The organism is Bizionia paragorgiae (genome assembly GCF_900107625.1).
Lineage (GTDB): Bacteria > Bacteroidota > Bacteroidia > Flavobacteriales > Flavobacteriaceae > Bizionia > Bizionia paragorgiae.
Window position 1 is genome coordinate 1 of record NZ_FNQK01000005.1, and the last position, 115343, is coordinate 115343.

Here is a 115343-nt window from a genome sequence, read left to right on the forward strand (position 1 = left end):
TTCGTATTTTTATCTAACCATCTGCGACGTTTTACGTGAAGATAGACTGTATTACCTCGAAGTGGAAAATCTTGAATAGTGACTTCTTTGTGAAAACCATGAGCAACAAGCATTTTGGATTTCTCCTCTTTAGGAATCACATTGCGCTCTTCAAAATAAAGGTGCATTACTTCACCATTTTTTGTGTTTTTTATTAAATCGAAATGATTAATTAAAAATTCAGGGAGAATAAGTTTCAGTAATTCTAAATAATTGTCCACGGCTATTTTTTTTACAAAAATCGTAATCTTATTTCAATTCACACACAACTTTTGAGATTGATCCGTAAGAATCCAATCGTCTTATAATACTTGGCGTTGACTCGCTTACAAAAGATGAGGTGTCGTAAATAAGACCGACTCCATCTGCATAATAAAAGTAATCTAAACCAGAAAACTGAAGACCTTCTGGTGATTTAGCGTAACGTTCGGAGTTTGTACACTTGAAACCCCCTGCTTTAACAGTCATTGCGGAATCTCCTTCTGTTAATGTTTCATAAATAGTACCCTATGGATTGTCTACAATTAAGCGTTCTTGAAAATCATTATTTGTAAACTGAATAACACCATCTTCATTGACTAAATTTCCAGAATTTTCTCTAAGGAGTTCAAAATGCTCTCCGTTAGGATTACAAAAAGTGATTTGTTTTTCGTTTTCTGTCGTTAGGCGTCTAAACTTATAAAAAGTATGTCCCGAAACAGTTTTAGTGCCCACAATACTTACAGAATCTATAACTCCAGTGTTTTCATAGTTTTCTGTATTTGCATTGTATTTATAATTTTTATAGACCCAAGAATTTCCAACAGTTAGTGCCTAAAAATTAGCTTCTGGAGGAGTGGCTTGGTTCACCGTTTCCTCCGATTCGCTAAAAGAAAAAGAAAGAGTAAGAATTAAAAAACTTAGCAGTATACGTTTTATAATATTTTTTTTTTGTTAAAGCAGATTCTATAGTATTTTAATAGCGGTCATATACATCTTAACTCTTAAAAATATAATTTAGCATTATTTAGAGTTGTTGTTATTTAATTTGAAAGATGAGATTTTATTTAATTCAGCTAATAAAGACGACAAACAAAGTGCCGATGTGTTTTTAAAAGGCTTTAATTTGTAAAACGGTTTAAGAGATTAAAATGAAACGAGAGAAATCTAAAAGGTTAAACAATATCAGGTTTTCTAACCCTATAATTAAAGATGAAATTGAAATACTGTATGATACTAAAGAAAAGTTGATTTTTAGAACTTATCTTGAAGCTGATGGCGGACAAGCGGCATTACACTATCACTCTCAAATAATGGAAACTTTTAAGGTGATCAAAGGCGAATTAACAGTAATTCTCAACACTAAAAAAATACGTTTAAAACCTAATGAAGCTGCTCAAATAAAGCCTTACGACACGCATCAGTTTTTTAATGCAACACATCAAGCTGTAGTTTTCGACGTGGAGATTTCTCCAGCAAATCATATTCTAAAAGGATTAAAAATTTTCTATGGCTTGGCAAAAGAAGGGAAGGTGTACAAGTCCGGACTGCCTAAAAATATCTTGTATACGGCTATAGGTTTACAGTTTATGGATGCTTATAGTCCTAACATACCACGTAAACTCCAACAATTAGGAATTTCTGTTTTGGCCGTAATAGGTCGCGTCGTTGGGGCGGAGCGCAAGCTATTGACTAAGTATTGCAACTAGTCAATTTCAGCAGGGTAAACTCGTGTTTTCTCTAGAGTGTTATTGATTAATTACACCTAATAGTTCCTGTTCAAAACTAATGTTAAACATGTTTGCTTTAGCGTTTACTATCTCTGCTTTATCATTTAGAATAAAAACATTATTAATAGGCTTTACAGATAAGACATTTATAGTTTCGGATGCCGATTTACAACGGTATTCTTTATTGATTTTTACGTTGTATAATTTTAGTATTCGCAATTGTTCTTTGTAAGAAATGCTGTCCACATTTAAAGCTATAAAATCAACCTCAGGATATTTTTTCTGTAATTCAGCGGCTTTATTGTGTGCAATAATCAAGTGGTTTTTATTGGTTTTTGTCCAAAAATAGATAACCGTCGGTTTTTTTATTAATTCTTGTAAATCAACAACATCGTCATTTTTGTCTAGAAGTTCTAAGTTTGGAATCTTTTTTCCCGGTTTTAATCGCTTATAAGAATCTACAATACGAGTCACGCGTTCTATATGCTCATTATTTGTGCTTTTCTTTTTAAAGGACTCCAATAGGGCATCGTAATCTTCTGTGTTTTTAGTGATACTAATAAAATGAATGATGTTATAATTTAGAAGTCCGTTTTTTATTTCCTGATTTTGGATTTTCTCATCTATAACCTCAAGCTTGTCTAGCGTGTAATCTAAAATCCTATCGTTGTAGGTAGAGTCATCAGAGTGCTTAAAGTGCTTTTGTAACGCTGCATTATTGACATAAAATCGCAAAAATGAATTGTAAGGGCGGTAGTCTTTTAATAAATCGTTGTTAAAATCAACATCTTTACGGTAGGCATAAAAATCTTCAGGTAAAATTTTAAACAAGTCACGTTCCGATTTGCTATAATTTGCTAGGGGATATAATTCTTTATTAGAATAGTACTTATAATTTATGTTTGCCTTTGCTAGCTCTAAAAAAAGCTTTGAAGGCTTGTTTTTCTTTTTGAATTGTGCTAAACGATTTAGTTTTTCGTCTCTTAATTCATGAAGTTTGCTTTCAAACTCTTTAGGGTTTAATTGACTTATAGATAATATATCTTTGTCTTCCTGTTCGTTTTGAAGAAATAGATTCGTTAAAAAATTATTTTCTTTCGCATTGGTTCCCGTAAACACTAAAGACTCATCAAAATCAATGGTGTTTAGTCGTAACTGTAAACTGTCGTTAGGTTCTAATAAAAAAGTTTGGGTTTCTCTACCATCAAAAAAATTGTACATACCAGGTGTTAAACTTTTAAAAGTATAAGAGAACCTATTTTTAGCATCTAAAAATAAGGTGTCTACAAGTTTTCTGTTTTTAGAAAGTACGAGGTAGTTAGAATATGGGTTTACAATTTCACCTCCAAAAAAAGCACCACCTTGTAAATTATTATCTGTGGCGTCTCCTTTACATGAGGTAAGGAGTACCGGAAGAATTAATAATAGATATAAGGCTTTAATATTCATTAATACAGTGTATAAGGTGTGAATGCGATAACAAAAATATGTTTTGCTCCTCTTAACTCGTGTTAAGGCGTTGTTAAAGTTATTAAGCCCCGTTTTATTTCGTCTTATCGAAGTAATTTTCTACTTTTGCAAAAAATTTATACTACAATTTATGTTATCAGTTTCAAACCTTTCAGTACAATTTGGTAAGCGAGTACTTTTCGATGAAGTAAGCACAACCTTTAATAATGGTAATTGTTATGGGATTATTGGTGCTAATGGCGCAGGGAAGTCTACCTTTTTAAAAATAATTTCTGGTCAGCAAGAGCCTAACTCTGGTAGCGTACACTTAGAGGCCGGTAAGCGTATGTCGGTTTTAACACAAGACCACAACAAACATGATGAGGACACGGTTTTAGAAACGGTTTTAAAAGGAAACCAGCCTTTGTATAAGTTAAAGTCAGAAATTGATGCTTTATATGCAGATTATACCGATGAGAACGCTGAGAAAATTGGTGAGCTTCAAGTACAATTTGAAGAAATGAATGGATGGAATGCCGATAGTGATGCCGCAGCAATGTTGTCTAACTTAGGTATTAAAGATGATTTGCATTACTCTTTAATGGGTGACTTAGATGGTAAACAAAAAGTACGTGTGTTATTAGCACAAGCACTTTTTGGTAATCCTGATGTGCTTATTATGGATGAGCCAACCAACGACTTGGATTACGAAACTATTTCTTGGTTGGAGAACTTTTTGGCGAATTATGATAATTGTGTAATTGTAGTTTCTCACGATAGACACTTTTTAGATTCAGTATGTACTCATATTAGTGATATTGACTTCGGAAAGATTACGCATTATTCAGGTAACTATACGTTTTGGTATGAGTCTTCTCAATTAGCAGCAAGACAGCATGCGCAACAAAACAAGAAAGCCGAAGAAAAGAAAAAGGAATTAGAAGAGTTTATCCGTCGTTTCTCTGCAAACGTAGCAAAATCAAAACAAGCTACTAGTAGAAAAAAGATGATTGATAAATTAAATATTGAAGATATTAGACGAACAAGTCGTCGTTATCCAGCCATTATTTTTGAACGCGATAGAGAGGCCGGGGATCAAATATTAAACGTAGAAGGTTTAACAGCTTCTTTAGATGGTGAAGTTCTGTTTAAAGACATCGATTTAAACTTAAATAAAGGAGATAAAGTGGTGTTGTTCTCAAGAGATTCTAGAGCTACAACTGCATTTTATGAAATCTTAAATGGTAAAGCAGAGGCCGATTCAGGAAAATTTGCTTGGGGAGTAACGACTACGCAGTCTTATTTACCTTTAGATAACAGTGAGTTTTTTGATAATGATTTAACGTTAATCGATTGGCTACGTCAATGGGCTACAACCGAAGAAGAACGTGAAGAAGTACATATTCGAGGCTTTTTAGGGAAAATGATTTTTAGTGGTGAAGAAGCCTTTAAAAAATCGTCAGTACTATCAGGAGGAGAAAAAGTACGTTGTATGTTGTCTCGTATGATGATGACGAGAGCGAATGTTTTGCAATTGGATGAGCCAACGAACCACTTGGATTTAGAAAGTATTACGGCTTTTAATAACTCGCTTAAAAACTTTAAAGGAACTGTATTGTTTACAACACACGATCATGAGTTTGCACAAACAGTAGGTAACCGCGTGGTGGAGTTAACACCAAATGGGGTTATTGATAGATTTATGACATTTGACGATTATATGCAAGACCCAAAGATTAAGGAAATGAGAGATAAAATGTATGCAGTAACTGTGTAATTTTTATCCTTAAAATCAATAAATTATAAAAGCTCTGATTCTATCAGGGCTTTTTTTGTAAATAATTACCTTATATTTGGTTGAATTTGTTAAAATACAGCCTGTAAACATCTAAACGGGTCATCTTTGCGTTTAAAGAGTATAAGGCAAATTATAAAAAACATAGATTATGAATTTACAAACAATAGTAAGAGCAAAGTTATTTATCGTATTAGTAGCACTTTTAGGTGGTGTCGGATATGGTATTGCTCAAAATAAAGAAGTGAAAAATAATGTAAAAACGACTGAAGGTAAAGCGGTTCAGCTTAAAGTTGATGGCTCTAACCTGTCGGTTTTAGATAATAATAACACGAAGCCTGTTAGTCAAACTAAAGAATTTACAGATATTTTTACGTTTTTAACTGATTCTGAAGATCATGCTATTCTAGTTCGAGCAATTAAAGTTACAGGCTTAAAAGAAACTTTAGAAGGTAAAGGACGCTTTACAGCGTTTGCACCAAATGATGCTGCTTTTAATGCTTTAGGAGATGAGGTTTTAGAATCTTTATTTAAAGCTGAAAATAGAGCGGTTTTAAAAGAGGTTATTTCATATCACGTTATGCCAGGCAGTCAAGGTGTGAATGAGTTAACGAGAGCGGTTAATGGTAATGGTGGAGAAGCACGTTTAAAAACGTTAAACGGATCGACACTTAATGTTAGATTAAATGGAGATAAGGTCGTTATTGTTGGTGCTAATGGTGCTAAAGCAACGATAGTTTCGGGTGATAAAGTACAAAATAATGGAATGGTGCATACTATTAATACAGTTGTAATGCCTAATTAATAACCACTCTAGTAAATAAAAAAAAGCGATCTAAAATTTTAGATCGCTTTTTTTTATTCTCAAAAAGGGCGTTTATTTATTTTCCATTTCTCCACGAACGGTTTCGACGATTTTTACTGCTTCGCCTAATTCTTTTTCATGAACATAGACTTCTGGTTGCCCTTGTAAGGCAGCAGCGAAACCAGCAAGCCGTCCCGATTCGGATTCGTCTTTTATTACTGGGCTGATACCAACCTGCTCTAACCGGTCTTTAATTAATTGGACTATAATATAGTTTCCTGTATATATTTTTACATATTCTGAGTCTGACATCGCGATTTGAATTTAGGTTATACTTAAATGTACAAAATAATTAGGAATGTATACGCGCTTTAACGGTAATTTAGCGGAAAAGAATGTATTGAGTTTACACAGGGATGAATGGTAAAAAAAAAATAGCCTACACAGAGGTAGGCTATTTTATATAATGTGTCTGTAAATAATTTTTTACTTGCTGTACTTGTATAAACTATAGATACCAAAACCTATAAAAGCTACAGCAAAAAATAGTCTTAAATTAGACAGTATTTCATCGGTAAAAAAGTGAGTGTAAATACGGTAACCGCCAATGCCAACAAAGGCTATTCCCGATATTAAATCCCAAATATTTTTCTTTTTTTGCGGATTTTCTTGCTGTTCTTTTTCCATAGTTTATCTTAATTCAGCACCTAGCTTTGTTTCAAAATTTGATTTTAGTTTACTCATAACCTTATCGACTTGCTTGTCAGTTAGTGTTTTGTTTTCATCTTGAAACGTAAAACTTACGGCATAACTTTTCTTACCATCCGGTAAGTTTTCACCTTGGTAAACATCGAATAAATTAATATTTTTTAAAAGTTTTTTCTCCGTTTGCTTTGCAATGGTGTGTATATCCTCAAATAACACTTTATCGTCTAATAGCAAAGCGAAATCACGGCGCACTTCAGGATATTTAGAAATGGCTTTAAAAGAAATGGTATTGCGTTTTGCTATTTCTATAATAGCATCCCAGTTAAAATCGGCATATAAAACTGTTTGAGAAATATCAAAATGTTTTAAAATGGCATTTTTCACCATTCCGAACTCCACTAACTTCGTTTTACCTTGCTCTAACATTAAACCTTCGCTAAACACATCGTTTTTAAAAGGTTTCGTATTGAATCTTGTAATTCCTAAACGCTCTAAAGTTGCATTAATAATTCCCTTTAAATAAAAGAAATCACTAGGGCTTTGAGGAGTACTCCATGTTTCTCCGGTTTTATTTCCAGTAGAAAACAAGGTTAGATGTTTCAACTCTTCTTTGTTATCTCCGTAATTATGGTACGATTTTCCAAATTCAAAGAATTTTAAATCAGTTGCTTTTCTGTTTATATTATAAGAAATGGCTTCTAGTCCTGAAAATAATAAAGACTGGCGCATTACCGATAAATCGTTACTTAACGGGTTTAACATCGTTACATTATGCTCCGCTTTTAATTGTTCGCTTAATGCGGTGTAATCGGGGCTAGTAAGCGAGTTTGCCATAATTTCATAAAAGCCTTGGCCAGCGAGCTGATTACCCACTACGTTTTGTAGTTTGTAATCTTCAAAACGTGAAGAATTTGAAATTGATGCGTTTAGTTTCGTTGTAGTTTCGATTTTATTATAACCGTAAACCCTTAAAATTTCTTCAATAACATCTGCTTGTCTTTGCACATCATTTCTGTAAGCAGGGATTGTTAATCCTAAACCTGTTTCGGTAACGTTATTAATTTTAAAATCTAAAGAGGTTAAAATACTCTTTATCGTTTCTTCAGGGATTTCTTGCCCCACTAATTTAGTTACCTTGTCGAAGGTAAGGTGAACGTGTAGGTCTTCAATTTTATTTGGATAGAAATCAACGATATCACTGGTTATGATTCCTCCTGAAATTTCTATGATTAAAAGGGCCGCACGTTTTAGGGCGTACTCTGTAATATTAGGATCAATTCCTCTTTCAAATCGAAATGATGCATCGGTATTTAATCCGTGACGTTTAGCAGTTTTTCTTATGCTAACAGGGTTAAAATATGCACTTTCTAAAAATATAGAGGTCGTAGTTTCGGTAACTCCAGAGTGTAAACCACCGTAAACACCAGCGATACACATTGGTGCTTCAGCATTACAAATCATTAAATCGTCTTCGTGTAATTCGCGTTCTACACCATCTAATGTAGTAAACTTTGTACCCGAAGCCACTGTTTTAACTTCTATTTTATTACCTATAATTTTTGCTGTATCAAAAGCGTGAAGAGGCTGACCCAATTCGTGCAGTACATAGTTAGTCGCATCTATGATATTATTTTTTGGTGTTAAACCAATTGCTTTTAAACGGTGCTGTAACCAAGCTGGTGAGTCCTGAACTTTAATATCAGAAATCGTAATACCACAATAGCGTGGTGCCAATTCCTTTTTGTGAATATCAACATCAATTTTTAAAGATCTATTATCGACATGAAAAGCACTTACCGACGGTGTAATTAATTGCGTAATGATATCTTGTTGAACCAACCCAGCTCTTAAGTCCCTCGCCGTTCCGAAGTGACTCATAGCATCGGCACGATTTGGTGTTAAACCGATTTCAAAAACATGGTCATTTTCAATCTCAAAGATATCTGCAAGAGCGGTTCCAACAACAAGATCGTTGTCTAAAACCATAATGCCATCGTGAGATTTACCTAAACCTAATTCGTCTTCTGCACAAATCATTCCGTGACTTTCCTCACCGCGAATTTTTCCTTTTTTTATGGTCCAAGCTTCACCGTCTTCAGTATATAGCGTAGTACCAATTGTTGCTACTGGTACTTTTTGTCCTGCGGCTACGTTAGGTGCTCCACAAACTATTTGTACCGGGTTCTCTAAGCCAATATTTACAGTAGTAACTTTTAATCGGTCTGCATTTGGGTGTTGAATGCAAGTTAGTACCTCGCCGACAATAATGCCTTCTAAACCGCCTTTTACGCTTTGGTAAGTTTCTAATCCTTCAACCTCTAGACCTAAGTCTGTTAATAATTCGCTAGTTTGTTCCGGAGACCAGTCAGTTTTAATAAACTGTTTAATCCAGTTATAAGAAATTTTCATTTATACAATACCGTTTTAAGTCAGCAAATATAACAATACTTAAGGCTTCTTGGAATTGAAAAACTCTTTTGTTGAAAAAAAAATGAATAATGATGGAATAGGACCGCTTTATTGTGGAATTTGAATTGTATTTGTAAGGTTTTTATTGTTTCTTCGATTACTTTTAAAATCAAAAATTGGTATGCGAAAATTACTTTTTATAGCGTTAATCACTGTTTTTATGTTTTCTTGTGAAAATGATAAGGTTTCCGAACGACTTACTCCAGGAATGTATCGTGCGGAACTGGTAGTTAGTGATGCAGAGGTTTTACTATTTAATTTTAAGGTGAACACAGCGTCTACGCTAGAGATTTATAATGCAGAGGAAATTATAAAAGTCGATGAAATTGTCTACAAAAATGATTCGGTTTATATAAAACCACCTGTTTTTGAAGGAGAATTAATCGCAAAGATAGAAAAAGGTGTTTTAAATGGATATTTTGTGGTTAAAGGTAAAGGTCGCAAAGTGCCTTTTACAGCACAAATGAATAATGATCGGTTTGATAGTTTTCAAGATGCTGATTTTAATATAGATGGAAATTGGGAAACGACTTTTAGCCCTGAAAGTGAATCTGAAAGCTACAAAGCAAAAGGGGTTTTTAAACAAGACGGAAATAAAGTTACGGGGACTTTTAGGACCGAAACTGGTGATTATCGCTTTCTAGAAGGGGTGTTATCTGGTTCTACCTTAAAACTATCGGCTTTCGATGGGGCTCATGCTTTTTTATTTACAGCTCAGGTTACCGATTCTACCCTTCAAGGGACTTTCTTCTCTGGAAATCATTATAAAGAACCATTTGAAGCAATACGCAATAATGACTACGAATTAAAAAGTGCCGATGAACTTACATTCTTAAAAGAAGGTTACGACAGTTTGGCGTTTCAGTTTCCTGATGCTAATGGGAATCAAATAGCGCTTAGCGATGCGCGTTTTAAGGATAAAGTTGTAGTCGTACAAATTATGGGAACCTGGTGTCCTAATTGTTTGGATGAAAGTACTTATTTCGCCGAGTATTATAAAAAGAATAACGATAAAGACTTAGAGTTTGTAAGCTTAGCGTTTGAATACGCGAAAACAGAACAACAGGCGTTTAATAATATCAAACGATTACAAGATCGGGTAGGTATTACGTATCCTATTTTGTTGGCCCAGATTGGCTCGACTAGTAAAGAAGAGGCGCAGGAGAAATTACCTATGTTAAACCATGTGCTAAGCTATCCTACAACCGTTTTTATCGATAAACAAGGCAAGGTTAGAAAGATACATACGGGATTTAACGGTCCAGCAACAGGGGAGAAGTACACCGAATTTAAATTAGAATTCGATAATTTTATTAATCGTCTATTGGCCGAGTAATGTGCTTAATTACCCGTGAATCGTTTCGCTTTTACCGTAGCTTTTTATAAGTTCTCCTTCAAATTCTACGAGTTCTTTCCAACGGGCATCAACATCGATACCTTTGCCATATTTTCTAGCAAATGTGATAAATGTGGTGTAGTGGCCCGCTTCACTAATCATTAATTCGTGATAAAACTTAGAGAGTTCAGGATCTGATATACGTTCAGAAAGTAATTTAAAACGCTCACAACTTCGGGCTTCAATCATGGCAGAAAACAGCAAACGGTCGACCATACTTTGTAAGCGACTGCCGCCCTTATTCATAAACTTATACAGCTCATTGACGTAACTATCTTTGCGTTCACGACCCAATGTATACCCACGCTCTTTTATGATGTTGTGTACCATTTGAAAGTGCTCAATCTCTTCTTTCGCAAGTTCAAGTAACTCGGTTACCAACTCAGGGTATTCAGAATTGTGAGTAATTATAGTGATGGCGTTAGTGGCAGCTTTTTGTTCGCACCACGCATGATCGGTTAAAATCTCTTCGATGTTAGATTCTACAATAGTTACCCAGCGCGGATCGGTTTCTAGTTTAAGGTGAAGCATAATACTGTTTTAAAAATGTAAAAATATATAATATAACAGTCGGAGTAAACAGTTTTAGGAAATATAATTCCAAATGTTCTTGTATTTCGCCATTTGACGGTACGTTTCTAATATAACCGCATGTTCTGGAGCTTGTAAACTAGGATCTGAGGTTAGAATCTTCTTAGCGTGATAGCGGGCGTGTTGTAAAATGTCGTTATCCTTTACGATATCGGCAATACGAAGATTTAAAATACCACTTTGTTGTGTTCCCATAATATCTCCTGGACCGCGAAGTCTTAAATCGACTTCCGCAATTTCAAAACCATCGTTAGTATTTACCATGGTTTGGATGCGTGTTTTACTGTTTTCTGAGAGCTTATGACTTGTCATTAATATACAGAAACTCTGCTCGGCACCACGGCCAACACGTCCGCGTAATTGGTGTAATTGGGACAGTCCAAAGCGTTCTGCGCTTTCAATAATCATCACCGACGCATTAGGGACGTTTACACCGACTTCAATAACGGTTGTTGCTACCATAATATTGGTTTCGCCTTTTACAAAACGTTGCATTTCGTACTCTTTATCGGCGGGTTTCATTTGGCCGTGAACTATCGATATTTGATAGTCTGGCATCGGGAAATCACGAGCGATACTTTCATAGCCATCCATTAAATCTTTATAGTCCATATTAGCACTTTCTTGAATTAACGGATATACAATATAGGCCTGTCTTCCCTTTTGTATTTCGTCTCTTATAAAGCGTAAAACTTTTAGGCGATTAGTATCGTATCTATGAACTGTTTTTATAGCCTTTCTACCCGGTGGTAATTCGTCAATAATAGAGATGTCCAAGTCGCCATAAACAGACATGGCTAAGGTTCTTGGAATTGGTGTTGCTGTCATCACTAAAACGTGTGGAGGCGAGGTGTTTTTTTTCCATAATTTAGACCGTTGCTCAACACCAAAACGATGTTGCTCGTCGATCACTGCAAGCCCTAAATTCTTAAATTTCACCTTGTCTTCTAAAACAGCATGCGTACCAATAAGGATGTCTAATTCGCCATTTTCAAGCGCTTCATGAATTTTTTTGCGTTCTGAAGTTTTACTTGAACCTGTTAATAGTTTTATATTGATATTCAAATCTTTGCATAGCTCATACAATCCGTTATAGTGCTGAACTGACAAAATTTCAGTTGGCGCCATTAAGCAAGCTTGAAATCCGTTGTCAAGCGCCATTAACATTGACATTAGGGCTACAATGGTCTTCCCTGAACCCACATCACCTTGTAATAAGCGATTCATTTGGGCATTACTACCTAAATCGGCGCGAATTTCTTTAAGAACACGTTTCTGAGCATTGGTTAATTCGAAAGGTAAATGCTGTTTAAAAAACGTATTAAAATGTGCACCGACGGTTTCGAAAGGGAAGCCTTTTATTTTGGATTTATGAATTAGATTTTTTAGAATTAATTGCAATTGAATATAGAATAACTCCTCAAATTTAAGTCGGTATTTTGCCTTAAAAAGGAGGTCGGAATTCTTAGGGAAATGAATGTTAAAAAGCGCTTCCGATTTGGTGATTAATTTTAATTCTGAAAGCAATTTTGGAGACAAGGTTTCAGCAAAACGACCTTTGGTTTCAAGGAATAAGTTTTGCATGATTTTGGTCATCACGCGATTCGAAATACCGCGATTCGAAAGCTTCTCGGTAGAAGGATAAATGGCCTGCATCGATGAACGTAAATTCTGCTCGTGTTCACTTAATAATTCGGTATCGGGATGGGGGATGCTAAACTTACCGTTGAAGTAATTGGTTTTTCCAAAAACCACATATTCGGTGTTGAGTTTTAGGGCGTCGCGAATCCATTTTTGGCCTCTAAACCATACCAATTCCATAACACCAGTATCATCTTTGAAAGTCGCAACTAACCGCTTGCCTTTTTTTTGGGCAACCTCTTCAAACTTTATTATTTTTCCAATAATCTGTACCTCGGCATTATTGGCTTGTAATTGATTAATTTTAAAATACTTGGTACGATCCAAATAGCGATTAGGAAACAGATTTAATAAATCTTGATAGGTATGAATACCAAGTTCCTTACGAAGCAAATCTGCACGACTTGGTCCGACACCTTTTAAATAATCAATGGGCGTTTGTAGGCTAGTACTCATACAGCAAAAATATCAATTTATATTTTATTCTTTAACAGTTTTCTTGACAGTATTAATCGATTTGATATCTTTACTACATAAATAAACCAACTTACTAACTTAAAAAACCGATTTATGAAACTAACCAAACTTAAAACCAATTTAGGTTTTATTATGTCTGCCCTTATTCTACTGCTTTTTGCAGGTTGTAGTGATGATGACTCTAATACACCAGCAACTACGACAGGTACTACAACAACGTCAACAATCACTGTAAATAGTACCTTGTTGAGTTTTCCTGATGCGATCGTTAATACAACAACTGAAGTCAAGGAATTAATTGTAAAAGGAGTGAATTTAAATTCACAAATTGATTTAACCAGTACTAATGGTTTTGAAATGTCTTTAGATGGCGTTAACTTTTCAGATAACTTACAAATCGATGCTGCATCGGCAAATACCGACACTGTTGTTTATGTGAACTTTTATACAGAAGTTGTAGGTAGTAAAAACGGAACAATAAGCTTATCTAGTGCAAATGCAGCTAATGTTAATGTATCTCTTTACGGAAATGCATCTCCTGTAATTCATAATTACGTAACATTTAATCAACAAAGGTTAGCCTTTGGAAGCGGGTTTAATCAGTCGCATACGGAAACATTTAATTTACACGCTGATCAATCAAATATTGAAACGGTAAAGATGTATGTCAAGTTAACCTGCCCTACGGGAGGTTGTGACGAATGGGATGTGTATGCAAATGTAAAGGTTGTAGATCCAACAACTGGGAACCTGTATGAATTAGGGCGTTATATAACCCCTTATTGGAATGACAATAGTCAATTAGATAGAGGTTTTGAGTTTGATGTAACAGATTTTAAATCGTTACTAACTGGAGCTACCGAATTAAGAATTAGAACCGAATGTTGGAATGATAAAGGTTATGAAGTGACTGTTGATTTCGATTTTATTGAAGGGACTCCAGATTATTTATATTATGCTGTATCTCCGGTTATTGCGTACGACGACTGGTCGTCTTCAGGAGTGCCATACGGGGTTGCTCATAACTTCGATTTAGATAAAACAGTAACGATACCGGCAAATGCCGAAAGCACGCATCTAAGGACTATAATTTCAGGTTGGGGACATGCAACACCTGCAGATTCGGCGACCAACAGACCTTGTGCTGAGTGGTGCTTTAGAACTCATAATATTAAAATTAACGGAGCAAATACTTTCGAACATTATATGGGGCCAATTGGTTGCTCAAGTAACCCTGTTAATAATCAAAGTCCAGGAAACTGGTCTGCAGACCGCGCAGGATGGTGCCCAGGAATGGCAGTGCCAACGCGTAAAGATGTCTTTAATACTAGTGTAGCAGGAAGTACATTCACTTTTGAATATGATTATGAAGATTGGACTAACGACGGAGCAAATGGAGATGCTTTTTATGCGACATCGACATTTGTGGTTGTTAAAAGTAATTCACCAATTTCGGCGCCGGTAGTAACAAATTAAACCCTTCGCTATTAATACCAAAAGCACGCTTTTTATAGCGTGCTTTTTTTTGGTGTATATTCTCAAGTTTATTATCTTCCTTGCTTATGAAACAACTCCTTTTTATACTAATTTTTTCTTCTTGGTTTTCAGTATTGGCGCAGCAAACGTCGGTAATAGATTTTAAAAGAGCTAGCGTTACTATTAGTTCGGTATCTGTTGAAAACAAAACGGTTAGCGGTAGTGTAGCCTACCAATTTGATGTTTTAAAAGCAGTAGATTCTTTTTATTTGGATACCAAAAACACCACTTTTTCTAAAGTTGTCTTAAATAATAAGTCCGTACCCTATCATATTACAGATAATAAAATATGGATTGTAAACAGTATGTCGCCCTCAAAAGAGCATACTTTACAGTTTTCTTTTGTTTCACAACCTAAAAAAGCCATGTATTTTATCGATGCTGATGATGAAAATAATCATCAAATATGGACGCAAGGTCAAGGGCAATATACAAGCCATTGGTTGCCAAGTTTGGATGATACCAATGATAAAATAGAGTTTGATTTAAAAATCACTTATAAAAAAGACTTTACCGTTATAGCTAATGGGAAGTTAATTAACAAGGAAAGTAATGCAACACATACCACTTGGTACTATGATATGCAAAAACCTATGTCGAGTTACTTGGTAGCCTTAGCCATTGGTAAATATGAAAAGGTTGAAGAAATTTCTGCTAGCGGAACTCCTATAAATTATTACTATTATCCTGAAGATAGTGCTAAGGTAGAACCCACTTACCGCTATTCAAAAGTGATGTTCGATTTTTTAGAAAACGAAATTGGCGTTGCCTTCCCTTGGCAGAATTACAAACAAATTCCGGTTAAAGACTTTTTATATGCCGGTATGGAAAACACGGGAGCTACTATTTTTAGTGATGCTTTTATGGTGGATACCATAGCATTTATAGATAAAAATTACGTGAATGTAAATGCTCACGAGTTGGCTCACCAGTGGTTTGGCAACTTGGTTACTGCTACCCAATCTAAGCATCATTGGTTGCAAGAGGGCTTTGCAACCTACTACGCGCTAATGGCGGAGCGTTATGTGTTTGGCGAGGACTATTATTTTTGGAAGTTACACGAGTATGCTCAAGAGCTATTAGAACAAGAACAGGCAGGAGATGCAACCCCTTTATTAGATCCTAAAGCGAGTAGTGTGACTTTTTATAAAAAAGGAGCATGGGTATTAGAAATGCTAAAGAATAAGGTCGGAGATAAAGCTTTTAATGAAGCTGTACAGACCTACTTGAAAACCTATCAATTTAAAAATGTAGAAACAGACGATTTTTTAAGTATAGTAGAAAAAACGTCTAATCTGAGTTTAAGTGCTTTTAAAAAGAAGTGGTTAGAGTCTAATATTTTGCCAATAAATGAAATGACTAGCCATTTAATCAAAGAATCAGAAAGCATATCCACCTTTTTAAAGTATGATTGTGAATTGGATCCTGATAGCTGTAAGAAGTTGTTACTAACCACTCAAGACCATAGATTAAAATCGAAAATAATTCCTTTACTCAATGGTGATGTGCCATCATTTTTGTTTTTTGAAACGGATTTAAAAGTCCGGCAAGCGGTAGCTAAAAGTTTTACATTCGTGCCTTTAGAGTTAAAAAGACAATATGAAACCTTTTTAGAGGATAACTCGTATATAACTAAAGAAGTCGCTTTATACACTTTATGGGTTAATTTTCCAGAAAGCCGTACAGGTTATTTAGAGCAAACAGCTAATGAGGTCGGGCTTAATGATAAAAATATTAGAATGTTGTGGTTGGTATTAGCACTAAACACCGAAGGAATAAATCATTTAAACAAACAAAAATACTATACAGAATTGGTAAACTACACGTCACCAAAGTATGATTTTAACGTGAGGCAAAATGCGATGTCTTACCTGCAATCTTTAAATGCTTTTAATGAAATAGCTTTAAATCATGTGTTTTTGGCTACAAAACACCATAATTGGAGGTTTAAAAGTATGGCTAAAAACCTTCTAAAATCTTTGTCTGAAATCGAGAAGTATAAAAGCATAATCACTAATTTACAAAAAGAAAAATTTTAATAATTTGAAAGCATTAGTAATTTCTGGTGGCGGTAGTAAAGGAGCCTTTGCAGGTGGTGTCGCGCAATATTTAATGGAGGAGCAAGGTAAGGAGTATGATATGTTTTTAGGAACTTCGACGGGTAGTTTGTTGGTGCCTTTTTTAGCGGCTAATGAAATTGACAAGCTTTATAGAATTTTTACAAGTGTAAACCAACGGTTTATTTTTAGTGTGAATCCTTTTGTTGTTAAAAGGAAAAACGGACGAGAGTACGTGTCTATAAATTATATGAATACCATTCTTCAGTTTATAAAGAAGAAACGCACCTTTGGAGAAAGTCGGAATTTAAGAAAAAATATAAAGAAACATTTTACTAAAGAGGAGTTTAATCGCATTCGTGCAACAAAAGAAGACGTGGTGGTTACGGTTGCTAACCTTTCAAAAAATAGAACTGAATACAAATCCATAAACGAATTTGAATACGACGAGTTTTGCGATTGGATATGGATTTCCTGTAACTACATTCCTTTTATGTCCTTGGTAAAGAAAAATGGATTCGACTATGCCGATGGGGGATTAGGTTGTGTTATTCCTATTCGAGAGGCTATACGTCGTGGGGCTACCGAAGTCGATGCTATTGTTTTAGAAAGCGAGGAGTTGGAGTATAATAAAGTACTGGGGAATAACCCGTTTTCCTTAATGTTTAGTTTGTTTGGGCATTTGTTAGATCAAGTAGAGAAAGGGGATATTGCTATAGGCAAATTAGCAGCCCAATACAGAAACGTTAAATTAAACTTGTACTATACGCCAACCAAACTTACAGAGAACTCATTAGTATTTAATAAAAAGCTAATGGAAAAATGGTGGTTAGAAGGGTACGCGCATGCCGAAAGTAAACACAGTAAAGGACTTTCTATGGATGGTAGTAAATCTCTAGAAAAAGAAATTACCAAATAGTCGTTATTTCTTCTTTAATATAAGCTAAAGCCGTACTACTAGGAGCTTGGTTTTCCATCATTTCAGTTAAAATAACTTCACGTAGCTTATTGGCTGTATCCGTTTTTTCAGACATATTCGCTTTGCGAATCAACTGAATAGTCGTGTTTTTTGCGGCTACAATAATACTCCAGCAATCGCTAGTTAAATAGATTTGTTGCGATAAATTATGTTCAAATTCTTGCTCTATATTGTCAATTAATAATTTCTCATAATCATTTTTATCACTAGAAAGTGGAGCTACTCTTATAAGTAATTTGGACGGTACTATGCGCTCTAAAAATAAAGTCATTCGTTCGTAGGCTTGCAAACGCATTGGTAAAGCTTCCTTTTTTAAGTCTTTCTGCATTAAAAAGAGACGTCTGTTATTCTCGTTTTTAATGTGTTCTCTAAAAAAGAAATAAGCGATTATACCTGTTATTAAAGCAGGGATACTATACATTAATAGTTCTACAAGTTGTTGTTCCATGATTTATTTTTATGTTACTACAAACATAAGTTATTTTTATAATAGCGCAAATATTCCTTTCATGGAATAAAAGCAGGACTTGCTTAGATGAAAACAATGTTTCCTTAAATTCAATAATGTAGTCTTTCTATTACACACTACTTTACACCTGCTATTAGTCTGTTAAACAAAAATCGTCAGTTAAATCTAATTCTTTTTCTGACGATTTTCAATTAAGAATTGGGTAGTAGCTAAATAAAAACTAAGGTGTTTTATGTTCCCAAAGGTATTAGAGTTTTCATTATCCGATTTTTTTTCGAGTTTGTTTGGAGTAAAACAAGTAAGCATTTATAGCTATGCTACTTTAATTGCTTTAGGAACTTTAGTGGCTGCCATTTATACTAAGCGACAAGCAAAAAAGGATTTGGGAATTAGTAATATATCTAACACTTTTTTCTACGGTATATTTATAGCAGGTTTTGTTGGCGGAAAATTATTTTACTACTTGCAAGATCCTATACTTTTTATTGAAGACCCAAGCTTAATGTCTGATAATTTTTCAGGTGGATTTGTGTTTTACGGCTCTTTTGTAATGATCATGCCCTATGTCGTCTGGTATTTAAAAAAACATCAAATACCTGTTTTTCCCATGTTAGACATCTTTGCAATAACCACTACTATCGTTCATGCTATTGGTAGATTAGGTTGCTTTGCTGCTGGATGTTGTTTTGGTTCGCCTACAGATAGTGGCTTCGGAATTATTTTTCCAACAACCCACAATACCGCGGTGCATCCTACGCAATTGTATGAAGTTGTTTTATTGGTTTCTATTATGTTGCTTTTACTTTTTATTAAAAAACACCAACAATTTAAAGGTCAGGTGTTTCTAGTCTATTTAATGCTATATGCTTTTGGAAGAGGGATTTTAGAACTTTTTCGAGGCGATGAACGCGGTTTTATTATAGATAACTTATTATCTCATTCACAATTTATAGCGCTTTGCCTTATTTCTATATCTGCCTACTTCTATTATAAATTTCACAACCAAAATAATATAAACACAACTAACATTTAAAATTATGAAAAAACGATTTTTAAAAACATTTTTACCGGTGATGCTGTTAGTATCAGCCGTATTTATAATAGGATCTGGATGTGGGGATGGTATAAGTAATCCACCTCAAGATTTCCAAGATTATTGGCCAGACATAGATCAAGATAGCTATGGCGATGCATCTGTATCTCCTACTACTTATGCATCTAGTGACGCTCCCGCAAATTACGTGATGGATAACACCGATTGTAATGACAACGATGCAACTATATATCCAGGAGCAACAGAAATTCTTGATAATGGAGTTGATGAGGATTGTAATGGTTACATATCTATCACTTTATTTGTAGATGCAGATGGAGATGGTTTTGGTAAAGCAATAGAAGTTTTAGAATTATTGGTAGATGAAAGTATACCTAGCGGATATTCATATTATGCAGGAGACTGTAATGATGATGATGCCGCTATAAACCCATTAGTCGATGAAATTGTAGGTAATGGAATAGACGATAACTGTGATGGAGATATAGACATTGTAGAATATTACACAGACGCAGATGGCGATGGTTATGGAGCAGGTAGTGCTTTGCCGCCACCAGCAGCAGGTGTAAATAATAATTTAGATTGTGATGATACTAATGCTAATATTCACCCCTATACTAGAGAATTTTTAAATGATGGTATAGACAGTAATTGTGATGGTGAAGATAATACCTAGAAAATAGTACAAACTAGACTTTGAAACCTTTAAAACTCCATATTTCAATTTATTTACTATTAATATGGAGTTTTTCTATTGCCCAATAAATTACCAATTATTTTGTAGGTACTGGCTTACCAAACAACAACATATACAGAATCTGTGATTATAAGATGATTACAAATCTCTTAATCCATATGCTAGTAAAATTAAAAGTAAGGGAATAGACAATAGTCGAAATGAAGGTCCAGACATCTATGAAATTTATGAAAACGCAAAAGGTGATGATACTATTATAAACTTATGAAATTGAAGTAAAAAACGGTATGGATAATACGTGTAATATCATGATAATGATAGATGAAAATTTATAAAATTAATAAATTTTTAAAATCCATTTAAGAATGAAAACCATAGTGAAATATATAAGAACACATCTAAAAGAGGATTATAATACCTCTACATACCTTATTTTTATATTGTTTTTAAGTGTTTTTATCTCTATAAATCATGCTACAGATTTAGCCGTAAATTTTTTAAGTAATACTATAAATACGCCATTGCTTGTAGTGTCTTATTTTTTGTTTTTTGGATTTGCTTATTACGCAACAATAGCAATAATAGTTTTTACAAAATCAGATTATAGCTTTATAAAATCGCGTGGTTTTTGGTTTACTAGCATATTTGCTATTCTTTTAGTGAGTTTACGATTAGGATTTTTAGAACACTACAAATGGATTTATGAAAATACTGCACCTGAAAAAGCTTTTTTTTATATTAAAATAGCCACTAGAGCAATGCGTACCCTTATATTTTCCTTCGGAATTTTATTTTTCTATTATTTTTTTGAAAAGTATAACACCAATTTTTATGGTTTTTCAACAAAAAAATTAAGTTGGAAACCATATTTTTTACTCTTGCTATTTGTAATTCCTGTTATTATTATTGCATCATTTCAACCTAGTTTTTTAAGTCAATATCCTTCAATTGGTTATACAGGTAACACTATAAATAAGATGAATGCTTTAGCTATTTATGAAGCTGTATATTTATTAGATTTTATTTCTATAGAGTGGTTTTTTAGAGGATTTCTTGTTTTAAGTATGATTAAAATTTTGGGCTCCAAGTCTATTTTACCTATGGTAGCATTATATGTTTTTTTTCATATTGGAAAACCTACTGGGGAAATTATAGGCTCAATATTTGGCGGTTATCTTTTAGGGATTATTTCTTTGCACAGTAAATCTATTATTGGGGGAATTATTATTCATATAGGAGTCGCATTTTTAATGGATTTTATGGCAATTATTCAAAAACTTGATATTTATTATCGTTAAATACAAAGGGCAGTTCCTTGCAACAAATACACGTTTGTTTAAATAGCTATTGTTTTTCGCTAACATAAAAACAATGTTTGTTTAACTACAGTAAAAAAAAATATATTAATAACCTTACTCTTTACCTTAATTTTTGTGGTAAAAGGGTGTTGAAAACCAGAAAAAATCTGGGTAATATGTTCTAATGGAGATATTCATCCGTATGCTATGGAAAGAGATAATGGGATTGATAATGATTGTGATGGTATAGTAGATGAATTAATCTAAAAATTTAAAAAAAAATTAATTAATGGGTAACAATTTTCAACTTATGGTATATAAAGATGAAAAATGATACTTCTGTATTATTAATAATTCAAAACAAAACATATGAAAATTTACACCAAATCTCTAAAATTCCTGACCCTTACAGTTGTACTCACGCTGTTTTTTAGTTGTAGCGATAATAGCTCTTCAGATCCTTCAGGAAGTACAATTACGCCACAGTATGCCTATATTACCGATGGTAATGAATTAAAAATCATTGATGTTGCTACGCCAACATCACCTCTATTTGTTAGTGGTGTGACGGTAAATACATCTTATTTTGTAAGTGTATCTCCTAATATTGCTTACGTGGCACAATATGATGCTACGGCTCCGTATTTGAGTCTTATTGATATTAGTAACGCTTCAAATCCAACGGTTTCGTTAACAGTGCCTAAAGACAATTCGCTTGCATTTAGCTTATTAAGTGATATGTATACGGTGAATAATGTGGGGTATTTAACCGATGTTTATCGCGGTTTACATGTTATAGACGTCGCTAATAATAATTTTAGTTCTCAAGTGAATTTAGGAGGAGACGCCATGAGCTTGACAAAAGTGCAAAACGAACTCTTCGTTATAGATCAAGCTAACGGTTTACATTCTTACGATGTTACTACTCCAGGGAGCCCTGTACCAACAGGAACACTAAATAACACAGATATTGATACAGCTTCTTATAGCGACTCCCCGTTTGGTCAATACCATAGTTGGGTGGAAACAGATGGTGTTTCTCTTTTTGTAGCAAATACAATTGATAAAAAGATAAAGCAATTTGATGCGACTACCTTAACCTTAGTTAATGAAGTATCATTAGAGGGGTATCCAACGGCCTTTGCAATTCATAATGGTCACGCTTTTATAACCATGAAGGCAAGTAGTAATGCGCCGTTACAAAACAGTTTCGACGGAGTAAGGATGTACGATTTGGCAACCTTAACATTAGTCGATATGAAACCTCTAAGTAAAACGAGTGGCATAGCATTACACAATAACCATGCTTATGTAACCGATGGAGATGGATTGCATATCTATGATGTGTCTGGAAATAACTTTGCCTTACAATCTACCTTGGCTGCTGGTTTTGGAAACTTTATAGCTCTTGGTCAATAATTTGAAAATAATTTAAATAAAAAAATATAATGAAATCAACAATAAAATATTTAGTACTAGTCGTATTTGCATTATCAATTTTTAATTGTGATAATGATGACGGTGACCCGGTAACATCACCAAATGAAGATGTTTGTAATTATCAAGGCCTAACAGCACTTATAAATAATACACATACATTAATTCCTGAAGCCGAATTACAAACCGATTTTTTCCCGAACAATGATGGTCCAGGTATACCGGCTGTAGAAGTTTTTTATACCACTAACCCAGGTTCTACATTTATTGTTACAAGAGCGGTTACTTTAGGGGCTGTAGATTCTAATCCAGAAATAAAAATTGATGATGTAGACTATTCTGGTGTGATTACCTGTCAAAGAGCAGGAAGTGCCGTTGGAGATGAGTTAAGATTCGATATTCTTTTAGACAACGGTTATGAAGCAGAATTATGTGTAATTATAGATGATGTAAATCCATAAATAGCCATTAAACATATGAAACACATAAAATTACTTTTAGTTGTATTAATCACTGTTTTTAGCTGTGATAATAATGACGATGAACAAACCGATCCAGTAACACCTACTGATGGATTTACACATAATAATGTATTCTATCCAACGCCAAATGCCTATTTTGAAATCGATGAGGACGATGACGATCCTAATATTGGAGGTGATGGTTTTCCAGATAATTATAGTTTTTTCTTTTCTAACGGACGGATGTTCGATAATGAAATTCACGTTAACGGGGTAAATGATGATTATCTATTTTCTTTAAATACGACAAACTGGGTTTTTCTAAATGTAGAAGTGGAGGATAATCCAAGTCTATCGAATGCAGGACCGCTACCAGGAAATACATATATAGTATCGAGTATTCACGATTCTGTAATTATTGAAGATGGTCAAATAGAACCTTTAAATCCTGTATATATAAATAATAATACAGAGTTCGGAATTGGAAGCGAAAATACGGGCATTTTTAATTTTCCTGGGACACAAGGACCAACTGTAACTATAAACGCTATTAATATAGACAATGCAAACCAAGAAAATAGCACTGTAGATATTGACTATACGTTTATGAACGGCGATGGAGAAGTTATTACAGGACATTATGAAGGTACATTTGGTATCATTTTAGACTAAATAAACATGAAACAAATGAAAAATATACGAATACTACTTGTAGCACTAGTCATTTTATTTTACAGTTGTAGTGAACAAAATGGATCTCAATCTTATATAGGGGATTTATGTGGAGACGGTGAACAGGGTTTTGTTGTAAACACAACAGGTGATAGCTTTAATGGTAATGTCCATTTTAATGGCGACGATGTGATTGTACAATATGTTACAGGTCACCCAGACGGTGATTATTACCACATTTTTAATACTACTAATAGTCCTCTTATGGATTTCTACACCTTTGCAATTGCTACAGGGAGTACGTCCACATTTGGTCAAAATTTTAATGTTTTAGATGGTACTTATCTTGCTATGGATGGAAGTACGTTTCCCCTAAATAACTCTTATGTTTTAACGACGACTCAAGGAGGTGCCCAGCCCGGGGATTTGATAAATATAGAATTTTCTGGATTAAGTGAGTTTCATGAAGAACCGTTTACTTTAGAAGGACGCTTGTGTGTAACTATCGATGAGGTAGTAAGCGTAGCAAACTATGTGTATATAACAGATGGTTCAAGTCTAAAAGTGGTTAATGTTTCTAACGTTTTATCACCAAGTTTAGAAACCACTATTGCAGCACCAACATCTTACTATGTAAATACTGCTAATAGTGTTGCTTATGTCGGACATTTTGATGCCATCGAACCATTTGTAAGTTTTGTAAATATTGCTAATCCTCCAACGGCTTCTATTTATGGATCTGTTGCTAAAGGTGCAACTTACGGTAGACTTACAGATGTTGTTAAAGTAGAGGACTACACATACCTTTCGGATGAATACAGAGGATTTCATAAATTCCATATGTCTAGTGCAGATTATAATATAGTTGATGGCCATGACACAATGAGTATGGTTAAAAATGGCGATGATTTAGTTATTATAGATATGGCATCCGCTTTACACAAAATAGATGTAACAGATGCCAGTGCGCCCATAATTACAAACACATATAGTACGTATACAGATGTCGATACGAGTTCTTATCCATTCAGCAATGGCAGTTTTCATAGTTGGACAAGAACCGACGGCACGAACTACTACGTGGCTAATATTATAGATAAAAAATTAAAGAAGTTTCAAGAAACCGGTTTTGGTTATAATTTGGTTGGAGAAGCCGTTATTGATGGGCATGCTACTGCTTTGGCTATTAATGGTTCTTTTGCTTTTATTACAATGAAACCAAGTCCAGATGCACCTCTTCAAACAAGTTTTGACGGTATTAAAATGGTGAATTTAAATACTATGACAGTTGTAGACTCTAAACCATTAGCTCAGGCAAGTGGGGTGGTAGTAAATTTAAACTATGCATACGTAACCGATGCTAATGGATTACATATTTACGATATATCTAGTGGAAGCTTAAACCACTTGAGTACGTTTACAGGTGGCTTTGGAAATTATATTGCGATTAATAATTAAAACATTTCTAAATTATGAAAATAATAATAAATTACGTAGTCGTTTTTGTATTAGTAGTAACAGCTTTTAGTTGCGGTAGTGATGACGATGCTGTAATAACACCAACCCAAAATACTGCGGAGTATTTTAAATATTCTATTGACAATGGTCCAGTACGTATTTTCGATTTAACAGCTAAAGGTACCCATAGTACAAATGCTAATTCTCTATCTGAAAGATTCGCTTTTAGGGCAGGAGCAGGTACGGCAAACGGATCTAGTGTTTTTGTGGATGCCGATTTTACATTTCAAGATTTTAATGCATTTTTAAGCACAAATACATTTGATTGGGGAGTATCAGATGGGATCTCAAATAATTTTTATTTTTATGAGTTGTCTAATTCGCACCCTTTTGTACCTAGTGGAATAGATTTTCCGCCAAACCCAGTGGTGTGTACTGTTACATTGCACCCTACTAATGTAGGAGATTACCTAGAGTTTAGTTTTGAAGGTAATTTTTTATATGCTTCCGATTTATCTATACAAGGATTTGTGTCTGGTGAAGGAAGAATTTTAAGAGAATAACACCAAAGTCTTACATTATAGGATTAATTATAAAATGTAATCTAAAAATAAATTTATCCGTTATATTTAAGGCTATAAAACCAACCAACATTGAAAAATAAAACACACCATATTTTAGTAGTTTCATTATTAATATGGGGTGTTTCCTTTTCTCAGCAATTCACGAATTACACGACCAAAGACGGGTTGCCAAGCAACCATGTGTATACCATTTTACAAGATGTTAATGGCTTTATGTGGTTTCTTACCGATAAGGGAATCGCTAAGTACAATGGAGCGGTTTTTAAAACCTTTACCACGAAAGAAGGCTTGCCAAACAACGATGTGTGGGATGGGTTTACGACTCCAGACGGTAAATTTTGGTATTTATCAAAATCTATCAGTCTAGGATATATTATAAAGGACAGTGTTATTTCGTTTTCAAATGCTAATAAAAACGAAATCATGAATCCTATTTATTCCTCTCAGATAGGAAACAATGTGTATCTGGGTGGACCGAATAAAATATATAAGCTAGATAATAAACAATGGAAATCTGTTTCTGTTCTTAAAAACGGGCGGAAAGGAGAGGGGTTAATCCCTGTTTTTAACAACCCAAAAGTAGCCTATTTAAATTTTTATTATGATGCCCTAAATAGATTTACATTAAGCTTTTTAGATGCCAATAAAAAAACGTTAAAACAGGTTTCGGCAGAGGGTATTTCAAATCAGAAATCGGTTAGGGGACAGGTTACCGATAGCTTGTATTATTGGGTGTCGGAAAGTGAATACTCCATTTTAGATTTAAATACGTTAGAATTAAAAAGATATTTTTTTAAGGATGAGGTGGGTTTTGAAACCGTTAAATACGCTAGATTAAATAAGGTAGGTGATCAGATTCAAATCTCGGGAAATAAATTTGTGGGTTACTTAGATAAAAATTTCCACATTGTTGATCCGTTTTATATCCCCGAAGAGTTAAATGCTCATTTTGGGTTAATTGATAGTAAGAAAACGATTTGGTTATCAACTTTTAATAAGGGGGTTTTTAAATTACCACACATTAAACGACATATCGTATATCAATTTGAAAATGATAAAATTTTAAATTTAAACTATATTGAAAATGACTTGTATTTAAGTGTCTTTAATAAAGGCTTTTATAAATATAAGCCCAAAAACAAAACGTTTAACCTTATTAAACCTGCCGACGATTATGTTTTTGGGGTGTGCCATATTAAAGAACGTAACACGACTTATTTTTTATCTCAAAACTCAATATTTATAGAAGAGAATGGTACATCAAATCAAATATATTTTGATAAAGAGTCCGTTAATCCTAAGCTGCTTAGCGGACATCTTAATGATTTAGAATACTTTAATTCGGAGTTGTACGCCAGTTATTATTTTGGGGTGTATAAGTTAGACCAGCATACACTAGAAATTAAAGAAGACTACTCCCAAAAGGGGTGTAATGATTTATTAGGATTTAACTCACGGTTACTCTTAGCAACTAATGATGGGTTAAAAGAATTGCGGAATGATTCTATTCAAAAAATTCACTTTAAGAACACTGTATTTAATAGAGCGATACTAAGTATAAAACCATTATCGGATACTAAATTATTAATTAATACCGACGGTTATGGGAGTTATATTACCGATTTGGATACTATTAAACCCATAAAAGCTTCAGAGTTTTTAATTGTTCAGGATGCGTATGTACAAGAGGAGTCCATTTGGTTAGCAACAAATACAGGGGTTTTGCATTTAGGTAAATTTAACGATACTTATGAACTGGTTAAAAGTTATAGTATTAACGACGGGTTACCAAATAACAATGTGAACTCCATTGTTATTAAAGGCAAAGACTTGATTGTGGGTACGAATAGCGGATTGGCGATTATACCTATTAATCAGGATCATGAAGATTTGTTTATCGATATTATAATTGAAGATGTGACGTTTAATGATGAAAGAATCACAGATAGCCTAAATACGTTTCGGTATACTGCAAATAACCGATTGAATTTAAAAGTAACCCCTATTAATTTTTCTGAGGATAACAAGACCTTCTTTTCCTATAGGCTGGATCCTATTCAAAAGGATTGTATAGTAACGAGCTCTACGACGTTTAACTTTAATAATCTAAAACCGGACGACTATGTTTTTAGTATTGAATCTGGTACTATTAAAAAGCAATTAAGTTTTACTGTTACGCCGTTATGGTGGCAGACATTGTGGGCTAAAATTAGTTTGTTAGCGCTTGTTTTGTTTGGCTTGGTGTATAGTGTTTGGAGTGTGAGTAAGCGGATTCAGAAAAAAAAGAACAACGCTTTAATTCTCGAGAAAAAAAATATTGAAATTCAGTTAAGAGCTTTGCGATCTCAAATGAATCCTCATTTTGTTTTTAATTCTTTAGCAGCGATTCAGTATTATATTAATACGAATGACATTGCAGCTTCAGAAACGTATTTGGTTAAGTTTTCTAAGTTGATACGGCAGTTTTTTGAATGGTCTAAAGAAACTCAAATCAACCTGAAAGAGGAGTTAAAGTTAATTGAAAATTACTTAGATATTGAAAAATTGAGGTTTAAAGACAAATTTATATATCATATTACTGTCGATAAAAAATTAAATTTAAGGAAGGCGATGTTGCCAACAATGTTGTTACAGCCTATTGTAGAGAACGCAATTAATCATGGTATTTTTAATAAGATAGATAACGGTAAGGTATTTATTAATGTCTTTTATGAATCAGAAAAGCGTTTTAAAGTAGAGATTATTGACGATGGGGTTGGTTTTGCAAACACTCAAAAGCAAAGTGGTCGCAAAGTAAAATCGTCGAATGTATTAGAAGATCGCCTGCGGTATTTAAACAAAACAGGAATTTGGGATATAAGCTATACTGAAGATGAACTTCATCCAGATTTAAAAGATAAGGGAAGTAAATCTACCTTTGTAATAACACAATTATAAATTATGAGTAAACTAAGTGCTGTAATTATAGATGATGAAATTTCTAACCTTAAAGGGTTGGAGCAGAAGTTAGGAAAATTATTTCCTGAAATCCAAGTTGTAAATACGTTTCAAAAGCCGGAAGATGCTATTGCTGCTTTGAAAATAGAACAGCCGGATATTGTGTTTTTAGATATCGAAATGCCAAGAATTAATGGTTTTGATTTATTAGCACAACTAGTAAGTATTCATTTTCAAGTAATTTTTGTAACGGCGTACAGCGACTATGCCATCGAAGCTTTTAAGCAGAATGCTGTAGACTATATACTTAAACCTATAGATGATGAGGATTTAAAACTGGCTATTAACAAGGCGATTACATTAGTGAAAGGTAAAAAAGAAGTGACCAATAACGATAAGTTAGTGAGTTTGTTAACGTCTGTATTATCTAATAATAAAAAAATAATTGTACCCACTTCTAAAGGGCTTTCATTTATTCCTCAAGAAGACGTTTTACATTTAGAAGGTTATGAAGGCTATACTAAAATACATGTTAACAACTCAGCAACAATAATGAGTTCGTATAATTTAGGACGGTTTGAAAAGTTGTTAGGGCATAACTTTTTTAAATGCCATAAATCGCATATCGTTAACTTAGAGCGGGTAAGGCATTTTGAAAATGAAGGTTATCTTTTATTGGAAAATGAACAACGTGTTCCCATATCTAAAACAAATAAAAAAGCATTTTTGGACCTGTTTAAATAAAGTAAACGGTACAGAGCATAAAAAAAGGTCTAGAATGAAAATTCTAGACCTTTTTTTATTAAGAAATAACCCTTATTAGTTAACTAATGTTGTTGTTTCTTTTGTTGTTTCCTTTGGGGGTTCTATATCCCCAATATGAGCATCTTTTCCTCCTAAGTACTTACAATCTTTTAAGTCTTGCATGCTTATAAAAGGCACTTCTTTTTTATTGTATTTAAAGGCACCACTTAACTCTCTCGTTAAGTCTCTATCATTAATGTTTAAATCAATATCATCCATAGTAAACTGGCACGGGTGTTCGTATCCTGCTGCGTGGGTGATTTCAATAAACTCTTTTCTAAACGTTTTAAAGTACTGTGCTAGTCGTTGTGACTTTAAAGTAGGGTCGATTCCATTTTGCAACCATTTACTTTGTGTAGCAACACCGGCAGGGCATTTGTTGGTATGGCAGACTTGCGCTTGGATACAACCAATACTCATCATAGCTTCACGAGCTACATTTATACAGTCAGCACCCATAGCAAAAGCCATTGCTGCTTTGGCAGGGAATCCTAATTTACCACTTCCTACAAAAACGATTCTATCGGTAAGGTCTCTATCTTTAAAGACTTTATATAATTGACTAAAACCGTAAACCCAAGGTAACGACACGTGGTCGGCAAAACTTGGAGGAGCTGCTCCTGTACCACCTTCACCACCATCAACAGTAATGAAATCTGGACCTTTTCCTGTTTTTTTCATAAGGTTAGCCAGCTCTTTCCATTGCTCCATTTTTCCTATCGCTGCTTTAATTCCAACAGGAAGACCTGTTACTTCAGCAATATCTTCGATAAGTTGTAGCATTTCTGGAATGGTACTAAATGCCGAGTGGGTAGGAGGGGAAAGTACATCCTGACCTAAAGGAACACTTCTGATTTCTGCAATTTCAGGTGTAATCTTAGACGCTGGTAAAACACCTCCTTTTCCTGGTTTAGCACCTTGAGATAATTTAATTTCTATCGCTTTTATATACGGGAAATCTTCAACTAATTTTTTTATCTTATCTAAAGAGAAATTACCTTCCTCATCTCGAACACCAAAATACCCTGTACCAAAGTGAAAAACAACATCGGCACCACTACGGTGGTAGTGAGAAAGACCACCTTCACCAGTATTGTGATAAGCGCCAGCCATTTTCACCCCTTTGTTCATAGATTCTACAGCTTTTGCTGATAAGGATCCAAAACTCATTGCCGAAACATTAATTATCGAACCTGGGCGGTAAGGCTTTCTTCTTTTATTATATTCCCCCATTATCTTAGCACAAGGAATAAAAGAAGGATCTACCTTATTAGGGTGATTGTCTTGTAATTTATATGAGAACATCGCATTATTAATAAAAATATGCTGGTGCTCGTATATATCACGGTCCGTACCAAAACCTTCATAATTATTTTGCTGTTTTGCCGAAGCGTAAATCCATCCACGTTCAATACGGTTAAACGGTAATTCTTCTCGGTTGTTAGAAACGAAATACTGACGTAATTCTGGGCCAATACTTTCTAACATATACCTAAAATGTCCTACAATAGGGAAGTTATGACTAATAGTATGTCTTTTTTGTAAGACATCCCTAATAGCTACAAGTAATAGCCCAATAAGAACCCACATCCACCACGAAATATTAGATAGAAAATCTAAAACAGTATCCATAATAATTTTATTGAAAATTTTATTCAAAAATAATCAAATTATTATATAAAGTCGATTATAGTTAAAGAGAAAATCTAAAAGTGATTAAAATTATTTTTTCTTCAAGAGTATTTACTATTTATTGCTAATTGTTTATAATTTAAACCGAAACCTATAGGGGAATACCACCCGTAATTAGTATTTTTATACCCTAAAAATAAGAAGAGTTTGGAGAAGTATTTAAGTCAATTAAACGAAGCACAATTAGCACCAACTATACAAAAAGATGGACCTATGATAGTTATCGCAGGTGCAGGTTCAGGAAAGACCCGTGTGTTAACTTTTAGAATAGCCTATTTAATGAGTCAAGGAGTAGATTCCTTTAATATTTTAGCGTTAACCTTTACTAATAAAGCAGCACGTGAAATGAAGGGACGTATTGCTGAAATTGTTGGTAGTGGGGAGGCTAAGAACTTATGGATGGGAACGTTTCACTCTGTATTTGCTAAGATTTTACGTTTTGAAGGGCACCACTTAGGATTCCCAAGTAATTTCACTATTTATGACACCCAAGATTCTCAGCGTTTAATGGGATCTATTATAAAGGAAATGGGGCTTGATAAAGAAGTATATAAAACAAAGCAAGTCTATTCTCGTATATCCTCTTACAAAAACAGTCTGATTACCGTTAAAGCATATTTTAAAAACCCAGAATTAATGGAAGCCGATGCCATGGCACGCCGACCAAGAATGGGGGAGATTTATGCAGCATATGTGGATCGCTGTTTTAAAGCAGGAGCTATGGATTTTGACGACTTACTGCTAAGGACCAACGAGCTGCTAACGCGTTTTCCAACGGTGTTAGCGAAATATCAGGATAAATTTAGATATATTTTGGTGGATGAGTATCAAGATACCAACCATTCGCAGTATCTTATCGTTCGTGCTTTAGCCGATCGTTTTCAAAATATATGTGTGGTGGGTGACGATGCTCAAAGTATTTATGCGTTTAGGGGGGCAAATATTAATAATATTTTGAACTTCCAAAAAGATTATGATAACGTAAAATTATACCGCTTAGAACAAAATTACCGCTCTACAAAGAATATTGTAAATGCTGCCAATTCAGTTATAGATCATAACCAAACGAAATTAGATAAGGTGGTATGGACCTCCAACGAAGAGGGGTCAAAGGTTATCGTGCATCGTTCTCTAACCGATGGTGATGAAGGACGCTTTGTAGCGAGTAGTATTTTTGAAAACAAAATGCAGCACCAGTTACCAAATAGCGATTTTGCTATTTTGTACCGTACCAATGCACAATCGCGTGCTATGGAGGACGCTCTAAGAAAACGTGAGATTCCTTACCGTATTTATGGAGGCTTGTCTTTTTACCAACGCAAAGAAATTAAAGACGTATTGGCTTATTTACGTTTGGTATTAAACCCTGCCGATGAGGAAGCTTTAAAACGTGTAATTAATTACCCAGCGCGAGGTATTGGTCAAACAACTATAGATCGATTAATGGTTGCTGCTAATGGTTATAAGAAAACCATATTTGAAATCATTAAAAATATTGATAAAGTCGATATTAAAATCAATGGTGGTACAAAAAATAAACTAAGAGATTTTGCTACCCTTATTGAAAGTTTTCAAGTGATGAATCAAACGGCAAACGCTTTTGATTTAGCCGAATATATTACGAAAACAACAGGGCTAATAAAAGAACTTAATAAGGACGGAACGCCAGAAGGTGTCGTGAAACTTGAAAATGTTGAGGAACTTTTAAATGGTATTAAGGATTTTGTTGAAGGGCAACTAGAACTTGCTGATGCCTCAGATTCCTTAGCCGAATTTTTAGAAGACGTGGCATTGGCTACCGATATGGATGCCGACAAAGGGGATGAAGACCATGTGGCCCTAATGACGATTCACTTGGCAAAAGGATTAGAGTTTTCTCATGTTTATATCGTAGGATTGGAAGAGGATTTATTCCCGAGTGCCATGAGTATGAATACGCGAAGCGAACTTGAAGAAGAGCGCCGTTTATTTTATGTAGCGCTTACACGTGCCGAAAAGCAAGCGTATTTAACCTATGCTTTATCGCGATACCGCTGGGGTAAATTGGTCGATTCCGAGCCTAGTCGTTTTATCGAAGAAATTGATGAGCAATATGTGGAGAATTTAACTCCTGAGGAAGAGCGACGCATAAACCCGATGCTTTCTGAAGATATCTTCGGAGACGCACCACCAAATAAAATAAGGTTTAAAAAAGCTGTGCAGCCAAAAATTCAGAAAAAATCGAGTAAAAAAGAACCTGAGAACTTTAAATTAAGTGTCCCTAAAAAACTTAAGAAAGTTGAAAAAACTGCCGCTACAACAGATAATGCTAACTTATTTGATAGCGAGCTAGCTGTTGGGAATTTTGTAAAACACTTGCGTTTTGGTAAAGGAGAGGTTCTTAAAATTGAAGGAAAAGGTGGTGATGTAAAAGCTGAAATTAGATTTGAAGTAGGCGGAGTGAAAAAATTATTACTGCGTTTTGCTAAACTTAAAATTATAGGGTAGGCCTTACGTGATTTTTTTAATATAAAATCGAATAGGTTTACACCAGCTTGTAAAGCTAAAAACAAAACAGGGATAGTTATACTAAGTTATAGCTATCCCTTTTTATTTGATTTAATGATGGGTTAATATAAAAGATTTAAGCTTGGTCCAAGTATCTAAGGCGTTGGCTCCAGTCCATCCATGACCTTCATTAGGGTATAAGGTAAATTCGTTTTCAACACCAAGCGCCGTTAGTTTTGCTTCCATATCTACACCTTGAGAGGTAGGAATTAAAGGATCCATTCCGCCATAAAACAAAATGGTAGGGGCCGAGGAAGCTTGAACTTGGTGATAGGGACTGTACTGTTCCAAGACACTTGTTGTTGGAGTGACACCAAAATATAAAAAGGACGGATTAACAAAATCGCTGTAAGCAGGGTCTGTAAAGTTAGTCGGCCCCACAAGACTCGCTACCATAGCCACATCCTGTTGTGTGTCATAGTCGTAAGTCCATAATAATGATAAATGTGCCCCAGCGCTGACACCAATAAAAGCATAGTCTTCCGAAATAACATATTCATTTCTCTTGGCCTTTAACTGATTAATAACTGCAGTAATATCATCTAACTGCATAGGAAAAGGAGAAACACCTTGGGAAGCTAAGCGATAATTAATATTTACAATCGCATATTCGGAAAGTTCTGCTTTAGCAATATCCCTATAAGGATTCATATCTACTTTATCACCAGCAGTCCAACCGCCACCGTGTACAAGAATTAATACTTTAGTGTTTAAATCTCTATGCGCTGGTAAATAAATGTCGTAAACCTGCTGGTTATTATTTCCGTAAGGCACATCAAGGAATTGTGTTTCTTGAGTTTGTTGGATGATGACCTGAGATTCAGAATCGTCATCAGAACAGGAAAAACAAAACAATGTTAGCAATAGGAGTGATAAAAATGGAGCAGATAATTTTTTCATAATAAAATAGTATTTACTTTAGTAAACATTAAACCAAGGTAAGTATTATGGCAGAATTAATTAGAATTTACGAAGAAAATCCGAATCCGAAGGAAATTAAGAAGGTTGTCGATGTATTAAAGCGTGGTGGTCTCGTGGTATATCCTACCGATACGGTTTATGGTTTAGGTTGTGATATTAATAACACGAAAGCTTTAGAAAAAATCGCTAGAATAAAAGGTGTTAAGCTAGAAAAGGCTAACCTGTCCTTTATTTGCTCCGATTTAAGTAATCTAAGCGATTATGTAAAACAAATTGATACAGCAACTTTTAAAATACTAAAGCGAGCACTTCCTGGCCCTTACACCTTTATTTTACCGGGATCACGCTCATTGCCTTCCGTGTTTAAGAAGAAAAAAGAAGTAGGTATTCGTATACCTAACAACGCTATCACTTTAGAAATAGTTAAGGCCCTTGGGAATCCCTTAGTATCCACTTCTATAAGAGATGAAGATGAGGTTTTGGAGTACACTACCGATCCAGAGCTTATTCTAGAGAAATGGGATAACCTTGTCGATCTAGTGGTCGATGGAGGTTATGGAGATAACCAAGGATCAACAATTATTGATCTGTCTAATGGTGGTGATGACCCTATAATCGTTAGAGAGGGAAAAGGTAGTCTAGAAATTTTTTAAACAAAAATCAGGATATAAAAAAAGCCTAATCGCGAGATTAGGCTTTTTTATTATATTAAATAAATCAAATTATTCTTTAGATAAAGATTTCATTTCTTCTTCAATCATGTTGTAGAATTGGTCAATTCTAGGCATAATTAAAATCTTAGTACGTCTGTTAATTGCACGGTTTTCAGCAGTAATATTGTCCACTAATGGCACATACTCAGATCTACCAGCTGCAATTAATTTAGAAGGCGCAACTCCTAGGTCTTGTAAAGCTCTAACAATAGATGTACTACGTTTTACACTTAAATCCCAGTTGTCTATTAAACCTTCTCTTTGTCTGTAAGGTACATTATCTGTGTGACCTTCAACCATAGCTTCGAAATCAGGTTTTCCATTAATTACAGTCGCTACTTTAGCTAAAATTTCTTTCGCTCTGTTGGTGATGTTGTAGCTACCACTTTTAAATAATAGTTTATCTGATAATGAAATAAATACAACGCTCTTTTCTACGTTAATTTCAATATCTGGATCATTTAATCCAACTTCTTTCTTAAGGCTAGTAACTAAGGCTAGTGTAACACTATCTTTTTTAGTTAATGCATCTTGTAAACGAGAGATTTTTAAATCTTTCTCTTTTAAGCTTTCTAAAGATTTTTCAAGATTTGTTGCTCCTTTTGTAGTAAGAACAGTCATGTCTTTAGAGGTTTCAATTAACGCTTGGTTAGTAGCTCTCATGTCTGCTAAACGCTCTGTTAATTCTTTCGCTCTTGCTGCCGATGCTGCTTCATCCGCTAAACAACGATTTAATTTCACTGTTGCGGTATTTAATAAATCTTGTGTTTCTTTGTGCTTTTCTTCTAGCGCTAAGTATTCCTTTTTAGAAACACATGAACCTAAAGTAAGTAGTGCTACTGCACCAAATAATATGATTTTTTTCATAATTGTATAAAGGTGGTTTAATTGTTAAACATATCAAAAGTAGATAAAATTAAAATGTTAAAAGAAGCATTAACAAAACTTTGACTATAAGTATTAGAAATCTTTAAACAAACGCTTCCTTTGTATGTAATATAGCCATACTACACTAGAATGAGAATAATAGTTTTTGCGTTGTTTCGAGTGTTTTCGCTGTTTTAACAGGGTGTTTAACGCTGAGTAAAAGCTAAAATGGGCTTTTAGAATCGCTAAAATATGTTTGGGTTTTAACTCAATTAAAAATTTAATAGCGGCAAAGCCATCTAATACCAAACGGGTAAAAATTAAAGAAAATAGGTTACCGGAGGCATTTTTTGTTAGGCAGAATAAACTATTCCTAAAGTTTAGGTAGGTTTTTTTGGGATTTTGGGCATTTAAAGTAGCGCCACCAAGGTGGTAAACTGTCGATTCGCCTACGTATTTAGTTTGATAATTTAAATTATAGGCACGCCAACATAAATCGATTTCTTCCATGTGTGCAAAAAAAGACTCATCAAAACCGTTTAAGCTGTGAAACACGTTTTTTCGAATAAAAAAACAAGCCCCTGAAGCCCAAAATATTGATGTGCTTGTATCGTATTGATTGGAATCTTTTTCGATGCTGTTAAATACGCGTCCGCGGCAATAAGGATAGCCATATTTGTCTATAAACCCTCCAGCAGCCCCAGCATATTCAAAATGTGATTTGTTATTGTAATCTAATATTTTGGGTTGAATAATTACAGTTTCTGGTTCAGCCTCAAAGGTTTCTAAAATTGGAGATAACCAGTTTTTAGTCACTTCAACATCACTATTTAATAAGCAAAGTAACGGTTCGTCTACGAACTTTAAAGCATCGTTGTAGCCCTTGGCATAGCCTCCATTAACTTTGTTTTCTATTATTTTTACAGAAGGAAAATGATCGCGTATAAAACGAAGTGAATCATCGGTAGAAGCATTGTCGGCAACATAAATAGTCGCGTTTGGAGAATGGCTGACTACCGACGGTAAAAAGGTTTCCAATAACGATTTACCGTTCCAGTTTAATATTACAACAGCTATTTTCATTTTTCTAATTTATATTCAGGAATGTCTTTTAAGAAATGATACCTCTCTGCATCAAAATCCATTTGGCAATAATAGTGATGGAGTCCATTGGTTACCATAAGGTAGGTGGCGTTTAATGCTAAATTATAACGGGCTACCTGGTCGAACGTATTTTGTTTTATAGGTATTTTTGGAGCTTTACACTCTACAATTAAGTGAATACTGCCATCCGGATTAAACACAACGATATCGTAACGTTTTTTTAAGTCATTAATTATGAGTTCTTTCTCAACATTAATTAGGGATTTCGGGTAATTCTTTTCTTCCATGAGGTATAACACGCAATGTTGTCGTACCCATTCTTCGGGTTGAAGAATTACGAATTTTTTACGAATAGCATCGAATATAGATACTTTATTTTCGCTATTTTTGAATCGAAACGAATATGTAGGAAAATTTAATTGTTGCACTACACTAATTGGATGAATGTTTAGTAATGGACGAAGTTAAGCAGTTAGTAACTGATATAAAAAATAAAAACCTAAAACCTATTTATTTATTAATGGGTGAGGAGGCGTATTATATAGATAAAATATCAGATTTTATTGAAGATACCGTGTTGGCCGAAGAAGAAAAAGGGTTTAATCAAATGGTGCTTTATGGTCGCGATGTTACCATAGATGATATTGTTGGTCAAGCAAAACGCTATCCTATGATGGCCGATAAACAAGTGGTTATTGTTAAAGAAGCTCAAGATTTATCGCGAACCATAGATAATCTGCTAACTTATGCTAAATCGCCACAGTTATCTACAGTTTTAGTGTTGTGCTATAAATACAAGTCTGTAGATAAGCGTAAAGCCGTTTATAAAGCCATAAAAAAATCGGGGGTCGTTTACGAAAGTAAAAAACTTTACGAAAACCAAGTGCCCGACTGGATTCGACGCGTATTGTCGGCACAAGGCTATACTATAGATCCCAAAGCCTCCCAAATGCTGGTCGAATTTTTAGGTACCGATTTAGGGAAGATAAATAACGAATTAGAAAAACTTCAAATTGTTTTACCTAAGAATTCCGAGATAACTCCCGTGCATATCGAAGAGAATATTGGAATCAGTAAAGATTATAACAATTTCGAATTGCGAAAAGCAGTAGGCTCAAGAAATGATGCTAAAGCGTTCAAAATTATTAAATATTTCGGCGAAAACCCTAAAGACAATCCTATGGTTGTCACTGTAGCTTTACTCTTTAATTTCTTTTCTCAGATTTTGCAGCTGCATGGTATGAGTGATAAATCGCCAAGAAGTGTGGCTTCTGCATTAAAAGTTAATCCGTATTTTGTAAACGAATATATCGATGCCGCTAGAAATTTCCCAATGCGAAAAGTGAGTGGTGTTATTGGTGTTTTAAGAGAGTTTGATGTTAAGAGTAAAGGGGTGAATGCAAATGCAACTCCACAAAAAGATTTATTAAAAGAAATGCTCGTTAAAATATTAAGTTAATAGACCTCCTTTTCAGCACTAACCGCGTTCCATGGTATTTCCCTCTATTTTGGTTAGACCATATTTTTACTAACAGGAAATGATTTATGACGATTCTAGCGCTTCGAGTTGCAGATTAAAATCATATTGTAAATCTTCGTGGAGCGTTGGTATTTTCTTTTTAATGGTATCGATTTGTCGGTTATAAATCAATAACAAGGTCGTGTTAGTTCTAATTGAAGGTTTAAAGTTTTTAAGCTCTTCACAAAAATAAAGAAGGAGTTCAATTTCGGTTTCTTTACTATTAGAATAACGCACGTATTTTTTGATTAGTCGGAGAATTTTCCGAACACTTTTTTTAATGTAGAAATAGCTGTTTGTGTTTATCAGGGTAAACTGTTCGCTAATTTCCTCTTTAATACCTTCTATATAATCAGCTTCATTATGAGATTCGAATAATAAGTAGGTGAGGAGTTCCTTATTTTCTTTCTTAAAACGCGATAAGCGTAAGCACAAGTTTATTAAGTCTTCTTGAGACGTGTGTTTTAACTCGTCTTTTATTTGTTTAACAGTGGCAGCTTTCATGTTTACTTATAATGTTTGCGAATGATTTTTTTTACGTGAAATAAGCGTACAATCCCTATTATAAGTAAAATAGGAGAACAACTTATTAATACAATCCCGAAGCCTTTTATATCGGAAAACCAATCCAGCTTTAAAATAGTAATTCCGGAACCTAAAAAGACCATAAACGTTCTAAAATAAGCTAAAAAAGTACGTTCGTTAGCGAGCTTTGTTCGTTCGATAGCTAACCAATCTCGGGTGGTTAATGGGGGTGCGTCGTTAGTATCTTTCATGGTTTTGTTATTTTGGCTTTAGGATTGGCTAATAAGGTAAAAAGATAGCTTATAAAAAGCAAAAACCTTTCAAACTTAGAGTCAGAAAGGTTTTTGTATAATCAGTTTTGAAATGACCTTATCTCAGTTTTGGAAAATCGTTAGGATTAACTTCATGCATAACGTCATAAACCGCTTCAAAAATATCCTCAGCTGATGGTTTAGAGAAATAATCTCCATCTGTACCATAAGCAGGTCGGTGTGCTTTAGCAGTTAGAGTTTTTGGCTGACTGTCTAAATATTTATAACCGTTTTGAGTGTTTAATACTTCGTTTAATAAGTAAGCAGAAGCTCCTCCAGGTACATCTTCATCAATAACCATTAAACGGTTTGTTTTTTGAAGACTCTTCACTACATCGTGATTTAAATCAAAAGGTAATAATGACTGTGCATCGATCACTTCTGCATTAATCCCTACTTCTAATAATTCTTTTGCTACCTGATCTACAATTCGTAATGTAGAACCATAAGACAATAGTGTGATATCAGATCCTTCTTTAACGGTTTCAACGACACCTATAGGCGTTTTAAACTCCCCAAGGTTTGTTGGTAATTCTTCCTTTAAGCGGTAACCATTTAAGCATTCGATAACAATTGCTGGTTCGTCACTTTGTAAAAGCGTGTTGTAAAAACCTGCTGCTTTAGTCATATTTCTTGGGACTAAAACATGTACCCCTCTTACTAAATTGATAATACCTCCTAATTGAGAACCTGAGTGCCAAATCCCTTCTAAACGGTGTCCACGAGTACGAATAATTAATGGCGCTTTTTGACGTCCTTTAGTACGGTAACGTAAAGTTGCTAAATCATCACTTATTATTTGTAGTGCGTATAAAATATAATCTAAGTACTGTATTTCGGCAATTGGGCGTAAACCACGCATAGCCATACCTATACCTTGTCCTAAAATTGTTGCTTCTCTAATACCAGCATCAGACACACGTAATTCACCGTATTTTTCTTGTAATCCTTCTAAACCTTGGTTAACATCACCGATAGTTCCAGAATCTTCACCAAATATTAACGCTTCAGGGTATTTGCTAAAAATAGCATCGAAGTTATCTCGCATTACAATACGCGCGTCTACCTCTTCAGCATTGGCATCATATTCTGGTTTAACCTCTTGGATGTTTACAGCAGAGGACTCTGTTTCATTCACCAAATGTGAACTAAATTCAGGTTGTATTTTCTCTAAGTAAGCGGTTATCCACTGTTGTAATTCTTGTTTAGCTGATGTGTTTTCGTTTAAAACATAGCGTAACACTTTACGTGCAGAAGATAGAATATCTTTTCTGTTTGGTTCACTTACTTCAGATAAGGTATTGATAATTTTTTCAATAAACACTTTATTAGAACTAGATGCAGCTACTTTATTAAGTAACTCTAAAGCCTCTTTTCGTTCTGATTTAATAGGATCTATAAAAGCAGACCAAGCGGCTTTTTTACCATCTCTAACTTGCTTTTTAATCGATTTTTCTAAGTCTTTTAACTCGTCGTCGGTAGCAATACTACTAGAAATAATCCATGATCTCATTTTTGCGTTACAGTCATTTTCTGTTTCCCATTGTAAACGGGCTTCATCCTTATAACGTTCGTGAGAACCTGAAGTCGAATGACCTTGTGGTTGTGTTAGTTCGCTAACGTGAATTAACACAGGAACGTGCTCTTCTCTAGCGATTTTTGAAGCTTCTTGATAGGTTTCCATTAAGGCAACATAGTCCCAACCTTTAACGCGTAGTATTTCATATCCGTTAGTGCCTTCCTCTCTTTGGAAACCACTTAAAATAGTAGATATGTTTTCTTTTGTAGTTTGGTATTTTGCATGTACTGAAATACCGTATTCGTCATCCCAAACACTAATAACCATAGGAACTTTTAATACCCCGGCAGCGTTTATAGTTTCGAAAAACAAGCCTTCACTTGTACTGGCGTTACCAATAGTTCCCCAAGCAACTTCGTTACCATTATTAGAGAAATTATCGGCAGCAATACCGTCTACATTTCTATATATTTTTGAAGCCTGTGCTAAACCTAATAAGCGTGGCATTTGGCCCGCAGTAGGAGAGATATCAGAACTAGAGTTTTTTTGCTGAGTTAGGTTTTTCCATTGTCCATTGGCATCTAAACTATGCGTGGTAAAGTGACCACCCATTTGACGTCCGCCAGACATTGGCTCTTGCTCTAAGTTGGTGTTTCCATATAATCCTGCAAAAAATTGCTCTATAGAAAGCTCACCGATAGCCATCATAAAGGTTTGATCGCGGTAATACCCTGATCTAAAATCCCCATTCTGAAATGCTTTAGCTAATGCTAATTGTGGCACTTCTTTTCCGTCTCCAAAAATCCCGAACTTGGCTTTACCTGTAAGAACTTCTCGTCTTCCTAATAAGCTACATTCTCGACTAGTTACGGCAGTCTTATAATCGTTTAAAACTTGTGCTTTAAAGTCTTCAAAAGACATCTCATTTTTTAAGTCTGATAATGTTTGCATAATCTATATCTCGTTTTCTGCAAAAGTAGGCAATATTTATACATTTTGCAATACCAAAACACGACAAAAAATTGCGATATTTTAACTAAAACAACTATTTCTTTGTCATATGTTTAAAAAAAACAATAAATGGGACTTTTTGTTAATAATATAACAATGGATTTTTCCTTAGGTGCAGCTCATTTTGTGTTTGTGGCTAAACTTGCCGTTTAAGTTGGGGTTACACAACACTAATTGGTAGCTTGCTAAGGTGGTATAAAGTATTGATAGTGCTATTAATACCAGCGGCGAGTAAATAACTTTAAAAGTGTGTTTGGGGATAGGGTGACTATAAAGCGAATGCTTTTATCGTATTCGGGTTTAGAAATTTCCCAACCTTTATTTGAGTATATCGGAAAGTAAAGTTCGAAATAATCTTCGACTAAATTTAAACGAATACCGGTGTCGTAAACAAACTCAGGACTCGTATTATGGTTTTTTACCAAGCCCACATCTCCATAAGCCATAATATAACGCCAAAGGGTGGTGCTGGTGTTCACAGTAGAAATCCACTGGTTTGCAAATGGGGTGTCTAGTTGCGATTTAAATCCTCCTTCGGCAATGATTAATTGCTGACTTAATAATCCGGCCTCTTCGGTGCGACCTAAGTAATCATAATCAAATAGATAATCGGTAGGGCGGTCTAAAGCAAAACTAAAAAAATCTGTGTCTTGATAGGTGGAGTTATAGATAAAGGTTCCGAAATAGGCGCGTAAGTTATACTGACGGTTGTTTTCAGTAAGGGTTCTAAATTCTAAAGTGGTCGAAAATTTCCCGAAGTTTTTAGCGAATTGAAGATCTGTATTCCAAGAACTGTAGTTTTTAAGGTTTGGGTTGACTTCGGTATAACTTGCATTAAAGACGCTATACTTAGGTTCCCCTTCGGTTTTAAATTCTCCAGTAGCATCAATTTCTCGGTTGATATTTACATATCTAAAATCCAGATATTGTTTTTTGTTTTTACGTAAGTCGTCAGGATTTCGAAAACGAAAACTTACCGAGGGCGTAAATGAAGTGTACGATAGGTTAGGAGCGTAGTTATAGTATTCTCCACGAAGGGTGTACCCCGTAAAATAATGTTTGCTTCCTTCTTTTCTATCGGCATAACTTAAATAGGCACTACCAACTAATTGGTCGCTTTTAATTGCGTATTTCGGACTGAATTTATAAAGGAAATCTTTAGATAATACTGTTTTATTATAAAGCTTTAAACCCGGTGAAAATCCGTCGTAAAAGTTATAAGCGAATTCTGGCATAAAGAATATCTGACTGTAATCGGGGTCTTCAATATCCTTAAATAATCGAAATTGAATGGGTTTATCCAGTAGTTTGTTAACCCGTTTCCAGTTATTTCGGGTGTTTACTTCTGGTATAGTTTTATTGTAATTAATAGCTAACCTATCGGCATCCGAATTAGGGATAGTAATCGTTTTTTTGTGTCTAAATCCGGGAATCCATTGTTGTGCAATAACCGAATCGTTTTTTATAGTAAATAAAGACACTGGCATACTGTTGTTTTTACGATTATGCAAGGTGACAATTAACGAATCGCCATGTTTTTTTACATGGTTTATTTTAAAGTCAATTTTCTCGTTGGTACTGACGTAATCAGTATTAAACCAGTCAATATCTTTATCGGTATGTTCTTTTAAATAGGAAATAAATGTTTCGGACTTCGTTGGTTTTAGGGCTTTGTCTTTTAGGAACTGTTTAATTGCTATTTCACCTAAGGGACTATTGGTATAGTCGTCTAAATAACGTAATCCAGCACCGGCTTTATATTTGTTGGCAATGTTTTCGTTAAACTTAAGTAGCGAATCCTTAGCCATTTTTAAGGGCTGATCTAAATGTGTTCTCGCCATATGAACATATCCCAAGTTATATTGGTCGTTAAATTTTAAATCGGCCGCATGGAACGCGCGTAGTCCCCAAATGTTACCAAGAGTACCGGTTAATTTAATCTCAGGATAGTGTGTGTCTATATATTTTATAAGTAAATACGTTTGAATAGCGTCTACCACCCACTGGTCTTCTCTAGGATTGATGAGTACTGTGTTCTCAAGAAAATTTCGCAATCCTGTTTTTAATAATTTGAGCTCGTATTGAAAAGTATCTGGAAAGGGGCGAATAAAACTTGGTAGTAGGTTTAAGCCGTAAATCGGATCTTTTTTATAGTCGATAGCGGTTAATAGTAATTTATTGTGAGGGTAAGGTCCTAAATGATCGGTTATATATTTTGCTACTTTGTCGGTTGCTAAAGCGACTCTAGTCGCCTCCAAACTCTCATCACCTATATTAGATTGTATGGTTAAAAAATCAGTTTGAACGGTTTGGTAGGTATTCTCCTTATTTAAAAACAGTCTAGAGTTAATTCTATCATTACCCTGTAAAAGAGTTGTTTTTTTATTTCCACTAACTCTTGTTTCTACCGTGTTTAGCTCTGAAATAAGGGTGTAGTTTTGAGGATACGTAAAGTTAAGGGAAATATTAGATTTTGGTACATAAGCATCGTTTAAATCTTTATTGCTAAAGTAGTGCCATTCACCATCAAAAACTGCTGGTGTTATGTACCAAAATCTTAAATTAAAATCATTAGTATCTGTAACGCCATACCTTGTGAATTTATCATGTGGTATTTGTAGCGTATACTTCAGGTTTAAATGATAAGATTCCTGAGGTAAAAGCGCCTTGTTTAGTACGACGGCAATAATGTCAGGGTTCTTTTTTAGTCGGCTAAAAGTAACCGCATTATTTTGATCTGTTATTTCTGATAAAACTGTAAACCCACGGTCTTCGTTTTTTGCAAAATGAAATGTATTTTTAAACTCTTCAGCGAATCGGGTAGCCAACGGTGTGTTCTTAGTCGAATAACTATGGCTCCAATCGGTTAAATAAATGGTGTCTAACGTTTTTTTAGAATCATTTAAATACATGATATTTTGCGCGATGTGAATACTTTTTGTTTCAGCATCCAAATCGGCATTAATAGTCATAGTATTCTGACTACTACTAGTAAAACTAAAAAAGAGACACACGAAAAGTGTCGTATAAAAATATTTCAATGGGGTTTAACGCTTTTTGTAGTAATAACGATAAAATTAAGAGATTAACATAGCATTTTTATTAAAAATTCGGACTCAAGCGGTATTCTTTATAGAATTCATCTAATATAGTAACCACTTCATCTTCTGTATCTACCAAGTGTATTAAGTCTAAATCACCAGGACTTACATTGGTGAATTTTTCTAATACCGTATCTTTTATCCAATCTAATAATCCAGACCAAAAATCTTTACCTACTAGTATAATTGGGAATTTTTCAATTTTATTAGTTTGAATCAGCGTAATCGCTTCAAAAAGTTCGTCTAAAGTCCCAAAACCTCCAGGCATAACCACAAAGCCTTGTGAGTACTTAACGAACATAACTTTACGTACAAAAAAGTAATCGAAATCTAAGGATTTATCATTGTCTATATACGGATTATCATGTTGTTCGAAAGGGAGGTCGATATTTAAACCAACAGAGGTTCCGTTTGCTAAATGTGCTCCTTTATTTCCTGCTTCCATAATTCCTGGTCCACCACCGGTGATAACGCCATATCCAGCTTCACAAATACGTCTTGCAATATTTTCTGCTAATTTGTAATATTTATGATCGGGTTGGGTTCTTGCCGATCCGAAAATAGATACACTTGGACCTATTTGACTCATTTTTTCAAATCCGTTAACAAACTCACCCATAATTTTAAATATGGCCCATGAATCGTTAGTTTTATTCTCATTCCAACCTTTGTGATGTTGTTCTTTTCTCATTTATAATTTAATTTTTAATAGTTTTTTTACTGTTACGTTATTGACAAATTTAATAGATTTTAAGACAATAATAGGAGTTTATGCTGTTTTTAAAAACAGCTTATAAATCTGTCATTTTATTGCCCAAAAAAAACGAGCCGATAGGCTCGTTTTATAGGTGATTTATTTACTTTCTTATAATGGTTTTCGTCCGGTAATAATATTATATAGTATAACAATAACTGCTATAACTAATAAAACATGTATTAAACTATTTGTTCCAATGCCTGGCATGACACCTAAAAAACCTAGGAGCCAAACAATAATACAGATAACGGCTACAAGCCAAAGAATACCTCTCATAATTTTGTTTTTTTATAGTTAGTTGGTCTAATATACTAAACTTAATTACGTAGAAGTGTTAAAATTTTATGAAAAAATTAGAATATTTTAATTTAACTTACAGATTTAGCTCTTTTTTTAAGAATTTAGCGGTATAGCTTTTCTTGTGTTTAGCTACGTGTTCGGGGGTACCATGGGTAATGACTTCGCCACCGCCTTTACCTCCCTCGTATCCGATGTCGATAATATGGTCTACCGTTTTTATAACGTCTAGGTTGTGTTCGATTATAAGTACACTATTTCCTTTGTCTGCCAATTTATTTAGCACAATCATAAGTACTCTAATGTCCTCAAAATGAAGACCCGTTGTAGGTTCGTCTAAAATATAGAAGGTGTTACCGGTATCGCGTTTACTTAATTCGGTAGCGAGTTTAATACGTTGGGCCTCACCGCCAGATAAGGTGGTGCTTTGTTGTCCCAGAGTGATATATCCTAAACCGACATCTTGAATAGTTTTTAGTTTTCGGTGTATTTTTGGAATGTTTTCAAAAAAGTCAACCCCTTCATTAATGGTCATATTTAAGACATCGCTAATACTTTTTCCTTTATATCGGATTTCTAGGGTCTCGCGATTAAATCGTTTACCTTGGCAGGTTTCGCATTCGACATAAACATCTGGTAGGAAATTCATCTCAATAACACGCAATCCGCCACCTTTACACGTTTCACAGCGCCCTCCAGCAACATTAAAACTAAAACGTCCTGGTTTATAGCCACGAATCATGGCTTCTGGGATTTTGGCAAACAAACTTCTTATTTCTCCAAATGTTCCGGTGTAAGTTGCAGGATTACTTCGAGGTGTTCTACCAATTGGCGATTGATTAATGTCGATGACTTTATCAATATGTTCTAAGCCTTTAATGCTTTTGTAGGGCATGGGTTTCTTTACACCATTAAAGTAATAGGCGTTGAGAATAGGGTATAGGGTCTCGTTAATTAAAGTCGACTTACCGCTTCCAGACACTCCAGTAACACCAATCATTTTTCCTAAAGGAAATTTAACCGAAACATTTTTTAAGTTGTTTCCTGTACAGCCTTTTAATTCTATAAAATGGCCATTACCTTCACGGCGCTTTTTCGGTATTTCTATTTCTCGCGTGCCATTAAGGTATTCGGCGGTTAAGGTGTGTTCTTTTAATAATTCTTTAGGTGTGCCTTGGCTAATTATTTCACCTCCATATTTACCTGCTCGCGGTCCGATGTCGATAACGTGATCTGCTCGTTCTATCATGTCTTTATCGTGTTCAACAACAATCACCGAATTGCCAATGTCTCTTAAAGAAATTAGAGAGTTGATTAGTTTTTCATTGTCACGCTGGTGTAATCCAATACTCGGTTCGTCGAGGATATATAATACACCCACCAATTGAGAGCCAATTTGGGTGGCTAATCGAATACGCTGGGCTTCGCCTCCCGATAGGGATTTTGAGCTGCGATTTAAGGATAAGTAATTTAAACCAACATCTAATAAAAACTGAAGCCTTGCTTTTATTTCCTTTATAATTTCTTCTCCAATTTTAAGTTGTTTATCGGTAAGATGAGTGCTTAAAGTGTTAAACCACTCCGACAGGTCAACAATGTCTTTGTTGGCTAACTGCGCAATATTTTCTCCGTTGATTTTAAAGTATAATGATTCTTTACGTAAGCGTGTACCTTCGCAAACCGGACATTCCACTTTGTCCATGTATTCCTTAGCCCATCGTTTTAGAGATTTTGAATCGGCATTTTCGTACTGACTTTCGATAAAATTTGCAATACCTTCAAAGTCTATTTTATACTCTCTAGTAATGCCAAGCGTTTTACTGTCTACAGTGAATTTCTCATTACCACCATATAAAATAACTTGTTTAGCTTCTTCAGGAATAGATTTGTAAGGATCTGTTAACTTAAAATTATAGCGTTGTGCAATAATTTCAAGTTGTTTGAATATCCAACTTTTCTTTTCTGGTCCTTGAGGTGCTAAAGCACCATTTTTTATCGATAAGCTATCGTCTGGGACAATTTTACTTTCATTAACCTGATAGAGATCACCAATACCGTTACAGTTACTACAAGCGCCTTTAGGTGAATTGAATGAGAAGTTATTAGGTTCTGGATTAGGATAAGAAATCCCTGAGCTAGGACACATAAGATTACGACTAAAATAGCGTGCTTCTTGGGTATCTTGGTCGATTACTAGTAGCACATCATCACCGTGATACATGGCTGTATTAATACTCTCACTTAGGCGTTTGTCATTTTCGGTACTGTCATCGATTTTAAGTCTGTCGATAACGATTTCAATATCGTGATTTTTATAACGGTCTAGTTTCATTCCTTTTTTAAGGTCGACAATCTCACCGTCGGTTCTTACCTTAACAAAACCTTGTTTCGCAATTTGCTCGAAAAGTTCACGATAATGCCCTTTACGAGAACGTACTACAGGTGCTAGAATATTAATGCGTTTACCATTAAAATCACTTATAATTAAGTCTTTAATTTGTTCATCATTATAGCTTACCATTTTATCGCCGGTATTAAAACTATAAGCATCGCTAGCACGCGCATATAGCAAGCGTAGAAAATCATAGATTTCGGTAATCGTTCCTACGGTAGAGCGCGGTGACTTGCTAGTCGTTTTTTGCTCGATAGCAATAACAGGCGAGAGTCCGTCAATTTTATCGACATCCGGACGTTCTAGTCCGCCAAGAAACTGTCTAGCATAAGCTGAAAAGGTTTCAATATAACGTCGTTGTCCTTCGGCATAAATCGTATCAAAAGCTAATGATGATTTCCCACTTCCCGATAAACCTGTAATAACAACAAGTTTTTCTCTTGGAATAGTAACATCTATATTTTTTAGATTGTGAACTCTGGCACCTTGTACCTCAATATTTTCTTCAAAATTGGTCATAAAAAAGCTGTTTAGCCTTAAGTTTTAGCAAGATGCAAAGGTACGATTTTTACCAATGCTTTTAAAATGGAATGCTTTAGTGTTTTCTTAATGGGTACGGACTCGCTACAGGGCGTCTTCGGGGTTTGTGTTAATATTTTCAATTTCAATACCAAGAACTAAAAGTTTGTGAAAAGTTGGTAATTGTGCCCCTGTGTCTGTCGTTGTCCAATCATTCCAAGTGGCTTTTAAACCGTCAATAGGTAAAATGTCTACCCACATCTGAAAGTGTGTGGGTTTGCCAGTGTCGTCAAAATGCCATAAATAAGAATCTCCAGGTGTTGTCCCTCCAGAATTATAGGTTACTAATAATGCTTTTTTCTCTTTGTCCAATGTAACCACGCGACGCGTAACCCCAGGGTCGAATACCTTGTAGGGTGCGACTAGCCAGAAAGAATCGTTATTAAAATAGTTTGTTGCTTGTTCTACTAGGGCTTGTTTATCGTCTCCTTCAATTTTAATATTATTTTTATAAACTTCGGTGTTGGACGAGGAGTCTAAATCTAAAATAACTTTATTATTCTTCCAGTAGACCTCACACTTGTTTTGAGCTTTATACCACTTGTAATGGTGGCGTTTTTTAAAGGTCCACTCGATATAATCCGTATTTTTGTAAGCTTCAAAATTCAAGGCTTCTAGCATACGGTTAGCCAAAACATCAGCTTGAGGACTTTCTATGCCTTGTGGTAGTTTTTCGTTGTATTTAAAATATACAAATCCAAAAAGTAGGAGTGTTGGTAGTGTGAAAAATATAAGGACTCCGAGAACAATTTTTAAAATTTTTTTCATGAGATGTTGTGTGATGTATACAATGTTTTTTTTAGGTGTTATGGACGATTAGTTTAAAGTTGGTAGTCGCTAATTAAAATTAAAATCCCACGGCAGTATCGTCACCGCGTTTATCTGCGCCTCCTTCTAGTGTACCGTTATCTAAGACTAAAACGCCATCGACTTTACCGATTACGGGCGTTCGTTTTTCGTTAATCGTATAGCCTTTTTGTTCTAGTTTTTTAATGGTTTCAAGAGGGAAACTGTTTGGTTCCATACGTATTTCATCGGGTAGCCATTGGTGGTGAAAACGCGGTGCGTTAACAGCGTCTTGCATGGTCATATTATATTCATGTACATTTAAAATGGTTTGCAATACCGAGGTTATAATTGTAGAACCACCGGGTGTACCTAAGCTCATATATAATTTTCCATCTTTTTCTACTATGGTAGGCGTCATGGTGCTGAGCATTCTTTTTTCTGGTAAAATCGCATTCGCTTCAGCGCCTATAAGTCCGTAAATATTAGGCACTCCTGGCTTGCTAGAAAAGTCATCCATTTCATTATTTAAAAAGAAACCGAGTTCACTACAATACAATTTTGAGCCATAGCCTGAGTTTAGAGTGGTGGTAACTGCTATGGCATTTCCAAACTGATCGACAATCGAGTAGTGTGTGGTTTCATCACTTTCTATAATATCTACTTTCCCATGAGACACCTCTGAAGAAGGGGTAGCTTTATCAAACGAAAACGATGCCATACGGTCTTTTAGGTAATCAGTACTTATTAATTGGTCTTGTGGAACGGTAACAAAATCAGGGTCCCCTAAATAAAAACTACGATCGGCATAAGCGCGTCGCTCGGCTTCAGCAATAAGCTGAATTGCTGCTACCGAATTGTGTCCCATGGTATCCAAATCAAAAGGCTCAATGGATTTTAAGATTTGTGCAAGCGCAATTCCTCCGCTAGAGGGAGGGGACATCGATATGATACGTAGGTTGTCGTAATTAAAAGTTATAGGAGTACGCCACTGAGCTTCATAATTAGCGAGGTCTTCTTTAGTAATAATACCCCCATTATCTTTTAGGAATTGCACTAAAGTTTCAGCGACCTTACCTTTGTAAAACGCATCACGACCCTGGTGCATTATGTTTTCTAGCGTTCGAGCTAAATTCGGATAGCTAATCGTATCGTTGGTTTTCCAGGGTAGCGCTAAGTGGATTGTATCGGTATTTGTTTTTAAAAAATCGCTGCGTTTTTCGTTTAACCGCGCTTCCTGTTTTTCGGTTACAACAACACCTCTTTTTGCTAATGCGATTACAGGTGTTAGGATGGTTTTTATTGGGAGTGTTCCAAATTTTTGGTGTGCAGCAAACACGCCAGCAATGGTACCGGGAACGCCAACGGCTAAAGCACCTTGCGTGCTTAATTCAGGGATCACCTCACCGTTTTCGTCTAAATACATATCGGTGGTAGCAGCCATAGGTGCTTTTTCTCTATAATCTAAGGCGCCAATATCCCCATTGTTTAGTCGGTACACCATAAATCCACCGCCACCAATATTACCAGCATAAGGGTAAGAGACTGCTAAGGCTAGTTCGGTCGCCATCATAGCATCGAAAGCATTCCCACCTTGTTCTAAAATAAGTTTCCCTATTTCTGAAGCTTCGACTCTTGCGGATACGACCATGGCCTGTTTACCAATAACACCCCGTGTGTGCGTAATGTTTTTGGAGCTGGCCTTTTCGGAAGTTGGTTTGCAAGACCAAATGAGTAGTAAGATTAATAAAAAAGGGTATATTTTTTTCATTCTTGTATTAGCTTTAATTGTTCTTTTGAAAATAGGATTAAATCCTCAAAAAAGGAAGTGAATTCAGCTTCAAATTCATCATAATACTCAATAAGGTCATGAACAGCCAAATTCATTTGTGCTTTGTTCTTTGTGCGCCTATTCATCCCTTCTAAGGTTTGCGAGATCCCTTCAATAGTAGCGTAATTTAAAATCCAGTTATCAGCTATCATATACGGCATCATATTAGTGATTCGCTTGGGGAGAATGTCGTAGTTATTCTGTAGTAATTTATAAAAATTAGCGACGTATTCATTAAGAGGCACGTTGGAATAACGCGACCAGTTTTTAGCTAGAAAATGGTCGTAAAGTATATCGACAATAATGCCAGAATAATGTCCGTATTTTTTATGAAGCTTTTTGGTACTTAGTCTTACCGTGGGATGGGCATCGGTAAAGGTGTCGATTTGGCGGTGCAATAAAATACCTGTTTTTATATCAGTGGGATAGTCAAGATATTTTTTACCGCGAATACCATCGGCTATAAAATTACCTATAATGACACCCTCATTATCACCAGAGAGGTAAATGTGTGCGAGAAAATTCATTGTGTGAAATTACGAATTAGGAGGCGAGTAAAACAAGTTTGAAATGTTATATTTGTAATAAAATTAATAAACTTTATGACGCTTATAAAATCAATTTCAGGAATAAGAGGAACCATTGGAGGGGAAGTAGGAGAGAATTTAACACCAATTGATGCTGTAAAATACGCAGCAGCTTATGGTACATGGATAAAACAACAATTAAACAAGGACAGTTACCGCGTCGTTGTAGGTCGCGATGCTAGGCTTTCTGGAGAAATGATTCAGAACTTAGTGATGCAAACCTTAGTAGGGATGGGGATTCACGTTATAGATTTAGACCTATCTACAACACCAACTGTTGAAATTGCTGTGCCTTTAGAGCACGCCGATGGAGGTATAATATTAACGGCTAGTCACAACCCTAAAGAGTGGAATGCCTTAAAATTATTGAATTCAAAAGGAGAGTTTTTAAATGCTGTTGAAGGTGCTAAAATATTAGAATTAGCGGAGTCGGATAGTATGCAGTTTGCTCTAGTAGACGATTTAGGAAAAATCACAAAAAATGATGCTTATATAGATATACATATTGATGAGGTACTCGATTTAGAGGTTGTAAACACCCATGCTATTGCTAAAGCTAATTTTAAAGTTGTGGTTGATGGTGTGAACTCTACCGGAGGTATTGCTATTCCTTTATTATTGGAACGTTTGGGTGTAGAGCCAGTAAAATTATACTGTGACCCTACAGGGCACTTTCCTCATAATCCAGAACCTTTAAAAGAACACCTTACCGACCTATCTGATGCGGTAAAGAAAGAACGTGCAGATTTCGGAATTGTGGTGGATCCGGATGTCGATCGTTTAGCCTTTATGGATGAAAATGGTGAAATGTTTGGAGAAGAATACACCTTAGTGGCTTGTGCCGATTATGTGTTGAGTAAAACTCCAGGTAATACGGTGAGTAATATGAGTTCTACCCGAGCGTTACGCGATGTAACAGAAAAGCATGGTGGAACTTATGAGGCAAGCGCCGTTGGTGAGGTTAATGTTGTGGATTTAATGAAAAAGAATAATGCAGTTATCGGTGGTGAAGGTAACGGGGGAATTATATATCCGGAATCGCACTATGGTAGAGATGCGCTAGTTGGTGTGGCTTTATTTTTAAGCTTATTGGCTGAAAAGAAAATGAAAGTTAGCGAATTACGTAAAACGTATACGAGTTACTTTATGAGTAAAAAGAAAGTTGCTCTAACCCCAGAAATAGATGTCGATGCTATTCTAGCCGCTATGACCGAAAAGTATAAAAATGAAAAATTAACCACTATAGATGGGGTTAAGATTGATTTTGCAGAGAATTGGGTGCATTTACGTAAAAGTAATACAGAGCCTATTATTAGAGTATATACTGAGGCGAAATCTCAAGAACTTGCGGATAGTTTAGCCGATGAAATGATAGCTGAAATACATGCTGTTGTAAATGCTTAGAGGCATAATGCAACCAGTGATAAATTAAAATAGTAATAAGCCTCTAGAGTATCTTATTGAAACTCTAGAGGCACACTATTTCTGTGCTTCCAACGTTTATGCGTCCATAAATAGTACTGTGGTTCGGCATAAATTTGCTCTTCCGTTAGTTTTAAAAAGGCATCAGTAATTTCATAATCCTTAAACGAGTTAGGTTTTTCTGCAATTGTAGTAAACGTGGTTTCATAATAACCTCTTTTAATACGTTTCACACCGAAAAAAACGACAGACATATCCAAACGCTTAGCTAGTAATTCTGCGCCAGTATGTACAGGAACTTTTATACCCATAAAGTTTTGCCAGTGGTGGGCCTTATTTAACTTTGGTGATTGGTCCGAAACAAAACCGTTTATTGTTAACTCATTATTTGCCTTTGCTAACGCTAGGGTTGTAGCCGTTTCCTTAGTAGTGATTAAATACGAATTAAATTTTGCACGTATTTTTTTTACTAGTTTATCAAAATACGGATTAGCTAAGCGCTTATACACCGCATAGCCTTTTGCTTTTACATGGGTTTGTAATACAAAAATCCATTCCCAACTCCCGTAATGTGCGCACATAAGTACAACGCTTCTGTTGTTTTCTTCGTGCTTTCGTAGCTCTTCAATATTGGTAAATGTAAATCGCTTTTGCATTTCCTTTTCAGAAATGGTTAAAGATTTCATAGCTTCTACGATCATATCACACAAGTGGTGATAGAATTTATTCATTATTATCTTAATTTCCTCCGGTGATTTTTCGGGGAACACTAAGTTTAGATTTTCTTTAACGACCTTTTTTCGATAACCGAATACTTTATAAACTAAAAAATATAATACATCTGAAAATGCGTATAGTAGCTTAAAAGGGAGACTTGAAATTAACCAGATGAACGGGTAAATTATAATGTAGAGTAGAAATTGCATTAAATAGTTTTAATTTTACACTAGCAAATATATGTTATATTTGAAACAAAACGTAAAGAAGTAGATGAGCAATTTAAATAGTATAACTATTATTTTAATCGCAGTAAATGCGATTTTTTCATTTAAAGGTTTTAATGATTTTGCTTTTTTCGAAAAGTATAAATTTAATGTCGGTGCCATCCAACGGGGCGAAAAATATAGAATGTTAAGTTCTGGTTTTTTGCATACGACTCCCACTCATTTATTTATGAATATGTTTGGGCTATTTTTATTTGCTAATCAGGTTATAGATGGAGTAGGGCAGATAGGGTTTTTAGTCGTGTATTTTGGTAGTTTATTAGCTGGGAGTTTACTATCGCTTTATTTTAATAAAAACGATTACAATTATACGGCCGTTGGTGCAAGTGGTGCTGTAACAGGCGTGTTGTACTCAGCGATTGTTTTAGGTCCTGAATTAAAATATTATTTTCTTTTTCTGCCGGCTCGAATAGGAAGTGTCGACCTAGGGATTAAAGGTTACCTTTTAGGGATAGGTTATATGATGTATACCATTTATGCTATGAAAAAGAAATCGGATAATATTGGTCACGATGCGCATTTTGGCGGTGCCATTGGCGGTTATGTGTTTACTTTGATGCTTGCCAGTGGGTTGTTAACGAAGAATTTAACCGTTACATTACTATTAGCATTACCAATAGTTATATTATTTGTAATGAAGAAAACAGGAAAGTTATAAGCATAAAAAAAGCCTACACGTTGTAGGCTTTTTTTATAATTTGAATAGGTGTTTTTTTCTATTATTGTAATAGTTCGGCAACTTTGTCTTCTAATTGCTGCCCCCTTAGGTTTTTAGCTACAATAACGCCATTTTCATCTAAGATAACAGTAGCAGGTATCGAGCGTACGCCATATTGTACAGCGATAGGCTCTTTCCAACCTTCTAAATTAGAAACTTGTGGCCAAGTTAGTTTATCGTCTGCTATCGCTTTAATCCAACGGTCTTTTTGTGATGCTTTATCTAAAGACACACCAATAATTTCTAAACCTTTACTATTGTACTTATTGTACATTTTTACTACGTTAGGGTTTTCTACACGACACGGTCTGCACCATGAAGCCCAAAAATCGATAACGGTTACTTTAGCTTTAATGTCACTAAGAGTCATAGCTTCACCTTCTGGTGTAAATCCTGAGAAGTTAGGTGCTTTGTTGCCTACGTTAATAGCTCCAGGCTTAGAAGTCGCTGCAGAAGGGGTAGCTACCTTAGTAAAGGTTGTTTTTATATTTGTAATAGCGCGAGAATTTTTTACTACATCCGATAGGTTTTCATAAAGCGTATTAAATTCTGCTTCGTCCACTTTGTTAGTCTTTACTAAGCGCTCTAAAGTTATACCTGAAATAATAGCATCGTGATGTGATTTTATAAAGTCGATGTCATTTTTAGTAGCAACAACCATCAAGCTATCATAAGATTGTTTAACAGCATCCATAGCCGATTTGTCACCCAGTTTTTGAGCATTTGTATAGCGCTCGCGTAACTCCGTATTAAAATTTCTTTTTAAAACGTGTGCTTCGTTGTATTCTGTAACAAAATCATTTTGTCGACTTCCAGAAACTTTAGAAGCGTGTAAGCTGTCTTTATACACTTCTATCGACATATTTTTATTTTCAAGTATGATTGGAATAACACCGTTTAGGCTTTCTACAGACATATAAAAGCCTTCTGGAGCATCTACTTTTCCGGTAAATTTAAAGGTTCCGTCTTTAATGGTATCGGTATCAATCACTTTGTTTGGAATACCGTAAACCGCGTGAATACTCACCACTTTGTTATTAAGAGAAGAGTCAATAACGCCATTAATTTCGTAAGCATCATTTTGTTTTTCACAAGAAAAGCCTAGAAGAATAAGGCTTAATAGTGCTAGCTTTTTAATCATAGTAAAATAATATTTATATTTTTCATCAAATATAATAGATAAAAATTAGAGGATTAAAATTTTGGGAAAACCTTTTGAGTTTAATTGCTTTTCAATTTAGTATTTTTGCAGTATGATTTATAACGATACTATTGTCGCTCTTGCCACTGCATCTGGTGCCGGAGCAGTTGCTATAATCCGTGTTTCTGGTGCGGATGCTATTACTATTTCAGATTCTTGTTTTAAGTCGGTTACCGCAAAAAAAACGCTTGTGAATCAGAAAACCCATACCATTCACTTGGGGCATATTATAGATGATAAGCGTACCATAGATGAGGTTTTGGTTTCTGTTTTTAAAAACCCAAATTCGTATACGGGTGAAGATGTTGTTGAAATATCTTGCCACGGATCGGTTTATATTCAGCAGGAAATAATTCAACTATTACTGCGTAAAGGTTGCCGAATGGCTGATGCCGGTGAGTTTACATTACGAGCTTTTTTAAATGGAAAATTAGATTTAAGTCAGGCGGAAGCTGTAGCAGATTTAATTTCTAGTGATAATGAAGCGTCTCACCAAATTGCTATGCAGCAAATGCGTGGTGGTTTTTCGAGTGAGATTTCAAAACTTAGAGAGGAGCTTTTAAATTTTGCATCCCTTATAGAATTAGAACTTGATTTTGCTGAGGAAGATGTGGAATTTGCCGATCGTGGAGAGTTTAATGCTTTAGTAGAGCGTATAGGATTGGTTTTACGTCGCTTAATAGATTCGTTTGCGGTTGGAAATGTTATTAAAAACGGAATTCCGGTTGCTATAGTTGGTGAGCCTAACGTAGGTAAATCGACCTTGCTAAATGCCTTATTAAATGAAGAGCGCGCTATTGTTAGTGATATTGCAGGAACAACACGAGATACTATAGAAGATGAGTTGGTTATAGATGGTATTGGTTTCCGATTTATTGATACTGCTGGGATTAGAGAAACTAAGGATGTTGTTGAAAGTATTGGAATTAAGAAGACTTTCGAAAAGATGGAGCAAGCTCAGGTAGTGGTGCTATTGTTTTCGGCAATCGAGTTTAAAACGGAGGCGGCAAGACTAAAAGTTGAAATCGAAAAGATTAAAAACCGACTGCCTTTAAAACCGATGGTTATTATAGCTAATAAGGTGGATACCTTAGATGCTGCTGAATTAGAGCGACTACACACCGAGTTTAAAGATGTACACCTGTTATCTGCTAAAACAGGAGAAGGCGTGGAAGAATTAAAAAATAAACTGATAAGTTTTGTAAATACGGGTGCTTTAAGAAATAATGAAACTATTGTTACTAATACACGTCATTATTCGTCATTACTTAAAGCGTTTGAAGAGATTGAGAAAGTGAAATACGGATTAGAAAACGGTATTTCTGGTGACTTGTTAGCTATCGATATCCGTCAGGCATTATATCATTTTGGTGAAATTACGGGACAAGTTACTAACGATGAGCTTCTTGGTAATATATTTGCTAATTTCTGTATCGGAAAGTAATTCAACACCTCAAGCTAGAGTGTTTAAATAAGTGTGGATTCGTTAGCGTAAAAATTGGGTGATTTTCTTTTTTACCTAGGTCAATTGGAATAGGTTTGTATATCATGCACTCCTTATGAAGGAGGATAGGAGATGGTGTGTTTAATTATCTTATTGCTGAATTTGGAGCATAATTGGGAGTCGACATTAACTTAAGTTTATAACTAAACTTTAAAGGATTATATGGTTATACTAAAGAAAAACCAAGAGTTAAAATAAAGGGAGATCTAAAAAAATCAGATGAGAAATTTAGTTATTATAGGTGTATTGTTAAGTGGTTTTTTCGCATGTAGTCCTATGAAAGAATCAGTTGTTATTTCACCAAATTTATTACGTAATTTGGAATTAATCATAGAAAAGCATGATTCTCTTGTTCAAAGCACTCCCTCTTCATCTAACTTTCATATATATAATGTTAGATTTGACATAAATGAGAATGATTGTTATGTCATTATTGGTACTTCTAATAATTATAACACAAAACTTATGGATGGTTATTTATTATTAGATGAAAATCTAATTGTATTTGAAAATGCTATTAATAACCCTTGTAATCACCTTGTAACAATAAAGAATAGAAATATTCTCGAAAAAGAGCTCTCTAAATATGCAAGTATGAATGATGGAGTTGATAACTATAGAGGACATGGATGGGTATTTAGGATAGAAGGTGAATCTTTGATCCCATTTCATCAAAGCGGACTTAAAATAAATTTCAATATCAATTAATTCTTTCAGTCCAAATTTGAGTTTTAGGATAGTTGTGCCTTTTTATCCGAGTAAATGAGCTCGTCTTGTTTAGCTTCTTTACATAAGTATATGAGAAATGATTGTACTTAAAAAACAAACACAAGTTTTAAACTACTTTGAGGGTTATTCTGATGAGTTTTACTAATTTTAATTGCTATTAAGAATTTCAGTATCATTAAAAACGCCTGACTACGATAGGTTGTAATCCTGATTTAAAATCAAATGAGCCGATTAAATCTCTTAATCGGCTCATTATTTTTCTTATATTTGAGCCAATTAAAACCGATAATCGGCTCATGGAATACAATTGGCAACAGAAAGATTGGAGAAAATTCAGCTTTAAGCAAGAAGATTTAGAGGACTTATTATTCCGTTTTACAGAAAACACAGGAGTCGTAAAAGGACTTTTAAAAACACTGTCGAATGAGAATCGTAATGAATCACTCGTAGATATTCTAGTGTCTGAAGCTATTAAAACTTCAGAAATAGAAGGCGAATTTTTAAGTCGCAAGGATGTAATGTCTTCAATAAAAAACAATTTAGGGTTAACTAAAAACCCCGAGATTGTAAAGGATAATCAGGCAAAAGGAATGGCATCTTTGGTTTCTCAAATTCATACGACATATAATGCTCCATTAACAGAAGCGATGCTGCTTGATTGGTATAAGGTTATTTTCCCTGGGGTAAACAAAATTGCGGTGGGTGAATGGAGATCTCATTTAGCGCCTATGCAAGTGGTATCTGGTACTTATGGGAAAGAAAAAGTACATTTTGAGGCTCCACCTTCAAAACAAGTTCCAAAAGAAATGACAGCTTTTGTAGAGTGGTTTAATGACACAGCTCCAAATGGGTCTAAAGAAATTAAGCACGCTCCAATTCGTTCAGCTATTGCTCACTTGTATTTTGAGACCATACATCCGTTTGAAGATGGTAATGGAAGGATAGGAAGAGCAATTGCCGAAAAAGCCTTATTGCAAACCTTAGATTTTCCATTATTAATAAGTCTTTCATCTGCTATAGAAATTAATAGGAATCAATATTATGAAGCATTAAAAAGTGGTCAGCGGTCAAATAAAATAACTCCATGGCTCATTTATTTTATCGGAATCATTATTACTGCGCAACAGCAGTCTGAAGCATTAATTAATTTCACATTGCAAAAAACAAAGCTATTCGACACGTATAGAGATCAGTTAAATACCCGCCAAATAAAAGTATTAAAACGTATGCTTCAAGAGGGTGTAAAAGGTTTTGAGGGAGGTATGACTGCAAAAAAATATATGCGAATTACTCAAACATCAAAACCTACTGCAACACGAGATTTGCAGAAATTAAAGGAAATAAACGTCTTTGAATCTTATGGTGAGGGAAGGAGTACAGCGTATAAATTAAACCTAAACTTTTAAGATGTTTAGCTCCTAGACAAGAAATTTAAAAGACACTCTTTTTCATGCTGTTTTTACAGCAGAAATTAAAATTTAATACCTTTGAGTTAATTCACAACCGGAAGCTGTGATTGGGTGTTTCAGAATAGAGTTTGAAATGAATAATATCTTGTGAATGTTAAAGCGAAATATTATAAAAATTTTACCTTTATGTCTTTCAACCAACAAAATCATATAAACAGCATGGTTAGAATGAGAAGTTTAATAACTTAAAATTTTAAGCTAATGATTTGGTTCTGCTCAATGATGAGTATGACCATAACAAATTAGAATACTATAACCCAGCAGCTAGCTAAGATAGCTGCTATAAAAAACGTATAATATGAAGACAGAATATAATGATATCCCTTTAGTTAAAAATGAAGAAAAAAAGCGTTTCGAAATTGAAATTGATGGCCATTTTGCCTTTATAAATTATGGTGAATTTGGTAGCCAGATTGCATTAGTCCATACCGAAACAGATCCGGAGTTAGCGGGTAAAGGAGCTGCGAGTGCTGTGGTAGAAAAAACATTGCATTATCTTGAAGATAAAAACATAGATTTACTTCCTTTTTGTCCGTATGTATTCGCCTATATAAAAAAGCATCCAGAATGGAAACGCGTGGTTAGTCCTACATTTAAGGGCTATGACGAATTGTAACCGAATACAGCAATTAAACAGATTGTTCTTGTAGTTAAACTAAACGAGTTGACTGATAAGAATGAATAAACATTTAATTTATACTATTTTAAAACCCACAAATACATGTCAAACACAAAGCTAATCATTGAAGAACGCGCGGCCGATATAGGTAACTTTATGGTCGGTAGGTTATTACCATTCCGTCAAAAACGTATGGTAGGACCTTTTATATTTATAGATCATATGGGGCCAGCACATTTAGGACCTGGTCAAAATATGGATGTAGATATGCATCCACATATCGGATTATCTACCTTAACATTTTTGTTTGAAGGGTCTGTATTCCATAGAGATAGTTTAGGTACGGCTATAGAAATAAAACCAGGTGCTGTAAATTGGATGACAGCAGGGAAAGGAGTGGTTCATACCGAACGTACACCAGAGTATCTACGCGATCAAGAGAAAGAGTTACACGGATTGCAAATATGGGTGGCCTTACCTAAAGAAGAGGAGGAATGCGAGCCTTCATTTACTCATATCAATGCTAGTGACTTACCAGCTTGGGAAGACAATGACGTCAATTATAAACTTATTGCTGGTGAGGTTTTTGGTAAAAAATCGCCTGTTCCCGTTTATAGTCCGTTGTATTTAATCGAGATAAAAACAAAAGAAGCAAAAACAATAAATATTGGGGAGCATCTATTTGGAGAAAGTGCCTTGTATATTTTAGAAGGTGCTATTAAATCGGATGGTAATACCTTTGGTCCTAAACAAATACTAGTGGCTAAAGATAGTACATTGTGTTCTTTTGAAATGGAGGCAAATACATCTGTTTATATATTTGGAGGAGAAGCCTTTCCTGAAGAACGATTTATAGAGTGGAATTTTGTGTCGTCGAATAAAGATCTAATTGAAAAGGCGAAAAAAGATTGGACTAATGACGCGTTTCCAAAGGTTCCAAACGAATCTGTTCGTGTACCCTTACCACAACCAAAATCATTTAAATCTAAATAACAAAGAATGAATAAAATAAAGGCAACAATAGGCGCGCAAAAATATAAAACTGAAATCCAAGCAAAGAACCACATCATTACGGCAGACGAGCCTGTTGAGGTTGGTGGGCAGGATTTAGGGTTTACACCTACAGAATTATTGGAGTCCTCTTTAGCTGCATGCACTGCTATGACCATACGTATGTATGCCGACCGCAAAGCGTGGGACTTACAGGAAGCTCAAGTGAATGTAAGTTTTAAGCGAAATATAAAAACCCATTTAGTCACTTTTAAGAAGCAAATTGAACTGATTGGTAACTTGACTAGTGAGCAACGTGAAAAATTATTAGAGATTGGAAAAAAATGTCCGATTGAAAAAATAATTAAAGGGGAGGTTGCTGTAGCGTCTAAGCTTATTTAAGTTTGTTGTTATACGTCGCAATAACACATAATGATGCTATTAATTGATGGTGTGTAGAAGCTGTAACCTTTGGGTGATTTTGTAGCATTAAATTGATGTGGTGTAGATTATTTGTATACCCTGAAATGGATTTAAAACTCCTTTTATAACTGGTAATACATACTATTCACTAAGCTTATAAACGGTAAAAGACGAAAAACGGGGTGATTTGCTGATTATTTCTACAAATATGCGCGAGATATTTTTAATTAACAGAACATATAAGTCATACGAATTAGGATTCACTTATCTTGCGCTCTTTTCTTTGTTGTTAAAACAAAGAATACAATAACATATAATAATGAAGAATAGTAGTCAAGGCGAAGAAAGAATCGCCCAAATTAATAAGGTAGTAGAAGCTTACTTTAATACACATACAAATAAAGAATGGATTCCTGCAAAAGACCTCATGCCCGATCTTATAGCAGCAGGGGTTTTTACTAAAGATAATAAGAAGGGACTGCCACTAAGAAAAGTGCTACGCGATTTAGACAAGGAAAAAGCTTTAGATAGCATACCAACGTTGCACGCGGAGCGAACAGAAACAGCGGTATACTGGTATTTTGTAAGAGAAGGGGCTTTGTTTGTGCCTAGCGAAGAAATTCCGGCAGTTTCTAAAAAAGAGAAAACAAATATTAGCGCAGAGGAAACCGATGAGTTTTATATTTTGAACCTTTGTGACGATTTGCTAAAAGAAAAGGCATCACGTAAGCATACCTTTGCATTTTTATTAGGTGATATGCATAAAAAAGGGAAGACACGGACAAAATTATCACTTGCCGCTTTTTATGAAACCTCGAATTTAGTTATTGAGTTCCTAGAAAAAGGAAACAAGTCAGGCGAGCAATTGGATAAATTGGAAGTTATGACTGTTAGTGGTGTGTCTCGAAGAGAGCAAATCGAAAAGTACAGGAAAAGAAGACGTGACGTACTAAAAAAGAAGAACATCAATTTAGTAGAAATCGATTACGCTTTATTCGAATGTGATAAACAAAAGAATTTAATTAGAAACAAAGATAAAGATATGATGGTGCTTAAAAACGTACTTAAGCAGTATCTAAAGTAAGACCTTCATAGAGATCAAAAAAACACAATCGCTGCTTATTATCTTTATAAGCAGCGATTGTTTTGTTTTACGATACCATCTAAAATATAAATAATCCTTAAGCTAAGCATATGGCTAATTCAAATGCAAACACCTTTCTTAATACCTTAATTAATTCGTCTGTCGATTTCCCTATAGAAACAGTAGATAACGGTATCTATAAAAATCACCTATTCGGAATCTCTTTTAAAATTCCTGAAGGCTGGTCTGTAGTATCTTCTGAAACCTTTAATGGTGAACGACAAAAGCAAACCTTAAGTGAGGGCTTCGAAGACTTAAAATCGGAGTTGTTCGAAATTTTGGGGTCTCCAATATTAATTATTTCCAAATTAGATCCTGAAAACCCTTTGTATGACGGCATTGTTTCGCCTACCATTAATTTTAATATGGATATTAAAGAAGGGGAGTATAAAGGGATGTCGTTATTAGATTATGCTAATGAACTAGATGTTGACGAAGAAGACTGTGCTTTAAAAGCGTTTAGAATTTTGAATAAAGGCGACATTTTTAGAAATAATGGATTCGACTGCATTCAGTTTGATACAGAATACTTATTCGAGCATTTAGATATTTCGGATGGTGTTATGGTGGAAATGTCTGTTTTAAATATTGATTATAAAGATTTTTTTATAGATATTACCATGACGCAATGTAAAGCTCAAAATCAAATGGCTGTTAATGACTTTAATGAGTTTGTCAAGTCAATTACCTTAGACTTTTAAATGCAGATTGTCTAATGCAAGAAATTCTAAAATGTTCAAGAAGAGCAAATGGAGGGGCTTAAAAAAAGGGGGCTTTGCTTTTATTTGCTTAAATAAAACGTGAATTCTATAAAAAAAACTAATACAATGAATCAGAAACATCACATCGTATTTTTTACCGGAGCAGGTATAAGTCAAGAAAGTGGTATAGAAACGTTTAGGGATACTAATGGTCTTTGGCATAATCATAAGGTTGAAGACATAGCCTCTAAAGATGGATTTGAGAAAAATCCGCAAGTTGTATTAGACTTTTATAACCAAAGAAGAGAGGTTGTAGAAAAGGCACAACCCAATTTGGCTCATAATCTTATTGCTTCTTTAGAGGACAGGTATAAGGTTTCTGTAATTACTCAAAATGTAGATGATTTACACGAAAGAGCAGGGTCGTCTAATGTAATGCATTTACATGGTGAGCTTAACAAATGTAGAAGTAGTAAAAATAGTCATCTAATTTACCCGTACACAGGGTCGCTTAAAGTTGGTGATTTGGCAGAAGATGGGAGTCAGTTACGTCCACATATTGTTTGGTTTGGAGAGGAGGTTGTTGAGATTGAAAAAGCAATTGAAATCACTCAAACTGCTGATTTATTCATAATCATTGGAACCTCCATGGTAGTGCAACCTGCGGGATCACTGCTCTTGTCGGTGCCTGTTGACGCGCAAACCGTATATATAGATTTAAATCCCGATGTCGAAGACGGTATTAATTTGTTAGTCCTTAAAGAAAAAGCAACCGTTGGTATGAAACAATTGGTTGAAGACTACTTGCCTTATTAATAGTGTTTTCGTGTTTTTGGAGGTCATTTTGATTAGTGTTGTTTTAAGACGGTTAAAAGCCTCCTTATTCTTTATATATTTTTTTAGAGGATTCGTTACTTTATAATAAGATGATACGATGGGTGTTTTGTAAATTGATTACGATTATCTCACCTTTTCTTTTATTAATCTACTTAAAGCTTTTCGTAGCTTTTGTGTTTGCTGTTATTTTGTTTCGTCAATTTTATCTCAACAGGGTATAAATAAATGGTGTAAATAATTAGATAATAGATAAATATATTGTGTTGTTATTGTCTTTTTTTTCTTAGATTTAAAGAATAAACAAGTTATTTACCCCGAAATGACCGATCTACCAATATCAGAGAAACTAAAAGAAACGGTACATATTGCTCAAGCAATCGCCAAAGAATATTCGCATCCCAATTATTCTTCTGCTCACTTATTAAAAGCACTTATGCATAAATCTATTGGTTTATTAAACTATTTAGAGAGTCATGGCGAAGATGGGTATTATGTAGAAGAATGGGCTGAGGTACGATTAGAGAGTCTGCCCAAAACAACCAAGCCATCAGATAATTGTGAAGGGGATGATTTGGTATCTGCAGTTTTTTATGAAGCAGAAAGTATTAAGCTAAAACTCGATAAGGACGAGCTGGATGAGTTTTGTATTCTTATCGCTCTTAGCACGCCCGGAGTTGGTTTTACACACGAACAACTAAAAACCTTTCCGTTAACTCCACAAGGCTTATTAGCTACTTTAGGCGCTAGTGGAGACAGTAAGCCTGTAAGCGCTACCGACAATAAGGGTGGAGGGACTATTCCTGCAAATAACGCTGTTTTAAATACCTACTGTGTGGATAAAACACATTTGGCGAAACAAGAGCAGTTGGAGCGCATTTCAGGACGCGACTCCGAGATAAAAATGATTACCGAAATTTTAGGTCGTCGGTCTAAACCCAACGTTTTAGTTATAGGAGACCCGGGAGTTGGAAAAACAGTTTTACTAAATGGCTTAACGTATGCTACTTTAAATAAGGCTATTCCTGAACATCTTAAAAACGCAAAAGTATTCGAGTTAGATTTTATTCATCTCGTATCGGGAGCTGGTTATAAAGGGGAAGTAGAAGACCGTTTAAAAAAAGTTATTGAGGCTGTTAAAGCCTATGAAAACCCGATTTTATTAATTGATGAGTTAAATAATTTAACCGATAAAAACTCAGGGAATCAAGGCCTAGCAAATATTATTAAAGCTGAATTGGTAAAAGGGGATTTAACCATTATAGGTACGGCAACTAATGATGCCTATCGCAAACATATTGAAACAGACGAAGGCTTATCGCGTCAATTTGAGACGATCCGCTTAGGTGAACCTTCGGAAGACGAGGCTTTTAGAATGCTCTCGGATACCATTTCATATTATAAAACTCATCATAAATTAGAAATTGATAGCGATAGTATCAAAGAGGCTATTCGTCTTTCTAAACGCTATAATAAGGAGCGCAGCTTACCAGACTCGGCTATTAGCTTAATAGATAGGACGATGTCTGCCACAAAATACATGCTAGAAACCTCGATACCCGAAATTGATGCACTGCGCGTTCAGCTAGAAGGTTTAAAAGAAAGTACCTTACAGGAGAATGAGTTGCTAGTAGAGCTATCGTGGTTTTATATGCAAATGAAAAACAAGCTTAGTTATTTGTTATTTGATGAACTTCCAGAAACATTGAGCTATCAAAATATAAGTTCAACTGAAGCTGCTTTTGAGTTACTTGAGACGATATTACAGACCTTATTAAAGATTGCTAATCGAGAAAAGAACAGTGTTACCAAGGAAGATATCGCTTCTACTATTGCAAATAAGACTGGAATTCCGGTTGGCAAATTACAATCGGATGAAAAAGAACGGTTGCTCACCATGGAAAGCGTACTTCAGCAGCGAGTAATAGGTCAAGATCATGCCGTAAAAGTTATAACTGAAGCGGTACTAGAGTCACGTTCCGGCTTGAGTAAGCCAGGCTTGCCTATAGGATCTTTTTTCTTTTCAGGGCCAACAGGCACAGGTAAAACGGAATTAGCTAAAGCTTTGGCGGAATTTTTATTTCAGACAGAAACATCGATTATTAGATTCGATATGTCGGAGTTTAAAGAAGAGCATTCGGCAGCATTACTATACGGTGCTCCTCCAGGATATGTGGGGTATGAAGAAGGTGGGTTGTTAGTAAATAAGATAAGAGAAAAACCATATTCGATAGTGCTTTTTGATGAGATTGAAAAAGCGCACCCTTCTGTATTTGATATTTTTCTTCAAATATTAGATGAAGGTAAGTTACACGACAGACTAGGGAAAGAAGGTGATTTTAGTAATGCCGTAATTTTATTCACCTCTAATATAGGTAGTGATTTTATAGTGCAATCCTTTGGAGAAAATGTTATCCCCAAATCGAACGTTTTATTAGAAATGATGGGAAATCATTTTAGACCTGAATTTTTAGGGCGATTAACCGAAATAGTTCCGTTTTCTCCTATAACAGAAGATAATGTTGCTAAAATTTTTAAAATTCAACTTAAAGATTTATTAAAAGCTTTAGCGAAACAAGATATAAGCTTAGAACTTTCCGATAAGGCAATTCACAGCTTGGCAAAAAAAGGATTTACTCCAAAGTATGGAGCACGTCCTTTACGGGGAGTTATAAGAAATGACTTACGATCTCCGTTATCTAAATTATTAATCTCCGGTGACTTACAAAAAGGCGCTAAAATTAACTTAGATGTTGATGAAAATGGAGATTTACTGTGGAAATATTAATAAATATAATCTTACATATTAAAAAGTTGTTATATTTATAGAAAATACATTAACCCAAATAAATGTACTAATATGAGTGAAACATATGGATTAGGTGGAACAGAAGTGCAATCGGATGCTAACGAGGCAATTCAGGAAATCCCACAAAACAGAACACTATTAGTTGAGAAATTAACAGATACACAGCCTATTAAACCAGAAGTAGTTAAAGGACTGAAAACTATTGATGAGGTTTTTGAGCACTATAAACCTGAAATTGATGTCGATTTTGAAGATGAAGACGGTGTGAGTAAAAAAGAAACCTTGTCATTCACTAATTTAGGAGATTTTGGTGCTAAAGGTATTACTAAGCAAAGCAAGTTTCTTAAAGACTTGAACACAGAAAAAGATCAATACGTTAATATTATTAAGCAGTTAAAAACGAATAAAATTTTAAAGGCTGCATTAACAGACCCAGAAGCTAAAACGGCTTTATTAGAATCCATTCGAGCATTAATAACTGAAATAGAACAAAACAAATAATTATGGCTGAATCAAAAAAAGCACAACAGTTTACTCCTGTTGAAAATCCGACGCAACACCTTAAGGAAAACAACGCGAAGTTAGCCAAATATGGAGGTTTTGATTTGCTTGAAGCTTGTATTGAAGGCGTTCAGAATTTAAATCCTGAGCGTAAAGCAAGAAAAAAGATTTTTTTAACCGAAAATGCTAAAAAGGAAAACCGTGAGACGCTTAAGAAAACGCTAGAGATTTGGGCAGATGCTTTATCTCAATCAGATAATCTCACAGAGATGGTTGAAGAATCCGAAAAACGTTCACAAATAGCTCAGAAATTATTAAACAAGAATTTGGGTGAGGCTATCGATGCGACTAGAGATTTAGAACGCTCTTACCGATCGGTTGCTTTGTTTTATAAAAATACAGAATCAGATAAAATAAAAAACATTTCTATTGTAAATGCGGAATTAGATCAAATTAAAGATTTGGATAATACGCGGTTTATTGATGCTGTTTCCGATGAGTTAAAAGCGACTTACGATCGTTTAGACTTAAGAGAGAATTACGGTTTATTAGTTATTCCTGGATATTTAGGTTCTAATAAAGTGGTCGAAAAATGGGCGAAAATCGCCTATGAAAACAAGGTGATGTTAGTCACAGATTTTGCACATTTAGATGAGCCGGACGATGTTATGGAAATGTTTGAGGCTGCAAACCTAACCGGAGGTGATAAGTACCGATCTAATGTAATCATGTCTTGTAACTGGTTAGTAGGTCGTGGAAAACATGATGAAGTAGGGGAAGAAGACGATTTATTTGTGCCACCATCGGGAGCCTTAGCTGGTAAAATATATAATACGTTAATGTCTCAGGTTACCGCTGGTAAAAAACACGGTGGTATTAATGAAATTGATGGTGTTCGCTTCGATTTAAAAAAGAGTGAGATAGCACAATTAGAAAAATTAGGTTTAGTACCTATGGTTAATGAGTATGGCAAAGTCATGGCCTTTTCAGCTAAAACCTTATTTAACGGTGATAACTTAGGACTTCAAACGTATTCAGTAGTTCGTGTGTTTGATTACGTAACAAAAGTGTTAATGGATTTCTTAAACCGACGTGCTTTCGAAAACTTTAATGCAAAAACACGTAAAGAATTAATGGGTCAGATTGTTAAGTTTTTAGATGGCATTACGGGGCCAGATAAATTAATCGAAGACTTTTCTATTAAGCGTTTTGAACAAGATCCAAACCAAAAGGATCGCGTGTACCTTGATGTACATATGAAACCTTATTTCCCCGCTAAGAACTTCCTAATTAAAATGGACGGGCAAAAAGGTGATGATGGTGCAGAATGGGATGCAGAATACGAACAACAAAAGAAATAAAAGATAGTTTCTACATTCGACATAAAAAAAGGATTTAACTAACGTTAAATCCTTTTTTTATATTTCATAGCTAATAGTGGTTTAATCCTATTGGGCGCGACGGCATGCGTCTAAATCACGTTGCATTAAAATATAATCATCTTTACATTTCTCTAAAGTTTCTTTATATTCTTGAATGGTGCTTTCGGTGTCTTTTAAGCTATTAAGTCTACTTTTAGCTTCTTGAATTTCTACGTGTAAGCTCACAATTCGAGTATACATATTGTAATTGTAAGTCGAGTCTTTAGTCGGAATTATTCCTTGTAAATCGACTAGCTTTTTACTTATAAGGGAATTGATATAGGTTCTGTGTGTGCCAGGAGCATCTAATGAGTCTAATAGTACTTTTACCTGGGTCATTTCATTAGAAAATTCTTTTTGAAAAGTTCTTTCTTTTTTGATGCCCTTTTCCTGTTCCTTAAGTAATTGATTTTCTTTTGTAGGGACTTTAAAATTAAAGAAAACAGCAACCACAATGGCTAATACAGTAACTATAAAAAGCAGTAAAAATTTTAAAAAACTATTTCTTCTCTCTTTGGTGTTTTTAGGCTTCATATGGTTTGGGGCTACGTGGTTATAATAACAAATATAACAAATAAATCAAATGGTTTATTATAAACTTAATAGGGGTTGAACTGTCATTTTAAATAAGTTTTGTCTATTGGAAGAAATTATGGAGGTTTAAAAGTATCCTTTTCCATAATGGCTTAATTAAACCTTTAAAAATAGAGCAGAGGCGTTTATTTGCCTAAAGCTATTCCCGGAATGGTAACGGCTATCGCTTTAAATTGTTCTATGACGCTTCCCATGCTATTGACCTGTGTGGTATCGGTTATGGTTATTTTACCTCCAATAGCACATAGGCACTCAGAGTCTTGGAATAGCCACTTTTTAGAACCACCTAAAGTCGATTTTTCTGAGGTCTTAGTCCATTGTTGTAATTGAGGAGTGCATGGTAAATAATCACTATTACTCGGTTTTAATTTGCATTTAGTAAAGGTTTTAGGGACTTGAACATCTCTATCGGTTGCTTTAAATTGGCCTTGGATTTTTACTTTTTTATTTTCAGTCACTAATAATTGTGCAGGCGTGAATCCTTGGTCACACTGTACGATTGCTCCGTCTAAAACATATTTTTTACTGCTCATTTCTTGTCTAAATTTATGGTTACTGTTGCTGTCCTGTTATAAAGATTGGATATAGAGAGGTCAAAGAGCAATTGTGACTGCGTAATGAGACCGATATCGGGTTCAATATGATAGGTGCCCTTGTAGTTGAAATGCAGGTCACACGGGGCGTTATTTGATGCTAATTTTCCAGCAAAATTGTTTAAAGCTTGAAGATCAAAATCAGGATGATTGGTGTCTAGTTCTGCTGTAGTACTGACTGTGACTTTCGAAAAATCTCTGTTTTGATTTGTAATTTCTTTTGTTTCAATAATAGGTAATGCAATGTTGTCTATAGCGTTGGGTATTGTTTTTTTTGTGATTAAGGCCCATGTGCTATTAAAATCATAATAATAAATGGCACTAAAGAGTGAATTAAAAAAAAGATCGTTTTTAAAATGCTCTTGTATATTAATATCCATTAACTGTTGGTCTAAAGAGTGAACTAATGGGCTAATATTATCGAACTCTTTTAATACAGTACCCCGAATCCTTTCCCATTGATCTCGTATCTGTTTCGTGTTCAAGATTTTTATTAGCTTAAAGTTTTTAGAGACTTCAATACTTAAATGATCATTAATTTTAGCGACTTCTAATGCTAGTTTCTCGACGGTATTCAGCGTTGTTTTTGCCGAGTTTTTTTCATTGAGTACATAGCGTTTATTAAAATTAAGATCAAATCTTAAGTGATTGTTTGTCGGACCTATAAAAGTTAAATCAAATAAAAGTCCAGTAGCAGTGCGAGTTGTTTTATTGTTTACAGTGACCTCATTACATATTTCAGCAGAATAATGTCGCGTAACACGTTCACCATTTAGCTTAAATATCGTTTTTGTATGTGGCGCTGTTTTGTTCATTTCCTAATGCTAATTATTTCAATCTGAAGGTTGTTTTTAAATATACTTCATATTTCTTTTTGATTACTCAGACTTCTTTAAATAGTCTTTGGTTTCAAAAATCTTAACTTTTGTTTTTTCAATAGGTATAGAATCGGAATCATTTTTTAAAACTATGGTCATTCCTCCATTGTATTTATCTACAGTCACTATGAGATCTAAATTTTTAGAAGTTGCCGTTCCGTTTAAAGAACTAAAGGCTTGTGTTATTTCAGCTTCATCAAACCATAATTTACTGCCGTATAGGTTGTTATCTTTGTCTTTCCAGTAAAGCTTTGCGTATTTTGGTAAGGCTAGGGGGTGATAGTCTTTTAGTATCGCATTCTTACCTGTAGTAAAAAGATGCTCACCGTTAACATAGTCAATAAACACTTCGTGGAAATTTTGTTCTTGGTCTTTTATTAAAACGGGTTTCCATGCGTAGCGCTTGCGGTAGGCGGTCCACTTACCAAAGGTAATGCCTTCTCGTTGTAGATATTGTTTTTTAGTGTCATCCAATCCTTCTAACCTGTTATTTACATAATCATTTCTTGAGATTACTGCTCCAGGAGCAAAGTCTTTCATAGCGACTTCAGTCTCTTTTGCTTGAAAATGGGCGACTTCAGTAGTTTTACCAGCGCCTATAAGCCAAATGCTTACCACGCCACCGGGAGCCATTCCACAAACAATTCCTGTGTAGGTGGTGTGTTGGTTCATCCTATTTAAAAACCCTTCTTCAAAGAGGTTTAATATTTTTTCTCTCGGTAAATCGAAATCCCCAGTGTAAAAGGTATTCTCTGTATACGATAGCCACGTCAGATTTAAACGATCGGGAATGGGTTTAACATCGTCTCCAACCACCCACATCGAGCCCTGTTTACCCCATCCATTTTGTACCGTCCTTCCGCCGTCAGGAATACTAGCGACGTGACTGTTATTTAAAAAAAAGGTGCCTGAATGTACCGCTATAGGGTAGTTTTCAGGAGCACTTTCTGTAGGTGACCAGTCATAAGATTTGTCTTTTTTAAACACGTTCATAGTAGAGGGTTTGGTTGTATTTGTGTTGTCTTTACAGCTCGGAGTAAAGAAGCTCACACAAGCAGTTAAACAGATAATTTTTAAAATTTTCATATTATCCTGGTTGAATTTGACGAGTTCGTACGCCATTATCTCTGTCGGGAGACATAGGCGCAATAACACCTAAGATACTGTTGTTGTAATGCGCAGAGAAATGAAAATACTGATTTCTTAAGGCTTTTAACATGACTTTATCTTCGGAAGAATCAAATGTAAATTGACCTTTTTTTTCATTAACATAGTGGTCTATACGCTCCTTAACTTCTGTTAATTTAACCGATTTATTTTCATTAACTATAGCGTATGAGTCTGTGATAAGAGATATATCGTATTTGACTTCTTTTTTTTCTGAATATTCGGCCATGACATGCATGGGAATATAACTATAACGGTTAGAAATGTTTTTTCTTTTAGCACGTAGAGATCCCCAAAATTTATTGACTTCAATTTGATGTGGTAAGTACCAGCCCATAGCAATAAGTTTTTGGCGTTCGTCTTCCATCTTTTTTAAAGACATACCGTAATCTAATGTTAGTTCTTCATCTTTTTCGTGTCTATAACCACCACCAATATCTGAATGAACACCGGGAAGAAACCGCTCTAATCCTTTACGTGCACTTTTAATATTTGTTAACCTGAAATTCTTACGATGTTCATCGGCGGCAGCTAGTTGAAACGTAAAACACGCTTTAGAGATGGCGTCTAAATGTAGTTCTTTGGTGTCGGAATCATGATTTAATCCGAAAGACGCAACGGTATCATACAATCCCACAAACCGCACTATAGGACCAAGTCTAAGACTAATTCCGTTTTTAACAAGTTCTTCTCCCAATACACCAAAATCCTCGGTGTATTTAGCTCCTAAATACTCATAAAGCCCTAGGCCATTGTTAACCTCTTTGTTAGCGCCTTTGCGTTGGAAGATCTCATGAATAAAATAGCGTGCTGCAGCAGCTCCTCGGCTAAATCCATAGGTGTCTATCGTTAATATATTAATATTGTGAACGCCATTTCGAGCTAAAAGTTCGGCGATCTTTTTACAACCTTTTTTTACCTTACCCTTAACACCTGTTACCCCTTTACCCATTGCGCTTCCCCAAGTGCTATCACCTTCATAATTTTCTGTGCCTATGCCTTCAATATACAATGAGAGTTGGATGTTTTTTTCTGTGTTTATTTTTTTATAAGCGGGCTCCATTCGAGATATGTTAGAGTGCTCGTTGTCATAACTTCCCGACTTTTTAAATGTATACCACGTATTGTAATGTTTAGCAGCTTCTTTGTCTTTAGTAGGATCACTATCGTCTTTTTCATACTCTTTTCGAGCGTTAACATTTTTCCTGTTATTTCGTGTGCCATCATAAAAAACACCAATCGTTACATTAACAAGATCTTCAGGAATTACTTCATCATATTCAGCATTGCAAACATTAACTTTACTCGTGTTAACGGTGATGCCGTTAAAAACCGTTCTAAAGTCTTCGGGATGAGATGGGGTTGGGGTTAAACGTATGGCCATAATCAATTAATTTATTCACCGTATTCTATAGTTTGTGCACTGGCAATACTTATTTTTCCTCCAGCATTGGTGGTGATTTCACCACTAGCATCAGTTGTTATTTCTTGAGCTTCCTGCTTGTAAGTTGCGCTAATAACCTTTATTTCTTCGGCGACGTGTTTATTTTCATTCATTGATGAAATGGTATGCGTTTCATTTATAGTCTCCGATTTATTTTGTCCTACAGAAATATCCAGATTTTCTTCAACATTAAACTGCATGTTTTTGGCATTAAAAGTCATGTTTTCTAAAGCCGTGACGGTAATGTTGTTGTTGGCTGTATCGATGGTGATGTGGTTACCTTTAACATCGGTTATTGTAATAAATTCACTGTTTTTAGTGTCGTTTAATTCTATAGTGTGACCACTTCGCGTTCTAATAGCTTTTATATTATTATCACCGTCTTTAAATGCATCTGCTTTACCAGAGCCATTATATAGGCTCCCTAGCATATAGGGTTGTTCTGCATTACCGGCTTCAAAGTCAATTAGCACTTCTTCACCTTGTTCTGGAATAAAATGAAACCCTTTGTCACCGCCAGCATGTGGTGTAACAATACGTATCCACGGAGTCATCTCTCCCGTACTTTTTTGCCAAGGAAATTGCACGCGAATACGTCCATATCCTTCGGGATCGGCATTTTCGATAACCGTGGCAGTTTGGCTTTCGCTTTTAGGAAATGCATTAATATTCGTTTTAGGATAAGCATCCCATTCGGCAGAAATAGCTAAAAACTGATTTTGGTAATCACCCGTTTCGTTGTTTGAATGCACTATACTAATTACGCGATAGCGAGCTCCTTCAATAGCTATAATACCTCCTAGTGTTACACCAGGATTATCACTAATCCCACTAAGTTGGACTTGATTAATTTCTATAGCCTTTTTTTGGTTTTCTATACTGTAATCCAAACGTTGTTTGACTGTTGGGTCGGTGTAAAGATTGTGCCAAACCGTAGATTCTTTTCTGAAAATAGCTTGTGCTTTATTGGAAACAAAACCATTATAACCGTTGCTGTTTGACGGAATCGTTTGTGATTGTTTCTGATGATTCTCGTGTAGCAGATAGTCGTTTGAAAAATAATTGTAGTTATTAGAAAGTGGTTTTAAACTCAGGTGATATTCTTTTAAGTCGAAACCGTAATTAAGAACTAATTCTTTGTTTTCCGGAGTTCCAAAAACAAGTTGAGTTCCGTTGTAATAAAACCATTCGCCATACTGAGCAGCAAGGCGACTCGTGTATTCAAAAGTACTTTCATTGTGTTGTACGGAGTACTGTAATGCCGAATTATTTTTAGGCTGGATTACAATATTGAGCTTCGATTTGTCGTAATCTTGAAATGACTTTTCTAGGATTTCAGATAGCGAGTGGTCGTTGAATGAGGTGTAATGCGGACCGTCATCGGCAAGGAAGGAGGGGCTTTGAGCTCGAATAATAACACTATCGCCAGAGCTAGCGTCATGGCCCTTAATTGTTTTTATTTCGGTAACTATACCTTTAAATTCTAAATTTTTATAGCCCGATAAGGTATCTAAGGAAGCTGTTTGTAGTGTGATTATTTCGCCTAAAAAATTCTTGCTAGCTTCTCCCAAGGTAGCAGATAGATTTTCTAGAACATCCATTCTACATACGACCTCTAAATCATGGTGGGCATCAATTTCTTGAAATAAAGAGATGCTTTTAAATGCAGTGATTTCTGTTTCAGCTACGCGTAGGGTAGTGGTATTTTGAAGTGCCATAATATTAAAATTTAAAAGAGATATATCGTATAAGTAACCAGGGGAAAACACGAATACAGCTACGCTTATACTTCATGATATAACTGATCTCACAGTAGTTTAGAGCCGCATAAATAATAGGTACGAAAAACTAATGTATGCTAGAGCGTGACGTATGCGTGATCGCAGTGTTTTTTAACTACTAAACTTTGTTGGGCCAATTATTCCTAAAAGTGGTGTCTTTAACCGTTAATTCTTTAGCAGAAATGACTAGACTGGTCTGTAAAGGCTCGTCACTAACAGCATCAAAATCTTCAACATATTTTAAGCAATAGGCGTCTTTAAAAATTATAGTTTTTAAACTCGATAGGTTATCACGTTTATAAAAAATAATTTCACCGCTTTTCACCATATTTGGAGAAATCATCCATTCTAGGAAGTCAGTTTTGTTAGTCGATTCAATAAGAATACTTATTTGGCCACCTTTGGGCCTTTGCGATGGTCGTCCTGTATTATCAGCCCCTTGTTCAAATGAGAAAGAGCATTTTAATACGTTCATACTTTCATCGTCTATAGTTAATTTTGATAAAAATGACATATTCGATCGGTTTTAGGGGGTTAAACAACAAAAGAAGTGCTACGAACACTTCCTTTGAATGAATATTAAGATAATGGATAGGTTATAAATTAAACCCAATCATTAACGTGTTCTCCGTTACCAATTGAAATACCTTTAGCAGAAATAACAAAGGTTTCAGCCATTGGGTTTTTATCCGTTGCGTCGAAGCTTTCGTGGTATTTAACCATGTAGCCTTCTTGGAACTTTAATTCTTTAGCAGTGGCCTCTGTATCTCTTTTTAGGAAGACAATAGAACCATCTCTACGCTCAAAATTGTTAAACATCCAGTCCGATAAACTCGTGTCTGCTGTAGATTCTACAGTTAATCTAATTTTACCACCTCTAGTGATAGATGAAGGTCTACCCGTGGCATCTGTTTCTTGGTGTAGTTCGTAAGAGCAATTCAATACATTGTACTCTCTTCCGCCTACTTTTAATTTTGCTTTAAATGACATAATAATTAAGATTTAATAATTAATAAAAAAATATATTTAAAAACCAATAATGGTATGACACTAAAGTAGATAAGTATTTCTTTTCTTACAAAATAAATGGATTGTTTTGGATAAAGTGAGGAGTAATCAAGATGAAATGCGTATTTTACCGATGAAATACAAATAATTAAGAATCAACACGTTGGCAGATGATAACATTGTCTTCTTTGATATTGTTTCCAGAGATGGTTTTAAGGAAATTAATGTGTTTAATGGAGCTCCACCAATTAGGTTTAAAATAAAAAATCCAACCTTGAGGTTCCATAGTCGCGTTGTCGATAAACTCAATTTTACTTTCAGGGTGTCTTTCGTTATAATCGTTGATAAAGAAGTAAAATAGTTTACCAAATTCCATAGCTTCTGGAGCCTTAACTCTAAAATTAGTCACATCATTAAGATGTTCTTGTTTCCTAAATTCGAAACTGATAACTAAAGGGTTTTCTAATTCTTTTGGTGTTGGATCTTTAATATTTTCACCCACCGGATATAGCCATTTTTTATAAACTGGCACAGGAATTAAAGTAGCAAAGATGTAGAGCTTGTAAAAAAGGAGTGGGGTTATAAACGCTGTTATCGATGCTAGAAAAATAAATTTATAATCGGGTCTAAAGATATTGACAACATTAAAAAAAGCAATGAGACCAATACATGCTACAACTACCGTAAATAAAAACTCGGTAAAGAAAGCTGTTTTATCTTGAGTAATGCCTTGAAAGTAATTTTTCATTACAAAGATATGCCCTACACCTAATAATAAAAAAAGGAGTTGAAAGCCTAAAAAACTATTTAGAGGCGTGTCGTTTAAGACTTTGTCTGAGCTTAATAAACCGACTAAAGCGAAGGTTATAAGGACTAAGATTAAATAGATAATGATACTTTTTTTATTTTGAGAAAATTGTTTTCTCAACTTAGTCATAAGCATCATAATTAATGCTCCGACAATAAAAAAGACAATACTAAGCTTAAATAAGTCTCCTTGAATGATACTACTAAATGAATTCATTTTTATGCGTTATAAACGTGTTGTAAGTCCTAAGCTAGAACTTTTATTTTTATTTAGAACAAAACCGTCCTTATTAGCAACACTATATTTAGTTTTAACATCGAGTTCCAAAGATATAAAATAACTATAAAAAGCTTCTAAGAACTTTTGTACACCATGATTACCACAAATAGTGTCAATGTCTTGAGTGGCTATTGGACCAATTTCTACTTCTAAATAGGGCTCTAAAATCTCGGTTTGTTTCGATTGTGTAATTAAATTAACTCCTAGTGTTAAAGGCTCTGTGGTTTCAGAACCTAATTCCGATTGGTATTTAAGCGTGAACTTAACACTATACTCTAAAATGTTTTCCAAGCTTAGTCGCGTTAACTCTAGGTCTCCAGAAATCTTAAAACAGTAAGGTAGGAGTTTAACTAGTTTTAATGCATACGCTTTAGGAATGTTTTTGTCTATTTTCCAGAAATCTATCAGAAACTCATCCTCTAAATCATAAAAATTTCTTAGAATATCACGTTCGTTGGCTTCAATATGTAATCTCTGGTTGAAAAATTCACTTTCTATCGGACTAAAAAAGCGTCTAGCTTCCTTTTCTTCTTCTTTGTAGCGTTTTCGTTTAAGCCTATAAGATAAATGTTTTTCATTTTCTTTATGGCCGTGAAATAATCCTTCAGGTAAACTATCATACAATCCATTTCGGGATAGGTTTAATTGTATGCCATTAGAATCATCTAAATAGGCGACATCGATAATATCTCTGCGGTATGATCGTGAAAATGAACTTTGATTTTGAACTAAAAAGTCAATGGTATTACTCGTGTTTTTCTGAACTTCGGTTACAATAATTTCAGCTTTTAAATTATCAAAAACTGAAATTAACTCTTCAAAAACACTGCTAAGTTCATCATTATTCATTTAGAAACGAATTAGTTATTACCTATTCTACGACCAGCACTAACTAGTTTTGATTTCCAATATTTATCGTTAAGATTACTTATTTTAACGCCTTTTTGTCCGTTTTTTCCTCGGTTGCTTGTAGAGTGAACAAACATATTATTATGTAAATATACGCCTACGTGGTTTACTACTTCTTTTTTATCCGGACCAGAAACGCCTCCAAAAAATAGCAAATCGCCTTCTTTTAAATAACTTGTGTCTCTAAATTTATCGGTATACTCTGAATTATATTGTTTCAGGGCAGTTCTCTCAATATATAACCCCAAAGTTTGGGTGTAAATGCGTTGCGTAAAGGAAGAGCAGTCAATACCATCTTTAGTTTCTCCACCATAAATATAAGTGGTTCCTAACCATTCGTCAATAAACTCGTATAGGGCTCTATTGCTTAACTCTTCGACCGGAGTGTCTAAGATTTCAGCAAATTTTAATTGGGCTTCTGTAAAAGGTTCTATATCGTCATCTGGCTCAACTACAACTGCAGCATCAATATAGTCTATGTCGACCGTGTTTTCCTTGCGTAGCTTTCGTTCTTGTTTGGCGATTTGTTTTTCCTTAGCTCTAAGTTCTTTTTTAATCGCTCGTAAACGCTTCTCTTCTAATTTTTGGGCTCTATTTCTTCTTTTAGCTTCCTCTTTGGTGATTTCAACAGTAACTTTATCTAAAACAATTTTTTGATCTTTATTAGCAGTGATTAAGAAAAATTTGGTTTCGTAATTCTCTTTTTCTACAGAGACCACATGTTCACCTAACGGAATTTCATTAGCAAAGCTAAAAACACCATTTTCGTTTGTTTTCGAAACTAAAGCCGTCCCTTCTATGGTAACAATGGCGTCGGCTACAGGGTTCTCTGTGCTTTCTTCTAAAACAACACTTTGTAATTCAGCATTTTGGGAATAACTCACTACACTAAAAAGAGAAATAACTGTATAAATAAATAATTTGTTCATGCTATATCATTTAATGTACTAAAATAAAAAAAAATATCAGTATTTAACGTTAAATGTCATCTGTTTTAGAAACGCATGCCGATTTGCAAAATAAAAAGTAATGTAAAGCTTTTCTGTCTAATTGATTTATTTGCGTATTTTTGGTTTAAACCCAAGTTATGAGTTCAGATTTTTTTTCTTTACCATTTAATTCAAAGGCTATTATTACGAATAAGGAGCATAATAAATGTGCAATAAAAGAATCTATTGCGCACTTTATACATTTACTAACAACCTCTTATTTCGGAGAGTGCACTTTTGATGAGACTTTTGGTTGCTCTATCTGGGATGTTGATTTCGACAATCTTTCGAGTGTGAATAAAATTAAAAGCGTGATTATAGATTCGCTTTACGACTCCATAAAAAACCATGAGCAACGCTTAAGTAATGTTAGCATTGAAGTGAGTATAAAACAAGAGGAAATTTCTGTTGTAAATAAAAATAACATGGTAAAAAAGAAGGTTTCTTTACGCGTAAAAGGGAAGGTAAAGAAGACCAATGAAGACTTTCTGTATAATGAATATTTTTATATAGGACCATTATCTTATTTTTAGTAGATTTTGAATAGCTAATATATTATGAGAGATAACAGTAAGGAGGAGATTAGAAATAGAATGATGAAGAATGCGGCTGCACTTTGGGGTGTGCCTGCTAATGAAATTGATATGTCTTTCGACCCCATTGTTGCCTTGCTGATTAGTGCATGTGCCGCCGAAATTGAAAAAATAGCTAGTGAAGTCGACGAATCGCAAACGCGGATTACTGAAAAAATAATTCAGTTAATGACCCCAGAGTTTGTATTTGGTGCGCGTCCAGCACACGCCGTCTTATATACTGAGCCTATAGATGGTGTTTTAAAAATTAAGCCTGAGTACCTGTTTTCTTTTAAAAAGAAAGTATCCTATAAAAATATAGCCGAAAACTTTAAAGACATTTACTTTTCTCCATTGCAAGAGTTTAATCTTTTAAATGGAACTTTAAAATATATTGCTACGGGAAATTCAATTTTTGAAGTAGATAGGACCAAGCAATTACAACCTGTTTTTAGCAATGGAAATTTACCCGAATCTACACTGTATTTGGGAGTTGAGACACATGAGCTATCAGAATCTCTAAAAGATATCTCTGTTTTTTTTGAACAGCAAGACACTAAAAATGACACGATGTTTTATCACCATTTAAAAAATGCTGAATGGTTTATAAATGGAGAGAAAATTAACACCCTTGCGGGGTTTTATAATAGTGAGAAACAAAACGAATTAAAATTGGATTCTATATTTAATAAGGTTTCTAATAAAACTTTTAACATTGAAGAACAGGTAAGAAATAACTATTCTAAACATTATGTTACTATAGCCGATGATATAAGAATTGAAGACTTTAAAAGATCTTCTTATAGGGAGTTGTCAACACTTATTTCCGATAACAAGATTAAGATTGAAGAGGGAGTTGCATGGATTAAAATTGTGTTTCCAAGAGTGGTAAATACTTCTATGTTAGAGACCGTGTTTACAAGCCTAAATGCGGTGCCAGTTATAAATAGAAAATTAAATAGCTTTACGTACCAGTTAAAAGAGTTTATAGATATTATTCCTATCACAACCGAAGATTTATTTTTAGACTTAAAAACCCTAACTAATACTTCAGGAAAATCCTATAAGCTTCAAAGTAAAGATGACTCTAGTAAACAGAAAGGTACTTTTATAGTAAGAGCCGATAATGTTGGTAAACTAGATCATAGAAAAGCGAAGGAGTATGTGACGCATTTAATTGAATTGTTAAAAGATGAAAGTGCTTCCTTTTCGTTTTTTAACAACGATTTTCTATTCAAAAACCTTAAAAACCTAAATCAATTAATAGCGCTATTAGAGAATAAAGTATCTGAAATTGCTCATCAAATAACAGAAACGACTTACATTTCTTTAACTCCGTTTAAAAAGAAAGAAAACCTTATCATTGAATATTGGACAACCAATGGAGTAGAAGCTAACGCTATTAAATCAGGGAGTGTTTTAAAGGTTTATAATGGTGTTGGTATAAAGCAAAAAAGCTCTGTTCTTTTAACCTCTAGTTTTGGAGGTAAAAGTAACTTAACTATGAACGAGCGTTTAAATGCTTACCGACGATCCTTATTATCTAGAGATCGCATCGTGTCGCGCGAAGATGCAAAAGCCTTGTGTTACGAAATGTATGACGATAAAATTAAAGCGGTTTCTGTAAGTAAAGGTTACACTAAAGATATCGATTTAAAGAAAGGATTGTTGCAATGTATAACCATCGAAATCACGCCTAATCCTAATGTTCAAACAAAACGTAGTGAATGGGAGGCTTTAAATAAAAATGTATTGTTATATTTAGAGAAACATTCGGTGAGTGTTTTTCCTTATATAATTAATATAATAGACTAATTTTATTGTAACTTTAAGTAAGCTCCTTTAAGCCGAAACTTTTAAAAGTATATTAAGAATGAGTACTCAACAAACTATTTCCAAACATCTCGATAAGTCTGTTATATGGCTTTTTGTTATTGTTTTTCTAATTTCTGCATCTGTTTTTGCATACCGCTATAAAAACTATAAAACGTGTGAGGATGTTGCTTTTACTGTAAAAGCTAAGGAGTTTAGGGTTGGGGAATTAATAAAATTTACAGACAACACAGATCAAGCTGCCAATTGGGAGTGGGATTTTGGGGATAGTACTGATGTTAAAACAAATAAAGAGGTACTGCATATCTTTAATAAAGAAGGTGAATATAAAGTCCGACTTTTAGTGAATAATATCTGTCAAGATGAAAAAACAGTGACTATTAAAGAGAAACTTTTTATTATAGATTCTACAAAACTTCCGGTGTTTAACGTGAAGAGTAGTATAGTGGTTGGGGAAACTTTAAACGTGGAAGATAAAACCAATAATGCCTCGACTTGGGAATGGCGCTTTGGTGAGACTACACGAGTAAATTCGGTAGAAAAACGTGCCAGTTACGTGTATAAAACTCCAGGATTAAAAACCATATCTTTAGTTGTTAACGGAGATGTAAAACACACCACAACGAAGCAAATAAACGTGTTACCTATCGAGAAAAAGGAAGAGCGAATAAGTGAGATTACAGGTACGAATAGGCGACTGGGTGATGGTATAAAAGCACGTCCCCTAGGTTATGAAGATAAAGATAAAGAAAAAACTAAAGATGAGCCTAGCGATAAACCTAAGGTTGTTCCGTTTATTGGTGACTCTCAGTTTATTAGTAAGTTAGAATTGGTTTCAAATAATAAGTTAGACGCTAATGCTTTTAAAGAGTATTTCTGCGGAGATATTAATAAAAACATTATTGTAAATGGTAAAAACACGAGTTTCTTGATATTCTGTGAAAAAATTAAAAATAAGAAACTGCGGATAAAAGACATTACTATTTATCGTGAAAAAGGATCTAATTGTATTAATACTGTAACTATTTCGCAAAACAAAATATTGGGCATTTTTTAAATATTACACCTTATGAATTCAAATAATTATAGAGTCAATTGGATAGATGGAATGAAGATTAATAAAAATCATTTTATAGCTTCAGAAAATGCACTAATTTCATCCCTTACAACAGCGACTAAATTAAATATTACGCCTTATAATTTTGGTCTACTACCCAGCTTCAACGACGGTAAAAACGGTATAGATGTCTCTATTTCATTAGATGGTCAAGACAGTATAGAGGTTGTTTTAAACCGTTGTGTTGCCGTGACTCTTGGTGGGCATCAAATACATCTTACCGAAGAGACAAAATCGCTATTAGAGCAGTCAGGGTATGTGTTAAAAAAGCAATACACGATTAATAAAGAGGATTTAGAATGGTATGTGGTTTTAAAAGTGGATCCTTTTAAAACGATACCTGTGGGTAATGCCGACCCCGATGAAGAACCACCTAGGCATCCTTTTACCTTACCATCTTACGCCTTAGATATTTTACCAAAATCTGAAACATCTAAAGAAATTATTGGCTTACATCATATTACTATAGGTAAAATTATTATGATAGACGAGCAACCTATGTTGTCTGAAGATTTTATTCCACCGTGTAGCTCTGTTCAAAGTCATAATGATTTAAAATTCACCTATACCGAATTGGGCGCTTTTTTAAATCAGATGGAAGCCTATTCCATGCATATTATTCAAAAAATACATCAAAAGAAGCAAACCAATGATTTGGCACATATGGTATTGCATCTGGCGCAACGTACGTTGCAATATTTAAATAATAATATTTCTCAATTTAGATTAGAAGATAAACACAACGCGCCCATTTTTATGATCTCGAAGCAGGTAAGCCTAGCGCGAACCATAAAAAGTAGCTTAGATGTTTATATCGGAACAGGTAAAGAGGATTTGTTAAACTACCTCACCGATTGGTGTGATTTAAATCAAGGAGCCTTCGAAAATGTACTTATAGATATGATAGACCTTGAGTATGTTCATACTGATATCAATTCTTCATTGTATAAAATATCGGCATTTACGAGGTTAATGTTGTCCTTATTTAAAAAGTTGAACGAGCTAGACTATATTGGTAAAAAATCGGACTCGAATATTTTTGTAAAAGAAGAAGTTGTAGAGAATCAAGAAGTGAAAAGTCGACGTAGCTTTTTATTAGACTAATAACACACTTGCCAACTATGAGTTTTTTAGCAAAATTATATATCAACGATGAAGTAAGAAACATCTTAAATGCAAATCAGGTGTTTTCAAGATTCGCAGATGTTAATGGCCGTCCCGTTACTAAACCCAAAGGTGGTCGTTTAAACTTAAGTATTGAATCGACTAAAAACGATAGCTTCTTCTATAACGCCATGTTTTCTCCTACCGAAAAATGTAAAGGGGAGATTGTGTTTTTTAAACGCGATGGCTTAAGTACTTTATATAAGATGGAGTTTGCCAATGCTTATGTGTTACAGTTATCCGAACATTTTGATGCCTCTGGTGATAGTCCGCTATATATGACTATTTCTATAGGTTGGGGTATTTTAAAAATGAAAGGTGTTGTTCATGAAGAAAATTGGAATCCTAATAATCCATTTATTAGCGTTGAAGAGACGGTTATATCTTCCCCAGAAAAAGAATTGATTCGGTATTTTGTAACCGATACCGATGGGAATGCGTTAGAATCCTATAAGTTAGGAGAGAAAATAGTTTTGAATATTGAAACTAAAAATAGAATTGGTGATGTGATCTCTATAGCCTTAAATGACAAGACGCATGATTTTAACTATAATGGAGAAGTTTTAAAAAATGATAAACTTACCAATTATACTATAGCGAATGATATGGAGAAAATAACACTAGAAGTTGTAAACGCACAATAAGCTTTAAAATTGAAATCTTATAGCTGTTTTATTCTCCAACAGGGACTTTTTTTAGGATGAGAATAATCAGGGTTAATTCAATTAATTAAATACAAACTCGGGTATTATTGGTGGCTCTAAATAATTAACACCCTCCATATTTCATGAAGCCCTCTAATCAACTTGCTGTAAAAACACTTTCTTTATCTTATGATTATAAATAAAAAAAGGCTAATATACCTGTGTATAAAAGCCTTTTCTGTGTGCTACTATTATGATATTATAATAAAAACATCACCCCAAATTTAGCTGTTTGGAAAAAGTTATTGATGATATTTAAATCAGCAGTTATGGTCTCAATAGGTTTTGATTCGTCTGCTTTACTCATCTTATAGTTATAGGTTACCAAATCAGAAAGTGTGAACGAGATTATAATATTTTGGTTCACAAAATAATTTAGACCTAAGCTTAAACCAGAATTAATAGTATTTATACCATCTAAATTATCGGTTATCCCTTCTCTATCTGTAATTGAGGTTTCTGTTAAGCCGTAAGTACCACCAATTTCTGTATAGCTAAAAAAGCGTTTGCCAATTTCTAAGAAATAATAACGGGCAAATATACCTCCAGCATAGGTATTTGATTCTACGTCAGCTTTAATATCTTGTTCTGTATATTTTGAAAGCGTATAATTTCCTTGTAAGCCTACCGCTAGGGCATCAGTTATAAAGTACCCTGCTTTTGGGTTTACTGAAAAATCGGTAGTTTTAATATCTATATTATGGTCATTGTGAGAAGAAAAACTCAGGTTACCCTCAATAAAAACTTCCTCCGGTAAAAAGCCAAAGGCATCATCATTGGGTGTTGTTGATTGTGCATTGGCTAAGAAAAAGCTGCTGCTAAGTAGGAGTGAAAATAATAGTTTTTTCATGATATAGATTTTAGGTAAAACAAATATAAAAAAAATGACTTATCAATACGCTTATTCTTAAAGAATTAACCCAAGTGCAAACAACGTCCTACAAAGCTATTGGTTATAGCCTAAAAGCATCACAGTGTTTTTACCACATCGTAACTAATCTCACTAAACGTATTAATAACACGGTCGGCTTGTGAGTAATCTTGGTTTTTAGAATTTAAACTGTCGTAACCTACACAGTAAATACCTGCAGCCTTAGCGGCTTTTATTCCATTTGTAGAGTCTTCAATAACAAAACACTCATTTCTTTTGACTCCCGCCGCTTCGGCAGCTTTTTCAAAAATTTCAGGATGTGGTTTAGAGGCTTTTAAATCGGCACCACTCAATTTGGCCTTAAAATAGCGATCCAATTCAAAACGCGTAAAAACATTGTTTATAGTGAAATGAGAGGCGGAAGAGGCTAAAATTAAGGTTAATCCGTTGTTGTAATAGTCTTGGATAAGCTCTAAAACTCCCGGTAACAATTGCAGACTAGGGTCCTTATGGAAAAGAGAGGTAAAACTGGTTCTTTTGGTTTGCACTAGATCTTCAGGGTTAGCGTCTAATTGAAACGTGTCGCAAAGTGTTTTACAAACGTTTAGTGTGGACTGGCCCGTAAACGACTCGTACATCGATTTGGAGACCTCTAAGTCATAGTGGTTAAACATCATATAGTAAGCCTTAGTATGTAAGGGTTCGGTATCTACAATAACCCCATCCATATCAAAAAGTACCACTTTAATCATATCAAAATAATTTTTAAAGCGCTAATATAATCACTATTTTGCTGCCTTGTAAATCTTATGATAAAGAATAACTGTATCCGGAAAAAAACAGTTAAATTCAGCTTTTGTAGTCAGCTTTTGTAGTCAGCTTTTGTAGTCAGCTTTTGTAGTCAGCTTTTGTAGTCAGCTTATGGTATATAGCGTTGTATTCGTTTTTTTAGTAGCTTTTGGCATCTTTGCATTCTCTAAATTGAAGCGCAAAGCAGTCGATCCCTTTCCAAAAGCATGGGGTCCTATTTTAGAGGCTGAAGTTCGCTATTACAACACCCTTTCTGAGGCAGAGCAACAGCGATTTAGAACACGGATGATGGCTTTTTTAAGTGAAGTACATCTTGAAGGCGTACAATTAGAATTGGAGGATTTAGATAAAATATTAATTGCAGCGAGTGCGGTAATTCCTGTATTTGGCTTTAAAGAATGGTATTATAATAATTTAAGTGGCATAATTCTATACCCCGATACCTTTGATGGCGATTTGCAGTTTAACTCTGAAAGTGACGATAGAAAAATCTTAGGGATGGTGGGAACTGGTCGTTTTGAAAATCAAATGATTTTGTCACGACGTGCTCTACGTCAAGCCTTTAAAAACGATACCGATAAGTTAAATACACCTGTTCATGAGTTTGTTCACTTAATAGATAAAATGGACGGAAATATAGATGGCATTCCAGAGCAGTTAATGGGGCGCGAGTATATTACCCCGTGGATGGAACTCATGTATAAAGAAATGGAGGCGATTAACAATGACGACTCCGATATAAGACAGTATGGAGGGGTTAGCAAAGTTGAATTTTTTGCTGTGGCCTCCGAGTATTTTTTTGAACGACCGGAACTTTTTAAAAAAAAGCATCCTGAGTTATACGCTATGTTAGTGTTATGTTTTCAACAAAAACCAAGTACAAAACGTAAAAATAAATGATAGAGGATTTAAAACACCATTATGCTTATCTTTTCGAGGACGAATTGCTAAAAGAAATACAAGCTGTAGGGCAGTTAAAAACATGTCCTGCAAACGATATTATTATGGATATTGGTCAGAAAGTCACCATGATACCTTTGGTTTTAACAGGGGCGATTAAAATTTTCAGAGAAGATACTAATGGCGATGATTTGTTGCTGTATTTTATAGAACAGGGAGACACTTGCGCTATGACCTTAACTTGTTGCTTGGGGGTTAAAAAAAGCGAGATTCGTGCTATTGCCGAAGTGGATACCACAGTATTAATGATTCCCGTGGAGTATATGAGTTTATGGATGACGCGTTATAAGTCATGGCAAAACTTTATTTTACAAAGCTACCATGAAAGGATGACCGAGCTACTAGAAGCTTTAGATTCCATTGCCTTTTTAAAATTAGATGAGCGTTTGTTAAAATACCTCCGCGATAAGGCTTTGGTAAATCGCAACGATACCATTCAGGTTACCCATCAAATTATTGCTCAGGACCTGCATTCCTCACGAGTGGTTATTTCTCGGTTATTAAAGACCCTAGAGAATGAAAAGAAAATAGAACTGAATAGAAATCAAATAAAAATTTTAGACTTGTAAGCGATACCTTAAAGATTAATAGGTTTTCGAAGGCTTCCTTACAACGCAATAAAATATGGAATTAACAACAGTTTTAGGTTATTTTGGTGCTTTAATCATAGGTCTAGTAATGGGGCTTATTGGAGGAGGTGGTTCTATTTTAAGTGTCCCCATATTTGTATACCTTTTTGCGGTTAATCCTATTGTAGCAACCTCTTATTCTTTGTTTATGGTCGGGGTGTCCTCAAGTATTGGTGCGTTTAAGAATTATAAACGCCATACTATAAACTTTAGAATAGCTTTCCTTTTTGCTGTCCCAGCATTTGTTGTTATCTATATAACACGCCGTTTTATATTACCAGAAATCCCTCATGAACTACTTACACTAGGAACGTTTACACTAACCAAAAGTGTTGCCATAATGATACTATTTGCTTTTGTAATGTTGTATTCCTCTGTGTTGATGCTTAAAGGAAAGAAAGGGCTTATAGAGCCGGAGGGACTTATGACTTATAACATTCCTAAAATTATATTTCAAGCCGCGGTTATAGGCTTTTTTACAGGGCTAATAGGAGCCGGTGGAGGCTTTGTTATTGTACCAGCCCTTATCGTTTTAGGAAACTTGTCGATGAAGCAGGCGGTGGGGACATCATTATTTATTATTTCAATAAATTCCTTAATCGGGTTTAGTGGTGATTTCGGTCATTTAGATATTGATTGGCCATTTTTAATTAGCTTTACGAGTATTGCTATTATTGGCATTTTAATAGGGACCTCGTTAGTACACCGTGTAGAAGGAGCTAATCTAAAAAAAGGATTTGGATGGTTTGTATTAGTAATGGGCCTCTTTATCTTACTAAAAGAGTTGCTTTAATAATGTAACTTATGTCACCTTCATTATGAAACATAAGTGTTATTTTTGCAAGAGTTAAAACTAGAATATCATGAAAATTGAACAAATTTACACAGGGTGCCTAGCACAAGGAGCCTATTACATAGAAAGTGAAGGGGAAGTTGCTATTATAGATCCCTTACGTGAAGTCGATAATTACATAGCCATTGCAAAAGACAATAAGGCGACCATAAAATACATTTTTGAAACTCATTTTCATGCCGATTTTGTTAGTGGGCATATTACGCTTTCAGAAAAAACGGGAGCTCCTATAGTTTACGGACCAACAGCAGCACCAAAATTTGATGCTATTATTGCTACCGACGGACAAGTGTTTCAGTTAGGAAAAATAACTATTACGGCCCTACATACTCCTGGGCATACTATGGAGAGTACAACGTATTTAGTGAAAGACGAAAACGGAAAAGATCACGCTATATTTAGTGGTGATACCCTGTTTTTAGGAGATGTCGGACGACCTGATTTAGCGCAAAAAGCTGCGGATATGACCATGGAAGATCTTGCAGGACTGTCTTTTGATAGTTTACGAAACAAAATCATGCCCTTGGCAGACGATGTAATTGTGTATCCAGGTCATGGAGCAGGTTCAGCTTGTGGTAAAAATATGATGAAGGAAACGGTAGATACCTTAGGGAATCAAAAGCAAATGAATTACGCTTTACGTGCCGATATGACTAGAGAAGAGTTTATTGAAGAAGTAACCGATGGTTTATTACCTCCACCGTCGTATTTTCCTTTAAATGTTCAAATGAATAAAGAAGGCTACGAAAATATAGACACCGTGATAAAAAAAGGAAGCAATGCATTGTCTCCTGAAGAATTTGAAACTGCAGCTAATACTACTGAGGCGCTTATTTTAGATGTACGCCACCAGTCAGAATTTATAAAAGGACATATTCCTCGTTCTATATTTATAGGTTTACAAGGCGGATTCGCGCCGTGGGTTGGTGCCTTAATTCAAGATGTAAAACAGCCGTTATTACTGGTTGTGGAACCCGGAAAAGAAAAGGAAGCCATTACACGTCTGTCTCGCGTAGGTTTTGATAATACTATAGGGTATTTAGAAGGTGGTATCGACGCTTGGAAAGCATCCGAAAAAGAAATGGATACCTTAGATTCTATTTCTGCTGAAGAATTTAGAAGACGTTTAGAAACCGATGATATTCCTGTGTACGACGTAAGAAAAGAAGGGGAGTTTATCGCTGGTCATATCGATATAGCAAAATCGACACCCTTAGATTTCTTAAATGATTATTTAGGTGAGTTTCCTAAAGAGGAACCATTCTATGTGCACTGTGCAGGAGGGTATCGCTCGGTAATTGCGGCTTCCATATTAAAAAGTAGAGGCATTCATAACTTAGTAGATGTTGCTGGTGGTATGGGAGCTATTAAAAAGGCAGGGATACCAACTACGGACTTTGTTTGTCCTACAACTTTAAATAAATAAAAATACAATTTATATGGAATATTTATATAGCCCATGGCCATGGTATGTGGCGGGGCCTTTAATTGCTGGTACCATGTTATTACTTACTTTAATGGGTAAGAAATTTGGTATGTCATCCAACTTAAGAACCTTATGTTCTATTGGTGGAGCAGGTCGGTTTGTCGATTTTTTTAGATTTGATTGGAAAAAAGACCAATGGAATTTATGGATTGTGGTAGGGGTGATTGCAGGTGGCTTTGTAGCCCTTCAATTTTTAAGTCCTGAAGCACCACAAATAAATGAAGATGTCGTAGAGCAGCTTGAAACTTTGGGTATACATAGTACCAATACGAGCTTTGTGCCTACCGAGTTGTTTAGCTTAGACGCTTTATTAACCCTTAAAGGCTTTTTAATTATACTCGTAGCTGGCTTCCTAGTAGGTTTTGGTGCGCGTTATGCCGGAGGGTGTACTTCTGGTCATGCCATTTCTGGCTTAAGTAATTTTCAAGTCCCTTCTCTAATCGCTGTCGTAGGTTTTTTTATTGGCGGATTGGTTATGGTACATTTAATTTTCCCTTTACTATTTTAAGATGAAAAAAGTTATAGCATATTTAGCAGTTGGATTTTTCCTTGGCGTTCTTTTTATTAAGTCAGAAGTCGCTTCGTGGTTTCGTATTTATGAAATGTTTCAGTTTAAGAGTTTTCATATGTACGGCCTAATGGGAACGGCAGTAGTTATAGGAATTATTGGTGTTCAGTTAATAAAACACAAAAAAGCAAAAGACTTTTCGGGTCAGCCCATTTCGATTGCCGATAAAGATCGCAGTATTGCGCGTTATTTAATTGGTGGTACCTTATTCGGTTTAGGATGGGCTTTAGCTGGCGCTTGTCCAGGACCTATGTTTGTGCTTATCGGAACAGGTTTTGTAAGTGTACTGGTTCTTATTTTTGGTGCGCTTTTAGGAACATTCGCCTATGGCGCGTTGCGTTCTAAATTACCGCATTAAACAATCCGTTTTCTTATAAATCACGCCGTAAAGTACGGTGTAAGGATGTGCGTTTTATGCGACTAAGAATGGAGGCGATTAATAACATAACGCAAACATATTAAAGACGTGTAACATTAAATTTAAACCGTATTATGGCTAAATTTTCAGAAATTATAAATAAAGATAAACCCGTATTAGTCGATTTTTTTGCGACGTGGTGCGGACCATGTCAAACCATGGGGCCAGTTTTAGAACAGGTTAAAGAAGCCTTAGGTGATGAGGTGTCTATCTTAAAAATTGATGTCGATAAAAATCAAGCCCTAGCTTCCAAATTTCAGGTGCGTGGTGTACCCACGTTTATTCTGTTCAAGAACGGACAGCAAGTGTGGAAACAGTCGGGAATCATCCAGAAAAGAGAACTTATTCAAGTCATACAATCAGCGTAATGGAGTTGTCGGCAGACTATTGGAACAACCGCTATAAGCAGGAAGATATAGGCTGGGATTTAGGCCAAGTATCACCGCCTTTTAAAGCGTATTTTGATCAATTACCAGAAGCGTACAAGTCAAAATCTATTTTAATTCCTGGTGGCGGACATGCCTATGAAGCCGAATACCTTCACCATTTAGGATTTAAAAAGGTGTTTGTTGTCGATGTGTCACAAACGGCATTAGCGCAATTTACAGCGCGGGTACCAAACTTTCCGCAGGCGCACTTATTACATCAAAACTTTTTTGAACTGGAAGCAAAGTTCGACCTTATTATCGAGCAAACGTTTTTCTGTGCTTTAGATCCCACATTACGTCCGCAATATGCACGTAAAATGAATGCCTTGCTAGAAAATAACGGTGAACTCGTGGGTCTCCTATTTAATTTTCCCTTAGCGTCAACCCAACCACCATTTGGAGGAGATATAGGCGAATACCGGTCGTATTTTCAACCTTACTTTACAATACATACCTTAGCGCCTTGCTATAACTCGATAGCTGCAAGAGCAGGGAAGGAGTTGTTTTTTAGATGTAGCAAGCAGGCTGTATAACACCAGATCAATAAGATCGGTTTTTAAGTATTTCAATAAAAAACGCTCACTTAAAAAAGTGAGCGTTTTGTGTGTTAAAGCAGTTTTAAAAACAGCTTTTATGTGTTTTGTTGTATTAGCTGTTAAGCATTACTGGCATAACAAGCATAGTAACGTGTTCACCTTCATCTAAACCATCAACAGGCGTAAGAATTCCAGCTCTGTTAGGCATACTCATTTCTAATTGTACCTCGTCGGCATTTAAATTGTTTAACATCTCAGTTAAGAAACGCGAGTTAAAACCAATTTGCATATCATCACCTTGGTAATCACAAGTTAAACGCTCTTCAGCTTTGTTACTGTAATCAATATCTTCGGCAGAGATGTTTAATTCAGCTCCAGCAATTTTTAATCTAATTTGGTGTGTCGTTTTATTCGAGAATATACTCACACGCTTTACCGAGCTTAAAAACTGTGAACGATCGATACTTAATTTATTCGGATTCTCCTTTGGGATTACCGCTTCGTAGTTTGGATATTTTCCATCAATTAAACGACAAACTAATACCGTGTTTTCAAACGTGAATTTAGCATTCGAATCGTTGTACTCGATAGTTACATTCTCATCGCTAGCCGCTAAAATCCCTTTTAATAAGGTTAAAGGTTTTTTAGGCATAATAAATTCTGCCTGTTGTGTTGCGCTTACATCTTCACGAGTATATTTTACTAACTTGTGAGCATCGGTAGCTACAAAAGTTAGGTTATCGGTAGAGAATTGAAAAAAGACACCACTCATTACCGGTCTTAAATCGTCGTTACCAGCAGCAAAAATAGTTTTGCTAATGGCTGTAGCTAATATATCACCTGAAATAGTTGTTGAACTTGGATCTTCTAAAGTAATGGCCTTTGGGAATTCAGCACCGTCAGCATACGCTAAAGCATATTTACCATGGTTAGAGCTAATTTCAACCGTATTGTTGTCTTCAATAACAAAGGTTAACGGTTGCTCTGGAAATGTTTTTAAAGTGTCTAAAAGTAAACGTGCAGGGATAGCAACGCTACCTTCGCTGTCACTTTCTATATCTAAAACAGATGACATAGTCGTTTCTAAATCACTAGCAGAAACTGTTAATTTAGAGTGATCGATGTCAAATAAAAAGTTATCTAAAATAGGTAAGGTGTTCGAACTGTTAATAACACCACCTAAAACTTGGAGTTGTTTTAGTAAATAGGTACTTGATACTATAAATTTCATTTGATTCTTTTATTTTTAAAGGGTAAATGTGCCATTCTTATTACCAGATTCATCGCTAGAATATAATCCTTAAATACGAACGTTTCATTTATGATTGGTCGTTTTTATTGAGATACATTATCTATTACAAATATATTATTTAACATCCTAATACTGAAACAAACTTATTAACACTTTTAATTTTTTAAAATGCTATTTATCGCTCTTTTTATTAAGCCGGTTTAGCGTATTTTTTACGTCTTAAATAATAGAATAAAACGCCGAAAACACCTAGTAGCACTAGTGGTAATGCAATATTTATAATCTGCCATTTTGTTTTTTCATCAGCTATTTTATGCTGATCTAAAAAGGCAACTTTTACTTCCTTCGATCTAATGTTTATAAGTCCGTCGTCGTCCAACAGGTAATTTACGGCATTTAATAAGAATTCTTTATTTCCGTAGCTTTCTTTAGTCCATTTATCAAAGCCTAAACTCAAGGGACCATTTCTGTTAATATCATTCTTAATCACATCACCATCGGCAATAACTATCATTTTAGTCGGCGAACTATTATCTTTAGTTTCTAAAAGATCAAGAGGTTTAACACGGTTGTGATAAACCGAAGTAAACTCACCTTCTAAAAGCACGGCAAGGTTTTGTGCTTCTTTATTAAACAGCTCGGAATCCGGTTCTTGTAAAGCAAACGACAAGCTAATCTCCATTGGTGTCCCCTCAAGTCGTGCCGGAGCATCAGACTTTAAAAGTATCGTTTTAGAAATGTCATTTTTTAATGTGTCTATCTGATTGGCAAAATCAAATTTCACCAAATTGATATTGTTAGAAATCGGGTGGTTAGTTGCGCTAATACCCAGCGGTGAATACGGCCAATTAAAAAGCTGAATTCTCGTGCTTTCATTCTCGCCACTCTCTAAGGCTATGCGTCCGATATTCTGACTTTTAACACTGGTTAATAAGGGATTGATGCGCACACCGTATTTAAAGAAGAAATCGGTTAAATTTAAATCGCGTGGTATCGCTACATTTTTTCCTTCAGGGTTAAATAAACTATCCTTTTCCATCGCAATAGCATCAATAAGCCACAAGCTCTTTCCGCCCTGCATGGTGTATTGGTCTAAAACAAATTTCTCTTGCTCGCTAAACGCCTCTGTAGGTTTTGCTGCAATGATTAAATCGTAATCATTAAGGGCTGATGCTGTTTTTTGCGGACTCACAGCAACGCTGTCTAAGGTAAAAGGAGCTATATAATAGTAGTCGCGTAAAGTGGTTACAAAATCGGCGATATATTGATTAGGCATTTCTCCGTTGCCTTTTAAAACCGCCACTTTGCGTTTTTTAGGGTGGATAAGCTTACCCAAACCATCGGCAATAGCATATTCTAAATGCTGTACCGAATTGGTAACCAGTTCTTGCTGGTCGGCATTAACCTTGTATTTAACTAAGCCTATTTTTACGGTTTCACCATTGTAACTCGCTAATGCCCAAGGGAAAATTATAGCCTGCGATTGCTTGCCGTTTTCTTGAACGTTGACTTGCATAGGGGTTAACCCGCGAGCGTTTAATTGCTCGATATTGCGATCTCGAGTGGCATCATCTTCAATAGGGTCTAAAAACTTAAACGAAATATTACTGTTATAAGCAGAGAACTCTTCTAATAACTGGCGTGTTTCCGACTGTAAGCGTCGAAATTCAGAAGGAAACCCTTCGCCTTCCAAAAACACGTCAATAACAATAGGCGAATCGGCGTCTTTTACAATATTTAATGTGGCATCGCTAAGTGTATAACGTTTGTCTGATGTTAAATCAAAACGACTATAAACCGATGTGCTTATCGCATTCAAAACAAAGATAGTAGCAGGAACAATGGCTAGCATAGACCATTTTATGGCTTTCGATGCTTCACTATTGACGCGTTTTACGGTGAAAAATAAAAACAGAACGGTCACACTTAAAAAGTAAATGATATCGCGTGTGTCAAGGACACCGCGGCTCATACTTTTATAATGCGAACTCATGCCTAACTGATCGATAAAACGACTTGATGTCATATCGGCAATTCCCTCAAAACCGATATAAAAGAAAAAACATAAAAAGACCGCGCTTATAAAAGCTACAATTTGATTGTCACTTAAAGTGGAGGCAAACAAACCAATAGCCGTGTAAGCAGCAACTAAAAAAAGGAGTCCGAAATACGACCCTAAGGTGCTTCCCATATCTAAATTCCCCACAGGTTTACCCAATTGGTATACCGTAAGCACGTAAAGTAGGGTAGGGATTAGCGCTAGTACTATAAGTACAACAGCACCAAAATATTTACCCAATACGATTTGTAAATGAGAGATAGGCTTGGTAAGAAGCAGCTCTAAAGTACCTTGTTTTTTCTCATCGCTAAAACTGCGCATGGTAACAGCAGGGATTAGAAATACAAGAATCCATGGTGCTAATAGGAAAAACGAAGATAAATCGGCAAAACCATAGTTTAAAATATTAAACTCCCCTTTAAACAGCCATAAAAACAGACCGTTTAGTAATAAAAATAGAGCAATTACCAAATACCCAATTGGCGATGCGAAAAAGGATTGTATTTCTTTTTTTAATATAGCAAACATAATGGTTTGTTTAAATTATTAGGGCGCTGCATAATCTTAGCAGCACCTATTTTATATCCCTTGTTATTAGGTTAAAGACGCAAGTTTATCCACACTCCACGCTTCTGGTTTATCACAAAAAAGCGGTTTGGTTTCTGCCCAAACACTTTTAAAAAGCTCCGAATGACGGTAATTTTCTAAATCGGCTTCCGACGACCAATAACTATACGTAAAAAAAACGTTTGTATTGTTTTTATCACGGTAAAGCTCTAAAAAATTACAACCTTCAAAACCGCGAATGCGTTCTTTTACCTTTTCAAAATTAGATAAAAATAAAGGAATATGTTCTTCAGCAAAAGTTAATTTTACTATGCGTACTAAGTCGGTAGTTATCATAAGGTTTTAATAAAATTTACAGTTACAGTATCTCGTAGTTTTAAGCCCATTAATGTACTCGCCCCACCAACAGTAACCGTGTTGCTTTTATACATCGCGATTTCCAAATAATCCGAAGAGTTAAAAACCACCAAGGGGCGGCCTTCGTCATTACGTTCGTTTTCGGGGATATCAAAATTAACCACATCGGAGTATTTTGAATATATTGTTTTTAGCTTATGGTTTCTTGCCGAAATTATAAACTGTCGCCCTTTACAAAGCGATTCAAAAAAGGACTTTTTAATATTTGTAATCACATTACCGTAATTATCAATATAGATAATACTACCTATTATTTGAGACTCATCTTCGTTAACAATAGGTTTTATATTGGTAATCGGTTTTATACGGTCTATACGTTTTCCTACCACGTCTAAAGTCCCACCGCGAGCTATATGGCAAGCCACTTTTACAAAAACATCTAAAACAGGAAAACTCGATTCAAAACGATCATGGATGTTAATTTCTACAATCTGCTCGGGAGCGATTTCGGCACAAATCATACTCATAATCCCGTTGTTAGCACAAATAAAATAATGATCGTCTAACTTTATAGCAATGTGTTTATTTTCAATATTAAGCTCAGAATCAATTCCGATAATATGAATCGTTCCTTTAGGAAAACTACTGTAAGCACTCTGAATAATATACGCGGCCTCCGGCACACTAAATGGCGCTACAGAATGTGAGATATCAACAACTGTAACCTCGGGTAATTCGCTATAAATAGCTCCTTTTACCGCGCCAGAAGAGTGATCTTTCTCTCCAAAGTCTGTTGTTAAAGTAATAATTGCCATCGTTTAATTGTTGATATTTTTTTAGATTAATGACCACAAAATTGTGTAAGTTTGTTAAGCTAGTTTTCGACAACAAAACTAATAAAACTTAATAGATTAATTTAATTAAATCGTCTCGCTTTTGAATGAAATTATAATAGAACTTGAAGAAGTTACACCAAGAGATTTTTTTGGAGATAGTAACGCGAATATCGAACTTTTAAAAAAGTACTTTCCCAAACTTAAAATTGTTGCTCGCGGGAGCAAATTAAAGGCGTATGGCGACGAGGAACTCTTACAAGAATTCGACAAGCGCATTACAATGCTTATAAAGCATTTTGCTAAGTACAATAAGCTAGACGAAAATGTTATCGAGCGCGTTCTAACCAGTAATTCTAGCGACGATTATAAAACCTCCGATAAAAGTGGTGAAGTTTTAGTGCATGGCGTTGGTGGAAAATTAATAAAAGCACAAACAGCAAACCAACGTAAATTGGTAGAGCTTATGCGTAAAAACGATATGGTTTTTGCTATCGGCCCTGCAGGAACAGGAAAAACGTATACTGGTGTCGCTCTCGCTGTTCAAGCGCTAAAAAATAAAGAAGTCAAACGTATTATCTTAACACGCCCCGCAGTAGAAGCAGGCGAGAATTTAGGGTTTTTACCAGGAGATTTAAAAGAGAAATTAGATCCTTATATGCAACCCTTGTACGATGCGTTACGCGATATGATTCCTGCCGAAAAGTTAGAAAACTATATCGAAAATGGAACCATACAAATTGCACCCTTAGCGTTTATGCGTGGTCGTACCTTAGATAATGCTTTTGTAATATTAGACGAAGGGCAAAACACCACCCATAACCAAATGAAAATGTTTTTAACCCGTATGGGTAAGAACGCCAAGTTTATGTTAACCGGCGATCCCGGGCAAATCGATTTACCGCGACGTACCGTTTCTGGCCTTAAAGAAGCCCTACTAATATTAAAAGATGTAGAAGGTGTGGGCATGGTTTTCCTAGACGATAAAGATGTGATCCGCCATAAATTAGTTAAGAAAATCATCGCTGCCTACAAGCAAATAGAAAATATAGAATAGTTTTTATTAATTAGAAGCTATTTCCTGCTTTCGGCAGTCGCTTTTTTATATTTTTGCAAAAAATAAAAAAAGAGCTCCAACAAAGCCTCAATCAGGGCTAGGGATTTCGGTTTTTAAAAGCATAAGTATTTTTACAACACAACAACAGCACAACAATACCATGTCAACTCAAACAATTACAGATTCAAATTTTAATTTTCCGGGACAAAAGAGTGTTTATAAAGGAAAAGTAAGAGCCGTTTACAGCTTAGAAAACGATATTTTAGTTATGGTCGCTACCGATAGGTTAAGCGCTTTCGATGTCGTTATGCCAAAAGGAATTCCTTATAAAGGGCAAATCCTTAATCAGATTGCGACAAAATTTATGGCGCAAACCGAAGATTTAGTGCCTAATTGGTTAATAGCAACACCAGATCCTAACGTAGCCGTTGGCCATTTATGTGAACCTTTTAAAGTAGAAATGGTTATTCGTGGATATATGTCAGGGCATGCGGCACGCGAATATAAAGCCGGAAAAAGAATGCTTTGTGGTGTAGCTATGCCAGAAGGTATGAAAGAAAATGATAAGTTTCCAGAACCTATAATTACACCAGCAACAAAAGCTGAAATGGGAGATCATGATGAGGATATCTCACGTGAGGACATCATAAAAAAAGGCATTGTTAGCGAAGCTGATTATTTAGTATTAGAAGATTATACGCGTAAGTTATTTCAACGTGGTACAGAAATCGCCGCTTCTAGAGGTCTGATTTTGGTGGATACCAAATACGAATTCGGAAAAACTAAAGATGGTAAAATCGTACTAATCGACGAGATCCATACGCCAGACTCATCGCGTTATTTTTATGCCGACGGGTACCAAGAGCGTCAAGATAAAGGTGAGGCTCAAAAACAACTGTCTAAAGAGTTTGTTCGTCAGTGGTTAATTGCCAACGATTTTCAAGGTTTAGAAGGACAGTCGGTTCCAGAAATGAGCGATGATTATATCGCAAGCGTATCCGAACGCTATATCGAACTTTATGAGAATATTATGGGTGAAACTTTTGTGAAAGCCGATGTTTCAAATATTCAAGAGCGTATTCAAAATAATGTAGAAGCGTTTTTAAAAACACTATAAGCATAGCTGTTAGTTACAAGCTAACACCAAGTACAAAAAAGACCTTGCCAATGCAAGGTCTTTTTTTTTATATTTAATGTCAACCATGAAACTATTATGCCTTCTGTTCTTTTAATTGCGATTGGATAAATGGGATTCTAGGGGCTAAGAAATACCCTGTTAAACTGGCAAAAAGAATAGGGATAAAGTAAGAGAACCCTGTTAGCGTCGCTAATAAAATGGTTGTACTCATAGGCGTTCGCGTTACACAGGCATTAATTCCTGCCATACAACTCACAATGGTTAGGGTGAGGTTGGTACTCGGAAAAAAGTGATGAATAATAAGTCCTAAGGTGGTACCCACAAAAAATAAGGGGATAATAAATCCACCACGCCACCCTGAGGTTACCGTTACTGCAATAGCTATAATTTTAAAAACTAAAATAGCGAATAAGGTGGTTAGCGGTAAACTCTGACCGATAAGCTCGTTAATTTCATGGTGTCCAAAGTATCGGGTTAACGGTAAATAATAAGCGATAACACCTAAGATAATACCTCCCACAGTGGTTTTTATATAAATAGGAATGGTAAATTTTTCAAATACGGTTTTAAAGAACTTGGTGCAGTAAATAAATACCCAGCCCATAAACGTTCCTGCTAAAGCAAATAAAACGGCATAGGCAAAATCGAAAACACCTTCATATTCGTAAGCTGTTAAAGACCATGTTGCTCCTAAGCCCAATTCTATAATAACAGCAAATACCACATAACTAAAACTACTGGCTACTAAAGCAGGAATTATCGCTTTATAATATTCTACAGCATGTTTATGGTGGAGAATTTCTAATGAAAACAAACTACCACCCAATGGGGCGCCAAACAAAGCCGTAAATCCCGACGCCATACCAGCAATACTTAGGGAGCGGAGTTCCTCGCCTTTTAATCGGCATAACTTTCCCAACCAAGTTCCTGTCGAGCCGGTAACCTGTACTAAAGGAGCTTCTGGTCCTAAACTTCCTCCAGAGGCGACACAAAGTAATGAGGACAGTACCATAGACGGATTGTTTTTAGGGTCTAGCTTTCCCTTGTTGAAGCGGATGTTGTTGACTATCAAATGGATTTCTCCAGGATCGCCAATCCAATAAATAATAAGTCCGGCCAACAAACCAGAAATAGTCATGGCAGGAATTACTTGCCAACCGTCAAAAAAAGCAATTTTATGAGTTAGGAATTCTAAAATTATCCAATAGGTACTAGCTATTAATCCGCCAACAATACCTAAAAGAGCCCATAAAAAAAAAGTTCTGCTAAATACAAAAGGATTAAACCTGATGGGTTTATCTAAAATATTTAGCGTGGTGACCAGTTGTTTTTTGCGTTTTAGCTTCACAAATGTGTTGTTTTAATGTGTATTAATACCGTGTTAAATTTTGGTATACGGTAGTAAAGTTATTCAGTTTTAATACATTTATGCAAACTTACTTTATCACATTTAAATTATGCAATTAATTAACGACTTTGTAGAGCGCTTTGCTTCATTTGTTTGGGGCTTGCCATTATTAATACTGTTAATCGGTGGCGGACTTTACTTACTCATACTATCACGTTTTTTACCTTTTCGTTATTTAGGACACGCCATTCAGGTGGTGATAGGTAAATATGATAATGCTAATGATCCGGGAGATATTAATCACTTTCAAGCGCTAACTACTGCCTTGTCGTCCACCATAGGAATGGGTAATATTGCTGGTGTGGCCGTAGCCATTTCTATTGGAGGTCCAGGAGCAGTCTTTTGGATGTGGGTAAGTGCCGTGATTGGTATGTCCACAAAATTCTTCACCTCTAGTTTAGCGGTTATGTATCGCGGAAAGGATAGCAATGGCGATATCCAAGGTGGTCCTATGTATTTTATTACCGAGGGATTAGGAAAACGCTGGAAGCCTTTAGCCGTATTTTTTAGTTTATGTGCCTTGGTAGGTGCCCTACCTGTATTTAATGTCAACCAATTAACGCAAGCCATAAACAGTATTTTACTAACACCAAACGGAGTCGTCGTATCCACATCTACAAATTTAATAGTAGCAGCGGTTTTAGTGGGTATTACAGCAATCGTTATTTTAGGGGGAATTAGTAGAATTGGAAAGGTCGCTTCGAAATTGGTACCGGCTATGGTAGTCTTATATTTTGTGTTAATCATCTGTATACTAGTTATACATAGTGACGTGGTGCCTAGCTATTTTAAACTTATTTTTACCGATGCTTTTGCTGCCAATTCGTATACAGGCGATCGCTTTTTGGGCGGATTAACAGGGGGACTGATTTTATTGGGTATCCGTCGTGGAGCTTTTAGTAATGAAGCGGGGATTGGTATGGCGCCTATGGCCCACGGGGCAGCTAAAACCTCCGAGCCTATTCGTGAAGGTTTGGTAGCGATGCTAGGGCCAGCGATAGACACCCTTATTGTTTGTACCCTAACAGCTATGGCTATTTTAGTTACCGGAGTGTGGCAAACCTCCGATGCGAACGGTGTGTCTTTAACCGCTACAGCATTTAATTCTGCCATACCAACCTATGGGAATTATTTGTTGCTACTTTGTATTGTGGTGTTTAGTGTGTCGTCGTTATTTTCATATTCTTACTACGGTACCAAATGCATGTCTTTTTTGTTCGGTGCTCACAATAAACATTATTATAATTATATTTATATTCTAAGTATTGTATTAGGAGCAACAACGTCTTTAGGGCTAATTATAAATTTAATTGACGGGTTTTTCGCTTTAATGGCGATTCCAACCATGCTAGCTACTATTTTACTAGCGCCAAAAGTCCTTAAAGAGGCCAAACGCTATTTTAATGCTATGAAATCAAAAGCTTAAGTACTGATGCAATACACAAAATGAGATTAAACCTATATACTAACAATTATGAGTAATTACCACATTAAACATTTAGAAGAATATTTTCAAGTCTATAGAAAATCGGTTCGCGAACCCGAGAAATTTTGGGAAGAAATTGCCGAAGAACACTTTTTATGGCGTAAAAAATGGGATTCAGTGTTGCAGTGGGATTTTAAAAAACCAGAGGTAAAATGGTTCGAAGGGGCGAAACTCAATATTACGGAGAATTGTATCGATAGGCATTTGGCAACTAGAGGGGATAAAACTGCTATTCTATTCGAGCCTAACGATCCTAAAGAACCTTCAGAGCACATTACCTACAGGCAATTGTACGAGCGGGTTAACCAATTTGCGAATGTCTTAAAAGAACAAGGGGTTAAAAAAGGAGATCGCGTTTGTATTTACGTACCTATGATTCCGGAATTAGCCATTTCAATATTGGCTTGTGCGCGAATCGGTGCTATCCACTCTGTGGTCTTTGCAGGGTTTTCTGCTAAAGCGCTATCCACACGTATTAATGATAGCGATTGTAAAATTGTTATAACTGCCGATGGGTCTTACCGTGGTGCTAAAACCATCGATTTAAAAGGGATTGTCGATGATGCCCTAGAACACTGTCCAGGCGTTTCTACGGTTTTGGTAGCAAAACGTATACAATCGGATATAAACATGAAAGCAGGTCGCGATAAGTGGTTACAACCACTATTAGATGCCGCTTCAAAAGAAGGAGATGCCGAAATTATGGATGCCGAAGATCCGTTGTTTATTTTATACACCTCCGGGTCTACAGGACAACCAAAAGGAATGGTACACACAACTGCGGGGTATATGGTATATACCGCTTATACCTTTAAAAATGCATTCCAATACCGAGAAAATGATGTGTACTGGTGTACTGCCGATATTGGTTGGATTACCGGTCACAGTTATATTGTTTATGGGCCATTGGCTAATGGTGCTACAACAGTATTGTTTGAAGGGGTGCCAAGTTACCCGGATTACGGCCGCTTTTGGGAGGTTGTTCAAAAGCATAAAGTCACCCAGTTTTATACGGCACCAACAGCTATTAGGGCCTTGGCAAAACAAGGCGCTGAAATTATTGATAATTACGACCTGTCGTCGTTAAAAGTGCTGGGTACCGTTGGGGAACCGATTAACGAAGAGGCTTGGCATTGGTATAATGAAAATGTAGGTAAAGGAAAGAGTCCGATTATCGATACCTGGTGGCAAACCGAGAATGGTGGGATTATGATCACACCAATTCCGTACGTGACACCAACAAAACCAACGTATGCGACCTTGCCTTTTATCGGGATTCAACCCGCTTTAATGGGCGATAATGGAGAGGAGTTAAAAGGCAATCAGGTGGAAGGGCGTTTGTGTATTAAATTCCCATGGCCGAGTATAGCAAGAACCATTTGGGGCGATCATCAACGGTATAAAGACACCTATTTTTCGGCCTATGAGAATATGTACTTTACAGGAGATGGTGCCTTGCGTGATGAGGTGGGCTACTACCGAATTACAGGACGTGTCGATGATGTTATTATTGTTTCTGGTCATAACCTAGGAACAGCACCTATAGAAGATGCTATTAACGAACACCCTGCAGTTGCAGAATCGGCAATTGTTGGCTACCCTCATGATATAAAAGGTAGCGCTCTTTATGGGTATGTTACCCTTAAAGATGTTGGGGAGACGCGCGACCATACGAATTTAAAACAAGAAATTAATCAGTTGATTTCCGATCGTATCGGACCTATTGCGAAACTAGATAAAATTCAGTTCACGGCAGGGCTACCAAAAACACGAAGCGGAAAAATTATGCGTCGTATTTTACGAAAGATTGCCGAGCGAGATACCTCGAATCTTGGGGATACCAGTACCTTATTAAATCCAGAATGCGTGCAAGATATTATGGATAATGCGCAATAGCCTATTGTCGTAAGATATAGACGCGAACGTCTTCATACTAATAAATACGGACTAAAGTGAGCTTTATAATAGGCTCACTTTTTTATTGCCTTAAAGTAAGGGGGATTTAAACCTCGTTTTGGTGAGTTGTTTAAAGCGAGTGGTGATACCTTAAGAGGTGATAGTAATTTTTTTAAACGCTTTCATTTTTACAAATATCGCTAAGGAAAGCAGACCAAATAGTGTAAAGCCAATAAATAGGGGAAGGGCAGTTTTATCGACATAGTATCCAATCACGGTAGCAATAGGAACGGCCAATAAGGTCGCTAAAAAGCCAGTAATGGCAGCGCCAATACCCGCAATATGACCAATTGGTTCCATAGCAATTGCTCTAATATTTCCAAAGATAAACCCTATGGTAGCAAATTGAACGCCCATAAAACTCAGTAAAATAACTAAGCTTGGGTTTGCTGTAGACCAAAAGAGTAAACTGTAAACCAAGGCGTTTAATGTAAAAACAATAAGCGCTAAAAACGATAAACGACGCATACCTAGTCGCATCACTAGAGTACCATTTAGTAAGGTCGAAGCTCCAATACCAGAAGCTAAGCCCGCAAAAATATAAGGGAACTCCTCGATTAACCCGTATTGATTTTGAAAAATATGTTGTGAAGCACTTAAATACACCATAAAGGCACCAGTAATAAAACCGGAAATCATAGTGAATCCTAAGGTTTCTTTATGCTTTATAAGTTCTTTAATACCGTCAACAAACACGTAACGGGTGAACTTAGTTTTAAATTCAGGTTTTAAAGTTTCCGGTTGGCGACGCCAAAACCAAAGTCCGACAAGGATAGCCATAACCAATTGGACGTAGAAAATACCTTTCCAATGGTATTGGTCCATTACAAACTTACCTAAAGCAGGAGCCACAACGGGAACTAATATAAATACAGAAGTAACGAACGACATAATTTTTGCCATATAATCGCCTTTATACGTATCGCGGATAATAGATATACTAATGGTTCGCGGTGCTGAGAGTCCGATACCCTGTAAAATACGCCCTACAACCATCCATTCTAACGATGGGGATACCACGCAGATAATACTTGCGACTACAAAAATTGAAAAACCGACATATACTGTTGGCTTACGACCGAAACTATCAGAAAAAGGTCCGAATACTAATTGCCCTAAGCCTAAACCTAAAAAGATCATGGTGATTAATAGTTGGTGCGACGCCGAGTCGTAACTATTAATCGAAATTCCTATTTGGGAAATGGCGGGTAAAATAGCATCTATGGTTAAAGCGACAATAGACATTAATGCCGCCATTAAACCTACAAATTCTAAGTTTAGAGGCTTGTTTTTTTCCATTCGGCAAAAATAGCCTTTAAATTACGTCAACGCCATGTTTTAAACGGCAATATTATGTTAAAATTACGTGATGAAATGTTATATTTGTCACGCTATGGAAACTATGGAAAACGTTAAGCCTTTATTAGAATATATTCGAAAACACGTGACCCTTACTGAAGAAGAGGAAGCTTATTTGTGTTCGCAGATAGCACTAAGAAAATATTTAAAGGGCCAATACATTTTACAACAAGGTGATATCAGTTCTATTCAGTGTTTTATCCTTTCAGGATGCACCAAAATGTTTTATGTTGACGATGCTGGGCAGGAGCATGTAATTATGTTTTCGATAGAGGAGTGGTGGACTTCCGACTTGGGGAGTTTTGCGACGCAAACACCATCAGATTTTAATGTGCAGTGTATCGAGCCGACTACGGTGATTCAGTTTCCCTATGAGACCCACGAAAACCTATTGCAAGAGATTCCGAAATTAGAACGCTTCTTTAGAAAAATTATAGAAAAAGCCTATGTGTCTTCCCAAAAACGCATCATTCGAAACCTGAGCCTTTCTGCTAAAGAGCGCTATCAGCTATTTCATTTAAAATACCCGCATATCGAGCAACGTATCCCACAGTATATGCTCGCTTCGTACCTAGGAATCACCAAAGAATTCCTTAGTAAGATTAAAAAAGAAGTCCTTCAGCAATAAATGTTAATCTAGATTAACATCATTTCATAAACTATCTTATTTTTTAATACGGCGTTCTCGCCTACCTTTGTCGTATATTATTAAACACACAAAATTTATATAACGATGAAACAATTTATTAAAACAGGAGTTCTAGCCGTATTAGTTGCATTCTTAACATTCTCTTTTACGACGAACACAGACAAAAAAACAGTAAAAACCGACGAGAGTAAAGTGGTTTGGAAAGGTTACAAAGTAACAGGATCTCACGAAGGTACGATCGCTATCCAATCTGGAGAGTTACATTTTAATGATGAGGTGTTAACAGGTGGTGCATTCGTAATGGATATGTCTACTATTAACAGTACAGACTTACAAGGTGAGTACAAAGATAAATTAGATGGTCACTTAAAATCTGATGATTTCTTTGGTGTAGCAAAGTTTCCAACAGCGAAAATGGTATTTACAAAAGTTAAAGCAACAGGAAAAAACTCTTATCAAGTAACTGCAGATTTAACGATTAAAGGAAAAACAGCTCCAGTAGTAGTTAACTTATCAGTATATGGTAGCAAAGCAACAGCGACTTTAAAAGTAGACCGTACAAAATACGATGTACGTTACGGATCAACTAGCTTTTTCGATAACTTACAAGACAAAGCAATTTATGATGAATTTGATTTAGTTGCCGATTTAGTATTCTAATACTAGCAACAATTAGTTTTATATTTAAAAAAGACGTTTTCTATTGAAAACGTCTTTTTTTATGGCCTAACCCCACTTTTTTGAGTTTTAATTATGAGTACTGATTTCGTTTAAAAAGAATAAATTACGTTATTTGTTGTAGAATTCAAGTTATGCTTAATATTAGAGAATACATAGAAGAAACGGTGTCGATAAGTGACGCGGATTGGCAGTTTTTTTCCTCGAAGTTAATCTGTCGCTCTTTTAAAAAGAAGGCGATGATTCTAAATATGGGAGACACCGAAAACTACATTTCATTTATCGAGAAAGGTATCGCACGCTTTGTGATCCCGAAAGAGGATGTGGATAAAGAAATCACTTTCGGATTTTGTTTTAAAAATGAATTTATTAGCGCTTACGATTCGTTTTTGCTTCGTAAACCCGCCCTTTACAATGTTCAAGCCCTAACGCCAATCACCATGTGGAGTATTTCGTATGCCGATTTACAAGAAGTCTATCAGCATACCGTTATAGGTAATCTTATTGGTCGCTTGTCTTCAGAGCGCTTATTTTTAATCAAGTCCAAACGCGAGCAATCGCTATTAAACGAAACCGCTACCGAGCGCTACCTTAAATTATTTACCGATCGTCCTAAACTAATAAAGGAAATCCCCTTAAAATATATAGCCTCTTATATTGGGGTAACACCACAAGCATTAAGTCGTATTCGCAAGCAAATTTCTTAACCTTGGTTCATTGATTGCGAGGTAAAATCTTACCAACTTTGCAAAAAATAGTGAGTATGGAGATTTTAATCTTAATGTTAGTTCTGTGGTATGTAGGTTTGTTTTTTCAAACCTTCTTTTTACACCGTTATGCGGCACACCAAACCTTTACCATGTCTAAATTTGGCGAGCGTGTTTGCTTTGTCTTAACCTGGATATTTCAAGGCTCAAATTACCTGAGTGCTTATGGTTATGGGGTAATGCACAGATTACACCACGCGTATGCCGATACCGAAAAAGATCCGCACTCGCCAAAATACGATGCTAATGTTTTTGCCATGATGTGGCGTACAAAAAACGTATACCAAGATATTAATAACAAACGTATAGAAGTAGAACCTAAATACACTAAAAATGTACCACAATGGGAACGTTTTGATAAGTTTGCCAGCTCTCGCGGATCGCGTTTAGCATGGGCCGCTTTCTATACCGTGTTTTTTATTGTGTTTGCAACCGCTTGGTGGCACTGGTTATTTTTACCCGTAGCCTTTTTTATGGCGCCTATTCACGGTGTGATTATCAACTGGTTTGCACATATTTACGGCTACGTAAACTTTAAAGTTAACGATACCTCTAAAAACTTATTACCGTTCGATTTTTTAATGATGGGCGAAAGCTATCACAATAACCACCACACGCATAGCGGACGTGCTAATTTTGGAGTGCGTTGGTTTGAAGTGGATTTTACCTATTGGATTATGGTGGTTTTAGATAAGTTAGGGTGTATTAAGTTGAATAAATCCGCATAACATAACGTTTAGTATACATAAAGAAAGCAGTCGGTAACCGGCTGCTTTTTTTGTTTTGGGGTTTCTGATGCTCCGCTAAAAAATAGATGTCGACTTTTACAGGTTCTGGGTGGCTTATTCATTAGTTTTGTTAGTGGCCTTGAGTCCTTAGGATTTTAAGGCGATATACAATCAAAAAAAAGTTACACACATGCTTACCCATACCTTAATCACCTTATTTAAAAGAGATCTAAACCGGCTTATCACCGAAATAGAAGCCTATAATAGCGAAGAGGCCTTATGGCTAATCACCCCAAAAATTTCTAATTGTTCGGGTAACTTATCCTTGCATATTATTGGTAATTTAAAGTGGTTTATTGGTGCGCAATTGGGTAACTCGGGGTACATCAGGGAGCGGGATTTGGAGTTTTCTCAAAAAGGTATTGCTAAAGCAGAACTTATAAACCAAGTTCGTGAAACTATTCAGATTGTAGAAAACACATTGCAAACGGTGACCTCCCAGCAATTACAAGCACAATTTTCAAGGGGTAGAGCAGAGGAACCCATGACACTAGAGTATTTTTTAGTGCATCTCGTTGCTCACCTGTCGTATCACCTATGGCAAATTAATTACCACCGTCGTCTATTGGGTTAAAACTATCACAAAGGCCATTACTAAGAAAATAGCAGTATTAATAAACTTATATTTGTAGACCTAATGTTATACTATGAGATCGTTTAAAGACAGCCCAAAGACTACCGATAAGAAAAAGTCTAAAGTAACCATGTTAACCGCTTTTAAAACTATTATCTGGCCCCGCCGTAATTTGGTTCTAATAGGATTGGTTTTAATTGTATTAAGTCGGTTGTCGGCTTTAGTCTTACCATGGAAAACTAAATCCCTATTAGACGATATTATCCCCAATAAAGATTTCGATCAGTTATACACCCTGCTATTAATCGTAGGTTTGTCCATTTTAGTATCTGCCGTAACCTCTTTTTTACTGACAAGAATATTAAGCGTGCAAGCGCAGTTTTTAATTAGTGAGTTACGAGCGCAAGTGCAGAAAAAAGTACTGTCCTTACCCATAAGTTTTTTCGATAATACCAAATCGGGAGCTTTAGTATCACGGATTATGAGTGATGTGGAAGGCGTTCGAAACTTAATAGGCACCGGATTGGTGCAAATGGTTGGTGGTACTATTACCGCAGTGATTTCATTGGTGTTACTAGTTAATATCAGTTGGTCTATGACCCTTTTTGTACTCGTTCCAGTAGCTGTATTTGGGGTGATTGCCTTAAAAGCATTTGGTTATATCCGACCAATTTTTAGAAAGCGTGGTATTATAAACGCTGAGGTTACCGGCCGCCTAACCGAAACCCTTGCCGGAGTACGTGTCATTAAAGCGTTTAATGCCGAAGCCCAAGAAAATAGCGTCTTCGAAAAAGGCGTAAACCGCCTGTTTAATAACGTAAAGAAGAGTTTAACAGCGACGGCGTTAATGACGAGCGCCTCGACCTTCTTATTAGGAATCGCCTCCACAGGAATAATGGGAATTGGTGGCTATAAGATAATGGTCGGTGAACTTACAACCGGAGACTTTTTATCGTTTACCCTATTGTTAGGGTTTATGATCGCTCCAATAGTTCAGATGAGTAATATTGGAAGTCAGTTAACCGAAGCCTTGGCAGGATTAGATCGTACCGAAGAGTTAATGAATATGGCTGCCGAAGAGGATGACGAAAACCGTCATATTGCCTTGCCAACGGTAAAAGGAGATATCGTGTTTAACGCTGTGAGTTTTGCTTATGAAAAAGGCAATCAAGTGATTCATAATATCAGTTTTGAGGCTCCTGCAGGCTCAGTAATTGCTCTGGTAGGTAGCTCAGGCTCTGGGAAATCGACTATCGCCGGATTATCGGCAACCTTTTTAAACCCCAATTCGGGAGTGATAACTATTGACGGACACGATTTATCGCAAGTAAAATTAAGTAGTTTTAGAAAACACTTGGGCGTGGTATTGCAAGATGAGTTTTTATTTGAAGGTAGTATCCGAGAGAATATTTTATTCCCTAGACCCGATGCTACAGAAGATGAATTAATAGCCGCTGTAAATGCTGCTTATGTGAACGAGTTTACCGATCGCTTCGAGGAGGGCTTAGACACGCTAATTGGGGAGCGTGGCGTAAAACTGTCTGGAGGACAACGCCAGCGTATTGCTATTGCAAGAGCTATTTTAGCAAACCCAAGGGTGATCATTTTGGATGAAGCGACGTCGAACCTAGATACCGAAAGTGAAGGACTTATTCAAAAGAGTTTGGCCGAACTTACCAAAAACAGAACCACGATCGTTATTGCCCACCGCTTAAGTACCATTAGAAAAGCCGACCAGATTCTAGTCATCGAAAACGGACGCATCGCCGAACGTGGAAACCACGATGAACTAATCGCTACCCAAGGCCGTTATTACGATTTATATACCTACCAAGCTAAGATTTAGAGTGGGGAGGTAGTGGGTTTAGATTTTGGTTTTTAATAATTCAGTTAGACTTGCAGTGAAGGGTTTTGCTGATGCATTTCCTGAATTGTAGTTTTTTAGTTTTCTGAAATCCCATGAATTATTACCGAACTCCGAAAGATTTACTTTTTCTAACTCAATTACCAAATAGTAATCTTGAGAAGGATTATAATATCCTTTTTTAATCAGATTTTCTTTTGAATATACTTTAGGGCCTTTACTAACGATTTTCCATAAATCTCCTGAGGATTTGTCTTTATGGGTATGTAGTAATAGATATTTTGCAGAAACCGTTTCTTTATCTAAAACTAAAGAACCGTTTCCTGAACCCATTCTGAAATTATACATCTGCTTTTTATTAATCCAATCATATTGACTTTTTGTATTGTAAAAACCAATAAGTATTTGGGTTTCATCAGGTATTATTTTCTCTGTTTTATCAGTGTTAAAATATTCTGGAATAGGTTCTGAAACCTCATTTGGGATATCATTCTTGTAAACATTAAATCTTTTGTGGGCTATATTTTCACGTTGAGAAGCAGTGTTTAAAAAGTGTTTTAAAACCTCTTTGATAAAGTTTTCTATATAAATAGTTTCATTGGAGTCTTCCGATGGTTTTATAGGAAATGCTCCTAGCCCTGGTAAAACTTCATGAAAACCTCTTAATGGTTTGTTTGTTTCTCCGGGATATATAACATAGGCGCCACTTGTTCTTCTAATAGCATCCTTGTAGGCATGCATTTTTAATAAATCTGCATTTTTATATATTCCTTTTAAGTTTTGTTGTTTCTCGTTATCTAAACTGTTATCTGATTTCTCCTCACCTAAAATCTGATTAATATTTGCAACTTTATATTTAGCATCAAAATGAATATGTACGATTTGTTCTGTAGCTTCAGCTTCAGTTTCACTTTGCGAAGTTGGCCAAATAGATAATGTATAGTCGGGTCTTAGAGTGGTAGTCCAACTTCCAGGCTTCGAAATATCGTCAGTTCCTCCTTTAAAACTTCTATTGTAGTTAAATCTAATGTTTAAATTACGATTAGCTTTTGTATAAACGCCTTGAAGTGCCGTTATTTTACCTTGTTTAAGTTGAAGACTTAATTGATCATTTGAAGGAACAATTAGTTTTTCGAGTTCTTTTGGTTCAATTTCGAAAATATGCTTTAAAACCTCTAAAAGTTTAAAAAATAACCAATATTCGTATAAAGTTGCAATATCTTTTTTACCCCCACTATAGACTTCGTCTCCACCATTCCAAACTAGTTTGGCTGCTAAGTCAAACTTAAGCCATACGTTTAATATTTCTCGGTAGCCTTCCTTTCGTTGAAGTGTAGGGCTATTAAGTTTTAATGTAGTTGGTATTGATACTTCTTTAAATAAATCGTGTTGTAGTTGTGTTTCTAACTTTTCAGAAACCAAATCTGCTTCTTCCTTTAAACGGGTTCCTGCATTTGGATGATTTGCAATATCCATACAGAATTTTAAAAACGTTTCTAAGGCGTGTTTTATAAAACGATTTTCAGAAGTGTCAACACTTTCGAATTTTCTATAGGTTTCAATCTTAGTAGCAATTGACTTTATTCCACTTCTATTTAAGGGGTGTGTTTTTTTTAACTGTAATCGATTATCAGAATTTATTAGTGATTTTAATTCGGAATTTTTAAAACGCTTTATTTTTCTAACATCTGTAATTTCTGCTTCTTCAGTCCAATTAGTAGTTGGGCTTGTGACTATACGCTGAACAGCATCTTCAAAATCATCTGAATTGATAATTGAAGATACAAATGCAAAACGTTGGTATAAGGTTTTATTATCAGTGTTATAATCTGTTTCAAATGAATGGCTTACTGGTGAGTTAGCCTGAATAATTAAATCAGTACACTTGGATGTTATATCATTTAACATGTACTGATAGTCCTGACGATAGTTTGTTTTTTTGGACTGAACTTCTAATTGTAAATCCCAAAGTTTTTTAGGGTTTTCAGTATTTAAAATCTGTAATGTAAGGGTGCCAACAAATATGTTTGGAGCAATTACACCAATATGTTCTTTTCTCTTTCTGTTCTTTACAATATTATTTTGGTCACTACAAAAGAGGCGGTAATTCTTTGATAGGTTTTCGTTTTTATGTGAAAACTCAAAATCATAGAAACAACCTTCTTTTAATTGATAGGTTGGCTCGTGTTCATAAGAGTTATTAGTGTCTACTTCAATGTCGCCTTTTTTTTGTGCGTCAATAAATAATTGTAAACCCTCATCTATATGAGATAAATCTATTTCTATGGATTGTACTTTCTCCATTTTTAAGCTTCTGCATAACTTGCAAACCCATTATCTATAGCGCCTTTATACATTCGGATAATTTTCTCTAAGGACAAAGGATATAAGACACTATTATTTTCTTTATAGATTACAGTCTCTTTGTTATTAAGGAAAGACTTAGAAACGTTGGTGTTCTCAGTTACGCAAAATGTAGCAAGTACCTCCAAAATAGGACAAAGTTTACGTCTCGACCCGTGCAGTTTGGGTAATAACTTTTGCATGATAGCAATATCTGTTTTGTCATTTTCAGACATCGAACTATCTAGTGTGCTTAATTGATTATATAGTCTATGAATTTCTGTGGCGGAACGATAACCAAATTCAGCTCCTGTTTTCTTTAACTCTTCAAAAAACTCAACTAATTTTTCATTTAATTTTTTAGTATCTATTTCGGGGAAATCTTTGTTGGATGCAATTCGCAAAAAATCTTCACCCATAGAAGCACCTTTATAGTTAAGCTTCGTGAAATCTATTTCCTTTGGAGATTCTAAAAAGGCTTCAATATCCTCCTTATTAACTCTAAATTCAATAACATTAGCTCTATCTAAAACTTTAGGGCTAAACATATAGGTGGTTTCGTCTATATTCACGGTTCCTATGATAAACAAGTTTTTAGGCCAACCAATGGAACTCGGAACTTCAACCATATTTGTAAATAAATCTTTATTTTTAATATTTAAACTCTGCTCTGAACTGTGAAGCTTAAATTGATCTTTGGATTCCATGACACTTAAAAAGTCTGCAAAATAGCGCTCCA

The 115343-nt window shown here is 35.3% G+C and carries 106 protein-coding genes (1 of these 106 running past the window's edge); 58 read left to right on the forward strand and 48 right to left on the reverse strand.

All coding sequences use genetic code 11. The annotated features are described in order from the left end of the window. The 3 genes from BLV64_RS04315 to BLV64_RS04325 all read right to left on the reverse strand — a co-directional run. On the reverse strand, positions 1-260 hold a 260-nt coding region (locus BLV64_RS04315; RefSeq protein WP_092132939.1), incomplete at its 3' end, for an ISAon1 family transposase N-terminal region protein. A 28-nt stretch (positions 261-288) separates the two neighbouring features. Then, a complete protein-coding gene (locus BLV64_RS04320) occupies positions 289-507 on the reverse strand; it encodes a hypothetical protein (protein ID WP_092132941.1) in 219 nt (72 codons plus the stop codon). A gap of 39 nt (positions 508-546) precedes the next feature. Next, on the reverse strand, positions 547-753 hold the full coding sequence (locus tag BLV64_RS04325; RefSeq protein WP_092132943.1) for a hypothetical protein: 207 nt from the start codon (positions 751-753) through the stop codon (positions 547-549). Positions 754-1169: 416 nt separating this feature from the next. On the opposite strand from BLV64_RS04325, the gene BLV64_RS04330 reads away from it, so the two are divergent. Next, complete coding sequence (locus tag BLV64_RS04330; RefSeq protein WP_092132946.1) at positions 1170-1727, forward strand: cupin domain-containing protein; 558 nt, start codon at positions 1170-1172, stop codon at positions 1725-1727. Between the two features lie 39 nt (positions 1728-1766). Here the strand turns inward: BLV64_RS04330 and BLV64_RS04335 are convergent, their stop codons facing one another. Further along, positions 1767-3197, reverse strand: coding sequence for a TlpA family protein disulfide reductase (locus BLV64_RS04335; protein ID WP_092132948.1), 1431 nt, complete (start codon positions 3195-3197; stop codon positions 1767-1769). A gap of 151 nt (positions 3198-3348) precedes the next feature. On the opposite strand from BLV64_RS04335, the gene BLV64_RS04340 reads away from it, so the two are divergent. After that, a complete protein-coding gene (locus BLV64_RS04340) occupies positions 3349-4974 on the forward strand; it encodes an ABC-F family ATP-binding cassette domain-containing protein (protein WP_092132951.1) in 1626 nt (541 codons plus the stop codon). Between the two features lie 169 nt (positions 4975-5143). Continuing rightward, complete coding sequence (locus BLV64_RS04345) at positions 5144-5797, forward strand: fasciclin domain-containing protein (protein ID WP_092132954.1); 654 nt, start codon at positions 5144-5146, stop codon at positions 5795-5797. 72 nt (positions 5798-5869) lie between these two features. On the opposite strand, the gene BLV64_RS04350 is transcribed toward BLV64_RS04345, so the two are convergent. The 3 genes from BLV64_RS04350 to pheT all read right to left on the reverse strand — a co-directional run bounded on the left by BLV64_RS04350 (position 5870) and on the right by pheT (position 8914). Beyond that, positions 5870-6109, reverse strand: a complete 240-nt coding sequence (locus BLV64_RS04350; RefSeq protein WP_092132956.1) for a putative signal transducing protein — start codon at positions 6107-6109, stop codon at positions 5870-5872. Positions 6110-6283: 174 nt separating this feature from the next. Then, on the reverse strand, positions 6284-6484 hold the full coding sequence (locus tag BLV64_RS04355) for a hypothetical protein (RefSeq protein WP_092132959.1): 201 nt from the start codon (positions 6482-6484) through the stop codon (positions 6284-6286). Positions 6485-6487: 3 nt separating this feature from the next. After that, positions 6488-8914, reverse strand: a complete 2427-nt coding sequence (pheT, locus tag BLV64_RS04360; RefSeq protein WP_092132961.1) for a phenylalanine--tRNA ligase subunit beta — start codon at positions 8912-8914, stop codon at positions 6488-6490. Between the two features lie 181 nt (positions 8915-9095). Here pheT and BLV64_RS04365 point away from each other — a divergent pair, with 181 nt between their 5' ends. Beyond that, a complete protein-coding gene (locus BLV64_RS04365) occupies positions 9096-10310 on the forward strand; it encodes a TlpA disulfide reductase family protein (RefSeq protein ID WP_092132964.1) in 1215 nt (404 codons plus the stop codon). Positions 10311-10319: 9 nt separating this feature from the next. Here the strand turns inward: BLV64_RS04365 and miaE are convergent, their stop codons facing one another. Both miaE and recG read right to left on the reverse strand, forming a co-directional pair. Further along, positions 10320-10901, reverse strand: coding sequence for a MiaE family protein (gene miaE / locus BLV64_RS04370; protein ID WP_092132967.1), 582 nt, complete (start codon positions 10899-10901; stop codon positions 10320-10322). Between the two features lie 54 nt (positions 10902-10955). Next, a complete protein-coding gene (recG, locus tag BLV64_RS04375) occupies positions 10956-13058 on the reverse strand; it encodes an ATP-dependent DNA helicase RecG (RefSeq protein ID WP_092132970.1) in 2103 nt (700 codons plus the stop codon). Positions 13059-13172: 114 nt separating this feature from the next. Here recG and BLV64_RS04380 point away from each other — a divergent pair, with 114 nt between their 5' ends. The 3 genes from BLV64_RS04380 to BLV64_RS04390 all read left to right on the forward strand — a co-directional run bounded on the left by BLV64_RS04380 (position 13173) and on the right by BLV64_RS04390 (position 17591). Continuing rightward, entirely contained in the window at positions 13173-14555 is a 1383-nt protein-coding gene (locus tag BLV64_RS04380; protein WP_245705868.1) for a peptide-N-glycosidase F-related protein, read from the forward strand. Between the two features lie 86 nt (positions 14556-14641). Beyond that, a complete protein-coding gene (locus BLV64_RS04385) occupies positions 14642-16654 on the forward strand; it encodes a M1 family metallopeptidase (protein ID WP_092132973.1) in 2013 nt (670 codons plus the stop codon). A 4-nt stretch (positions 16655-16658) separates the two neighbouring features. Next, positions 16659-17591 carry a patatin-like phospholipase family protein gene (locus BLV64_RS04390; protein ID WP_092132976.1) on the forward strand — a complete coding sequence of 311 codons (933 nt, stop codon included), beginning with the start codon at positions 16659-16661 and terminating at the stop codon, positions 17589-17591. On the opposite strand, the gene BLV64_RS04395 is transcribed toward BLV64_RS04390, so the two are convergent. Beyond that, on the reverse strand, positions 17581-18099 hold the full coding sequence (locus tag BLV64_RS04395) for a DUF7935 family protein (RefSeq protein WP_092132979.1): 519 nt from the start codon (positions 18097-18099) through the stop codon (positions 17581-17583). The genes BLV64_RS04390 and BLV64_RS04395 overlap by 11 nt on opposite strands. 253 nt (positions 18100-18352) lie before the next feature. On the opposite strand from BLV64_RS04395, the gene BLV64_RS04400 reads away from it, so the two are divergent. The 11 genes from BLV64_RS04400 (at position 18353) to BLV64_RS04450 (ending at position 29462) form a co-directional block, all read left to right on the forward strand. Further along, positions 18353-19153, forward strand: coding sequence for a prolipoprotein diacylglyceryl transferase (locus BLV64_RS04400; protein WP_092132980.1), 801 nt, complete (start codon positions 18353-18355; stop codon positions 19151-19153). 4 nt (positions 19154-19157) lie between these two features. After that, positions 19158-19850, forward strand: coding sequence for a putative metal-binding motif-containing protein (locus BLV64_RS04405; protein ID WP_092132981.1), 693 nt, complete (start codon positions 19158-19160; stop codon positions 19848-19850). 386 nt (positions 19851-20236) lie between these two features. After that, on the forward strand, positions 20237-21169 hold the full coding sequence (locus BLV64_RS04410; RefSeq protein ID WP_092132982.1) for a CPBP family glutamic-type intramembrane protease: 933 nt from the start codon (positions 20237-20239) through the stop codon (positions 21167-21169). A 192-nt stretch (positions 21170-21361) separates the two neighbouring features. Beyond that, positions 21362-21436 carry a MopE-related protein gene (locus BLV64_RS14865; RefSeq protein ID WP_394332341.1) on the forward strand — a complete coding sequence of 25 codons (75 nt, stop codon included), beginning with the start codon at positions 21362-21364 and terminating at the stop codon, positions 21434-21436. A 102-nt stretch (positions 21437-21538) separates the two neighbouring features. Continuing rightward, a complete protein-coding gene (locus tag BLV64_RS04420) occupies positions 21539-22588 on the forward strand; it encodes an LVIVD repeat-containing protein (RefSeq protein ID WP_092132983.1) in 1050 nt (349 codons plus the stop codon). 29 nt (positions 22589-22617) lie between these two features. Next, a complete protein-coding gene (locus BLV64_RS04425; protein ID WP_092132984.1) occupies positions 22618-23067 on the forward strand; it encodes a hypothetical protein in 450 nt (149 codons plus the stop codon). 15 nt (positions 23068-23082) lie between these two features. Beyond that, complete coding sequence (locus BLV64_RS04430) at positions 23083-23739, forward strand: hypothetical protein (protein ID WP_092132985.1); 657 nt, start codon at positions 23083-23085, stop codon at positions 23737-23739. A gap of 15 nt (positions 23740-23754) precedes the next feature. Next, positions 23755-25197, forward strand: a complete 1443-nt coding sequence (locus tag BLV64_RS04435) for an LVIVD repeat-containing protein (RefSeq protein ID WP_177165294.1) — start codon at positions 23755-23757, stop codon at positions 25195-25197. A gap of 14 nt (positions 25198-25211) precedes the next feature. Beyond that, a complete protein-coding gene (locus BLV64_RS04440) occupies positions 25212-25760 on the forward strand; it encodes a hypothetical protein (RefSeq protein WP_092132987.1) in 549 nt (182 codons plus the stop codon). Positions 25761-25850: 90 nt separating this feature from the next. Then, positions 25851-28718 carry a sensor histidine kinase gene (locus BLV64_RS04445; protein WP_092132988.1) on the forward strand — a complete coding sequence of 956 codons (2868 nt, stop codon included), beginning with the start codon at positions 25851-25853 and terminating at the stop codon, positions 28716-28718. Positions 28719-28721: 3 nt separating this feature from the next. Then, positions 28722-29462: a LytR/AlgR family response regulator transcription factor gene (locus BLV64_RS04450; RefSeq protein WP_092132989.1), complete on the forward strand. Its 741-nt coding sequence runs from the start codon at positions 28722-28724 to the stop codon at positions 29460-29462. A gap of 75 nt (positions 29463-29537) precedes the next feature. Here the strand turns inward: BLV64_RS04450 and BLV64_RS04455 are convergent, their stop codons facing one another. Then, positions 29538-31154 (reverse strand): FMN-binding glutamate synthase family protein, encoded by a 1617-nt coding sequence (locus BLV64_RS04455; protein ID WP_092132990.1) that lies wholly within the window; start codon positions 31152-31154, stop codon positions 29538-29540. A 207-nt stretch (positions 31155-31361) separates the two neighbouring features. Here BLV64_RS04455 and BLV64_RS04460 point away from each other — a divergent pair, with 207 nt between their 5' ends. Next, entirely contained in the window at positions 31362-33701 is a 2340-nt protein-coding gene (locus BLV64_RS04460; RefSeq protein WP_092132991.1) for an ATP-dependent helicase, read from the forward strand. Positions 33702-33812: 111 nt separating this feature from the next. On the opposite strand, the gene BLV64_RS04465 is transcribed toward BLV64_RS04460, so the two are convergent. Continuing rightward, positions 33813-34661, reverse strand: coding sequence for an alpha/beta hydrolase (locus tag BLV64_RS04465; RefSeq protein WP_092132992.1), 849 nt, complete (start codon positions 34659-34661; stop codon positions 33813-33815). Between the two features lie 47 nt (positions 34662-34708). Between BLV64_RS04465 and BLV64_RS04470 the strand changes: the two genes are divergently transcribed. Further along, positions 34709-35335, forward strand: a complete 627-nt coding sequence (locus tag BLV64_RS04470) for an L-threonylcarbamoyladenylate synthase (RefSeq protein ID WP_092132993.1) — start codon at positions 34709-34711, stop codon at positions 35333-35335. A gap of 69 nt (positions 35336-35404) precedes the next feature. Here BLV64_RS04470 and BLV64_RS04475 read toward each other — a convergent pair whose 3' ends face one another. The 3 genes from BLV64_RS04475 to BLV64_RS04485 form a co-directional block, all read right to left on the reverse strand. Then, positions 35405-36262 (reverse strand): OmpA/MotB family protein, encoded by an 858-nt coding sequence (locus BLV64_RS04475; RefSeq protein WP_092132994.1) that lies wholly within the window; start codon positions 36260-36262, stop codon positions 35405-35407. A gap of 93 nt (positions 36263-36355) precedes the next feature. Further along, the gene (locus BLV64_RS04480) at positions 36356-37345 is read right to left on the reverse strand and encodes a glycosyltransferase family 2 protein (RefSeq protein WP_092132995.1); all 990 of its coding nucleotides are present in this window, start codon (positions 37343-37345) and stop codon (positions 36356-36358) included. Beyond that, on the reverse strand, positions 37342-37794 hold the full coding sequence (locus BLV64_RS04485; protein WP_092132996.1) for a type I restriction enzyme HsdR N-terminal domain-containing protein: 453 nt from the start codon (positions 37792-37794) through the stop codon (positions 37342-37344). Before BLV64_RS04485 ends, BLV64_RS04480 begins: the two co-directional genes overlap by 4 nt. Positions 37795-37820: 26 nt before the next feature. On the opposite strand from BLV64_RS04485, the gene holA reads away from it, so the two are divergent. Beyond that, positions 37821-38825 carry a DNA polymerase III subunit delta gene (gene holA, locus BLV64_RS04490; protein WP_092132997.1) on the forward strand — a complete coding sequence of 335 codons (1005 nt, stop codon included), beginning with the start codon at positions 37821-37823 and terminating at the stop codon, positions 38823-38825. A gap of 84 nt (positions 38826-38909) precedes the next feature. On the opposite strand, the gene BLV64_RS04495 is transcribed toward holA, so the two are convergent. The 10 genes from BLV64_RS04495 to BLV64_RS04535 all read right to left on the reverse strand — a co-directional run bounded on the left by BLV64_RS04495 (position 38910) and on the right by BLV64_RS04535 (position 52521). Beyond that, positions 38910-39389, reverse strand: coding sequence for a hypothetical protein (locus tag BLV64_RS04495; protein WP_092132998.1), 480 nt, complete (start codon positions 39387-39389; stop codon positions 38910-38912). 2 nt (positions 39390-39391) lie between these two features. Continuing rightward, positions 39392-39661 carry a DUF202 domain-containing protein gene (locus tag BLV64_RS04500; protein WP_092132999.1) on the reverse strand — a complete coding sequence of 90 codons (270 nt, stop codon included), beginning with the start codon at positions 39659-39661 and terminating at the stop codon, positions 39392-39394. Between the two features lie 118 nt (positions 39662-39779). Further along, positions 39780-42191, reverse strand: a complete 2412-nt coding sequence (locus BLV64_RS04505) for an alpha-ketoacid dehydrogenase subunit alpha/beta (RefSeq protein ID WP_092133000.1) — start codon at positions 42189-42191, stop codon at positions 39780-39782. 275 nt (positions 42192-42466) lie between these two features. Then, positions 42467-45223 carry a gluzincin family metallopeptidase gene (locus tag BLV64_RS04510; protein ID WP_245705869.1) on the reverse strand — a complete coding sequence of 919 codons (2757 nt, stop codon included), beginning with the start codon at positions 45221-45223 and terminating at the stop codon, positions 42467-42469. A 130-nt stretch (positions 45224-45353) separates the two neighbouring features. Continuing rightward, positions 45354-46043, reverse strand: coding sequence for an LOG family protein (locus BLV64_RS04515; RefSeq protein WP_092133002.1), 690 nt, complete (start codon positions 46041-46043; stop codon positions 45354-45356). 174 nt (positions 46044-46217) lie between these two features. Next, entirely contained in the window at positions 46218-46385 is a 168-nt protein-coding gene (locus BLV64_RS14455; RefSeq protein WP_143034128.1) for a lmo0937 family membrane protein, read from the reverse strand. A 97-nt stretch (positions 46386-46482) separates the two neighbouring features. After that, positions 46483-49317, reverse strand: coding sequence for an excinuclease ABC subunit UvrA (uvrA, locus tag BLV64_RS04520; protein ID WP_092133003.1), 2835 nt, complete (start codon positions 49315-49317; stop codon positions 46483-46485). Positions 49318-49422: 105 nt separating this feature from the next. Continuing rightward, positions 49423-50145: a hypothetical protein gene (locus tag BLV64_RS04525; protein ID WP_092133004.1), complete on the reverse strand. Its 723-nt coding sequence runs from the start codon at positions 50143-50145 to the stop codon at positions 49423-49425. A 79-nt stretch (positions 50146-50224) separates the two neighbouring features. Beyond that, positions 50225-51934 (reverse strand): gamma-glutamyltransferase, encoded by a 1710-nt coding sequence (gene ggt / locus BLV64_RS04530; protein ID WP_092133005.1) that lies wholly within the window; start codon positions 51932-51934, stop codon positions 50225-50227. Then, the gene (locus tag BLV64_RS04535; RefSeq protein WP_092133006.1) at positions 51931-52521 is read right to left on the reverse strand and encodes an acyl carrier protein phosphodiesterase; all 591 of its coding nucleotides are present in this window, start codon (positions 52519-52521) and stop codon (positions 51931-51933) included. The genes ggt and BLV64_RS04535 overlap by 4 nt, the downstream gene beginning before the upstream one ends. A 75-nt stretch (positions 52522-52596) precedes the next feature. Here BLV64_RS04535 and glmM point away from each other — a divergent pair, with 75 nt between their 5' ends. Beyond that, positions 52597-53985 (forward strand): phosphoglucosamine mutase, encoded by a 1389-nt coding sequence (gene glmM, locus BLV64_RS04540; RefSeq protein ID WP_092133007.1) that lies wholly within the window; start codon positions 52597-52599, stop codon positions 53983-53985. 53 nt (positions 53986-54038) lie between these two features. Here glmM and BLV64_RS04545 read toward each other — a convergent pair whose 3' ends face one another. Next, positions 54039-54929: a lysophospholipid acyltransferase family protein gene (locus BLV64_RS04545; protein ID WP_092133008.1), complete on the reverse strand. Its 891-nt coding sequence runs from the start codon at positions 54927-54929 to the stop codon at positions 54039-54041. 64 nt (positions 54930-54993) lie between these two features. On the opposite strand from BLV64_RS04545, the gene BLV64_RS04550 reads away from it, so the two are divergent. Continuing rightward, positions 54994-55665: a rhomboid family intramembrane serine protease gene (locus BLV64_RS04550; protein ID WP_092133009.1), complete on the forward strand. Its 672-nt coding sequence runs from the start codon at positions 54994-54996 to the stop codon at positions 55663-55665. Between the two features lie 61 nt (positions 55666-55726). Here BLV64_RS04550 and BLV64_RS04555 read toward each other — a convergent pair whose 3' ends face one another. Continuing rightward, the gene (locus tag BLV64_RS04555) at positions 55727-56866 is read right to left on the reverse strand and encodes a TlpA disulfide reductase family protein (protein WP_092133010.1); all 1140 of its coding nucleotides are present in this window, start codon (positions 56864-56866) and stop codon (positions 55727-55729) included. 112 nt (positions 56867-56978) lie between these two features. Here BLV64_RS04555 and mnmE point away from each other — a divergent pair, with 112 nt between their 5' ends. From mnmE to BLV64_RS04615, 12 genes are all read left to right on the forward strand, one after another. Continuing rightward, positions 56979-58370 (forward strand): tRNA uridine-5-carboxymethylaminomethyl(34) synthesis GTPase MnmE, encoded by a 1392-nt coding sequence (mnmE, locus tag BLV64_RS04560; protein WP_092133011.1) that lies wholly within the window; start codon positions 56979-56981, stop codon positions 58368-58370. 279 nt (positions 58371-58649) lie between these two features. Further along, positions 58650-59138: a hypothetical protein gene (locus BLV64_RS04565; RefSeq protein WP_092133012.1), complete on the forward strand. Its 489-nt coding sequence runs from the start codon at positions 58650-58652 to the stop codon at positions 59136-59138. Positions 59139-59455: 317 nt separating this feature from the next. Then, positions 59456-60565 carry a Fic family protein gene (locus BLV64_RS04570; protein WP_092133013.1) on the forward strand — a complete coding sequence of 370 codons (1110 nt, stop codon included), beginning with the start codon at positions 59456-59458 and terminating at the stop codon, positions 60563-60565. A 361-nt stretch (positions 60566-60926) separates the two neighbouring features. Continuing rightward, the gene (locus BLV64_RS04575) at positions 60927-61244 is read left to right on the forward strand and encodes a GNAT family N-acetyltransferase (RefSeq protein WP_092133014.1); all 318 of its coding nucleotides are present in this window, start codon (positions 60927-60929) and stop codon (positions 61242-61244) included. A 105-nt stretch (positions 61245-61349) separates the two neighbouring features. After that, positions 61350-62240 carry a pirin family protein gene (locus BLV64_RS04580; RefSeq protein ID WP_092133015.1) on the forward strand — a complete coding sequence of 297 codons (891 nt, stop codon included), beginning with the start codon at positions 61350-61352 and terminating at the stop codon, positions 62238-62240. A gap of 6 nt (positions 62241-62246) precedes the next feature. After that, positions 62247-62639 carry an OsmC family protein gene (locus tag BLV64_RS04585; protein ID WP_092133016.1) on the forward strand — a complete coding sequence of 131 codons (393 nt, stop codon included), beginning with the start codon at positions 62247-62249 and terminating at the stop codon, positions 62637-62639. A gap of 340 nt (positions 62640-62979) precedes the next feature. Beyond that, the gene (locus BLV64_RS04590; RefSeq protein WP_092133017.1) at positions 62980-63744 is read left to right on the forward strand and encodes a hypothetical protein; all 765 of its coding nucleotides are present in this window, start codon (positions 62980-62982) and stop codon (positions 63742-63744) included. Between the two features lie 110 nt (positions 63745-63854). Further along, positions 63855-64505: a hypothetical protein gene (locus BLV64_RS04595; protein ID WP_092133018.1), complete on the forward strand. Its 651-nt coding sequence runs from the start codon at positions 63855-63857 to the stop codon at positions 64503-64505. 126 nt (positions 64506-64631) lie between these two features. Continuing rightward, entirely contained in the window at positions 64632-65321 is a 690-nt protein-coding gene (locus BLV64_RS04600) for an SIR2 family NAD-dependent protein deacylase (protein WP_092133019.1), read from the forward strand. A gap of 340 nt (positions 65322-65661) precedes the next feature. Beyond that, a complete protein-coding gene (locus tag BLV64_RS04605) occupies positions 65662-68127 on the forward strand; it encodes an ATP-dependent Clp protease ATP-binding subunit (protein WP_092133020.1) in 2466 nt (821 codons plus the stop codon). A 72-nt stretch (positions 68128-68199) separates the two neighbouring features. Then, complete coding sequence (locus tag BLV64_RS04610) at positions 68200-68649, forward strand: hypothetical protein (protein WP_092133021.1); 450 nt, start codon at positions 68200-68202, stop codon at positions 68647-68649. A gap of 2 nt (positions 68650-68651) precedes the next feature. After that, on the forward strand, positions 68652-70010 hold the full coding sequence (locus BLV64_RS04615) for a DUF5458 family protein (RefSeq protein WP_092133022.1): 1359 nt from the start codon (positions 68652-68654) through the stop codon (positions 70008-70010). Between the two features lie 87 nt (positions 70011-70097). Here BLV64_RS04615 and BLV64_RS04620 read toward each other — a convergent pair whose 3' ends face one another. From BLV64_RS04620 to BLV64_RS04670, 11 genes are all read right to left on the reverse strand, one after another. Continuing rightward, positions 70098-70604 (reverse strand): type VI secretion system transmembrane protein TssO, encoded by a 507-nt coding sequence (locus tag BLV64_RS04620; RefSeq protein ID WP_092133023.1) that lies wholly within the window; start codon positions 70602-70604, stop codon positions 70098-70100. A gap of 185 nt (positions 70605-70789) precedes the next feature. Continuing rightward, positions 70790-71197, reverse strand: a complete 408-nt coding sequence (locus BLV64_RS04625) for a PAAR-like protein (protein ID WP_092133024.1) — start codon at positions 71195-71197, stop codon at positions 70790-70792. Then, positions 71194-72072 (reverse strand): hypothetical protein, encoded by an 879-nt coding sequence (locus tag BLV64_RS04630; RefSeq protein WP_092133025.1) that lies wholly within the window; start codon positions 72070-72072, stop codon positions 71194-71196. The genes BLV64_RS04625 and BLV64_RS04630 overlap by 4 nt, the downstream gene beginning before the upstream one ends. A gap of 63 nt (positions 72073-72135) precedes the next feature. Continuing rightward, on the reverse strand, positions 72136-73128 hold the full coding sequence (locus BLV64_RS04635; RefSeq protein WP_245705870.1) for a DUF2931 family protein: 993 nt from the start codon (positions 73126-73128) through the stop codon (positions 72136-72138). Positions 73129-73222: 94 nt separating this feature from the next. Further along, entirely contained in the window at positions 73223-74686 is a 1464-nt protein-coding gene (locus tag BLV64_RS04640; protein ID WP_092133027.1) for a T6SS phospholipase effector Tle1-like catalytic domain-containing protein, read from the reverse strand. Positions 74687-74697: 11 nt separating this feature from the next. Next, positions 74698-76464, reverse strand: a complete 1767-nt coding sequence (locus BLV64_RS04645) for a type VI secretion system Vgr family protein (protein ID WP_092133028.1) — start codon at positions 76462-76464, stop codon at positions 74698-74700. Positions 76465-76645: 181 nt separating this feature from the next. Next, on the reverse strand, positions 76646-77041 hold the full coding sequence (tssD, locus tag BLV64_RS04650; protein WP_092133029.1) for a type VI secretion system tube protein TssD: 396 nt from the start codon (positions 77039-77041) through the stop codon (positions 76646-76648). An 89-nt stretch (positions 77042-77130) separates the two neighbouring features. Continuing rightward, positions 77131-77517, reverse strand: coding sequence for a type VI secretion system tube protein TssD (gene tssD / locus BLV64_RS04655; RefSeq protein WP_092133030.1), 387 nt, complete (start codon positions 77515-77517; stop codon positions 77131-77133). Between the two features lie 166 nt (positions 77518-77683). After that, the gene (locus BLV64_RS04660; protein WP_092133031.1) at positions 77684-78559 is read right to left on the reverse strand and encodes a TssN family type VI secretion system protein; all 876 of its coding nucleotides are present in this window, start codon (positions 78557-78559) and stop codon (positions 77684-77686) included. 9 nt (positions 78560-78568) lie between these two features. Further along, on the reverse strand, positions 78569-79471 hold the full coding sequence (locus BLV64_RS04665) for a hypothetical protein (protein ID WP_092133032.1): 903 nt from the start codon (positions 79469-79471) through the stop codon (positions 78569-78571). An 11-nt stretch (positions 79472-79482) separates the two neighbouring features. Continuing rightward, entirely contained in the window at positions 79483-80460 is a 978-nt protein-coding gene (locus BLV64_RS04670; RefSeq protein WP_092133033.1) for an NlpC/P60 family protein, read from the reverse strand. Positions 80461-80618: 158 nt separating this feature from the next. On the opposite strand from BLV64_RS04670, the gene BLV64_RS04675 reads away from it, so the two are divergent. From BLV64_RS04675 to tssD (BLV64_RS04695), 5 genes are read left to right on the forward strand one after another with little or no spacing between them, the layout of a single operon-like run. Beyond that, positions 80619-81053, forward strand: coding sequence for a GPW/gp25 family protein (locus tag BLV64_RS04675; RefSeq protein ID WP_092133034.1), 435 nt, complete (start codon positions 80619-80621; stop codon positions 81051-81053). A gap of 24 nt (positions 81054-81077) precedes the next feature. Beyond that, positions 81078-82907, forward strand: a complete 1830-nt coding sequence (locus BLV64_RS04680; protein ID WP_092133035.1) for a type VI secretion system baseplate subunit TssF — start codon at positions 81078-81080, stop codon at positions 82905-82907. Positions 82908-82965: 58 nt separating this feature from the next. Further along, entirely contained in the window at positions 82966-83982 is a 1017-nt protein-coding gene (locus BLV64_RS04685; protein ID WP_092133036.1) for a PKD domain-containing protein, read from the forward strand. A gap of 12 nt (positions 83983-83994) precedes the next feature. Next, positions 83995-85146 (forward strand): hypothetical protein, encoded by a 1152-nt coding sequence (locus tag BLV64_RS04690; RefSeq protein ID WP_092133037.1) that lies wholly within the window; start codon positions 83995-83997, stop codon positions 85144-85146. A gap of 17 nt (positions 85147-85163) precedes the next feature. Beyond that, entirely contained in the window at positions 85164-85850 is a 687-nt protein-coding gene (gene tssD / locus BLV64_RS04695) for a type VI secretion system tube protein TssD (protein WP_092133038.1), read from the forward strand. A gap of 259 nt (positions 85851-86109) precedes the next feature. Here the strand turns inward: tssD (BLV64_RS04695) and BLV64_RS04700 are convergent, their stop codons facing one another. Next, positions 86110-86760 (reverse strand): outer membrane beta-barrel protein, encoded by a 651-nt coding sequence (locus BLV64_RS04700; RefSeq protein WP_092133039.1) that lies wholly within the window; start codon positions 86758-86760, stop codon positions 86110-86112. A gap of 119 nt (positions 86761-86879) precedes the next feature. Further along, the gene (locus BLV64_RS04705) at positions 86880-87533 is read right to left on the reverse strand and encodes an HAD family hydrolase (protein WP_092133040.1); all 654 of its coding nucleotides are present in this window, start codon (positions 87531-87533) and stop codon (positions 86880-86882) included. 169 nt (positions 87534-87702) lie between these two features. On the opposite strand from BLV64_RS04705, the gene BLV64_RS04710 reads away from it, so the two are divergent. From BLV64_RS04710 to BLV64_RS04745, 8 genes are all read left to right on the forward strand, one after another. Beyond that, positions 87703-88491 (forward strand): M90 family metallopeptidase, encoded by a 789-nt coding sequence (locus BLV64_RS04710; RefSeq protein WP_092133041.1) that lies wholly within the window; start codon positions 87703-87705, stop codon positions 88489-88491. After that, positions 88488-89120, forward strand: a complete 633-nt coding sequence (locus tag BLV64_RS04715) for a Crp/Fnr family transcriptional regulator (protein ID WP_092133042.1) — start codon at positions 88488-88490, stop codon at positions 89118-89120. The genes BLV64_RS04710 and BLV64_RS04715 overlap by 4 nt, the downstream gene beginning before the upstream one ends. Before the next feature lie 55 nt (positions 89121-89175). Continuing rightward, on the forward strand, positions 89176-89973 hold the full coding sequence (locus BLV64_RS04720) for a sulfite exporter TauE/SafE family protein (protein ID WP_092133043.1): 798 nt from the start codon (positions 89176-89178) through the stop codon (positions 89971-89973). Positions 89974-90043: 70 nt separating this feature from the next. After that, complete coding sequence (locus tag BLV64_RS04725) at positions 90044-91459, forward strand: MBL fold metallo-hydrolase (RefSeq protein WP_092133044.1); 1416 nt, start codon at positions 90044-90046, stop codon at positions 91457-91459. Positions 91460-91472: 13 nt separating this feature from the next. Then, entirely contained in the window at positions 91473-92027 is a 555-nt protein-coding gene (locus BLV64_RS04730; RefSeq protein WP_092133045.1) for a YeeE/YedE family protein, read from the forward strand. Position 92028: 1 nt separating this feature from the next. Next, the gene (locus tag BLV64_RS04735) at positions 92029-92445 is read left to right on the forward strand and encodes a DUF6691 family protein (RefSeq protein WP_092133046.1); all 417 of its coding nucleotides are present in this window, start codon (positions 92029-92031) and stop codon (positions 92443-92445) included. Between the two features lie 134 nt (positions 92446-92579). Beyond that, on the forward strand, positions 92580-92873 hold the full coding sequence (trxA, locus tag BLV64_RS04740; protein WP_092133047.1) for a thioredoxin: 294 nt from the start codon (positions 92580-92582) through the stop codon (positions 92871-92873). Then, positions 92873-93466 (forward strand): methyltransferase domain-containing protein, encoded by a 594-nt coding sequence (locus BLV64_RS04745; protein ID WP_092133048.1) that lies wholly within the window; start codon positions 92873-92875, stop codon positions 93464-93466. Before trxA ends, BLV64_RS04745 begins: the two co-directional genes overlap by 1 nt. A 115-nt stretch (positions 93467-93581) precedes the next feature. Here BLV64_RS04745 and dnaN read toward each other — a convergent pair whose 3' ends face one another. The 4 genes from dnaN to BLV64_RS04765 form a co-directional block, all read right to left on the reverse strand. Beyond that, entirely contained in the window at positions 93582-94700 is a 1119-nt protein-coding gene (dnaN, locus tag BLV64_RS04750) for a DNA polymerase III subunit beta (RefSeq protein ID WP_092133049.1), read from the reverse strand. Between the two features lie 211 nt (positions 94701-94911). After that, positions 94912-97308, reverse strand: a complete 2397-nt coding sequence (gldG, locus tag BLV64_RS04755) for a gliding motility-associated ABC transporter substrate-binding protein GldG (RefSeq protein ID WP_092133050.1) — start codon at positions 97306-97308, stop codon at positions 94912-94914. Between the two features lie 66 nt (positions 97309-97374). Further along, on the reverse strand, positions 97375-97683 hold the full coding sequence (locus tag BLV64_RS04760; RefSeq protein ID WP_092133051.1) for a putative quinol monooxygenase: 309 nt from the start codon (positions 97681-97683) through the stop codon (positions 97375-97377). Then, on the reverse strand, positions 97680-98519 hold the full coding sequence (locus tag BLV64_RS04765) for an SAM hydrolase/SAM-dependent halogenase family protein (RefSeq protein ID WP_092133052.1): 840 nt from the start codon (positions 98517-98519) through the stop codon (positions 97680-97682). Before BLV64_RS04765 ends, BLV64_RS04760 begins: the two co-directional genes overlap by 4 nt. Before the next feature lie 121 nt (positions 98520-98640). Here BLV64_RS04765 and BLV64_RS04770 point away from each other — a divergent pair, with 121 nt between their 5' ends. Together BLV64_RS04770 and BLV64_RS04775 are read left to right on the forward strand one after the other, a co-directional pair. Continuing rightward, positions 98641-99594 carry a PhoH family protein gene (locus BLV64_RS04770; protein ID WP_092133053.1) on the forward strand — a complete coding sequence of 318 codons (954 nt, stop codon included), beginning with the start codon at positions 98641-98643 and terminating at the stop codon, positions 99592-99594. A 160-nt stretch (positions 99595-99754) separates the two neighbouring features. Further along, the gene (locus tag BLV64_RS04775) at positions 99755-100711 is read left to right on the forward strand and encodes a phosphoribosylaminoimidazolesuccinocarboxamide synthase (RefSeq protein ID WP_092133054.1); all 957 of its coding nucleotides are present in this window, start codon (positions 99755-99757) and stop codon (positions 100709-100711) included. Positions 100712-100805: 94 nt separating this feature from the next. Here BLV64_RS04775 and BLV64_RS04780 read toward each other — a convergent pair whose 3' ends face one another. Then, on the reverse strand, positions 100806-102080 hold the full coding sequence (locus BLV64_RS04780) for a chloride channel protein (RefSeq protein WP_092133055.1): 1275 nt from the start codon (positions 102078-102080) through the stop codon (positions 100806-100808). A 109-nt stretch (positions 102081-102189) separates the two neighbouring features. On the opposite strand from BLV64_RS04780, the gene BLV64_RS04785 reads away from it, so the two are divergent. Further along, the gene (locus BLV64_RS04785) at positions 102190-103566 is read left to right on the forward strand and encodes an alanine/glycine:cation symporter family protein (protein WP_092133056.1); all 1377 of its coding nucleotides are present in this window, start codon (positions 102190-102192) and stop codon (positions 103564-103566) included. Between the two features lie 48 nt (positions 103567-103614). Further along, on the forward strand, positions 103615-105522 hold the full coding sequence (gene acs, locus BLV64_RS04790) for an acetate--CoA ligase (RefSeq protein ID WP_092133057.1): 1908 nt from the start codon (positions 103615-103617) through the stop codon (positions 105520-105522). Between the two features lie 150 nt (positions 105523-105672). Here the strand turns inward: acs and BLV64_RS04795 are convergent, their stop codons facing one another. Further along, positions 105673-106881 carry a multidrug effflux MFS transporter gene (locus BLV64_RS04795; protein WP_092133058.1) on the reverse strand — a complete coding sequence of 403 codons (1209 nt, stop codon included), beginning with the start codon at positions 106879-106881 and terminating at the stop codon, positions 105673-105675. A gap of 70 nt (positions 106882-106951) precedes the next feature. Between BLV64_RS04795 and BLV64_RS04800 the strand changes: the two genes are divergently transcribed. From BLV64_RS04800 to BLV64_RS04825, 6 genes are all read left to right on the forward strand, one after another. Continuing rightward, positions 106952-107569 (forward strand): Crp/Fnr family transcriptional regulator, encoded by a 618-nt coding sequence (locus BLV64_RS04800; protein ID WP_245705871.1) that lies wholly within the window; start codon positions 106952-106954, stop codon positions 107567-107569. A gap of 105 nt (positions 107570-107674) precedes the next feature. Next, a complete protein-coding gene (locus tag BLV64_RS04805) occupies positions 107675-108250 on the forward strand; it encodes a YceI family protein (RefSeq protein WP_092133059.1) in 576 nt (191 codons plus the stop codon). A gap of 152 nt (positions 108251-108402) precedes the next feature. Further along, on the forward strand, positions 108403-108975 hold the full coding sequence (locus tag BLV64_RS04810; protein ID WP_092133060.1) for a Crp/Fnr family transcriptional regulator: 573 nt from the start codon (positions 108403-108405) through the stop codon (positions 108973-108975). A gap of 56 nt (positions 108976-109031) precedes the next feature. After that, positions 109032-109763: an acyl-CoA desaturase gene (locus BLV64_RS04815; protein ID WP_092133061.1), complete on the forward strand. Its 732-nt coding sequence runs from the start codon at positions 109032-109034 to the stop codon at positions 109761-109763. 190 nt (positions 109764-109953) lie between these two features. After that, a complete protein-coding gene (locus BLV64_RS04820) occupies positions 109954-110397 on the forward strand; it encodes a DinB family protein (RefSeq protein WP_092133062.1) in 444 nt (147 codons plus the stop codon). Between the two features lie 73 nt (positions 110398-110470). Beyond that, positions 110471-112243: an ABC transporter ATP-binding protein gene (locus tag BLV64_RS04825; RefSeq protein ID WP_092133063.1), complete on the forward strand. Its 1773-nt coding sequence runs from the start codon at positions 110471-110473 to the stop codon at positions 112241-112243. Between the two features lie 18 nt (positions 112244-112261). On the opposite strand, the gene BLV64_RS04830 is transcribed toward BLV64_RS04825, so the two are convergent. Both BLV64_RS04830 and BLV64_RS04835 read right to left on the reverse strand, forming a co-directional pair. Then, positions 112262-114565 carry a DUF2357 domain-containing protein gene (locus BLV64_RS04830; RefSeq protein ID WP_092133064.1) on the reverse strand — a complete coding sequence of 768 codons (2304 nt, stop codon included), beginning with the start codon at positions 114563-114565 and terminating at the stop codon, positions 112262-112264. Positions 114566-114567: 2 nt separating this feature from the next. Next, positions 114568-115343, reverse strand: partial view of an McrB family protein gene (locus BLV64_RS04835; protein WP_092133065.1) — the 3' portion only. The gene runs 988 nt beyond the window's last position; the window shows 776 of its 1764 coding nt (coding positions 989-1764); its start codon lies off the right edge, out of view; the stop codon is at positions 114568-114570.

Bases quoted from the DNA above. Each gene is read 5' to 3' on its own strand.
- BLV64_RS04475 (WP_092132994.1), bottom strand. From the start codon at position 36,262: ATGAAAAAAATCATATTATTTGGTGCAGTAGCACTACTTACTTTAGGT.
- BLV64_RS04335 (WP_092132948.1), bottom strand. From the start codon at position 3,197: ATGAATATTAAAGCCTTATATCTATTATTAATTCTTCCGGTACTCCTT.
- glmM (WP_092133007.1), top strand. From the start codon at position 52,597: ATGACGCTTATAAAATCAATTTCAGGAATAAGAGGAACCATTGGAGGG.
- BLV64_RS04505 (WP_092133000.1), bottom strand. From the start codon at position 42,191: ATGCAAACATTATCAGACTTAAAAAATGAGATGTCTTTTGAAGACTTT.
- BLV64_RS04365 (WP_092132964.1), top strand. From the start codon at position 9,096: ATGCGAAAATTACTTTTTATAGCGTTAATCACTGTTTTTATGTTTTCT.
- BLV64_RS04405 (WP_092132981.1), top strand. From the start codon at position 19,158: ATGAAAAAACGATTTTTAAAAACATTTTTACCGGTGATGCTGTTAGTA.
- BLV64_RS04535 (WP_092133006.1), bottom strand. From the start codon at position 52,521: ATGAATTTTCTCGCACACATTTACCTCTCTGGTGATAATGAGGGTGTC.
- BLV64_RS04810 (WP_092133060.1), top strand. From the start codon at position 108,403: ATGCTTAATATTAGAGAATACATAGAAGAAACGGTGTCGATAAGTGAC.
- BLV64_RS04395 (WP_092132979.1), bottom strand. From the start codon at position 18,099: ATGGAACAACAACTTGTAGAACTATTAATGTATAGTATCCCTGCTTTA.
- BLV64_RS04435 (WP_177165294.1), top strand. From the start codon at position 23,755: ATGAAAAATATACGAATACTACTTGTAGCACTAGTCATTTTATTTTAC.
- BLV64_RS04760 (WP_092133051.1), bottom strand. From the start codon at position 97,683: ATGATAACTACCGACTTAGTACGCATAGTAAAATTAACTTTTGCTGAA.
- BLV64_RS04720 (WP_092133043.1), top strand. From the start codon at position 89,176: ATGGAATTAACAACAGTTTTAGGTTATTTTGGTGCTTTAATCATAGGT.
- BLV64_RS04585 (WP_092133016.1), top strand. From the start codon at position 62,247: ATGAATAAAATAAAGGCAACAATAGGCGCGCAAAAATATAAAACTGAA.
- BLV64_RS04465 (WP_092132992.1), bottom strand. From the start codon at position 34,661: ATGAAAAAATTATCTGCTCCATTTTTATCACTCCTATTGCTAACATTG.
- BLV64_RS04665 (WP_092133032.1), bottom strand. From the start codon at position 79,471: ATGAATAATGATGAACTTAGCAGTGTTTTTGAAGAGTTAATTTCAGTT.
- BLV64_RS04820 (WP_092133062.1), top strand. From the start codon at position 109,954: ATGCTTACCCATACCTTAATCACCTTATTTAAAAGAGATCTAAACCGG.
- BLV64_RS04510 (WP_245705869.1), bottom strand. From the start codon at position 45,223: ATGACTATTAATGCCGATTTGGATGCTGAAACAAAAAGTATTCACATC.
- dnaN (WP_092133049.1), bottom strand. From the start codon at position 94,700: ATGAAATTTATAGTATCAAGTACCTATTTACTAAAACAACTCCAAGTT.
- BLV64_RS04805 (WP_092133059.1), top strand. From the start codon at position 107,675: ATGAAACAATTTATTAAAACAGGAGTTCTAGCCGTATTAGTTGCATTC.
- BLV64_RS04570 (WP_092133013.1), top strand. From the start codon at position 59,456: ATGGAATACAATTGGCAACAGAAAGATTGGAGAAAATTCAGCTTTAAG.
- BLV64_RS04600 (WP_092133019.1), top strand. From the start codon at position 64,632: ATGAATCAGAAACATCACATCGTATTTTTTACCGGAGCAGGTATAAGT.
- BLV64_RS04545 (WP_092133008.1), bottom strand. From the start codon at position 54,929: ATGCAATTTCTACTCTACATTATAATTTACCCGTTCATCTGGTTAATT.
- BLV64_RS04330 (WP_092132946.1), top strand. From the start codon at position 1,170: ATGAAACGAGAGAAATCTAAAAGGTTAAACAATATCAGGTTTTCTAAC.
- BLV64_RS04825 (WP_092133063.1), top strand. From the start codon at position 110,471: ATGAGATCGTTTAAAGACAGCCCAAAGACTACCGATAAGAAAAAGTCT.
- BLV64_RS04500 (WP_092132999.1), bottom strand. From the start codon at position 39,661: ATGAAAGATACTAACGACGCACCCCCATTAACCACCCGAGATTGGTTA.
- BLV64_RS04785 (WP_092133056.1), top strand. From the start codon at position 102,190: ATGCAATTAATTAACGACTTTGTAGAGCGCTTTGCTTCATTTGTTTGG.
- tssD (WP_092133038.1), top strand. From the start codon at position 85,164: ATGAGTTTTTTAGCAAAATTATATATCAACGATGAAGTAAGAAACATC.
- BLV64_RS04745 (WP_092133048.1), top strand. From the start codon at position 92,873: ATGGAGTTGTCGGCAGACTATTGGAACAACCGCTATAAGCAGGAAGAT.
- BLV64_RS04685 (WP_092133036.1), top strand. From the start codon at position 82,966: ATGAGTACTCAACAAACTATTTCCAAACATCTCGATAAGTCTGTTATA.
- BLV64_RS04690 (WP_092133037.1), top strand. From the start codon at position 83,995: ATGAATTCAAATAATTATAGAGTCAATTGGATAGATGGAATGAAGATT.
- BLV64_RS04515 (WP_092133002.1), bottom strand. From the start codon at position 46,043: ATGAGAAAAGAACAACATCACAAAGGTTGGAATGAGAATAAAACTAAC.
- BLV64_RS04555 (WP_092133010.1), bottom strand. From the start codon at position 56,866: ATGATTAAAAAGCTAGCACTATTAAGCCTTATTCTTCTAGGCTTTTCT.
- BLV64_RS04725 (WP_092133044.1), top strand. From the start codon at position 90,044: ATGAAAATTGAACAAATTTACACAGGGTGCCTAGCACAAGGAGCCTAT.
- uvrA (WP_092133003.1), bottom strand. From the start codon at position 49,317: ATGACCAATTTTGAAGAAAATATTGAGGTACAAGGTGCCAGAGTTCAC.
- BLV64_RS04795 (WP_092133058.1), bottom strand. From the start codon at position 106,881: ATGGAAAAAAACAAGCCTCTAAACTTAGAATTTGTAGGTTTAATGGCG.
- BLV64_RS04495 (WP_092132998.1), bottom strand. From the start codon at position 39,389: ATGAAAGCTGCCACTGTTAAACAAATAAAAGACGAGTTAAAACACACG.
- BLV64_RS04775 (WP_092133054.1), top strand. From the start codon at position 99,755: ATGTCAACTCAAACAATTACAGATTCAAATTTTAATTTTCCGGGACAA.
- BLV64_RS04645 (WP_092133028.1), bottom strand. From the start codon at position 76,464: ATGGCACTTCAAAATACCACTACCCTACGCGTAGCTGAAACAGAAATC.
- BLV64_RS04605 (WP_092133020.1), top strand. From the start codon at position 65,662: ATGACCGATCTACCAATATCAGAGAAACTAAAAGAAACGGTACATATT.
- BLV64_RS04455 (WP_092132990.1), bottom strand. From the start codon at position 31,154: ATGGATACTGTTTTAGATTTTCTATCTAATATTTCGTGGTGGATGTGG.
- tssD (WP_092133030.1), bottom strand. From the start codon at position 77,517: ATGTCATTTAAAGCAAAATTAAAAGTAGGCGGAAGAGAGTACAATGTA.
- BLV64_RS04320 (WP_092132941.1), bottom strand. From the start codon at position 507: ATGACTGTTAAAGCAGGGGGTTTCAAGTGTACAAACTCCGAACGTTAC.
- BLV64_RS04830 (WP_092133064.1), bottom strand. From the start codon at position 114,565: ATGGAGAAAGTACAATCCATAGAAATAGATTTATCTCATATAGATGAG.
- BLV64_RS04660 (WP_092133031.1), bottom strand. From the start codon at position 78,559: ATGAATTCATTTAGTAGTATCATTCAAGGAGACTTATTTAAGCTTAGT.
- BLV64_RS04680 (WP_092133035.1), top strand. From the start codon at position 81,078: ATGAGAGATAACAGTAAGGAGGAGATTAGAAATAGAATGATGAAGAAT.
- acs (WP_092133057.1), top strand. From the start codon at position 103,615: ATGAGTAATTACCACATTAAACATTTAGAAGAATATTTTCAAGTCTAT.
- BLV64_RS04635 (WP_245705870.1), bottom strand. From the start codon at position 73,128: ATGAACGTGTTTAAAAAAGACAAATCTTATGACTGGTCACCTACAGAA.
- BLV64_RS04675 (WP_092133034.1), top strand. From the start codon at position 80,619: ATGAGTTCAGATTTTTTTTCTTTACCATTTAATTCAAAGGCTATTATT.
- mnmE (WP_092133011.1), top strand. From the start codon at position 56,979: ATGATTTATAACGATACTATTGTCGCTCTTGCCACTGCATCTGGTGCC.
- BLV64_RS04440 (WP_092132987.1), top strand. From the start codon at position 25,212: ATGAAAATAATAATAAATTACGTAGTCGTTTTTGTATTAGTAGTAACA.
- BLV64_RS04400 (WP_092132980.1), top strand. From the start codon at position 18,353: ATGTTCCCAAAGGTATTAGAGTTTTCATTATCCGATTTTTTTTCGAGT.
- BLV64_RS04730 (WP_092133045.1), top strand. From the start codon at position 91,473: ATGGAATATTTATATAGCCCATGGCCATGGTATGTGGCGGGGCCTTTA.
- BLV64_RS04580 (WP_092133015.1), top strand. From the start codon at position 61,350: ATGTCAAACACAAAGCTAATCATTGAAGAACGCGCGGCCGATATAGGT.
- BLV64_RS04425 (WP_092132984.1), top strand. From the start codon at position 22,618: ATGAAATCAACAATAAAATATTTAGTACTAGTCGTATTTGCATTATCA.
- recG (WP_092132970.1), bottom strand. From the start codon at position 13,058: ATGAGTACTAGCCTACAAACGCCCATTGATTATTTAAAAGGTGTCGGA.
- BLV64_RS04355 (WP_092132959.1), bottom strand. From the start codon at position 6,484: ATGGAAAAAGAACAGCAAGAAAATCCGCAAAAAAAGAAAAATATTTGG.
- BLV64_RS04625 (WP_092133024.1), bottom strand. From the start codon at position 71,197: ATGAGCAGTAAAAAATATGTTTTAGACGGAGCAATCGTACAGTGTGAC.
- BLV64_RS04565 (WP_092133012.1), top strand. From the start codon at position 58,650: ATGAGAAATTTAGTTATTATAGGTGTATTGTTAAGTGGTTTTTTCGCA.
- BLV64_RS04410 (WP_092132982.1), top strand. From the start codon at position 20,237: ATGAAAACCATAGTGAAATATATAAGAACACATCTAAAAGAGGATTAT.
- BLV64_RS04430 (WP_092132985.1), top strand. From the start codon at position 23,083: ATGAAACACATAAAATTACTTTTAGTTGTATTAATCACTGTTTTTAGC.
- BLV64_RS04590 (WP_092133017.1), top strand. From the start codon at position 62,980: ATGAAGAATAGTAGTCAAGGCGAAGAAAGAATCGCCCAAATTAATAAG.
- tssD (WP_092133029.1), bottom strand. From the start codon at position 77,041: ATGTCATTTTTATCAAAATTAACTATAGACGATGAAAGTATGAACGTA.
- miaE (WP_092132967.1), bottom strand. From the start codon at position 10,901: ATGCTTCACCTTAAACTAGAAACCGATCCGCGCTGGGTAACTATTGTA.
- BLV64_RS04345 (WP_092132954.1), top strand. From the start codon at position 5,144: ATGAATTTACAAACAATAGTAAGAGCAAAGTTATTTATCGTATTAGTA.
- BLV64_RS04700 (WP_092133039.1), bottom strand. From the start codon at position 86,760: ATGAAAAAACTATTATTTTCACTCCTACTTAGCAGCAGCTTTTTCTTA.
- holA (WP_092132997.1), top strand. From the start codon at position 37,821: ATGGACGAAGTTAAGCAGTTAGTAACTGATATAAAAAATAAAAACCTA.
- pheT (WP_092132961.1), bottom strand. From the start codon at position 8,914: ATGAAAATTTCTTATAACTGGATTAAACAGTTTATTAAAACTGACTGG.
- BLV64_RS04640 (WP_092133027.1), bottom strand. From the start codon at position 74,686: ATGGCCATACGTTTAACCCCAACCCCATCTCATCCCGAAGACTTTAGA.
- BLV64_RS04525 (WP_092133004.1), bottom strand. From the start codon at position 50,145: ATGAAAAAAATTTTAAAAATTGTTCTCGGAGTCCTTATATTTTTCACA.
- BLV64_RS14455 (WP_143034128.1), bottom strand. From the start codon at position 46,385: ATGAGAGGTATTCTTTGGCTTGTAGCCGTTATCTGTATTATTGTTTGG.
- BLV64_RS04380 (WP_245705868.1), top strand. From the start codon at position 13,173: ATGAAACTAACCAAACTTAAAACCAATTTAGGTTTTATTATGTCTGCC.
- ggt (WP_092133005.1), bottom strand. From the start codon at position 51,934: ATGAAAAAAATATACCCTTTTTTATTAATCTTACTACTCATTTGGTCT.
- BLV64_RS04735 (WP_092133046.1), top strand. From the start codon at position 92,029: ATGAAAAAAGTTATAGCATATTTAGCAGTTGGATTTTTCCTTGGCGTT.
- BLV64_RS04595 (WP_092133018.1), top strand. From the start codon at position 63,855: ATGGCTAATTCAAATGCAAACACCTTTCTTAATACCTTAATTAATTCG.
- BLV64_RS04550 (WP_092133009.1), top strand. From the start codon at position 54,994: ATGAGCAATTTAAATAGTATAACTATTATTTTAATCGCAGTAAATGCG.
- gldG (WP_092133050.1), bottom strand. From the start codon at position 97,308: ATGTTTGCTATATTAAAAAAAGAAATACAATCCTTTTTCGCATCGCCA.
- BLV64_RS04710 (WP_092133041.1), top strand. From the start codon at position 87,703: ATGGTATATAGCGTTGTATTCGTTTTTTTAGTAGCTTTTGGCATCTTT.
- BLV64_RS04620 (WP_092133023.1), bottom strand. From the start codon at position 70,604: ATGAAGCCTAAAAACACCAAAGAGAGAAGAAATAGTTTTTTAAAATTT.
- BLV64_RS04705 (WP_092133040.1), bottom strand. From the start codon at position 87,533: ATGATTAAAGTGGTACTTTTTGATATGGATGGGGTTATTGTAGATACC.
- BLV64_RS04470 (WP_092132993.1), top strand. From the start codon at position 34,709: ATGGCAGAATTAATTAGAATTTACGAAGAAAATCCGAATCCGAAGGAA.
- BLV64_RS04450 (WP_092132989.1), top strand. From the start codon at position 28,722: ATGAGTAAACTAAGTGCTGTAATTATAGATGATGAAATTTCTAACCTT.
- BLV64_RS04575 (WP_092133014.1), top strand. From the start codon at position 60,927: ATGAAGACAGAATATAATGATATCCCTTTAGTTAAAAATGAAGAAAAA.
- BLV64_RS04480 (WP_092132995.1), bottom strand. From the start codon at position 37,345: ATGAAAATAGCTGTTGTAATATTAAACTGGAACGGTAAATCGTTATTG.
- BLV64_RS04800 (WP_245705871.1), top strand. From the start codon at position 106,952: ATGAAATGTTATATTTGTCACGCTATGGAAACTATGGAAAACGTTAAG.
- BLV64_RS04420 (WP_092132983.1), top strand. From the start codon at position 21,539: ATGAAAATTTACACCAAATCTCTAAAATTCCTGACCCTTACAGTTGTA.
- BLV64_RS04765 (WP_092133052.1), bottom strand. From the start codon at position 98,519: ATGGCAATTATTACTTTAACAACAGACTTTGGAGAGAAAGATCACTCT.
- BLV64_RS04615 (WP_092133022.1), top strand. From the start codon at position 68,652: ATGGCTGAATCAAAAAAAGCACAACAGTTTACTCCTGTTGAAAATCCG.
- BLV64_RS04610 (WP_092133021.1), top strand. From the start codon at position 68,200: ATGAGTGAAACATATGGATTAGGTGGAACAGAAGTGCAATCGGATGCT.
- trxA (WP_092133047.1), top strand. From the start codon at position 92,580: ATGGCTAAATTTTCAGAAATTATAAATAAAGATAAACCCGTATTAGTC.
- BLV64_RS04350 (WP_092132956.1), bottom strand. From the start codon at position 6,109: ATGTCAGACTCAGAATATGTAAAAATATATACAGGAAACTATATTATA.
- BLV64_RS04715 (WP_092133042.1), top strand. From the start codon at position 88,488: ATGATAGAGGATTTAAAACACCATTATGCTTATCTTTTCGAGGACGAA.
- BLV64_RS04815 (WP_092133061.1), top strand. From the start codon at position 109,032: ATGGAGATTTTAATCTTAATGTTAGTTCTGTGGTATGTAGGTTTGTTT.
- BLV64_RS04670 (WP_092133033.1), bottom strand. From the start codon at position 80,460: ATGAACAAATTATTTATTTATACAGTTATTTCTCTTTTTAGTGTAGTG.
- BLV64_RS04385 (WP_092132973.1), top strand. From the start codon at position 14,642: ATGAAACAACTCCTTTTTATACTAATTTTTTCTTCTTGGTTTTCAGTA.
- BLV64_RS04340 (WP_092132951.1), top strand. From the start codon at position 3,349: ATGTTATCAGTTTCAAACCTTTCAGTACAATTTGGTAAGCGAGTACTT.
- BLV64_RS04630 (WP_092133025.1), bottom strand. From the start codon at position 72,072: ATGAACAAAACAGCGCCACATACAAAAACGATATTTAAGCTAAATGGT.